This is a genomic window from Mycobacterium sp. PS03-16 (genome assembly GCF_004570325.1).
In the GTDB taxonomy this organism is placed as follows: Bacteria; Actinomycetota; Actinomycetes; order Mycobacteriales; family Mycobacteriaceae; genus Mycobacterium.
The window spans coordinates 54,346-165,561 of sequence record NZ_SPQO01000001.1; the positions used below are offsets into that span (position 1 = coordinate 54,346).

Annotated in this window: 118 protein-coding genes, 1 tRNA gene and 1 pseudogene (2 of these 120 cut by a window edge); 72 read left to right on the plus strand and 48 right to left on the minus strand. The window is 69.0% G+C overall.

What is annotated here, in order from left to right; all coding sequences use genetic code 11:
- The 3 genes from E4P42_RS00335 to E4P42_RS00345 all read right to left on the minus strand — a co-directional run.
- Positions 1-544: the 5' portion of an SDR family oxidoreductase gene (locus E4P42_RS00335; protein WP_135122364.1), read on the minus strand. 242 nt of this gene lie to the left of the window's left edge; only the first 544 of its 786 coding nucleotides appear in the window; its start codon is at positions 542-544; the stop codon falls past the left edge of the window.
- A gap of 36 nt (positions 545-580) precedes the next feature.
- Complete coding sequence (locus E4P42_RS00340; protein WP_135122365.1) at positions 581-1,075, minus strand: DUF4383 domain-containing protein; 495 nt, start codon at positions 1,073-1,075, stop codon at positions 581-583.
- 76 nt (positions 1,076-1,151) lie between these two features.
- Positions 1,152-2,507, minus strand: a complete 1,356-nt coding sequence (locus E4P42_RS00345) for a hypothetical protein (RefSeq protein WP_135122366.1) — start codon at positions 2,505-2,507, stop codon at positions 1,152-1,154.
- A gap of 232 nt (positions 2,508-2,739) precedes the next feature.
- Here E4P42_RS00345 and E4P42_RS00350 point away from each other — a divergent pair, with 232 nt between their 5' ends.
- From E4P42_RS00350 to E4P42_RS00360, 3 genes are all read left to right on the plus strand, one after another.
- Positions 2,740-3,594, plus strand: a complete 855-nt coding sequence (locus tag E4P42_RS00350; protein WP_135122367.1) for a formate/nitrite transporter family protein — start codon at positions 2,740-2,742, stop codon at positions 3,592-3,594.
- Positions 3,591-4,046 (plus strand): cyanase, encoded by a 456-nt coding sequence (gene cynS / locus E4P42_RS00355; protein ID WP_135122368.1) that lies wholly within the window; start codon positions 3,591-3,593, stop codon positions 4,044-4,046. The genes E4P42_RS00350 and cynS overlap by 4 nt, the downstream gene beginning before the upstream one ends.
- 108 nt (positions 4,047-4,154) lie before the next feature.
- Positions 4,155-5,045, plus strand: coding sequence for a universal stress protein (locus E4P42_RS00360; RefSeq protein WP_135122369.1), 891 nt, complete (start codon positions 4,155-4,157; stop codon positions 5,043-5,045).
- 24 nt (positions 5,046-5,069) lie between these two features.
- Here the strand turns inward: E4P42_RS00360 and E4P42_RS00365 are convergent, their stop codons facing one another.
- The gene (locus E4P42_RS00365; RefSeq protein WP_135122370.1) at positions 5,070-5,771 is read right to left on the minus strand and encodes a metalloregulator ArsR/SmtB family transcription factor; all 702 of its coding nucleotides are present in this window, start codon (positions 5,769-5,771) and stop codon (positions 5,070-5,072) included.
- Positions 5,772-5,878: 107 nt separating this feature from the next.
- Here E4P42_RS00365 and E4P42_RS00370 point away from each other — a divergent pair, with 107 nt between their 5' ends.
- Together E4P42_RS00370 and E4P42_RS00375 are read left to right on the plus strand one after the other, a co-directional pair.
- Positions 5,879-6,436, plus strand: a complete 558-nt coding sequence (locus tag E4P42_RS00370) for a DUF2231 domain-containing protein (RefSeq protein WP_245233820.1) — start codon at positions 5,879-5,881, stop codon at positions 6,434-6,436.
- The gene (locus tag E4P42_RS00375) at positions 6,418-6,849 is read left to right on the plus strand and encodes a hypothetical protein (protein WP_135122371.1); all 432 of its coding nucleotides are present in this window, start codon (positions 6,418-6,420) and stop codon (positions 6,847-6,849) included. The genes E4P42_RS00370 and E4P42_RS00375 overlap by 19 nt, the downstream gene beginning before the upstream one ends.
- A 9-nt stretch (positions 6,850-6,858) precedes the next feature.
- Here the strand turns inward: E4P42_RS00375 and E4P42_RS00380 are convergent, their stop codons facing one another.
- Positions 6,859-7,473: a pyridoxamine 5'-phosphate oxidase family protein gene (locus E4P42_RS00380; protein WP_135122372.1), complete on the minus strand. Its 615-nt coding sequence runs from the start codon at positions 7,471-7,473 to the stop codon at positions 6,859-6,861.
- Positions 7,474-7,947: 474 nt separating this feature from the next.
- Between E4P42_RS00380 and E4P42_RS00390 the strand changes: the two genes are divergently transcribed.
- From E4P42_RS00390 to E4P42_RS27650, 8 genes and pseudogenes are all read left to right on the plus strand, one after another.
- Positions 7,948-9,363, plus strand: coding sequence for a recombinase family protein (locus tag E4P42_RS00390; RefSeq protein ID WP_135122374.1), 1,416 nt, complete (start codon positions 7,948-7,950; stop codon positions 9,361-9,363).
- A gap of 243 nt (positions 9,364-9,606) precedes the next feature.
- Positions 9,607-9,819, plus strand: coding sequence for a helix-turn-helix domain-containing protein (locus tag E4P42_RS27645; RefSeq protein ID WP_135122375.1), 213 nt, complete (start codon positions 9,607-9,609; stop codon positions 9,817-9,819).
- Positions 9,820-9,863: 44 nt separating this feature from the next.
- Positions 9,864-9,977, plus strand: a pseudogene (locus E4P42_RS27270) (hypothetical protein); the annotation flags it as partial.
- A 13-nt stretch (positions 9,978-9,990) separates the two neighbouring features.
- Positions 9,991-10,752 carry a hypothetical protein gene (locus E4P42_RS00400; RefSeq protein WP_135122376.1) on the plus strand — a complete coding sequence of 254 codons (762 nt, stop codon included), beginning with the start codon at positions 9,991-9,993 and terminating at the stop codon, positions 10,750-10,752.
- A gap of 105 nt (positions 10,753-10,857) precedes the next feature.
- Complete coding sequence (locus E4P42_RS00405) at positions 10,858-13,263, plus strand: bifunctional DNA primase/polymerase (RefSeq protein WP_135122377.1); 2,406 nt, start codon at positions 10,858-10,860, stop codon at positions 13,261-13,263.
- 298 nt (positions 13,264-13,561) lie between these two features.
- Positions 13,562-14,245: a hypothetical protein gene (locus E4P42_RS00410; RefSeq protein ID WP_135122378.1), complete on the plus strand. Its 684-nt coding sequence runs from the start codon at positions 13,562-13,564 to the stop codon at positions 14,243-14,245.
- Positions 14,235-14,708: a hypothetical protein gene (locus E4P42_RS00415; protein WP_135122379.1), complete on the plus strand. Its 474-nt coding sequence runs from the start codon at positions 14,235-14,237 to the stop codon at positions 14,706-14,708. The genes E4P42_RS00410 and E4P42_RS00415 overlap by 11 nt, the downstream gene beginning before the upstream one ends.
- Positions 14,709-14,715: 7 nt before the next feature.
- Entirely contained in the window at positions 14,716-15,093 is a 378-nt protein-coding gene (locus E4P42_RS27650; protein WP_371286969.1) for an HNH endonuclease, read from the plus strand.
- 194 nt (positions 15,094-15,287) lie between these two features.
- Here E4P42_RS27650 and E4P42_RS00425 read toward each other — a convergent pair whose 3' ends face one another.
- The gene (locus tag E4P42_RS00425; protein ID WP_135122381.1) at positions 15,288-16,763 is read right to left on the minus strand and encodes a terminase TerL endonuclease subunit; all 1,476 of its coding nucleotides are present in this window, start codon (positions 16,761-16,763) and stop codon (positions 15,288-15,290) included.
- 175 nt (positions 16,764-16,938) lie between these two features.
- Here E4P42_RS00425 and E4P42_RS00430 point away from each other — a divergent pair, with 175 nt between their 5' ends.
- From E4P42_RS00430 to E4P42_RS00455, 6 genes are all read left to right on the plus strand, one after another.
- Positions 16,939-18,282, plus strand: a complete 1,344-nt coding sequence (locus E4P42_RS00430; protein WP_135122382.1) for a phage portal protein — start codon at positions 16,939-16,941, stop codon at positions 18,280-18,282.
- Entirely contained in the window at positions 18,275-18,838 is a 564-nt protein-coding gene (locus E4P42_RS00435) for an HK97 family phage prohead protease (RefSeq protein WP_167759295.1), read from the plus strand. The genes E4P42_RS00430 and E4P42_RS00435 overlap by 8 nt, the downstream gene beginning before the upstream one ends.
- 65 nt (positions 18,839-18,903) lie before the next feature.
- Positions 18,904-20,217 (plus strand): phage major capsid protein, encoded by a 1,314-nt coding sequence (locus E4P42_RS00440; protein ID WP_135122384.1) that lies wholly within the window; start codon positions 18,904-18,906, stop codon positions 20,215-20,217.
- A gap of 80 nt (positions 20,218-20,297) precedes the next feature.
- Entirely contained in the window at positions 20,298-20,486 is a 189-nt protein-coding gene (locus E4P42_RS00445; protein WP_135122385.1) for a hypothetical protein, read from the plus strand.
- 44 nt (positions 20,487-20,530) lie between these two features.
- Positions 20,531-21,088, plus strand: coding sequence for a hypothetical protein (locus E4P42_RS00450; protein WP_245233821.1), 558 nt, complete (start codon positions 20,531-20,533; stop codon positions 21,086-21,088).
- Positions 21,089-21,567: 479 nt separating this feature from the next.
- Positions 21,568-22,041, plus strand: a complete 474-nt coding sequence (locus tag E4P42_RS00455; RefSeq protein ID WP_135122387.1) for a hypothetical protein — start codon at positions 21,568-21,570, stop codon at positions 22,039-22,041.
- Between the two features lie 30 nt (positions 22,042-22,071).
- Here E4P42_RS00455 and E4P42_RS00460 read toward each other — a convergent pair whose 3' ends face one another.
- Positions 22,072-22,938 (minus strand): hypothetical protein, encoded by an 867-nt coding sequence (locus E4P42_RS00460; protein WP_135122388.1) that lies wholly within the window; start codon positions 22,936-22,938, stop codon positions 22,072-22,074.
- A 252-nt stretch (positions 22,939-23,190) separates the two neighbouring features.
- Between E4P42_RS00460 and E4P42_RS00465 the strand changes: the two genes are divergently transcribed.
- On the plus strand, positions 23,191-24,027 hold the full coding sequence (locus E4P42_RS00465) for a hypothetical protein (RefSeq protein ID WP_135122389.1): 837 nt from the start codon (positions 23,191-23,193) through the stop codon (positions 24,025-24,027).
- Here E4P42_RS00465 and E4P42_RS26840 read toward each other — a convergent pair.
- From E4P42_RS26840 to E4P42_RS27655, 3 genes are all read right to left on the minus strand, one after another.
- Positions 24,024-24,182 (minus strand): hypothetical protein, encoded by a 159-nt coding sequence (locus tag E4P42_RS26840; protein ID WP_167759296.1) that lies wholly within the window; start codon positions 24,180-24,182, stop codon positions 24,024-24,026. The two genes, E4P42_RS00465 and E4P42_RS26840, sit on opposite strands and share 4 nt — an antisense overlap.
- Positions 24,183-24,247: 65 nt before the next feature.
- Positions 24,248-24,667, minus strand: a complete 420-nt coding sequence (locus tag E4P42_RS00470; RefSeq protein ID WP_245233822.1) for an HNH endonuclease signature motif containing protein — start codon at positions 24,665-24,667, stop codon at positions 24,248-24,250.
- Between the two features lie 211 nt (positions 24,668-24,878).
- Positions 24,879-25,841, minus strand: a complete 963-nt coding sequence (locus tag E4P42_RS27655; RefSeq protein WP_135122391.1) for a DUF222 domain-containing protein — start codon at positions 25,839-25,841, stop codon at positions 24,879-24,881.
- Between E4P42_RS27655 and E4P42_RS00480 the strand changes: the two genes are divergently transcribed.
- Positions 25,735-26,076 carry a DUF3140 domain-containing protein gene (locus E4P42_RS00480; protein WP_135122392.1) on the plus strand — a complete coding sequence of 114 codons (342 nt, stop codon included), beginning with the start codon at positions 25,735-25,737 and terminating at the stop codon, positions 26,074-26,076. The genes E4P42_RS27655 and E4P42_RS00480 overlap by 107 nt on opposite strands.
- A gap of 53 nt (positions 26,077-26,129) precedes the next feature.
- On the opposite strand, the gene menE is transcribed toward E4P42_RS00480, so the two are convergent.
- Complete coding sequence (gene menE / locus E4P42_RS00485) at positions 26,130-27,221, minus strand: o-succinylbenzoate--CoA ligase (RefSeq protein WP_256371136.1); 1,092 nt, start codon at positions 27,219-27,221, stop codon at positions 26,130-26,132.
- Between the two features lie 47 nt (positions 27,222-27,268).
- Entirely contained in the window at positions 27,269-27,571 is a 303-nt protein-coding gene (locus E4P42_RS00490; protein ID WP_135122394.1) for a DUF3349 domain-containing protein, read from the minus strand.
- 210 nt (positions 27,572-27,781) lie between these two features.
- Here E4P42_RS00490 and E4P42_RS00495 point away from each other — a divergent pair, with 210 nt between their 5' ends.
- The 3 genes from E4P42_RS00495 to E4P42_RS00505 are packed head-to-tail and all read left to right on the plus strand — an operon-like array spanning position 27,782 to position 29,641.
- Positions 27,782-29,035: an inorganic phosphate transporter gene (locus E4P42_RS00495; protein ID WP_135122395.1), complete on the plus strand. Its 1,254-nt coding sequence runs from the start codon at positions 27,782-27,784 to the stop codon at positions 29,033-29,035.
- 26 nt (positions 29,036-29,061) lie between these two features.
- Positions 29,062-29,328, plus strand: coding sequence for a hypothetical protein (locus E4P42_RS00500; protein WP_135122396.1), 267 nt, complete (start codon positions 29,062-29,064; stop codon positions 29,326-29,328).
- A 7-nt stretch (positions 29,329-29,335) separates the two neighbouring features.
- Positions 29,336-29,641, plus strand: a complete 306-nt coding sequence (locus E4P42_RS00505) for a DUF3349 domain-containing protein (RefSeq protein WP_135122397.1) — start codon at positions 29,336-29,338, stop codon at positions 29,639-29,641.
- 1 nt (position 29,642) lies between these two features.
- On the opposite strand, the gene E4P42_RS00510 is transcribed toward E4P42_RS00505, so the two are convergent.
- From E4P42_RS00510 to E4P42_RS00530, 6 genes are read right to left on the minus strand one after another with little or no spacing between them, the layout of a single operon-like run.
- Positions 29,643-30,014 carry a VOC family protein gene (locus tag E4P42_RS00510; protein WP_135122398.1) on the minus strand — a complete coding sequence of 124 codons (372 nt, stop codon included), beginning with the start codon at positions 30,012-30,014 and terminating at the stop codon, positions 29,643-29,645.
- An 18-nt stretch (positions 30,015-30,032) separates the two neighbouring features.
- Positions 30,033-30,821 (minus strand): ABC transporter permease, encoded by a 789-nt coding sequence (locus E4P42_RS26845; RefSeq protein ID WP_245233823.1) that lies wholly within the window; start codon positions 30,819-30,821, stop codon positions 30,033-30,035.
- A complete protein-coding gene (locus E4P42_RS26850; protein WP_167759298.1) occupies positions 30,821-31,564 on the minus strand; it encodes an ABC transporter permease in 744 nt (247 codons plus the stop codon). The genes E4P42_RS26845 and E4P42_RS26850 overlap by 1 nt, the downstream gene beginning before the upstream one ends.
- Positions 31,561-32,526, minus strand: a complete 966-nt coding sequence (locus E4P42_RS00520; protein ID WP_371286970.1) for an ATP-binding cassette domain-containing protein — start codon at positions 32,524-32,526, stop codon at positions 31,561-31,563. The genes E4P42_RS26850 and E4P42_RS00520 overlap by 4 nt, the downstream gene beginning before the upstream one ends.
- Before the next feature lie 56 nt (positions 32,527-32,582).
- Positions 32,583-33,458, minus strand: coding sequence for an SDR family oxidoreductase (locus tag E4P42_RS00525; protein ID WP_135122400.1), 876 nt, complete (start codon positions 33,456-33,458; stop codon positions 32,583-32,585).
- Positions 33,427-33,972: a DUF1772 domain-containing protein gene (locus tag E4P42_RS00530; RefSeq protein ID WP_135122401.1), complete on the minus strand. Its 546-nt coding sequence runs from the start codon at positions 33,970-33,972 to the stop codon at positions 33,427-33,429. The genes E4P42_RS00525 and E4P42_RS00530 overlap by 32 nt, the downstream gene beginning before the upstream one ends.
- A 187-nt stretch (positions 33,973-34,159) precedes the next feature.
- On the opposite strand from E4P42_RS00530, the gene E4P42_RS27275 reads away from it, so the two are divergent.
- The 4 genes from E4P42_RS27275 (at position 34,160) to E4P42_RS00550 (ending at position 37,565) form a co-directional block, all read left to right on the plus strand.
- On the plus strand, positions 34,160-35,308 hold the full coding sequence (locus E4P42_RS27275; RefSeq protein WP_245233824.1) for a sensor histidine kinase: 1,149 nt from the start codon (positions 34,160-34,162) through the stop codon (positions 35,306-35,308).
- Positions 35,305-35,964: a response regulator transcription factor gene (locus tag E4P42_RS00540; protein ID WP_256371137.1), complete on the plus strand. Its 660-nt coding sequence runs from the start codon at positions 35,305-35,307 to the stop codon at positions 35,962-35,964. Before E4P42_RS27275 ends, E4P42_RS00540 begins: the two co-directional genes overlap by 4 nt.
- An 8-nt stretch (positions 35,965-35,972) precedes the next feature.
- Positions 35,973-36,593 (plus strand): TetR/AcrR family transcriptional regulator, encoded by a 621-nt coding sequence (locus E4P42_RS00545; protein WP_135122404.1) that lies wholly within the window; start codon positions 35,973-35,975, stop codon positions 36,591-36,593.
- A gap of 72 nt (positions 36,594-36,665) precedes the next feature.
- Complete coding sequence (locus tag E4P42_RS00550; RefSeq protein WP_135122405.1) at positions 36,666-37,565, plus strand: oxygenase MpaB family protein; 900 nt, start codon at positions 36,666-36,668, stop codon at positions 37,563-37,565.
- A gap of 54 nt (positions 37,566-37,619) precedes the next feature.
- Here the strand turns inward: E4P42_RS00550 and E4P42_RS00555 are convergent, their stop codons facing one another.
- From E4P42_RS00555 to fadD8, 5 genes are read right to left on the minus strand one after another with little or no spacing between them, the layout of a single operon-like run.
- On the minus strand, positions 37,620-38,531 hold the full coding sequence (locus E4P42_RS00555) for a 1,4-dihydroxy-2-naphthoyl-CoA synthase (protein ID WP_135122406.1): 912 nt from the start codon (positions 38,529-38,531) through the stop codon (positions 37,620-37,622).
- Between the two features lie 4 nt (positions 38,532-38,535).
- Positions 38,536-38,994: a nitroreductase family deazaflavin-dependent oxidoreductase gene (locus E4P42_RS00560; protein ID WP_135122407.1), complete on the minus strand. Its 459-nt coding sequence runs from the start codon at positions 38,992-38,994 to the stop codon at positions 38,536-38,538.
- An 11-nt stretch (positions 38,995-39,005) separates the two neighbouring features.
- A complete protein-coding gene (locus E4P42_RS00565; protein WP_135122408.1) occupies positions 39,006-39,698 on the minus strand; it encodes an HAD family hydrolase in 693 nt (230 codons plus the stop codon).
- Between the two features lie 9 nt (positions 39,699-39,707).
- Positions 39,708-40,970, minus strand: a complete 1,263-nt coding sequence (locus E4P42_RS00570; RefSeq protein WP_135122409.1) for an RNA polymerase sigma factor — start codon at positions 40,968-40,970, stop codon at positions 39,708-39,710.
- A 17-nt stretch (positions 40,971-40,987) separates the two neighbouring features.
- Positions 40,988-42,598 carry a fatty-acid--CoA ligase FadD8 gene (gene fadD8, locus E4P42_RS00575; RefSeq protein ID WP_135122410.1) on the minus strand — a complete coding sequence of 537 codons (1,611 nt, stop codon included), beginning with the start codon at positions 42,596-42,598 and terminating at the stop codon, positions 40,988-40,990.
- A gap of 68 nt (positions 42,599-42,666) precedes the next feature.
- On the opposite strand from fadD8, the gene E4P42_RS00580 reads away from it, so the two are divergent.
- Positions 42,667-42,912, plus strand: a complete 246-nt coding sequence (locus E4P42_RS00580) for a DUF3253 domain-containing protein (RefSeq protein ID WP_135122411.1) — start codon at positions 42,667-42,669, stop codon at positions 42,910-42,912.
- Between the two features lie 6 nt (positions 42,913-42,918).
- Here E4P42_RS00580 and E4P42_RS00585 read toward each other — a convergent pair whose 3' ends face one another.
- On the minus strand, positions 42,919-43,380 hold the full coding sequence (locus E4P42_RS00585; RefSeq protein WP_135122412.1) for a YciI family protein: 462 nt from the start codon (positions 43,378-43,380) through the stop codon (positions 42,919-42,921).
- A 157-nt stretch (positions 43,381-43,537) separates the two neighbouring features.
- On the opposite strand from E4P42_RS00585, the gene E4P42_RS00590 reads away from it, so the two are divergent.
- Positions 43,538-45,148: an amidohydrolase gene (locus tag E4P42_RS00590; RefSeq protein ID WP_135122413.1), complete on the plus strand. Its 1,611-nt coding sequence runs from the start codon at positions 43,538-43,540 to the stop codon at positions 45,146-45,148.
- A 44-nt stretch (positions 45,149-45,192) separates the two neighbouring features.
- Positions 45,193-46,764, plus strand: a complete 1,572-nt coding sequence (locus E4P42_RS00595) for a long-chain-fatty-acid--CoA ligase (RefSeq protein WP_135122414.1) — start codon at positions 45,193-45,195, stop codon at positions 46,762-46,764.
- Here the strand turns inward: E4P42_RS00595 and E4P42_RS00600 are convergent.
- Positions 46,761-47,630, minus strand: a complete 870-nt coding sequence (locus E4P42_RS00600; protein ID WP_245233825.1) for a potassium channel family protein — start codon at positions 47,628-47,630, stop codon at positions 46,761-46,763. The genes E4P42_RS00595 and E4P42_RS00600 overlap by 4 nt on opposite strands.
- 98 nt (positions 47,631-47,728) lie before the next feature.
- Here E4P42_RS00600 and E4P42_RS00605 point away from each other — a divergent pair, with 98 nt between their 5' ends.
- From E4P42_RS00605 to E4P42_RS00660, 12 genes are all read left to right on the plus strand, one after another.
- Entirely contained in the window at positions 47,729-48,691 is a 963-nt protein-coding gene (locus E4P42_RS00605) for an o-succinylbenzoate synthase (protein WP_167759299.1), read from the plus strand.
- 45 nt (positions 48,692-48,736) lie between these two features.
- Positions 48,737-49,873, plus strand: coding sequence for an LLM class flavin-dependent oxidoreductase (locus E4P42_RS00610; protein ID WP_135122416.1), 1,137 nt, complete (start codon positions 48,737-48,739; stop codon positions 49,871-49,873).
- A 61-nt stretch (positions 49,874-49,934) separates the two neighbouring features.
- A complete protein-coding gene (locus tag E4P42_RS00615; RefSeq protein ID WP_135122417.1) occupies positions 49,935-50,891 on the plus strand; it encodes an oxygenase MpaB family protein in 957 nt (318 codons plus the stop codon).
- A 14-nt stretch (positions 50,892-50,905) separates the two neighbouring features.
- Positions 50,906-51,493, plus strand: coding sequence for a TetR/AcrR family transcriptional regulator (locus E4P42_RS00620; protein WP_135122418.1), 588 nt, complete (start codon positions 50,906-50,908; stop codon positions 51,491-51,493).
- Between the two features lie 130 nt (positions 51,494-51,623).
- Positions 51,624-52,592: a GlxA family transcriptional regulator gene (locus tag E4P42_RS00625; protein WP_135122419.1), complete on the plus strand. Its 969-nt coding sequence runs from the start codon at positions 51,624-51,626 to the stop codon at positions 52,590-52,592.
- A 12-nt stretch (positions 52,593-52,604) separates the two neighbouring features.
- A complete protein-coding gene (locus E4P42_RS00630; RefSeq protein WP_135122420.1) occupies positions 52,605-53,351 on the plus strand; it encodes a DJ-1/PfpI family protein in 747 nt (248 codons plus the stop codon).
- 10 nt (positions 53,352-53,361) lie between these two features.
- Positions 53,362-53,865: a nitroreductase/quinone reductase family protein gene (locus E4P42_RS00635; RefSeq protein WP_135122421.1), complete on the plus strand. Its 504-nt coding sequence runs from the start codon at positions 53,362-53,364 to the stop codon at positions 53,863-53,865.
- Positions 53,866-53,924: 59 nt separating this feature from the next.
- Positions 53,925-54,707, plus strand: coding sequence for an alpha/beta fold hydrolase (locus tag E4P42_RS00640; RefSeq protein ID WP_135122422.1), 783 nt, complete (start codon positions 53,925-53,927; stop codon positions 54,705-54,707).
- 2 nt (positions 54,708-54,709) lie between these two features.
- A complete protein-coding gene (gene menD, locus E4P42_RS00645; RefSeq protein WP_135122423.1) occupies positions 54,710-56,338 on the plus strand; it encodes a 2-succinyl-5-enolpyruvyl-6-hydroxy-3-cyclohexene-1-carboxylic-acid synthase in 1,629 nt (542 codons plus the stop codon).
- A complete protein-coding gene (locus tag E4P42_RS00650) occupies positions 56,335-56,871 on the plus strand; it encodes a DUF3592 domain-containing protein (protein WP_135122424.1) in 537 nt (178 codons plus the stop codon). Before menD ends, E4P42_RS00650 begins: the two co-directional genes overlap by 4 nt.
- A 106-nt stretch (positions 56,872-56,977) precedes the next feature.
- Positions 56,978-57,502 (plus strand): hypothetical protein, encoded by a 525-nt coding sequence (locus tag E4P42_RS00655; protein WP_135122425.1) that lies wholly within the window; start codon positions 56,978-56,980, stop codon positions 57,500-57,502.
- A 14-nt stretch (positions 57,503-57,516) separates the two neighbouring features.
- On the plus strand, positions 57,517-58,683 hold the full coding sequence (locus E4P42_RS00660) for a zinc-dependent alcohol dehydrogenase (RefSeq protein WP_135122426.1): 1,167 nt from the start codon (positions 57,517-57,519) through the stop codon (positions 58,681-58,683).
- On the opposite strand, the gene E4P42_RS00665 is transcribed toward E4P42_RS00660, so the two are convergent.
- On the minus strand, positions 58,680-59,339 hold the full coding sequence (locus E4P42_RS00665; RefSeq protein WP_135122583.1) for a thioredoxin domain-containing protein: 660 nt from the start codon (positions 59,337-59,339) through the stop codon (positions 58,680-58,682). The genes E4P42_RS00660 and E4P42_RS00665 overlap by 4 nt on opposite strands.
- Positions 59,340-59,447: 108 nt before the next feature.
- Here E4P42_RS00665 and E4P42_RS00670 point away from each other — a divergent pair, with 108 nt between their 5' ends.
- From E4P42_RS00670 to E4P42_RS00680, 3 genes are all read left to right on the plus strand, one after another.
- Entirely contained in the window at positions 59,448-60,575 is a 1,128-nt protein-coding gene (locus tag E4P42_RS00670; protein ID WP_135122427.1) for a glycosyltransferase family 1 protein, read from the plus strand.
- Positions 60,576-60,688: 113 nt separating this feature from the next.
- Complete coding sequence (locus E4P42_RS00675) at positions 60,689-61,048, plus strand: VOC family protein (protein WP_135122428.1); 360 nt, start codon at positions 60,689-60,691, stop codon at positions 61,046-61,048.
- Between the two features lie 43 nt (positions 61,049-61,091).
- Complete coding sequence (locus tag E4P42_RS00680) at positions 61,092-61,574, plus strand: nitroreductase family deazaflavin-dependent oxidoreductase (protein WP_135122429.1); 483 nt, start codon at positions 61,092-61,094, stop codon at positions 61,572-61,574.
- 1 nt (position 61,575) lies between these two features.
- On the opposite strand, the gene E4P42_RS00685 is transcribed toward E4P42_RS00680, so the two are convergent.
- Positions 61,576-62,400 carry an SDR family oxidoreductase gene (locus E4P42_RS00685; RefSeq protein WP_135122430.1) on the minus strand — a complete coding sequence of 275 codons (825 nt, stop codon included), beginning with the start codon at positions 62,398-62,400 and terminating at the stop codon, positions 61,576-61,578.
- Positions 62,401-62,470: 70 nt separating this feature from the next.
- Here E4P42_RS00685 and E4P42_RS00690 point away from each other — a divergent pair, with 70 nt between their 5' ends.
- On the plus strand, positions 62,471-63,163 hold the full coding sequence (locus E4P42_RS00690; protein ID WP_135122431.1) for a demethylmenaquinone methyltransferase: 693 nt from the start codon (positions 62,471-62,473) through the stop codon (positions 63,161-63,163).
- Here E4P42_RS00690 and E4P42_RS00695 read toward each other — a convergent pair.
- Positions 63,160-63,699, minus strand: a complete 540-nt coding sequence (locus E4P42_RS00695) for a YceI family protein (RefSeq protein ID WP_135122432.1) — start codon at positions 63,697-63,699, stop codon at positions 63,160-63,162. The two genes, E4P42_RS00690 and E4P42_RS00695, sit on opposite strands and share 4 nt — an antisense overlap.
- A gap of 23 nt (positions 63,700-63,722) precedes the next feature.
- Positions 63,723-63,878, minus strand: coding sequence for a hypothetical protein (locus tag E4P42_RS26855; RefSeq protein WP_167759300.1), 156 nt, complete (start codon positions 63,876-63,878; stop codon positions 63,723-63,725).
- Between the two features lie 100 nt (positions 63,879-63,978).
- On the opposite strand from E4P42_RS26855, the gene E4P42_RS00700 reads away from it, so the two are divergent.
- Both E4P42_RS00700 and E4P42_RS00705 read left to right on the plus strand, forming a co-directional pair.
- Positions 63,979-64,284 carry a hypothetical protein gene (locus E4P42_RS00700; RefSeq protein ID WP_245233826.1) on the plus strand — a complete coding sequence of 102 codons (306 nt, stop codon included), beginning with the start codon at positions 63,979-63,981 and terminating at the stop codon, positions 64,282-64,284.
- A 35-nt stretch (positions 64,285-64,319) separates the two neighbouring features.
- Complete coding sequence (locus tag E4P42_RS00705; protein WP_135122433.1) at positions 64,320-64,511, plus strand: hypothetical protein; 192 nt, start codon at positions 64,320-64,322, stop codon at positions 64,509-64,511.
- Here the strand turns inward: E4P42_RS00705 and menJ are convergent, their stop codons facing one another.
- A complete protein-coding gene (menJ, locus tag E4P42_RS00710; RefSeq protein ID WP_135122585.1) occupies positions 64,512-65,762 on the minus strand; it encodes a menaquinone reductase in 1,251 nt (416 codons plus the stop codon). It abuts the gene before it with no gap.
- Positions 65,763-65,789: 27 nt separating this feature from the next.
- On the opposite strand from menJ, the gene grcC1 reads away from it, so the two are divergent.
- The 4 genes from grcC1 (at position 65,790) to E4P42_RS00730 (ending at position 69,782) form a co-directional block, all read left to right on the plus strand.
- Positions 65,790-66,797 carry a nonaprenyl/(2E,6E)-farnesyl/geranylgeranyl diphosphat synthase gene (gene grcC1 / locus E4P42_RS00715; RefSeq protein ID WP_167759301.1) on the plus strand — a complete coding sequence of 336 codons (1,008 nt, stop codon included), beginning with the start codon at positions 65,790-65,792 and terminating at the stop codon, positions 66,795-66,797.
- Positions 66,798-66,879: 82 nt separating this feature from the next.
- Entirely contained in the window at positions 66,880-67,755 is an 876-nt protein-coding gene (gene htpX / locus E4P42_RS00720; RefSeq protein WP_135122434.1) for a zinc metalloprotease HtpX, read from the plus strand.
- 164 nt (positions 67,756-67,919) lie between these two features.
- Positions 67,920-68,513: a hypothetical protein gene (locus tag E4P42_RS00725; protein ID WP_135122435.1), complete on the plus strand. Its 594-nt coding sequence runs from the start codon at positions 67,920-67,922 to the stop codon at positions 68,511-68,513.
- 24 nt (positions 68,514-68,537) lie between these two features.
- Entirely contained in the window at positions 68,538-69,782 is a 1,245-nt protein-coding gene (locus tag E4P42_RS00730; protein ID WP_135122436.1) for an EAL domain-containing protein, read from the plus strand.
- Positions 69,783-69,784: 2 nt separating this feature from the next.
- On the opposite strand, the gene E4P42_RS00735 is transcribed toward E4P42_RS00730, so the two are convergent.
- Both E4P42_RS00735 and E4P42_RS00740 read right to left on the minus strand, forming a co-directional pair.
- Positions 69,785-70,810: an NAD(P)H-dependent glycerol-3-phosphate dehydrogenase gene (locus E4P42_RS00735; protein ID WP_135122437.1), complete on the minus strand. Its 1,026-nt coding sequence runs from the start codon at positions 70,808-70,810 to the stop codon at positions 69,785-69,787.
- A 72-nt stretch (positions 70,811-70,882) separates the two neighbouring features.
- Complete coding sequence (locus tag E4P42_RS00740) at positions 70,883-71,374, minus strand: YajQ family cyclic di-GMP-binding protein (RefSeq protein ID WP_135122438.1); 492 nt, start codon at positions 71,372-71,374, stop codon at positions 70,883-70,885.
- Positions 71,375-71,475: 101 nt separating this feature from the next.
- Between E4P42_RS00740 and E4P42_RS00745 the strand changes: the two genes are divergently transcribed.
- Positions 71,476-71,558, plus strand: a tRNA-Tyr gene (locus E4P42_RS00745).
- Between the two features lie 143 nt (positions 71,559-71,701).
- On the plus strand, positions 71,702-72,223 hold the full coding sequence (locus tag E4P42_RS00750) for a DUF3558 domain-containing protein (RefSeq protein WP_135122439.1): 522 nt from the start codon (positions 71,702-71,704) through the stop codon (positions 72,221-72,223).
- Here the strand turns inward: E4P42_RS00750 and E4P42_RS00755 are convergent, their stop codons facing one another.
- Complete coding sequence (locus E4P42_RS00755) at positions 72,224-74,989, minus strand: AAA family ATPase (RefSeq protein ID WP_135122440.1); 2,766 nt, start codon at positions 74,987-74,989, stop codon at positions 72,224-72,226. It lies immediately after the preceding gene.
- 433 nt (positions 74,990-75,422) lie between these two features.
- Here E4P42_RS00755 and E4P42_RS00760 point away from each other — a divergent pair, with 433 nt between their 5' ends.
- Positions 75,423-78,383 (plus strand): PQQ-dependent sugar dehydrogenase, encoded by a 2,961-nt coding sequence (locus tag E4P42_RS00760; protein ID WP_135122441.1) that lies wholly within the window; start codon positions 75,423-75,425, stop codon positions 78,381-78,383.
- Positions 78,384-78,389: 6 nt separating this feature from the next.
- Here E4P42_RS00760 and E4P42_RS00765 read toward each other — a convergent pair whose 3' ends face one another.
- From E4P42_RS00765 to E4P42_RS00775, 3 genes are all read right to left on the minus strand, one after another.
- Entirely contained in the window at positions 78,390-78,629 is a 240-nt protein-coding gene (locus E4P42_RS00765; RefSeq protein WP_135122442.1) for a hypothetical protein, read from the minus strand.
- Between the two features lie 231 nt (positions 78,630-78,860).
- Complete coding sequence (locus tag E4P42_RS00770; RefSeq protein WP_135122443.1) at positions 78,861-79,190, minus strand: hypothetical protein; 330 nt, start codon at positions 79,188-79,190, stop codon at positions 78,861-78,863.
- Between the two features lie 46 nt (positions 79,191-79,236).
- Positions 79,237-82,002: an AAA family ATPase gene (locus E4P42_RS00775; protein ID WP_135122444.1), complete on the minus strand. Its 2,766-nt coding sequence runs from the start codon at positions 82,000-82,002 to the stop codon at positions 79,237-79,239.
- A gap of 373 nt (positions 82,003-82,375) precedes the next feature.
- Here E4P42_RS00775 and E4P42_RS00780 point away from each other — a divergent pair, with 373 nt between their 5' ends.
- Positions 82,376-83,917, plus strand: a complete 1,542-nt coding sequence (locus E4P42_RS00780) for an alkaline phosphatase (protein ID WP_135122445.1) — start codon at positions 82,376-82,378, stop codon at positions 83,915-83,917.
- A gap of 1 nt (position 83,918) precedes the next feature.
- Here E4P42_RS00780 and E4P42_RS00785 read toward each other — a convergent pair whose 3' ends face one another.
- The gene (locus tag E4P42_RS00785) at positions 83,919-84,503 is read right to left on the minus strand and encodes a MarR family winged helix-turn-helix transcriptional regulator (protein WP_135122446.1); all 585 of its coding nucleotides are present in this window, start codon (positions 84,501-84,503) and stop codon (positions 83,919-83,921) included.
- A 246-nt stretch (positions 84,504-84,749) separates the two neighbouring features.
- Here E4P42_RS00785 and E4P42_RS00790 point away from each other — a divergent pair, with 246 nt between their 5' ends.
- The 7 genes from E4P42_RS00790 (at position 84,750) to E4P42_RS00815 (ending at position 92,552) form a co-directional block, all read left to right on the plus strand.
- A complete protein-coding gene (locus E4P42_RS00790; protein WP_135122447.1) occupies positions 84,750-86,564 on the plus strand; it encodes a bifunctional serine/threonine-protein kinase/transporter substrate-binding domain-containing protein in 1,815 nt (604 codons plus the stop codon).
- Between the two features lie 57 nt (positions 86,565-86,621).
- Positions 86,622-86,840: a hypothetical protein gene (locus E4P42_RS00795; RefSeq protein WP_135122448.1), complete on the plus strand. Its 219-nt coding sequence runs from the start codon at positions 86,622-86,624 to the stop codon at positions 86,838-86,840.
- A gap of 69 nt (positions 86,841-86,909) precedes the next feature.
- Positions 86,910-88,160, plus strand: a complete 1,251-nt coding sequence (locus E4P42_RS00800) for a KasA/KasB family beta-ketoacyl-ACP synthase (protein ID WP_135122449.1) — start codon at positions 86,910-86,912, stop codon at positions 88,158-88,160.
- A 45-nt stretch (positions 88,161-88,205) separates the two neighbouring features.
- Positions 88,206-90,452 (plus strand): alpha/beta hydrolase-fold protein, encoded by a 2,247-nt coding sequence (locus E4P42_RS00805; RefSeq protein WP_135122450.1) that lies wholly within the window; start codon positions 88,206-88,208, stop codon positions 90,450-90,452.
- 86 nt (positions 90,453-90,538) lie between these two features.
- Positions 90,539-90,988 carry a hypothetical protein gene (locus E4P42_RS00810; protein WP_135122451.1) on the plus strand — a complete coding sequence of 150 codons (450 nt, stop codon included), beginning with the start codon at positions 90,539-90,541 and terminating at the stop codon, positions 90,986-90,988.
- On the plus strand, positions 90,985-91,497 hold the full coding sequence (locus tag E4P42_RS26860; RefSeq protein WP_167759303.1) for a hypothetical protein: 513 nt from the start codon (positions 90,985-90,987) through the stop codon (positions 91,495-91,497). Before E4P42_RS00810 ends, E4P42_RS26860 begins: the two co-directional genes overlap by 4 nt.
- Positions 91,494-92,552, plus strand: a complete 1,059-nt coding sequence (locus E4P42_RS00815; protein ID WP_167759304.1) for an NAD(P)-dependent alcohol dehydrogenase — start codon at positions 91,494-91,496, stop codon at positions 92,550-92,552. The genes E4P42_RS26860 and E4P42_RS00815 overlap by 4 nt, the downstream gene beginning before the upstream one ends.
- Here E4P42_RS00815 and E4P42_RS00820 read toward each other — a convergent pair.
- The 6 genes from E4P42_RS00820 to E4P42_RS00845 all read right to left on the minus strand — a co-directional run bounded on the left by E4P42_RS00820 (position 92,539) and on the right by E4P42_RS00845 (position 100,323).
- Positions 92,539-95,247 (minus strand): helix-turn-helix transcriptional regulator, encoded by a 2,709-nt coding sequence (locus tag E4P42_RS00820; RefSeq protein WP_167759305.1) that lies wholly within the window; start codon positions 95,245-95,247, stop codon positions 92,539-92,541. The two genes, E4P42_RS00815 and E4P42_RS00820, sit on opposite strands and share 14 nt — an antisense overlap.
- Before the next feature lie 22 nt (positions 95,248-95,269).
- Positions 95,270-96,037, minus strand: a complete 768-nt coding sequence (locus tag E4P42_RS00825; protein WP_135122454.1) for an SDR family oxidoreductase — start codon at positions 96,035-96,037, stop codon at positions 95,270-95,272.
- 90 nt (positions 96,038-96,127) lie between these two features.
- Positions 96,128-97,012 carry a cyclopropane mycolic acid synthase family methyltransferase gene (locus E4P42_RS00830; RefSeq protein ID WP_167759306.1) on the minus strand — a complete coding sequence of 295 codons (885 nt, stop codon included), beginning with the start codon at positions 97,010-97,012 and terminating at the stop codon, positions 96,128-96,130.
- A 65-nt stretch (positions 97,013-97,077) separates the two neighbouring features.
- Complete coding sequence (locus tag E4P42_RS00835; protein ID WP_135122455.1) at positions 97,078-98,010, minus strand: cyclopropane mycolic acid synthase family methyltransferase; 933 nt, start codon at positions 98,008-98,010, stop codon at positions 97,078-97,080.
- A 196-nt stretch (positions 98,011-98,206) separates the two neighbouring features.
- Positions 98,207-99,223, minus strand: a complete 1,017-nt coding sequence (locus tag E4P42_RS00840) for an NAD(P)/FAD-dependent oxidoreductase (protein ID WP_135122456.1) — start codon at positions 99,221-99,223, stop codon at positions 98,207-98,209.
- Between the two features lie 32 nt (positions 99,224-99,255).
- Positions 99,256-100,323, minus strand: coding sequence for a type III polyketide synthase (locus E4P42_RS00845; RefSeq protein ID WP_135122457.1), 1,068 nt, complete (start codon positions 100,321-100,323; stop codon positions 99,256-99,258).
- A 71-nt stretch (positions 100,324-100,394) separates the two neighbouring features.
- Between E4P42_RS00845 and E4P42_RS00850 the strand changes: the two genes are divergently transcribed.
- The gene (locus tag E4P42_RS00850; RefSeq protein ID WP_135122458.1) at positions 100,395-101,741 is read left to right on the plus strand and encodes an adenylate/guanylate cyclase domain-containing protein; all 1,347 of its coding nucleotides are present in this window, start codon (positions 100,395-100,397) and stop codon (positions 101,739-101,741) included.
- A gap of 2 nt (positions 101,742-101,743) precedes the next feature.
- Here the strand turns inward: E4P42_RS00850 and E4P42_RS00855 are convergent, their stop codons facing one another.
- Positions 101,744-102,979 carry an oxygenase MpaB family protein gene (locus E4P42_RS00855; RefSeq protein ID WP_135122459.1) on the minus strand — a complete coding sequence of 412 codons (1,236 nt, stop codon included), beginning with the start codon at positions 102,977-102,979 and terminating at the stop codon, positions 101,744-101,746.
- A 61-nt stretch (positions 102,980-103,040) separates the two neighbouring features.
- Positions 103,041-103,172, minus strand: coding sequence for a hypothetical protein (locus E4P42_RS27550; RefSeq protein ID WP_256371138.1), 132 nt, complete (start codon positions 103,170-103,172; stop codon positions 103,041-103,043).
- A gap of 190 nt (positions 103,173-103,362) precedes the next feature.
- Here E4P42_RS27550 and E4P42_RS00860 point away from each other — a divergent pair, with 190 nt between their 5' ends.
- Complete coding sequence (locus tag E4P42_RS00860; RefSeq protein WP_135122460.1) at positions 103,363-103,554, plus strand: hypothetical protein; 192 nt, start codon at positions 103,363-103,365, stop codon at positions 103,552-103,554.
- A gap of 2 nt (positions 103,555-103,556) precedes the next feature.
- On the opposite strand, the gene E4P42_RS00865 is transcribed toward E4P42_RS00860, so the two are convergent.
- Positions 103,557-104,075 (minus strand): DUF5994 family protein, encoded by a 519-nt coding sequence (locus E4P42_RS00865; RefSeq protein WP_135122461.1) that lies wholly within the window; start codon positions 104,073-104,075, stop codon positions 103,557-103,559.
- 307 nt (positions 104,076-104,382) lie between these two features.
- Here E4P42_RS00865 and E4P42_RS00870 point away from each other — a divergent pair, with 307 nt between their 5' ends.
- From E4P42_RS00870 to E4P42_RS00880, 3 genes are all read left to right on the plus strand, one after another.
- Entirely contained in the window at positions 104,383-104,586 is a 204-nt protein-coding gene (locus E4P42_RS00870) for a cold-shock protein (protein WP_135122462.1), read from the plus strand.
- A gap of 201 nt (positions 104,587-104,787) precedes the next feature.
- Positions 104,788-105,234 (plus strand): DUF5994 family protein, encoded by a 447-nt coding sequence (locus E4P42_RS00875; RefSeq protein WP_135122463.1) that lies wholly within the window; start codon positions 104,788-104,790, stop codon positions 105,232-105,234.
- A 55-nt stretch (positions 105,235-105,289) separates the two neighbouring features.
- Positions 105,290-106,750: a wax ester/triacylglycerol synthase domain-containing protein gene (locus E4P42_RS00880; protein ID WP_135122464.1), complete on the plus strand. Its 1,461-nt coding sequence runs from the start codon at positions 105,290-105,292 to the stop codon at positions 106,748-106,750.
- A gap of 16 nt (positions 106,751-106,766) precedes the next feature.
- Here the strand turns inward: E4P42_RS00880 and E4P42_RS00885 are convergent, their stop codons facing one another.
- Entirely contained in the window at positions 106,767-108,275 is a 1,509-nt protein-coding gene (locus E4P42_RS00885; protein ID WP_135122465.1) for a cell wall metabolism sensor histidine kinase WalK, read from the minus strand.
- On the minus strand, positions 108,272-108,976 hold the full coding sequence (locus E4P42_RS00890; RefSeq protein WP_167759316.1) for a response regulator transcription factor: 705 nt from the start codon (positions 108,974-108,976) through the stop codon (positions 108,272-108,274). Before E4P42_RS00890 ends, E4P42_RS00885 begins: the two co-directional genes overlap by 4 nt.
- A gap of 259 nt (positions 108,977-109,235) precedes the next feature.
- Between E4P42_RS00890 and E4P42_RS00895 the strand changes: the two genes are divergently transcribed.
- The 3 genes from E4P42_RS00895 to E4P42_RS00905 form a co-directional block, all read left to right on the plus strand.
- Complete coding sequence (locus tag E4P42_RS00895) at positions 109,236-109,640, plus strand: DoxX family protein (RefSeq protein WP_135122588.1); 405 nt, start codon at positions 109,236-109,238, stop codon at positions 109,638-109,640.
- A 127-nt stretch (positions 109,641-109,767) separates the two neighbouring features.
- Positions 109,768-110,352, plus strand: a complete 585-nt coding sequence (locus E4P42_RS00900; protein WP_135122467.1) for a sigma-70 family RNA polymerase sigma factor — start codon at positions 109,768-109,770, stop codon at positions 110,350-110,352.
- Between the two features lie 28 nt (positions 110,353-110,380).
- On the plus strand, positions 110,381-111,216 hold the 5' portion of the coding sequence (locus E4P42_RS00905) for a sorbosone dehydrogenase family protein (RefSeq protein WP_135122468.1). Its footprint extends 199 nt past the window's final position; 836 of the gene's 1,035 nt are visible here — the first part of the coding sequence; it begins with the start codon at positions 110,381-110,383; its stop codon lies off the right edge, out of view.

Below are 111,216 nucleotides of genomic sequence, written 5' to 3' on the forward strand. Positions count from 1 at the left end.
GCATCAGCGAGGTGACGGTGATCGAGGTGTCGCGCAGCTCGTCCTGCAGCGCTTCGGCGAACGACTGGATGAACGACTTCGACGCGTTGTACACGGTCTGGTAGGAGCCCGGCATCATCGAGGCCACCGACGAGGTGAACAGCACCTTGCCCTCCTCGCGGTTTGCCATGTCCCGCAACACGAGTTTGGCCAGGTGGACGGTCGAGCGGACATTGAGGTCGATGATGCTGAGGTCGTCGGTCAGCTCGGTCTCGAGGAACATGCCGCCGCGGCCGATGCCGGCGTTGAGCGCGGCGGCGTCCAGGGTGCGACCGCCCTCGATGCAGCTGGCGAAGAGGTGCTCGACACCGTCGCTGGTCCGTAGATCGACCTGCACCGGCCGGATCTCGGCGCTGTAGCCGGACAGTTGGTCGGGGACGTCGCGGATGGCGTCGTCCTCGGCGGCGACCACGAGGTCGTAGTCGTGCGCGGCGAAGAGTTTGGCGAGTTCGAGTCCGATGCCACTCGAGGCGCCGGTGATCAGGGCGAGTTTGGTGTCAGCCATATGCCGAGGCCTACCCGGCGGCCGTACCCCCAAACGTCAGTTGATCATTCCTGGGGAGCCGCCCGCCGAGGTGCCGCCGGTGTTCTGGGCATTCGCGCCGGGCCGGCCGGCGCGGCCGAGGATCAACCCCAGCGCGACCATGCCGACCGCGAGGCCGAGGTGCAACCAGTTGTCGGCGGTGTTGACCGGCACGAAATTCGCGCCGCTGTCGTGGTCGATGAGCATGCCGTAGACGAACAGCACCGCGTAGATCGCCCCGCCGCCGAGCAGATAGGCCCGGGCGGTGGCGGCGGTCCTGGCCAGCGCGACGCCCGCGATACCGAACAGCAGGTGAACCAGATTGTGCAGGACCGAGACGTTGAAGATGCCCAGCAGGGCGGCGTCGGAATGGTGCCCGGCGAACGTGAGCTGGTCGTAGTTCGTGGTGATGCCGGGGATGAACCCCAGGATGCCCACGAGCAGGAACACGACGCCGACCGCCAGGGCCGCGGTGCGCAGTGCACGTGACGTCGTGTTCGGGTGAGTTGCCACCGGTGATCCTCCTGGGGTTGCGGGACGGCCACCGTGGACGTACCCGCGGGGGCTGTGGGTAATCAGTGCGGCAGGGTCACCAGTTGGTGAAGATCACGTGGTTGAGCAGCAGGGCGCCGGCCACGTTGAGCGCGAGCCACCACCGCTGGGCACGCAGCGGCAGCAGGGCGCCGGCGGCCACCAGCCACATGGTGAACGGCAGCCAGATGCGCTCGGTTTCGGCCTTGCTGAGCATGCTCAGGTCGGCGGCGATGATCGACGCGAGCGCCCCCAGCACCAGCATGTGCAGGCCGGCGCGGCGCTTGATCGCGGCGAGGTCGAACACCCGGCCCAGTGCGGCGACGGTGCCCAGCCCGACCGCGCAGATCACCGAGGCGAAGTTGGCCCAACCCCAGTACTGGAACGGCCGTTCGACCGCGATGCCCTGCCAGTAGCGCTCCTGCACCAGGTGGTAGCCGTCGAACCACCAGAAGCCGGCGGCGACGAACACGAGCACGACCGCCAGCGCGGCCGCGACCGCGGGCAGCAGGGTGCGCAGCGCGGTGCGCCAGTCGGCCGCGCAGATCAGCACCGCGATCGCCGGTAGCCCCATCAGCACCAGGCCGTAGTTGAGGAAGATGCCCCAGCCCAGCAGCAGTCCGGCGCCCACGGCGGCCAGGGCCGGGACGCGCGCGGTGCGGCGCACGGCGAGCGCCAGCAGGGCGATGCCCCAGGCGGCGACCCCGGCGAAGTAGCCGTCGGCCGAGACGGCCACCCAGATCGCGGTCGGCGCGACCGCCACGAACGGCGCCGCGAGCCGGGCGGTCCGCTCGTCGGTCAGGGCGCGCACCGCGACCAGGATGGCCGCGGCCACGCTGGATCCGACGATCAGGCAGAGCAGGCCGGCCCAGGCGCCGCCGCCGAGTCCGACGCGGTCCAGCCAGACGAACGTCAGCAGCGCGCCGGGTGGGTGCCCGGACACGTGGGTGATCCAGGAGTCGGGCTGGAAGTCGAGGATGCGGCCGGCGAAGGTGCGGACCATCTCGGGGATGTCGGTGACGGTCGGCACCTCGAGGAGGTACTCGTGGCGGGCGGTGAGACGCCCGGCGAAGCCGCGTTGCCAGCCGTCGATCATCGCCAGCGAGAACGCCCATGCCGCCGAGGTGGCCCAGGCGGTCAGAAGCAGCGCGCGCCACGGCAGCCGCAGGGCCAGCGCCTGACCCCACATGACCGCGGCGACGCCCAGCACGATCGCGGGCACGGTACCCCAGCCGACGTGGGTCTCCCACCAGCCGAACACCGGTGAGGTGGCGGCGAAGCTGTTGAAACGCTTGTCGTCGGCGTTGAGGAGCGGGGTGACGACGTCGAGGCGCAGGTGCGGCACCACGAACGCCACCACCACGAGTGCCAGGCCGATCGCGGCGGCGACCGCCTCTCTGCGATAGGTCCGCACGGCCGCCAGCCTATTGCCCGCCGCCCCCTTGCTCGCCTGACCATTCGGTGACGCCGGACGTGGCCCAGCCCCGTTCACAGCACCCGGTGTGACGTGCATTACGTCGCTTTGTGGTGTTCACAGCGCATCTCCAGCCGCCGTGATGTAACCGTCACGCGCTGTCAAAGCCGTGTTACGCCGACGACACATCAGCTCGCGAAGGTGGACACACCCACTGAACGGAGCCACGCCCATGTCCTACGTGAATCCGCCGCAGTTCGTCACCAAGATGATCGATGCCGGCGAATCCAAAGCGTTCATGTCCACCCGCGACACCGTCATCCGCGCGTACATGGCCGGTGCGATCCTCGCGCTGGCCGCGGCGTTCGCGGTGACCGTCACCGTGCAGACCGGCAACGCGCTGATCGGGGCGGTGTTGTTCCCGGTCGGGTTCTGCCTGCTGTACCTGCTGGGTTTCGACCTGCTCACCGGCGTCTTCACGCTGGTGCCGCTGGCGCTGATCGACAAGCGGCGCGGTGTGACGTTGCGGTCGATGCTGCGCAACTGGGGCCTGGTGTTCCTCGGCAACTTCGCCGGTGCGATCACCGTCGCGCTGATGATGGCGGTGATCTTCACCTACGGCTTCTCGGTGGACCCGAGCGAGGTCGGGCAGCGGCTCGGTGAGATCGGGCACAGCCGTACCGTCGGCTACGCCGAACACGGCGCGGCCGGAATGCTCACGCTGTTCGTCCGCGCTGTGCTGTGCAACTGGATGGTCTCCACCGGTGTGGTGGCCGCGATGATGTCGACGTCGGTGTCGGGCAAGGTGATCGCGATGTGGATGCCCATCATGCTGTTCTTCTACATGGGTTTCGAGCACTCGATCGTCAACATGTTCCTGTTCCCGTCGGGGCTCATGCTCGGTGGTGACTTCTCCATCATGGACTACCTGATCTGGAACGAAATCCCCACCGTGGTCGGCAATCTCGTAGGCGGGCTGGCCTTCGTCGGGCTGACGCTGTACGCCACCCACGCCCGCACCGGCGCGGAGTGGAACCGGCCGTCCGAGCCGCAGGAGTTCAAGATCCCCGCGCAGGCCAACGCATGACCCGCGAGGAGATCACCGCGCAGATCGTCGCGGCGCGGCTGGCCAAGGGGCTGACGTGGCAGGAATTGGCCGACGCCGTCGACAGACCGGTGGTGTGGACGGTGTCGGCGCTGCTCGGTCAGCATCCGGTGCCGGTCGAGGCCGGCAAGGTGCTCGTCGACCTGCTCGGCCTCGACGAGTCGGTGCTGCCGGTGCTGGCGGCGGTGCCGATGCGCGGGGGTCTGCCGACGGCCGTGCCCACCGACCCGACGATCTACCGGTTCTACGAGGCCCTGCAGGTGTACGGCCCGGCGCTCAAGGAACTGATCCATGAACAGTTCGGTGACGGCATCATGAGCGCGATCAACTTCAGCATCGACATCGAGCGCAAAGCGCACCCGGCCGGTGACCGCGTGGTCGTGACGTTCGACGGCAAGTTCCTGCCTTACGCCTGGACCGCAGCGGAGGGTTGAGCCGGCCGTTAGGGACCTTGGTCCCTGGCGGCGATGACCAACTCCTCGGGACGATCCGGTGTTCGCCCCCATAGCGTCGTGAGTGCCGGATCGAGCCCAGGAGTTGACATGTCTTCGAACACAACGCTTCACGGCGTGGTCGTCGGGGTCGACGGTTCCCCCGCCGGCAAGGTGGCGGTGAACTGGGCGGCCCGGGACGCGGCGCTGCGCGGGGTTGCGCTGACCATGGTGCGGGTGGTGGCGCCCAGCGACATCCAGATGTGGGTCGAGGTGCCTGCCCCGCCGGAGTACATGCGCTGGCAGCAGCAGCGCAGCGAGCGCGACCTCGCCGATGCGCGCCGGATCGCCGAGCGGGCCGCGGCGGGCGCCGACCGCGCGCTGACCATCGAGCAGAAGATCGTCGAAGGCCACGCGACCGCGGTGCTGGTGGACATGAGCAAGGACGCCGATCTGGTGGTGGTCGGCAGCCGGGGTCTCGGCGCGTGGGGTAAGCGGCTGTTGGGGTCCGTCAGCACCGGGGTGGTGCACCACGCACACTGTCCGGTGGCGGTGATCCATGATCAGGATCCCCTGATGGATCACCCCGACCAGGCGCCCGTGGCGGTCGGTGTGGACGGTTCGGAGGCCGCCGAGAAGGCGATCGCGGTCGCGTTCGAGGAGGCGTCGCGCCGCGGTGTGGACCTGGTCGCGGTGCACGCCTGGAACGACCTGGATTACGAGTTCCCCGACATCGCCTGGGTGGACCACACCGACCGGGGCCGGCGCATCGTCGCCGAGTGCCTCGCCGGGTACGCCGAGCAGTACCCCGACGTCACGGTGCGCAAGGTGCTGGTGCGCGACCGGCCGGCGCGACAACTGCTGGCGCAGTCGGAGTCCGCGCAGCTGCTGGTCGTGGGCAGTCACGGCCGCGGCGGGTTCGCCGGCATGATGCTGGGCTCGGTGAGCGCGGAGGTCGTGCAGTCGGCGCGGATGCCGGTGATCGTGGCCCGCGGGGGGTGACTTCCCGTGGTAGCGGCGTGTCCGTCAGCGCGTCGGACGGATCTCGACGCAGCATTCCCCGGCGGCGGGTGACAGGACGGCCTCGACGGTCGTACTGCCGAGGCCGTCGAGCACTCCGCGCACGAAGTCCTGGTTGAGCCGGCACACCAGCTCGGGCAGGTCGCGGGCCAGTGGGTGGAAGGGACAGTTGCGCAGCCGGGTACACGCGCCGTCGCGGTAGGGCTCGAACCCGTAGTCCGCGAGCGCTTCCTCGGTCAGGCGCATGGCGCGCTCGGCGCCGATACGCCCGCCCCGCGTGCGGGCGGTTTGTGAGGTGGCGGCCACGCCACGCTGGTGGGCCACTCGTGCCGCGGCAGCGCGCACCGACGCCGGCTCGTCGCCGGTGAGCACCGCATGGGCCAGGATGTCGGCGAGCAACTCAGGTCTGCGCGCCGGGATGCTCACCGTGATGTCGTTGTCGGTGGGGGCGTACATCTTCGGTGGCCGACCGACTCGGGCCTCTGCTGCCTGCAGGAACCGGAAGTGCAGCAGACCGGCCTCGACGAGCTTGTCCAGGTGGAAGGCAGCCAGCTTGCGCGAGATGCCGACCGCCGAGGCCGCTTCGTCGCGGCTCACGGGGCGGCGCTCGGCGCGCGCGAAGTCGTACAGCCGCCGGCGGACATCGTCTCCGAGCGCCGCGACCGCCCGGATCGCTCCGACGTGTGCGCTTCGGCCGCCGTGTTCCACGCCGGACAGGATATCGCTAACAAAGCTGGTCGAAATGGAGTCTTGACCGGTCGAGCCGAATAAGACCAAAATTGATTATCCAAACCACGGTGTTGTGGGAGGCGTCCGTGAACACGCGAACCGAGCGGGCCAAGCAGCCTGTCACCGCGATGTTGGCCGGTCCATACGGCCACCCGTTCCACCCGATCCTGGTCACCGTGCCCATCGGCGCGTGGGCGGCAAGCCTGGTCTTCGACGTCGCGTCCCACATCGTCGGCGAACCGGCGTTCCTCGCCCGCGGCGCGGAGTGGCTCATCGCGATCGGCGTGCTCGGCGCGCTGGCGGCCGCGACGATCGGCTTCCTCGACCTGATCGCGATTCCCTCGGGCACCCGGGCGCATCGGATCGGCCTGCTGCACATGGCGCTCAACCTCACCGTCACGGCCCTCTACATCGTCGGATTCGCCTGGCGGCATGCCGACTATCCCCAGCAGTCGTCGGTGGGTCTGGGGCAGTTGGCGCTGTCCGTGGGGGCCTTCGCGGTGCTCGGGATCTCGGGCTATCTGGGGGGAATGCTCTCGTATCGATACGGCGTCCGCGTCGCCGACGAGTCGACGCAGGCTGACGGATTCAGGGGAGTGGAGCGACCCGCACAGGGAGGAAAGCCATGGCTATCGCGTCATTGATCGCGTGGATTCTGACCGCCGGTGGCGGCGCCTTCATGCTCGCCAAGTGGGTGGGCGGCGGCGGCCACCGCGACACCACCAGAACTCAGCTGCCGCCGGCGGTGGTGTTCGGCCACTTCGCCCTGGCGGCCCTCGGCCTGGTGTTGTGGATCGTGTACGTGTTCACCGACAATCATCCGATCGGGTGGGTGGGGCTGGCTCTTCTCGTACCGGTCGCCGCGTTGGGTGTCGTGATGGTGCTGCGCTGGTTGCCGGTGCACCGCGCCCAGGCCCAGCGCGTCGGAGGGCAGGCGTCGGCGCTCCACGATGCGCCTGAGCGGTCCTTCCCGATGCCGGTGGTGCTCGGACACGGTGCGCTGGCGGTCGTCACCGTGGTGCTCGGACTGCTCGCGATCCTGGAGATCGGCGGCTGACGGTTCCGGTCAGTACAGCATCGAGCGCTGGTTCGCCTCGGTGTAGTAGGCGTCGAGTTCTTCGTCGGTGAGTGTCGGCTTGAAGCTCTTGGCCATCTGCGCGACGCTCGGCACCGCGGTGGGATCCCACGTCTCCGGCTGCCAGGCGTCGGAGCGCAGAAATGCCTTGGCGCAGTGGAAGAACACTTCCTCGACGGCGATCTCCAGCGCCAGGATGGGGCGCTTGCCCTTGACCGCCATCGCGTCGAAATAGTCGGCGTCGGCGAGGATCTGGCCGCGGCCGTTGATCCGCAGCGTGTCCCCGCGGCCCGGGATGACGAACAGCGTGCCGACACCGGGCCGCTCGAGCACGTTGAGGTAGCCGTCGACGCGCTTGTTGCCCGGCCGTTCGGGGATCGCGATGGTGTGTGCGTCGATGATGTGCACGAAGCCGGGCGGATCACCCTTCGGCGACACGTCGACGTTTCCCTGCGCGTCGGTGGTCGCGACGAACGCCAGCGGCGATGCGCGCAGCCAGTCCTGGTGTAGCGACGACAACCGCGGCGCGACCTTGTTGGCGACGAAGTCGTTCGGCTCACCGACGATGGCCCGCAGGTCTTCGACGGTGGTGATCTGACGGCGCATTCGCCCATCATGCCTGCCCGCGCCCGGCGACAGGGTCACACGGTGTGCCGATCGCGAGGGTGCATGCCGGTACTCGGCTCCGCCGGGAAGCGGAGCCGAGTCTGGCCGACCGGCGTCGACGTCAGAACGGTGGTGGGTTGGCGTCGTGGTGGGTGTGGTTGCGGTTGCGTTCCCAGGTGATGCGGTAGGCGCGGTCCTCGGCGCGGGTGCGTCGGCGGGTGGGCATGGCCAGGCCCCGCTCGGGGCTGAGCGCTGTGTGGGTGGTCGGGTGCTCGGGTGGGGGGAGGTCGTTGCTGGGGTGGGCGAGGTGGGGGAAGTAGAGGGCGCCGGCGGGGGTGGTGGTGTGGGTGCGGCCGGTGGGTGAGGTCCAGATGACGGTGCCGTCGGGCAGTTGGTGGTCGTGCCAGCCGGTGGGTCCGGTGTAGAAGGTTTTGAGCAGGTGGTGACAGCTACTGGCCGGAGTACGCTTTATTCATGGACGCCGCCGTATACCTTCGGATCAGTTCCGACCCCACCGGCCAGCAACTCGGTGTAGCAAGGCAACGTGAGGACTGCTTGGCACTGTGCGAAAAGCACGGCTGGACGCCCGTCGAGTACGTCGACAACGACATCAGCGCCAGCAGCCGAAAGCGTCGCCCCGCATACGAACGGATGCTGACCGATATCACCGAAGGCCGAATCGGTGCGGTTGTCGCGTGGGATTTGGACCGCCTTCACCGCCGTCCCATCGAACTCGAAGCGTTCATGGCGGCCGCCGACGAACACCGCACCGCCCTGGCGACCGTTTCGGGCGATATCGACCTGTCGACGGCCCAGGGACGGTTGACCGCACGGCTCAAAGGCAGCGTTGCGGCCCACGAAATCGAACACAAGCGCGCGCGACAGTTGCGCGCCGCTCAGCAGAAGGCCGAAAGCGGTCGCCCTCAATGGCGCAAAGCCTTCGGATACCAAGACACCGAGTCGGGACCGATTCCCGATCCAGTAATCGCCCCGCTGGTCAAGCGCGTCTACGCGCACGTGCTGGCTGGCGGATCGATCACCGATGGCGCAAGAATGCTCAACGCCGAAAGCGCCTTCGGGCTCAACGGCAAGCCGTGGACGGCATCCACACTGAGTCTGTTTTTACGATCTCCCCGCAATGCGGCGCTGCGGTCGCACAACGGTCAGATTCTCGACGGCGTGAAAGGGACATGGCCTGCGCTGGTTGATGAGGAAACATGGCGCGCGGTGCAAACCGTGCTGACAGCGCCGGGACGCGCGCCAGGGCGCAAGAGCGTGCGAAAGCACCTGCTGACCGGCGTTCTGCAATGCGGCAAGCCTAGTTGCGACGGCTACCTATCAGGCCAATGGGTTATGCAATCCCACCAGGGCGGGCCGAAGGCGCATTCGATCACGTATGGCTGTAAGAAGTGCCGTGGTGTATCGGTACGCGCAGAACACGTCGAGCCGTTGGTGTACGGCGTAGTGGCCGGTCGACTTGCCAGAACCGACGCCGCAGACCTGCTGCGCGATAGCGCCTTCGATCCCGAAGAGGCGAAACGAATCCACGACGAGAAGCAGTCGCTTTACGCGCAGATCCGCGCCGCCGAATCCGAGTACGACGAGGGCATCATCGACGGTCGTCGCTTGGCCGCGCGAAAAGAACGCGTCGCGCAGAAACTGGCCGACATCGAACGCCGGATGGCTGATGCGGACCGACTGCGGGTGTTCGACGGGTTGCCGTTGGGAACGCCCGAAGTCAACGAGAAGCTTTCGCAGTTGTCGCCGGATCGGCTACGCGCGGTGATTGATGTTCTCGTGGAGTTCACCGTCGCACCGGTCGGCAAGGGTTACAGGCCGAAAAGCGGAGACCGCTTCGATCCCGAACGGGTACGAATTCACTGGAAATGATGGCGAATCGTTTCCCATAATCCGAAACTATTAGTTTCCAAGAACCATTATCTTTGGCGTTGGGAATAGCCGTTCCGCCGCCCCGCATGTCGCCATTGCCTGAAATGACTCAATGGCCTAACGTGGAAGGTAGAAGGGGTTTTTTCCGAGTTCACCCACCCATAGACTCCGGCATGGCTGTTCTGTTTCAGCCGATCTATTCGACATGCCTCGAAATCGAAGGCTAGAACAGATTGGCTTTTCATGTCTGGAAACGACACCTCAACTCGGCCGGCCGATTACTGGTCGACTCAGCAGGCCGCTCAGTACCTCGGCGTTCCGGTTCGTAACGTCCGAAACGCGGTTGCGCGTGGATCACTACGCGCCTATCGGATCGGTGGTCTTTACAAGTTCGATCCCGCAGATGTTCGCGACTTCGTGAAACCCGTCAATCCGGACTGTGGCGGTGCAGCGTGATTAAGCGCGGCGGGAATCCGGCGAATCTGTCCGCTATCGACGCGTACATCGCTCGTGTTCTAGCTCAAGCGCCCCCACTCACGGACGAACAACGGACACGGTTGGCAGAACTACTGAGACCGTGCCGAACGCCGCGCCAAACCCATAACTCAGTCTGAAAGGGAACGTCCTATGTCCTCCATGTATGAGCCGCCAGCCGAAATCGCCCACCTGGTGCAGCGCTTCGAAGACAACGAACGTCGAACCGAAGCCAGCGCCGCGAATCTGACCGGTGGTCCGACACGGGTGTTGCCGTTCATCGTCGGTGCCGACCCACGAACGCGCCCGATCCCCCATGCGTTTCTAGAACGCTTCGAACCTGCTACCGCCGTCGTTCACGGCCAGGCGGGCGGCGCGGCGCTCACCATTCTCGCCACCAGTCGCCCTGGCGACTTGTGGATCGGTGACGACTTGCAGACCGCCGAAGTAGTGGCCGAACTGATCGCCGAAGATCTGCATTGCGACGTGCGGCTGCTCGATGGTGCCGACTTCGGGACGTGCGTCGACCGGCATCGCGAAGTCGCCAATCTGTACGCGTCGGTCAACGGTGCGAGCGGGCGACGAAACTACGTCGCTGAGCACTTCCATACGGTGCCGTTCGACCGGGGCGGGACGGTCGTGCTGTGTCGAGCCTGCGACTGGTGCTGGAACGCGTTGCTTCTCGGAATCGATTCAACCCGGTGCGGAGTGATCGAGTCGAACGACGACGGTTTCGGCTCGGTGGGCATGGCTCAGGTCGACCAGGCCGAATACCGTTGGGACACCGGTTACGTGCGTTCGGTGATCGATGAGTTCCGCGCGACGTTCGGTCGCAATCCGACGATTGCTGAGCTATCGGAAACGCTGATGGCAGTTGAGTTCGTGCCGCAGGCCGGCGAATCGAAAGAAGACTGAGCGCCAACAGCGGACACACGCCGACCCTCACAATGCAATCGCCCCGGTCAGGGCAAACGGTAGAACCTGACCGGGGCGCACAGACCGAATCTCGCAGGACGATCTATGAACAGCTTACCAAACGCATTGGACGTTTCCGGTCGCGAAAGCGGTTATGTGCCTGACATTTCTGTCGTCTCGCCGGGCGATATCGGTATGGCCGCAGCGCTCTACATCGAAGCCGGTCTATCCGTGCTGCCGGTCGCCATCGGCAAGCATCCCGGTTCCATCGTGGGCAGCAACTGGCCGTCGAAGTCGAGCCGCGAGGCGAAGACGGTTTGCGACTGGTGGACGGCGCACCCTGACGCCGGAATCGCCATCCATACCGGGGCGAGCGGGATAACCGCGTTCGATCTGGACATCGATGCCGAGACATTGCCAAGCGAACTGGAATGGCTCGATGCCGGTCGGTTCCAATCGTCACGGGGCGGGATCGGTGTACGCGGGCATTACGTGTTCCACACGGGGACCGAAGTGTTCACATCGGGAGACCTGAAGCTCTCCGATGGCAGAACGGTTGGCGACGTGCGCAGCGGTAACAGCGTGATCCTGGTCGACCCGTCACCGCACCCGAAGTCACACCAGGGCGGGGAGTATCAATGGCGGGCCAATGACGCCGGTGAGCCGTTCCCACCGCTGCCAGAGGCCGCACGCGCCTACCTGCGCCCACTGGGCACCCTGACGGCACGCGGCGGTCTGGCTGCCGCCGACGCAGCCGTGAGCGCTGCCCTGGCCGACTGGACGGGGTGTGAGCGACCGAAAGCACTCGACAACCTGACCGGCTCGATACGCCGTGCGCGTTCGGGTACCCGAAGCCGGACGCTCAACGCGCTACGGATCGCGGCCTGTGAATCGCGATTGGGTTTCTACCCGCTGGCCGATGCCGTCGAACGGATAAAGGTCGCCGCCATCGATTCGTACACCGCTCGCGGTGAGAGCTTCGAGGCGCACATGGGTGGGCACGAATTCGGGCGGTTGATTGGTAACGGTGTCGGCTATGCGAGTAGTCGCACTCTGGCCGATATCGACGCCGAAGCGCGACGGCTGTACGGCACCAGACACACCGACAACGTGATCGCGTTTCCGAGCAAGGCAGGTATCACGGTGCCAACCGGCGAGAAGCATTGCAAATCAATCGAAATGGAGTTCTGGGAGTCATCAGATCAGTTGCGAGACCTCCACCAGTTCGCCCGCGCGCGCATGGTGGGACCGTGGGCCATGCTCGGCAACGTGCTGGCTCGCGTCGTAGCTCACATCCCGCCGCACGTCGTGTTGCCCCCGACCATTGGAAGCCACGCGAGCCTGAATATTTTCGTCGCTCTTGTCGGTCGCAGCGGCGACACGAAATCGGTGTCCATGTCCGCCGCTGGAAACTGGGTCAAAATCGAGCCCGATTATCAGCCCTGCAAACCGGGTAGCGGAGAGGGATTGGCGAAGTGCTTCGCATATCGAACCAAAATGCCGAACAACGGCGGGTGGACTCAAGTCGGTAAGCAATGGTCGGTGCTGGCGAAGCTACCCGAAGTCGATACGCTGACCGCAAGTGCTGCCAGGGGTGGTGCAACGATCATGAGCACGCTTCGTGAAGGCTGGTCAGGCGAACGCATCGGCACCGACTACGCAGGCGAAGACAAGCAAATCGTGTTGCACGCCAACCGATATCGGCTATGTCTGGTCATGGGCGTGCAACCCAACCGATCCCGTGCGCTGTTCGATGACGCTGACGGCGGTACACCGCAACGGTTCCTTTGGTTGCCGTCTGATGATCCCGACATGCCAGATTCCGAACCGGATGAACCGCCCGTACTCGATCTCGGTCGCTGGGAGCGAGCGAATCCAATGGCGAATCTGGTCGGCGATGTCGACCTCATTCGTAACGGTCAGCTTGGCGACGTGGCTGATCCCGCTGATTTCGATGTACTCGCGATTCCCGATTCGGCACGCGATCAGATCAAGGCGACACGTCGTGCCGTAGCTCGCGGCGATCGGTCGGTGAATCCGCTTGACGGTCACAAGTTGTTGGTTCGGCTCAAGGTTGCCGCAGCGCTGATGGCGCTGGAAGGCCGACGCAAGACGATCACCGAATCGGACTGGGAGCGTGCCGGGACTGTCATGGCGGTTTCAGACCGCACGCGAAAGCAAGTGATCGAAAAGTTGCAAGCGCAGCGTTCCGAGGAGAACGAAGCGCGGGGCCGATTCGAAGGTGAACGCGCGGACGTAGCAGAACAGACGAGAGCAGAGCGCGCAATCCATCGTGTTTCGGAAAACATCGTGCGCATACTCCGAACGAAGTTCGACGGCAGTGCAGCGCGTGCGGAACTACGGACTAAGGTCGCGTATCGAGACCGCGAACACTATGACGACGCCGAAACGTATCTCGTTGAAGCACAACGGATTGAGAAGGCGAGATCAGACAACCACGGTCCCGATGGCTTCGTCCTGACGCTGCGCGACGACACAGCCAGCAAATGACCGCCGAAGGTTTGCCGGGCACCCTGTACAGGCTGTACACCCTGTACACGACCGTGCATCAATGGGTTAGGCCGAAATGCAAAAGACCAGGATAGATGGATTTATTCATAGGCCGTATATGCGTCAGAAACTGGATTCCGGAACCGACGTACAGGGTGTACAGGGTGTACAGCCTGATTTGCCCGAAGGGAGGTCGCGACAGCAAACAGCGAATCGCTGGCGAATCGCGCTGCGTCCAAACCGAAGACACGCCGACGCGCCGGTCGCCGCGTCAACGAATCTAGGGAACACTTGAACGATGAGCGTCGAAACGACCTCGGCCGCCGCCCTGGTGTCCGTCACCGACGATCAGGCCGACACACGACCGCGCCAGCGTCAAGCACGCACCACCAAGCAAGCGGCTGAACCGAGGGCGCTCACGCTGATCTGTGAGCGGTGCGAACGCCCGGTGCGGGGTGTGGGCGCAGGATTCGCCTACGTCGATCTGCGGGACGCTCAGGCGGTCGCCATGGGTCATCGACCACCTGGGGCTGAGGACGGCGGCAAGGCCGGCTGGTCGGTCGCCCACAAGGCGTGCGCGCCGGAAGCGACCGCGACGATCAACCCGTACTTCCGTATGTGGGCAGAACGCGTCTCCACCACTGACGATCTGCTCGACGCCGTGGCCGATCTGAGTCGCCTGTCGTGGTTCGGCCACACCGACTGGGGCGGTCTGGTGCGTCGACTGCTGGCCGACACCGAACACGACCGCACGGAGGGGCCAGCGCAACGCGCACGGCAGGCCGCCGAACGGCGCGCAGGACAACTCGCTGCCGATGATCCCCGCCACGGAACGGTCAACGGCTACAACAATTACGGCTGCCGGTGCGAAGAGTGTCGGCTGGCGTTCTCCGACGCGCACGCCCGCAAGAAGGCGGCGAAGGCGGCGCTGAGCGCCGCACACAGCGACGATCACGGGTCAGGTGGGGTCGATGGACACTGAAGCGTTCCTGACAGCGCTCGCGGGCTATCTGGCCGGTGTGGGCCTGGCCCAGTGGTCAGCCGTGGGTGACTACCGCGACGATCCCGCGCTGCCAGCCATCCAGTTCGCACAAGCCGACGTACCCGACACCTTGTGTGTGCTCACCGTGACCGGCCGCAACGAAGCGTTACGTCAGTGGGACGTGGCATTCACGTTCCGCGCGACCGGTGTGAATCCCTTACCGGTCGAGAAGCTGGCCGACGCAGTGTCCGATCACTTTCGCATTGCGTTCGATCTCCGGTCTCAGGGCCAGTGGGTCGGCGGATCGATTCAGGTTATGCCAACGGTCGCGCTGCCTGGCGGGCTGACTCTGACCGAGGTGTCTCAGAAATTCCGTGGCACAGCGGAGTTGACATCCGCGGCTAAGCACAAAGGGTCACGGTTCGTCCGGTCGGACAGCTACCGGATGACGGTGCGTGGTTGAGCGCGTCATGTCGAGTGTGCGTAAGCCGTGTGTTGAGCCGGGATGTCCGAACTACGTCGAAACGACTGCTGTTTCGGCACGCCAGTCGGTCAAGCGGAATCGGTGCCGCGACCATCAACGCGCATTCGACCGGGCATACGACCGGGTGCGAGACGGTCGCCCGAATCGGGTCGCCCGAAACGACTCGGAGTATCGCGCGATTCGCAAACCGATAGGCCTACGGTGCGCGTTGCGGATCGCGGGTGTCTGCACCGGGTGGGCGACGACGTGGGACCACAAGACTCCGCTCGCCGCAGGCGGAACGCATCACCGTTCGAACCTCCAACCGGCCTGCGTTCCGTGCAACTCGTCAAAAGGCGCTCAGATCAGCACTCCGAAACCGTGAAAAGTTCGGACACTTGACATCCCATCGCCCCGCCATCCCCGGTTCCTTTTGCTTACAACGGCGGCGTTTCGGCGGATTGTGGCCGATCTCGGCTCAGACTGGCCGATTGCGGGCGCTGTATCGCGCACTGACGCGTGTTCTCGGTTACCGGGCTCCACGGGCTGGTCCTTCCGCGAGCGTCGGATACATCGGCGCTAGAGCACAATAAGCGGCGAACGCGCCTTCGGTTTCACTTGGGCGCGGTCGAACGCCATCATCAACGCGTACGCGCAGTCGATCTTGCCGCGCGACTTCTGCTTAGCCAGCGTGAATCCGCGTTCGTTGGATCGGACCACGGCGTTGAGAATCTGTTGGGCGTAAGTGGGATCGCCGTCGTGGGATAGCTCTCGGCGTTTGATCGCTTCGTACAGGTTTCCGAACGCCGGGGTGCAGCGTTCTAGAGTCTGCGGGAACTCGACCATCGGTATGCCCTCGTCAGCCAGTTGCTGCGCGGGAAGCTCGAACAGTCTCGGATCGAAGGCGACCTCTACCAGTTCGTATCGGGTGTCGAGTTCCCGAATGAAAGCCATGATGTCGCTGACATCGATAGCGCCGTCAGCGGTCGGCATCCAGATCTTGGCTTGGGTGTGAAGCTGGCCGGTGGGGCGACGTTGGGCGATGATCAGCGCCGTCGAGTCACGTTTGAGTCCGACGTCTAGACCCACCCATGTCGGCGCGCCGTCACGCAACCGGTATGGATTGGCGAGCGTGTCCCAGATCCGCCGGCCGTCTGATCCCAGCCAGGAATCGATTCCGTCACGCCACTGTCCGAGGTGAAACACGCGGAAGTGCGATTCAGGGCTCATTTCCACAGCCGTTTCCAGCGCGTCGATAGCCTGATACCCGGCAGCCAGCGCAGGGCACGCCTTATGCCAGGCGTTTCGGTCTCGCACGTCGCAGGTCTCTGGCGCGCTGTATTCGGTGAACGCAAAGCCTGGTGGTGTGCGTCCGTCGAGATAGGCCGAACGCAGATGCCACAACGCTGATCGTTCGCGATCCAGACCAGGGGTGCCGACGCCGCACACCAGTGACCGTGAACGTTTACCGGAGGCTAGAACCATTGCCGTCCAGCTTTCCAGCGGTTGGAAGCCGATCTCGTCGACGATTGCCAGTGTGGGATCGAGACCTTGCAACCCGTCAGGATCGTTGGCGATGGGAAAGCACGTCCCGCCGTTGTAGCCCACAGCGATACGTGTTGATCCGATTGCGGTGTAGGTGATCGAACGCTGCGACAGCAGTGGTTCTGCATCAACCATCTTCGCGGCGACATCGAACACCGACCGCTGCGCCTGGCCGACCGTGGTCGCCATGATCGGTACCTGCGGCTCACCGGTGTCATTGATGTCGAACGTGGCCCAGACCGCCAGGGCGGCGAGCTTGGTTGACTTGCCCTGTCCACGCGGCGTTTGAAGCACGCTCTGCCGGACGCCGGGGGCGAGGCTGTCAGCGATCCATTCCTGCTGGAACGGGGCTAGCCGCAGCGGTTGCCCGAAGCCGTAGCCTTTCGGCGCGCGGCAGTACGTCTCGATGAATCTGATGGCCCGTTCGGCGGGATCGGTCTCGGGCCAGTCATACCAGGGACCGGGTTCCAGGCTGCCGAATTTCGAGCGTGCATTTCCAGCGGTCGCCATTTCGCGTGTCTCCCTTTTCTCTGTCACCACATTCGCATATCGTGAATATCGGTGCCACAGGTGACACGGCCAAAAATGGCAGTTGGCGCCCACGTTGTCGAATAATCACTCTCGAATTGCAATCGCGTGAAGCGATATGAAATGCGATTTGGGATGGAAAAGGAAAGACGGTCTGATGGCCCGCTGGTGGCAGCGCAAGAGTCCTGCCGAGCAGCAACGCGCGCAGAGCTGGTCGGTCTCCGATCCCGCTATTGCTGAACTGTTCGGTCTCGGCACGCCCAATCTGACCGGTCAATCTGTAGGTGAGCAATCGGTGTTGGGACTGGCCGCTGTCTACCGTGCTGTCTCGCTCATCGCCGGAACTATCGCCAGTCTGCCGATGCGAACCATCGTGACCAACGCCGATGGAAGCACCACCCGCGCACGATCCTTTCTCGATACGCCCGGCGGGCCGACGGGGCCGACAGCGTTCGAATGGAAGGAAAGCGTTCTCGTTCATCTGCTGCTGCACGGCAACGCCTACTGCGCCCACATCTACGGCGGCGCAGGCCAGATCGTCGGACTGTTGCCGATCCATCCGAGTGCGGTCAGTGTCGAAATCGATGAGCGCACGGGGACACGGTTCTACACCGTTGCGCTTTCCGATGGAACTCGCCGACTGCTCGACGCAACGCAGTTGACGCACATCCCAGCACTGAGCACCGATGGTGTGGTCGGTCTGTCACCGATTGCGGTTGCGCGAAACATGTTCGGTACGTCGCTGGCGGGTGAGCGCGCCGCCGCGCGGATGTTCTCCAACGGTGCGATGGTCTCGGGAATCGTCACCCCCGAAGAGGATCTGACCGCCGACGAAGCAACGACGATCAAAAACGATCTACGCAACCGACTGCAAGGCACGGCCAATGCAGGCGATATCGCCGTCATCAATCGCAAATTGAAATTCACGCAGTGGAGCATGAATGCTGAAGACGCGCAATTCCTGCAATCGCGCGCCTTTCAAGTCGAAGAAATCGCACGGATTTATGGTGTTCCGCCGCACCTATTGATGCAGACCGAAAAGCAGACCAGTTGGGGAACCGGAGTTTCCGAACAGAACCGCGGATTCGCGCGATACACACTGGAACCGTGGACTACACGCGTGCAGGAACGGCTGTCGCGACTGCTGACCGGCAATCGGAAAGTCGAGTTCGACTACAGCGCGTTCGTGCAGCCATCTCCCGAGATCGAGATCCCGCTTCTGATCCAGCAGGTCGAATCCGGCTTGCTCACGGTCAACGAAGCGCGCAAGATTCGTAACCTTCCGCCGCTACCGGGAGGCAACATCGCAAGCGGAACCGATACGGCCGGCGAATCTGACGGTGGTACGCAAAGCATCGGCAGCGCCGATGATTTCGGGACCGTACCCGACGCTGGAACCCTGCGCGTCGCCAGCGACCCCCGCCACCCACCCGCCCTGGCGGCAGGATTCATGACGCCGCTAGTCCTGCCTCCGACGACCAATGGAGCACACCGTGAATGAGACCCGTTTCGGTGTCGAACTTCGCGCCGAAGTCAGCGGCAACAAACTCGTCGGACACGCGGCGGTGTTCGGTCAGTTCGCGACGCTGCCCGGCCATCTGGAAGCGTTGAGCCGCAGCGCATTCGACGCCGTACGCACCGATGCGAAGACCGACGTACGAGCACTCTACGAACACGACCCGTCCAAGCTGCTCGGGCGGCAGGCTTCCGGCACGCTGCGGTGGTCGGTCGACTCGGAGGGGCTGCCTTTCGAGGTCGACCTACCCGACACCACCCACGGGCGCGACGTGCGCGAGCTAGCCGCACGCGGTGACCTGACCGGCGCGAGCTTCGGCTTCGTGCCCGGTGCCGATGAGTGGGGCCATGTCGAAGGCCAGCAGGTCCGTACCCACACCTCGGTAGCTCGCCTGGTCGACCTGTCGGTGGTCGCCTTCCCGGCTTACACCGGAGCCACCGTGATGTTGCGGAGTCTCGACCGCGTGAAAGCCACTGTGGCAACGCCCGAATCAGCACGCTCACAACTGATTCGGACACGACATCGAATACTGCTGACATGAACTGCTCGACCACCGAAACCGCAGTCACACAACGCCATAGCTCCATTCGAAAGGAACCAGAATCCATGAATGCCACCGCACTCATCGACCGCCGCGACGACGTACTCACGATCAACGGCGTGCCGGTCGGGCCGTTGTTCGGCAGTGAGCCGAATCCCGCCGAGACCGATCCCGGCGCGCCTCCGGTCACCGTCGAAGAGATCCTGGCTGCGCTACAGAGCATCATCGACGCCGCTGAAGGTCGACCGCTCTCGGAAGACGAGATTAAGCGGTACGAAACGCTCGAAGGCCAACTCAGAACCGTTCAGCGCAGCGCCGAAATACGCTCGCGCCAAGCGGCATATACGACGCCGGTCCCGGGCGGTCTCGCGTCGGTGGTCCACACCGGCGCAGTGCGCCGTGACGACACGCTGGAACGCGCATTCGATCACTATCTGCGTACCGGTCGCGAAAACCAAGACATCACCGAACTGCGCGCACAGGGCACGTCGCCCGATACCGCTGGCGGATTCCTGGTGCCCGAAACGATGCGGCAGAAGCTGACCGAACGACTCAAGGCCTTCGGAGGCCTGGCGTCAGCAGTCGAGGAGATCGTCACCACCAGCGGTGAGCCGCTGCGCTGGCCGACGCTGGACGACACCGCAAACGTCGGTGTGATTACGCCGGAGAACACCGCACCCGCATCGGGCGGAGCAGACTTGGTGTTCGGTGAGAAGACACTCGGCGCGTTCAAGTACGTCGCACCGGGTGCGAACAATCTACCGCTGCGCGTATCGGTGGAACTGTTGCAAGACAGCGCATTCGATATCCAGGCGTTGGTGGAACGCAAGCTCGGTGAGCGCATCGGGCGCAGACAGGCACTCGATTGGGTGAGCGGTAACGGTACGACTGAGCCGTTCGGTATCGACACCGGAACCACGGTCGCGGTTGACACCTTCGATGCGGCCACGCCTACCTATGACGAGTTGGTCGACGCGGTTCATCAGGTCGACCCGGCTTACCGGGCGGCTGCGGTGTGGACCTTCAACGATCAGACGTTGGCCCAGATCGAACGCCTGGTGGATGGTTCGGGTCGACCGTTGCTCAACCCGGCTGCCGAGGGCATCTCTTCGGGACCGGCGAACACCACGCTTCTGGGATACCCGGTGATCATCGATCAGGCATGGCCGACCTATGCCGACGCGACCACCGGGCGATGGGGTGCGTTCGGTGATCTGCGAAGCGGATACGTCATCCGCCGCGTGAAGGATCTGACGCTGATCGTCAATCCGTACTCGCGCGCCAATGAGGGCCAGGTCGAGTACACCCTGTGGGCGCGCGCCGATGGCGTCCCACAAGACACCAACGCCTATCGCGTTCTGATCAACGAAACCGCGTAACGAATCTTCCTGGCGGCAGCGGGTTGGACCCACCGTTTCCCCGATCCGCTGCCGTCAGGGACCGAATCGAAAGGCTCACCATGGCTGACAAGCGCACCATCGCTGAACTGGCCCAAGACAAGGCGTATCTCGAAACGTGTCTGCGCGAGGTCAACGCCGAAATCGCGCGCCGCGCCGGTCAGACCGATCCGCCCGAATCAGAGTCAGACAACCGTGTCGAAACGGCCACCGATAGCGCGGTCGAGGGTCGAGAGCGGGCCACCGAGTGAGTTGGCAGCCGCCGTACGCCACCCCCGAAGAACTCGCCGCATATATGGGCGAATCAGCGGCCACCGACACCGCTGAATTGACCCTGGCAATCGAAGCGGCGTCACGGTCGGTGGATCGGGCGTGCGACAGGCAGTTCGGCCAACTCGACACACCCCAAGTGCGGTTCTACACCGCCCGATACGACCGAGATCGTCGTCGTTGGGAGATCCCCACCGACGACTTCGCCACAACTGTCGGTTTGGTTGTGGAATCCGCCGGCCTTGCCACCGGCGCTACAATCACCGGTGTTCTTCCGGCACCGATCAACGCCGTCGCGAACGGTTCGGTGTGGACATCGCTGGTCGTCAACGCCGACAGCAGCGTGATTCCGGACAGAACAGAAAACGGCGTGAAGGTCACCGCGCAGTTCGGTTGGCCCGAGATCCCGCCGACCATCAAACTGGCGACGCTCATTCAGGCGTCGCGGTTGTTCGCGCGTCGACACGCGCCGTTCGGTGTGGCCGGTAACCCCGAGGTCGGTCAAATGAGGCTGCTGGAAAGGCTCGACCCTGACCTCGCTGTGTCGGTGCGACCATTCGCACGTATCTGGGGCGCGGTCTGACATGGCCGTCCGTCGAGTCAAACTTTCCCGCACCCGCCCTGGCGGGCTGAGTCGTCGGTCTGCGCGCCAACAACCCAGAGACAGCCGTGGCCGGTTCGCCTCCACTGGGGCGGCTGGCGCACGTCGGGCCAACACTGACGACGAGCCGCAGAACAAGCGCACTCGACGCCGTGTGCTCGGCACTGCCGCAGTGGGAGTGGCGGTGGCCGGTGTAGCGGTCGCAGCGGGCCAAGCGCACCCGGCCAGCCGCACCCGCACTGCGTCGACGCGACGCCAGATCAGACGCACCCATGAGCGCCGGGTCTACGTTGACGCGGGCAAGATGGCGATGCATCGCAACTCCCGGTTCGATGTGGTTGCCGTCCATAAGGCCGCTCGCGCTGAGTCACGGGAAGTGACCAAGGGTTTCCACAAGCAGGCGAAAGCGGTACGTAAGTCGAAGCGCTCATCGGTGCGCAAAACGAGCGCAGCACGCAGACGTGGAATCCGTACCGTCAAACGGTTACGGAAGCGGTGAGCACCGCGTGATGCCGATAGCAATCTTCGAAGCCATCACCGCCCATCCTGACCTCAACGCACTCGGCATCACCCCCGCGACGGTGTTCGAAGCTGAGTCGCTGAACGCCGATAACAGGCCGAACGTCGATGCTCATTTCGTCACGGTTCGCTTCTTAGAGCAGACAATTTCGGCTGTTGTCAGGCGTGGCCCACGTGCGATGGAGGTCGCCGTCCACGTGGACTGGACGCTGACACGCGACTACACCGGCATCAATCGCATCTTGAATCGAGTTGACGCGGTTCTGGTGCCGTTCGAACAGGTGACCGGCAGTGACGGAATCCGAGTGGCGTGCATCCGACCGATGGGACGGTCTCGAAACCTCACCGATCCCGGCTGGCGCACGATCAGCCGCTACGCCACCTATTCGGTACTGACCGACGAGTCGGCGACGTGAGCATCGGCGTTGCGCGTCACAGTATCCGATCTATCGGGCAAGTTCCTCTAACGTCATCACTCCGACTTCGGCAACAATAACTGCTCTAAAAGCGAAGTCGAGTAATCGATCTGGATTCCCTTCGACCGCAACCGTGACGGTGCCAGTCGTTGGGTCCGGAGTCGGGTCTCGGACGATCAGAGTACTTCCAAGCGGCGCTGCCCACGGCCGCGCGTGTGCATAGCCGCTGAGCATCTGCCAGGTGTTGAGCAGTACCAATTCGGAATCCCAGCCGCCCGTACCTATTGCGGTTGTGAGCTTCCCAGCGGCTCTTACCATGTCCGTATCGCTAGTGGTCCGCTGACCGTAGGTCCGACGCGTGAATGGTATTGATGGAGCAAGACACGAATTCGCCTGTTGCACTATCCAATCGAGTCGTCGTTCGATGTCAGCTTCCCAAGCGTCGAAAGTCGCGGTCTCCGCAGCCGGTCGCTGCTGATGCATAGGCTCCGTCTTGGTGGTTTTCATCCAAGCTAGTTGGGACTTCAGGTCGTTGAACATGAACTCCATCGCTCGGCAACGACGTTCGTCCCGTGTACTGGCGCTGGCCATCCATAGGGCCGTCGCCGCCCCGGTGATCGCCGTTCGAATCATCGTGGCTTGAGCGTATGGGTGTGGCTTGTCCAGCGTCTTAAGTGTTAGCACTAAGCAACGTAGGTGGTCGAGTGCGCTAAGCAGGCATTGCGCAATATCTTGACTTAGTGTCCGGTGAATGGGGTGAAAGAACCGGTCGTCATCGAGGATCGCGGAAGGATCGGACACGCGAACAGATGTCAACCGTTCGATTGCGTGGCCGATGCGCTCGTTCAACCACTCGTAGCCCGTTTCGACAGTCGGTGATTTGTCCTCATCGCTCATGGCTAGACGGCCCCAACGCAGTCATCCGTGCACTCGGCCCCGACAGGGCTCTCTTTGATGAACTGTCCGCTCGGGCTAGTCCAGGTACGTATGGTCTGCTTAACCGGCTTTCCGCACTGCTTGCACGGTTCTGCTCTGGTGATGGTTCTGTCGCGTGTCGGCATGACTCAATTGTGAACCACGGATCTGACGTTAGTCCGCCTAGCTGTCGTCGCCACTTTTGTCGGAGTGTCCGGTTAACCTGATCCCCCTATGTACATGGTTCTTTCAAGTGTCGAAGGAGGCGGTTCCTTGCCACCGGTGATTATGGCCGCCCCAGCACCGAGTCCCGTTCCAGACTGGTTGCAGATCCTCGTCGCGGGGGGGTCGGCTCTGAGCTCCATAGGTGTTCTCGTAGCGCTGGCGACGTTCTTCGTTCAATTACGCAAGAATCGTCAAGAAAGGGCGGACCGAGACAAACAGCTAGCCGAATTGCAACGTGCTGAGAAGGATCGGATTGCGGCACAGGCCCGCAAAGTGGTTCCGGAGATCGCCAAATCTGTGTTATTCGGTAATGACGACATCTGGATGGCGCACGTTCAGAATGCCAGCGCCGGAGCTATCAACAATCTGAAGGTTGTTGTGGCAGCGTTTGACGGCAACAACCAAGAAGTTCCAGACGGATTCGTCAAAGCCACTGGAAAACTCGATATCTCCGGCAGTTTCCAACGCATTATCTCGGATGCTTTCAGCGGAAGTATCGGTGGCGCATTGGGCGGCCGGCTAGGCGGTGCGATGGACCCAAATCCTTTCGCTGGCCTGCTCGGACAACAGTTTGCGCCACAGAATCAATACCGTGACATGCTCGCGCAGCAGATTACGCCACAAGTTTCTAAAGCCATTCAGCAGGCTATGTTGGGTCAAATGCAAAAGGACTGGCCTCCGTCACTGGGGCCGAACGCGTCAGTCACTGTGGCTTACCGCGTTACGAGACCTGACTTGCGACTACAGATTGGAATCGGTTTCGAAGACGAAGCTGGTTACGAGTGGGAGCGCGTGAATCAGAATCAGCCGACGCTTGTTGAACGCGACCAGAACCAATCCAGCTAGTCGGAGGTGGAGCCAGCCGCCCGTTTCGCCATCGCCGCCGTGTCGATTTGCAGCAAAGTTGCGAGCGCCTTGCGTTGCTCTGCGGACAACGGTGGGGCAGCGTCCACCGCCCGCTGGACGTACTCATCGCGATCAGGGGTGTCGGGGTGCGACATGACGCCGACTGTACGCCAGTTTCCGCAGGTCAGGTGTACCGCAGTGTCAAACGTTCTTCACCCAATCACTTGTGGGTGCGGCAGAGCAGTTTGAGGTTGGCCGGGTGGGTGGGCCCGGCCGGCCAGCGGATGGTGTGGTCGATGTCGCAGGATTCGGCGGGGTGATCGCAGCCGGGGAAGCGGCAGGTCAGGTCGCGGGCGCGGATGCAGTCGGCCAGCGCTGCTGAGGGGCGGTAGTGGTCTTCGACGCCGAAGTCGGTGGGGAGTCGGAGGTGGCGGACGGCGGCGCGGGTGGCCAGGTCGCGTAGCGCCGCGGCGGGCAGCGCCCCGTACCCGGCCAGCAGGGCCGGGGTGGTGCCGGCGCCGTCGAGGGTCGACTGCGTCGGATACAGGTGAACGACACGCCGCCCACCGGTTGCGGCGGTAGTGGTGGCACCGGCCTGTTCGGCCGCTTCGGCGTCGTCGTTCGGCGGGTCGGGCAGCACATGAATGACGGTGTGAGCGCCCGAGGCAGGTGAAGCCGAGGTGGTCTCTGTGGCGGGGCAGTCGTGGGTGTCGCACAGACACGGCAGGGTCAGTCCGCCGTCGGCGAGGTGAACGGGTTGTCGGGGTGCAGCTTCGTCGAGGTGGCGGAGGACTCGCCGAAGGCCGTCGCGCAGGCAGGCGCGGGCAAGATCGGTATCGCCGAGTGGGCGGTCATCGTCGATCACGAAACCGCCACCGAGCTGCGGTGCGGCGCTGTGTGGTGGTGCGGGGATCGTGGCGGCACGCCGTGGCGGCCATGGCATTCAACCGGGCGTCGAGTGCGGCGGCCGCGGTGGCGCGCACCGACCCATAGATGTCGGTCATGCCGTTGATGTCGGGGGCGAACCCGATGTGGCGATCGACTTCGGCCTGCGTGGCCTGGCGCACCGCGTCGGGGTCGTGTTGCACGACGATCCAGTCGATCAGTTCGGCGACCCGCTCGCGGGAGCGGGCGTTCCAGTAGGGCGCCTGCTCGGCCAACAGCGCGTCGACCGCGGCCAGGGCGTCGGGGTCGACGAGCAGGCCGGTGCGGTAGACGCTGACGGTGATGATCCAGGGGTCGACCTCGCCGGCGGCGAATACCTCGGCCAGCCGCGGTAGCCGCTCGAGCAGGGTCACACCCTGGTTCATCTGCGAGGAGGCGCGTTGGCGGCTCCAGCCGAGTTGGGCGGCGATTTCGGCGGCGATGGCCTCCCAGTCATCGACACACCAGTTGCCGTGTTCATCTCCGGCGTCGGCGAGGCGCTGCTGGGTGAACCGGCCCATCGCCAGCAGTCGGCGCGCGGTGTCGCGGCGTTCGGCGCGTTGCGCGTCGCGCATCGCGTCGAGCAACCCACCCGCCCCGACTCCTTCGAACATGGTTTCGATCATGCCACCCGGGTACGACACGAGCCCTCCCCGAAGACCGCCCCGGCCAAGCCTGTGGACCAACTCGCCACTGGGGATGACTTTCAGGGCCAACCCGGGCCGACGAGAGCGCTTAGCGCCCCGGCAAGCCGGGTAGCCGTCCTCGAGGAGGTGAAGGGAAGTGACCCGACACGTCGAGGTCGATGACGACCTCTGGAACGAATTCCACCGCGTGGTGAACATGACCTCGCGCGAACTCATGGACTGGCTGCGCACCCGCGACGCCATGGAGACGAGCGAGGAACTGCCCGACCAGGCCGGCACCGAGACCGGCCGCAAGGTGCTCGACGTCTTGCAGAAGCGCCGGGTGGACCTGACCGCCGACGATGAGCACACGATGCGCCGGGTGGTGGAACGAGTACACGCCGAACGTGGCGTGGACATGGAACCTAAAGCGGGACAGGAGAACTGGCGACACCGTCTGATGTCCATCGGGCACGATCCGCTCAAACCGATCCCCTGAGCGCGCTCAGCTGAGTCGGCGCTGAGCGCGCTCAGCCACCGGCGACGCCGAGCTCAGCCGAACCTCGCGGTGAGCGCGCGGCGGTCCACCTTGCCGATACCCCGACGCGGGAGGTCGGTGACCACGTGCAGCTCCCGAGGCGCCGCGGTGGCATCGAGGGACGCAGCCACCCAATCCCGTAGCGAATCGAGCGTCGGCGCAGACGCATCCCCGGCCACCACCACCGCGGCGACCACCCGCTGACCGAGCCGGGAGTCGGGCACACCGAACACCGCGCATTCGGCCACAGAGGGGTGCCGGCCCAGCACCGCTTCGACCAGCGACGGCAGCACGGTCAGCCCGCCGGTGCTGATCGCGTCGTCCACCCGACCCAGCACGCGAAGCATGCCGCCGTCGTCCAGCGTGCCGATGTCATCGGTACGAAACCAGCCGGGTTCGGCGAACGGATCCGGCTGCACCGCATTGCGATAGCCCTTCGCCACCGTCGGTCCGCCCAGTACGATCCGGGCGTTGTCGAGGCGAATCCGCACCCCGTCCAGGGGCGCGCCGTCGTAGACGCACCCTCCGGCGGTCTCGCTCATCCCGTAGGTGCGCACCACCGAAACTCCGGCCGCTGAGGCCTTTTCGGCCAGACCGGCGGGCATCGGCCCCCCGCCGATCAGCACCGCATCCAAGCCGGCCAGCGCAGCAGAAGCAGCCGGATCCCGTAACGCCTTGTCCAGCTGCACGGCCACCAGCGACGCATACCTGCGCCCGGGACCCATGGCCGCGATCGCGGACACCAGTTCGGCGGGTTCGAAACTCGCGGCCACCGCGACCGGCGCTGTGCCCGCCACGGCGCTGCGCACCAGCACCTGCAGACCGGCGACGTGGTAGGCGGGCAGGGCGAGCAGCCAGCGTCCCTCCCCACCCAAACGGCGGTGCGTGGCGTGCGCGCTGGCGGTCAGTGCCGGCACGGTCAGCATCGCCCCCTTGGGCGTGCCGGTGGTGCCCGACGTCGAGACCACCACTGCCACATCGTCGTCGATGGGTTCCCCCGCGCGCAGTGCCGCGCTCAGGACTGCCCCCTGTTCGGGGTCGGCGGCCGGTGTGGGCAACAGCGCGGGACCCCGGCCGGCGAGCATGTCGTCGATGGCCGGCAGCACGTCGAGCGCCGCTGCGCCGGGCGGGACGGCGAGGGCGCGCAGGACGGCTATCCGTCCTCCCCGGTCTCACGCGGATCGTCGAGCGGCCAACCGTGGGTGGACAGCCGGGTCCGGACCCGCTCGATGTCCTCGGGACTGGGCAGTTCGTCGGTGATCGAGGTGATCAGCACGCCGATGTCGACGTCGTCGAACTCCCCGCGGTCGGTGAGCGCGCGGGCGACGGCGGCCACCTCGTCGTCGGTGAGCCGTCGGCGCAGCAGCGCCATCAGCGGCACCCGGTCCGGCCCGGGCACACCCTCCGGATATCCGGCGGTGACCCAGGCGACGATCCTGGTGAGAAACCGGTTCAAGTCGCCTCGATCCGCGTCGGGTGGCGGCGTGGCCACGGGTGGTTGGTCGATTCCGATGGTAGCGCCGGCGCGAATCTGGGAAGTAGCTGTATGTCGGGTCGATGTCGGCAATCTGAACATCGGTCGAAACTCTGGCGATCTTCGGCAAACGTGCTGATGAGAGCGTTGCCATGTCGCGCCGTCGATTAGCCGATTCGCTTGCGGCAACTGATGATTGCGGTCGCGAGCGCAGAGTTCATCATCCTGGTGCTGCTGATCGCGACGGCACTGGCTTTCGACTTCACCAACGGCTTCCACGACACCGGCAACGCGATGGCGACGTCCATCGCGACGCGGGCGCTGAAACCCAAGACCGCGGTGCTGCTCGCCGGGGTCCTCAACCTCGTCGGCGCCTTCCTGTCCGTGGAGGTGGCGGTCACCGTGACCACCTCGGTGCTCAACATCCAGGACAGCGAGACCGGGTCGCTACTGCCGACCATCGATGCCTCCACCGGGCTCACGATCATCTTCGCCGGCCTCATCGGCGGCATCCTGTGGAACCTGCTGACCTGGCTGTTCGGCATCCCGTCGAGTTCGTCGCACGCCCTGTTCGGCGGCCTCATCGGCGCCGGTCTGGCGGCCATCGGACTGGCCGGGGTCAACTGGTCCGGCGTGACGCAGAAGGTGCTGATCCCTGCCGTGGCCGCGCCGGTGATCGCGGGCATCGTCGCCGGTTGCGGGACCTGGCTGGTCTACCGCATCACCCGCACGGTGGCTCACGACCGTCGCGAACAGGGCTTCCGCTGGGGCCAGATCGCCACCGCCAGCCTGGTCGCGCTGTCGCACGGCACCAACGACGCCCAGAAGACGATGGGCGTGATCGCGCTGGCCCTCATCACCACCGGACACCTCAGCGGCAACGTCGCCGAGGACGGATTGCCGTTCTGGATCATCGCCAGTTGCGCGATCGCCATCGGCCTGGGCACCTATCTCGGGGGCTGGCGGGTGATCCGGACACTGGGCAAGGGCCTGGTGGAGATCGAATCGCCACAGGGGCTGGCGGCCGAGGCGTCATCCGCGGCCATCATCCTGAGCTCGAGCGCCGCCGGCATGGCGCTGTCGACCACCCACGTCGCCACCGGCTCGATCCTGGGCAGCGGCGTCGGCAAACCCGGTGCACAGGTGCGCTGGGCCGTGGCCGGGCGGATGGCGGTGGCCTGGCTGGTGACGCTACCCGCAGCGGGAATAATGGGCGCCCTTGCCTTTTCGATCTCCCACACCGTCGCCGGGCTCACCACGCAGCTCGTCGGTGACGGGCTGATCTTCCTGATCCTGGTCGGCCTGTCGTTCTACATGTGGTGGCGCGCCCAGCAGCAGAAGGTCGACCACAACAACGTCAACGCGGATTGGGACCACACCACCAACTCCGTGGTGCCGGCCGAGGTCCGTGACACCACGAAGTCCAAAGACGCCGCCGCCGTCTGACCCATCGACTACCGAAGGACGCGAACGTGGTTTACCTGGAGAGCATCCTGCGGGTACTGATCGTCGGGCTGGTGCTCGGCGCCGGCCTGCCCGCGGTCTTCGCCGTCGGGTTGGTGGCCTACTCGGCCGGTGCGGGCAATCCCGACGCCCACGCGCGCAACCCCGCACTCAAGTACCTCGGGGTGCTGCTGTTCGCGGTCGTGGCGGCGGTGATTCTGCTTGCCCTGCTGTGGATCACCCGCTCGACGATCGAGCACCACTTCGGCGTCAACCCGTTCTCCTTCATCGAGTGAGGTGACCATGACCGAAAACACCGGCGCGATGGACAAGGTGCTCAGCTGGCTGCATGACGGCTATCCCGACGGGGTGCCGCCGACCGACTACTTCCCGCTGCTGGCGCTGCTGAAGCGCTCGCTGTCCGAGGAGCAGGTCGTCAAGGCCGCGCAGTCGATCCTGCGTGCCACCGATGCGGACACCGTCACCGAGGACGAGATCCGCGCCGCGGTGCACGAGGTGATCGCCAAGGAACCCAATCCCGAGGAGATCCACCAGGTGGCCGCTCGACTGGCTTCGGTGGGCTGGCCGCTGGCCGCCCCCGCGCGCTGAGTCAGCCGCGAGTGTCGCGGCGCAGCGGATGGTCCTCGGGCACCTGCACGAAGATCAGCGTGACACCGTCGGGGTCGGTCACGTGCATCTCGTGCAGGCCCCACGGCTCCTGCCGCGCCTCGCGGGCGATGTCAACGCCGCGGCCACGCAATTCGTCCTGCACGGCGTGGATGTCGCGCACCTGCAGCCAGATCGACCCACCGGCGTCGGGCCCGCCGTGCGCGGCGAGTTCGATCAGCGACTGCCCGGCATAGAACACCGTGCCGCCGCCGTATTCGCGGGCGACGGCCAAGCCGATCCCGTCACGGTAGAACCGCAGTGACCGCTGGTAGTCCGCCGGCCGGAGCAGCAGCCGGCTGGCCAGGATCTCCATGGCTCGTGTCTATCACTGCTACGTGCCCGACTCGGCGGCGACACGGTAATTGCGCACGCCGATGGGGCCGAACACTGCCAGCAGCCCGCCCACCCACGCCAGTGTCTGCAGGACCGGCACCAGCACCGGACCGCCTTCGGCCAGTCCGCGCATCGCCTCGATCGCCGGTGACATCGGCTGCGCCCGCACCACATGCTGCAGCCATTCGGGGAACACCTCGACCGGCACCATGCCGGTGTTGAAGAACAGCAGCAGGAAGCACACCGTCGACAACCCAAGCACGATGTTCTTGCCGTTGGCCAGCACCCCGACCGCCACGATCACCGTCGCGAAACCCACCACCATCAGCACCGGGACGAACACGAAAGCGATTGTGGCCAAACAACCCTGGGTGAACCGCAGGCCGAGCGCCACTCCGACACCGGTGATGATGACCGAACCGGCCAGCGCGCGCGCCGCCTCGGCGGTCAGCCGGCCGATCAGCGCACTGGCCCGGTGGACCGGCAGCGTCCACAGCCGGCTCAACAGTCCCGACTCGCGCTCGACAGGCAGCGCCACACCGGTGCCCAGCGCGCCGAACAGCGCACCGGCGATCGCGCACATCGGCACCAGCCCGTAGAGGCTGTCGTCGCCGGTCAACTCGCGGATCGATTCGCTGAGCACCAGTTTGTAGACCACCAGCAGGAAAGTGGGGAACACGAGCGACTGGATCAGCACCTCGGGTGCGCGGCCCCAGCCCATGAGCAGGCGCCGGGCGTGGAGCCTGGTCTCGGAGACCAGCGTCGAGTGCAGCGCAGCGTGCCTCACTAGCGCGTCCGCCGTTGCATCCGCAGCGCCACCGCCCCGAACACCGCCAGCAGACCCACACACCACGCGAGGCTCACCAGCAGGTGGTCGCGCCCGACGTCACCGACCGCGAGCCCGCGCAGGGTCTCGGAGATCTGCGACACCGGTTGGTTGCGCACGAACGGGCCCAGCCAGTCGGGGAACGCGTCGGCCGGGGCGATCCCCGTCGACAGCATCACCAGCAGCAGCTGCGGCACCAGCAGCGTCTGACCGGCCGCCTCCACGCTGCTCGCCACCGACCCGAATGCATCCGCCCCCAGCGACAGCGCCACCGACAGCACCAGCGCTATCCCGACGAACGCGACCGTGTCCAGCACCCCGCCGGAGAACCGGAAGTCGAACGCGTAGCCGGTGGCTATCGCGGCGGCCAGCGCGGCGACCGCGCGGATCAGCGCCGAGAGCATGCGCGCGGTCACCGGGACGACGGCCTCGATCGGCAACGAGCGCAGCCGAACCCCCATGCCGGTGAGGTGGTCGCGGGCGGCGCGGTCGGCCGACGACATCGCGGTGAAGATCATCGCCTGCACGACGATCACCGGCAGGATGTACTGCGGATAGCTCATCGCGCCGGTGTCGATGACCTTGCGCAGCGTGAGGTTGAAGCACAGGAAGAACGCGATCGGCCCGCCGATGGCGAACACGAGATCGCCGTCGCGCACCGTGCCCAGCATCGACCGCCGGGTCAGTACGGTCAGCGCGGTCATCCGGCCGCCTCACCCGAAACACCCACGGCCTCGCGGGCGGGCCCTTCACCGGTCAGCGCGAAGAACACCTCGTCGAGCGAGGGCTTGCGCAGCCCGATGTCGCTGACCTCGACGCCGAGCGCCTCCACCCGGCGGAACACCTCACCGAGGGTGGCCAGCCCGTCCGGCGCGGGCACCGACACCGTGCCCGCGGACTCGTCGGCGTCGGCGGTGGTGTCCGGGCCGCCGATCCCAGCCAGCGCATCGGCGACGCGGCGCAGATCGGCGGGGTGGACCGGGGTCACCTGGCAGTAGCTGCCGCCCACCTTCTGTTTGAGCGCGTCGGGGGTGCCGTCGGCGATGACGGTGCCGCGGTCGATGACGACGATCGACTCCGACAGCGCGTCGGCCTCCTCGAGGTACTGGGTGGTCAGGAGCACGCTGATGCCATGGTCGGTGAGCGTGGACACCAGCCCCCACACGTCCTTGCGGCTGCGCGGATCGAGCCCGGTGGTCGGCTCGTCGAGGAACACCACCTTCGGCGGCACCACCAGACCGCAGGCGATGTCGACGCGGCGGCGCATTCCGCCGGAGTAGGTGGAGACGCGGCGGTCGGCGGCGTCGGTGAGGTGGAAGCTCTCGAGCAGTTCGTCGGCTCGCGCGTCGGCTTTCTTGCGCGGCATCCCGCGCAGCTGCGCGAACAGCATGAGGTTCTCCCGGCCGGTGAGCACCTCGTCGACCGCGGCGTACTGCCCGGTCAGACCGATGCTCTTGCGGACGTCACGGGCCTGCCTGACCACGTCGAAACCCGCGACGCTGGCGCGGCCGGAGGTGGGCCGGATGAGCGTGGACAGGATGTTGATCGTGGTGGTCTTGCCGGCGCCGTTGGGGCCGAGAACCCCGAGCACCGAACCGGCCGGCATCGAGAAGGTGACCCCGCGCAGCGCCTCCTTGTCACCGAAGCGGCGCCTGACGCCCTCCATCTCGATCGCATACTCGACCACATCGCGAGTATGGCATGGCTAACCTAAGTCCCAGCTCAGCCGCGGGGCTGCACCCGCTGACGCTTCATCACCGCGTTGACCCAGCTCGGAGCCAGTGAGTCGACGGCCCGCGCGGTCACCGCCATGCGGGGTGCGATGCGCACCGGCCGGTTCCGGGCCGCCTCGACCATCCAGTCCGCGGCCTCCTCGGCGCTCAGCGCGGGCAGCCCGTCGTACGCGCGGGTCGGCGCGATCATCGGGGTCTTCACCAGCGGGTAGTACAGCGTGGTCGAGTGCACGCCCTTGGCGGCCCACTCCGTCTCGATGACGCGACTGACCGCCGACAGCGCCGCCTTGGATGCGTTGTAGACCGCGAACAGCGGGGACGCCTCGCTGAACACACCCCACGTCGCGACGTTGATGATGTGGCCGTCGCCGCGTTCGATCATGCCCGGCGCCAGCGCCCGGATCAGCCGCAGCGGCGAGTAGTAGTTGAGCGTCATGGTGCGCTCGACGTCGTGCCAGCGGTCCAGTGAATCGGCCAGTGGACGGCGGATCGACTTGCCGGCGTTGTTGATCAGGATGTCGACCCCGCCGAGCTGCTCCTCCACCTCGGCGGCCAGCGCGTCGAGGGCGTCGAGGTCCGACAGGTCGCAGTCGCGGGCAAGCGCGTGCCCGCCGTCGTCGGTGATCCCGGCGACCAGCTCGTCGAGCAGCTCGCGACGCCGCGCGACCGCGACGACGGTGGCGCCGCGACGGGCGAGCTTCTGCGCGGCGGCGGCGCCGATGCCCGACGACGCACCGGTCAACAGGATGCGCTTGCCGGTCAGATCGATCCCGGAGCGCTGCTGCAGCAGGCTCTCGGTCAGCGGGGGCCGCATGCTGGTCAGCAGCAGGCTTTCAGACAGTCGGCGCAACGGGTTCTTGCTCACCGGTGGAGTCTAGGCGCGCCGCCTGCACGGCCTCGCGATGCATGCGCAGCATGGCGACGAAGGCGAGCACGGCCGTCAGCGCCCCTGTGATGACCCGGACCCAGTGCCCGTTCTGGAACTCGGTGGCGACCTGCTGCAGGTAGGCCGCACTGTGCACCGCGGCGCCCTCGGTGAACATGATCGCGTTGCGCGGCCAGAACCAGTACGCCGAGAACAGGAACTGGCCGAACACCAGCGCGCCGGTCGCCGCGATCACCCACCACCGCACCGCAGGCCGCCGCAGCGTGGCGAGGACCGCGACGATCGCTGTGAGGATCGACGCCGCTCCGATCGGGGGCAGCACGTCATTCGGGGACGTGGCCGCCATGAAGGCCAGCGCCGTCTCCAGCGATGCCGGCACGTCGGCGAAGATGTTCGGGTACAGCAATAGCGTCTCGGACGCCAGCGTCCCGAACGCGAAGGTGGCGACGGCGGCGAAGGCGATGGTCGCCGCGACGGCCGGACGTGTGCCCACGGGGTCTCCTCGAGTCGAACGGACTGATGCGGTGCAACGCTATTGGCGCCCGAGTCGGCCGTCATCGAACGGAACGCGACATCTTCGTACGCATCTCGACGCACCGTGCGGGCACGTGCCTACGTCAGATGTCGCGATCTCGCCTTTCCGGCTGCCGTCGGAACGCCGACGCTCCTACCCTGTGGATGTGGACCGCCGGCGCGCCAGACAGTTCGGCGTCGACGCTGCCGTCGCGCTGCTCGTCTTCTGCACGCTCGCGGCGGCGATCACCGCGCGCCTGGATGACAGTGCAGCCGAACCGGGTTGGCCGGCATACGCGCTGGCGCTGGTGTTCGCGGCGCTGACCCTGCCGCGCAGGCGTTATCCCGTTGTCGCGCTGTTGGTCTCGGTATTCTTGGTGATCAACTATCACGCGTTGGGCCAGCCCGCGCTGCCGTTGGCGTTGCCGGTCGTCGTGGTGCTGTACTCGGCCGCCGAACGCGGTCACCTGCGCTGGGCGGTCGGATGCGCGGTGGCGCTGACGGCTGTATCAGCCGTCGCGCGGGTGGCGGAGGGGGACAGCGTCGCGTGGCTGTTCGGCTACGACCTCCTGTCGCAAGCCGGGATGATGGCGGCGACGGTCGCGCTGGGTGATGCCGTCCGATCCCGCCGCGGCTGGCGGGAACAGTTGCGCCGTCAGGCGGCGACGGCAGCCGAGGAGCGCGAACACGAGGCGGTACGCCGGGTGGAACAGGAGCGGTTGCGGATCGCCCGCGAGCTGCACGACGCACTGGCCCACGCGCTGACCGCGATCACCCTGCACAGCGAGGTCGCCCGGGAGACGCTCGGTGACGAGGAGCCCGACGTGGTGTCCGCCCGGCGTGCGGTGGCGGCGGTGCGCGAGATCGCCGGCGGCGCGTTGCGCGAGCTGCGCGCGACGGTCGGTTCGCTGCGCGCCGCCGAGAATCCGTCGCCGGGACTCGACCGGCTCGACGAGTTGGCCGACACCGCCGCGGCCGGCGGTGTCCACGTCGAGCTGGCCTACGACGAGGGTCGCTGGGAGATTCCCGCGGTGGTGGCGTCCACGGCGTATCGGATCGTCCAGGAGGCGCTGACCAACGTCGTGCGTCATGCCCAGGCGTCCACCGCCCGCGTCGAGGTGCGCCGTCAGCCGGGCGTGTTGTCGGTGAGCATCAGTGATGACGGCCGAGGATGCGTTGCGCCGCAGGGTGTACCGGGGTTCGGACTGGCCGGTATGCGGGAGCGGGCCGAACTGCTCGGCGGGCGGGTGGACGCCGGACCGACCGAGCGCGGCTGGGTGGTGCAGGCGGTGCTGCCGGTCGGGGGACCGCGGTGATCCGGGTGGTGCTGGTCGACGACCAGGAACTCGTGCGGGCCGGTCTGCGCATGCTGCTCGAACGCTCCGACGACCTGTGCGTCGCCGGTGAGGCGGCCGACGGCGAGGCCGCGCTGGCCACGGTGCGTCGCGAACGTCCCGACGTGGTCCTGATGGACATCCGGATGCCGGGGATGGACGGTGTCGACGCGACGCGACGGATCGTCACCGACCCGCAGCTGGCCGATGTGCACGTCATCGTGCTGACGACGTTCGACACCGACGAGCACGTGTTCGACGCGGTGCGCGCGGGTGCCGCGGGGTTCCTGTTGAAGGACACCTCGCCCGACGACTTGCGCCGCGCGGTGCGGGTCGTCGCGGCCGGTGATGCGATGCTCTCACCCGCGGTCACCCGGCGGGTGATGAGCAGTGCCGTCGCGGCCCGAGCCGTCGTCGACGCCGAACGGTTGGCGGGTCTGACCGAACGCGAGCGCGAAGTGCTCGCCGAGGTGGGCCGGGGCTGTTCGAATCAGGAGATCGGGGAGCGGCTGTTCATCAGCCCCGCCACCGCGCGGACCCACATCGGCCGCCTGCTCACCAAGTTGGACGCCCGGGACCGGGCGCAACTGGTGGTGATCGCCTACGAGACGGGTCTGGTCGTGCCCGGGTCCCTATAGTCGTGACCATGGCGCTCGCCGAGGCCGTCGAGGCCCTGCTCGCGGGCGGCACCGTCACCGGTGACGCCACCGACGAACGCATCCTGCAGACCGCCGTCGAACAGTTCACCCGATTCGGCATCCAGCGCACCAACGCCGACGACATCGCCAAGGCGGCGAGGGTCAACCGCACCACGCTGTACCGCCGGATCGGCACCAAGGAACAGCTGGTCATCGCCGCCATGGCCTACGAAGTCAACCGGATGCGCGCCGACGTGATCCGCGAATCCGAGCGCATCGACGACAGCGTCGAACGGCTGCTGCACGGGTTCGTCGCCACGCTGCAGGCGCTGCGCGCCAACCGGTGGATCCAGCAGTTGATCCGCGACGGTGAGCTGGAATTCCTCCTCGACGAGCCCAACACGCTGTTCCGCGTCGGGGTGACGATGGTCGCTGAGCGAATCACGCAGTGCTGGAGCGACATCGGCCATCGCAGTGAGGCCGACGCCGAGGTGATCGCCGCGATACTGGTACGGCTGAGCCAGTCGCTGGTCGTGATGCCCGACGCCCCGCCGGTGCTGTCCACCCCGGCGCAGATGCGGGACTTCGCCGACACGTACGTCCGGGCGCTGATCTTCGCCACCGGTTGACCACCCGCCTTGGAACAGTGCAACATGATCAGGTGCAATGATGCACAGGTCACTTGTCGGGAGGGTGCTGTCATGACGCAGGCCGCGGTGTTGGAACCTCAGGTCGAACTGATCGAGCCGGACTCGCTGTTGGGGTGGATGGCCGGGCAGTGGACGTACCTGCCGATGAACGGGGCGGCATTCATGATGCAGGGCATGCACCCGGTGATCGGCGACGTCACCCAGAAGTATTCGGTCGCCCTCACCGATCCGGGGGGCCGCGCCATCCGCTCGCTGGATTCGGTGCAGCAGTGGATCTTCGGTGGGCGGGCCGCCATCGAGGAGGGCAACCGGTTACGCCGGCTGCACCAGCCGCTGCAGATGCGCAACGCCGAGGGCAGACACATCAGCGCGCTGAATCCCGAGGCGTACGCCTGGGTGATCGCGACCGCCTATGTGACCACCGCGGCCGCCGCACCGCTGCTGCTCGGCCGCCCGTTCACCGAGGACGAGCTCGACGCGCTGTTCCGCGACACGGTGCGGGTGGCCAAGATCGTCCAGGTCCCGATGAGCCACTTCCCGCAGTCGCGGGAGGAATACGACGTCTACTTCAAGAAGATGGTCGCCGAGACGCTCGTCGCGCACCCGTACATCATGGAGATCATCGGCGAGATGAAGCGCGGCCAGCTGCCGCCCTCGCTGCCCGCGCCCGTGCGCTGGGCGCTGCGCAAGGTGTTGCGGCCGGTGTTCGACGCCACGTACCTGACCACCATCGGCGTCATGGAGCCCGAGGTCCGCGACATCCTCGGCATCGAGTGGACCGACCGCGACCAGCGCAGGCTGGAGAACATCTGGCGGGTCATCCGCGTCGCGTACCGCGTTCTGCCGGAGCGGATCACCTACACCCCGCTGGCCTACCACGCGCGCAGGCACCACGCGGTCATCCAGAAGATGCGCCGCCGCGAACTGAAGTCGTTCGTCGACCCGCACTGAGCGATTTCGGTGTAGTCGGTCGCGCTGGGCGCGACCAACTACACCGAACCCTCGTCAGAAGTAGCGCGGGAAGCCCGACCAGTCCGGGTCGCGCTTCTGCAGGAACGCGTCGCGGCCCTCGACGGCTTCGTCGGTCATGTATGCCAATCGCGTTGCCTCACCGGCGAACACCTGCTGACCCACCAGCCCGTCGTCGATGAGGTTGAACGCGAACTTCAGCATCCGGATCGCCTGGGGCGACTTGCCGTTGATCTCGGCCGCCCACTGCAGCGCCTCGGATTCCAGGTCGGCGTGGTCGACGACGGCGTTCACCGCGCCCATCGCGTGCATCTGCTCGGCGTCGTAGGCGCGGCCGAGGAAGAAGATCTCCCGGGAGAACTTCTGCCCCACCTGGCGGGCGAGGTAGGCGCTGCCGAACCCGCCGTCGAAGCTGCCGACATCGGCGTCGGTCTGCTTGAACCGGGCGTACTGGCGGCTGGCCAGCGTCAGGTCGCAGGTGACGTGCAACGAATGTCCTCCGCCGGCGGCCCACCCGTTGACCAGGCAGATCACCACCTTCGGCATGAACCGGATCAGCCGCTGCACCTCGAGGATGTGCAGGCGCCCGGCGCGGGCCGCGTCCACGGTCTCGGCGGTCTCCCCGGAGGCGTACTGGTAGCCGGTGCGCCCGCGGATGCGCTGATCGCCACCCGAGCAGAACGCCCAGCCGCCGTCCTTGGGGCTCGGGCCGTTGCCGGTCAGCAGGATGACGCCGACGTCGGGGGACATGCGGGCGTGGTCGAGCACGCGGTAGAGCTCGTCGACCGTGTGCGGCCGGAACGCGTTGCGCACCTCGGGCCGGTCGAACGCGACGCGCACCGTCGGCTGCGGCGTGCCGTCGACGACGTGGCGGTGGTAGGTGATGTCGGTCAGATCGAACCCGGGCACCGGCTGCCAGGCCGACGGGTCGAACGGGTTGTCGCTCATGGCGTCACACGGTAACGGGGTCGAACCGGAACACCGCGAGTCGCCCTGCCAGGGCCTCGAACTCGTCGGGGTTCGGCCCGGTGACCAGCCCGGCGTTCTTGACGAAGCTGACGCCGGTGGGCACCAGGATCGGGAATTGCCGCAGCAGCGGCCGGGCCTCCTCGGGCGACATCTCCACCATCCGCACCCGTTCGGTGCGCCGGCCCGTGCGCACCTCCGCCACCCCGGCCGCCCTGGCGTTCGCGGGCCAGTCCGACCCCGGCAGCCCGGCCACCACGTAGCGGCGGCCGTCGACGGTCATCGGCGTGATCGGCGTCGACCGCGGCTTACCGGTCTTGCGGCCCGCGACCGTGAGCACCACGGGGCCGTTGCCGCCGAAGCCGAATCCCAGCTTGTTGACGGCGATCATCACCTTGTTGACGTACTTGAGCCACCACGGCGGCCGGATCCGCTGTTCGGGCACGGTGCTCCTCCTCAGACGTCGATGCCGATGGTGGCCAGCGCGTCCCGCAGACCGCTGTGGCGCTCCGCGGTGGGCAGCGGATCCACCAGCAGGAACGCGCACCCCAGTGCCCGCGCCCCGCCGTCGGCCTCGTCGCTGTCGCCGACCATGACCGCGTCCTCGGCGGCCACGCCGAGCCGGTCCAGCGCGGCGGTGAAGATCCGCGGATCCGGTTTGGTGGCACCGACTTCGAACGACAGCACGAACTCGTCGACGTCGCGGTCCGCGCCGATCGCCGCGAAGGCCGGCCGCACGTCGAACGCGATGTTGGACACCACCGCGGTTCTGATGCCTTGCGCCCGCAGGCCGGCCAGCACCTCACCGGTGTCGGGGTAGGGCGTCCAGCAGGACGGGTCGATGGCCCGCTGGTAGAGCGATTCGGCGTGGTGATCGGCCAGCCCGGATTCGCGCAGCACGTGCAGGTAGGCCTCCCGGTGCAGCGCCGGTTCCAGGTCGCGGTTGGTCCAGGCGTGGTGCGCTTCGGGAGTCATCTCGACCGTCGTCCCGGTGGGTTGCGTCAGGCGGCGCATCAGCTCCGCCTGCACATGGCCGTCCACCGCCTGCGAGTCCACCCGGATGTCGGAGAACCAGCCTTCGTTCTCTTCGAGGCGGAACAGGGTTCCGGAGAAGTCGAAGAGCGCCGCGCGCACCGTCACCTCCGCCATGGTGCCACGTCACCGCTGCCGCATGCGACGGGCTTTCCCGGTCAGCACCTCGCGTTCGCGCTCGTTGTCGGCCAGCGCCGCGGCGCGCTCGAATTCGGCCGCCGCGTCGGCGGTGCGCTTCAGCCGGGCCAGCAGCTCGCCGCGCACGCTGGGCAGCAGGTAGGACCCGTCGAGCCCGGTCAGCGCATCGACGATCGGCAGCGCGGCGGCCGGTCCGTCGGCCATCGCGACGGCGACCGCGCGGTTGAGCTCGACCACCGGCGACGGCGCCACCTGCAGCAGCCCGTCGTAGAGCAGCACGATGCGCGGCCAGTCGGTCTCGGCGGCCGACGGTGCGGTGGCGTGGCATTCGGCGAGCGCGGCCTGCAGTGCGTATGGGCCCCAGCCGGTGCCGCGCCGGTCGATCGCCGCCGCCGCGCGCTGCAGCGCGGCGACGCCCCGGCCGATCTGGGCGCGTTCCCATTTCGCACGGTCCTGGTCCTCGAGCAGGATCGGGCTGCCGTCGGGGGCGGTGCGCGCGGCGAAGCGCGACGCCTGCAGTTCCATCAGCGCGACCAATCCGTGCACCTCGGGTTCGTCCGGAGTCAGCGCCGCGAGGATACGACCCAGCCGCAGCGCCTCACTGCACAGTTCGTCACGGATCCAGCGCTGCCCGGACGACGCCGAGTAACCCTCGTTGAAGATGAGGTAGATGACGCTGAGCACGGCCGACAGCCGGGCGGGGTACTCCTCGCGCGGCGGCACCTCGAACGGCACGTGCGCGGCGGCGAGCATCTTCTTGGCGCGGACGATGCGTTGTGCCACAGTGGCTTTCGAGGTGATGAAGGCGCGGGCGATCTCGTCGGTGGTCAGGCCGCCGACGATGCGCAGCGTGAGCGCGATCTGGTTCTCCCGCGAGAGCACCGGGTGGGTGGCGGTGAAGATCAGCCGCAGCACGTCGTCGTCGATGCGGTCCGGGTCCCAGGCCGGTTCGTCGAGATGGGTTTCGAGGTCGCGGGCCATCTCGGCGTATTTGGCGTCGAGGGTGTCGCGGCGGCGCCAGATGTCGATGGCCTTGCGTTTGGCCACCGTGGTGAGCCAGGCGCCGGGGTTGCGCGGTACGCCGGTGGACGGCCACTGCGTGAGCGCATCGACCAGCGCGTCGGCCGCGAGGTCCTCGGCCATGCCGACGTCGCCGACCGTGCGGGTCAGCGTCGCGACGATTCTGGCGGCCTCCATCCGCCACACCGCGTCGACGGTCTCGGTGATGTCGGAGCCGGGCACGCGGCCCATTCTGCTCACGCCAAGGCTCAGCCGACCGCGCGGGCCGCACCCTCCCAGAACCGCGCCCGCACGGCCTTCTTGTCCGGCTTGCCGAGCCCGGTCAGCGGCAGCGCGTCGACCACCTCGACGTGCTTGGGGGTGTGCACCGAACCCTTGCGCTCCTTGACCGCGGCCTGGATCTCGGCGGTCATCGCCGCGACCGCCGACTCGTCGCGGCCGGCGCCGTCGCGCAGCACCACCACCGCGGTCACCGCCTCACCCCACTTCTCATCCGGCGCGCCCACCACACACACCTGGGCGATGGCCGGGTGTTCGGCGATCACGTCCTCCACCTCACGCGGGAAGACGTTGAAGCCGCCGGTGACGATCATGTCCTTGACCCGATCGACGATGAACCAGAAGCCGTCCTCGTCCTCGCGGGCCATGTCGCCGGTGTGCAGCCAGCCGTCCTTGAACGTTTCCGCGGTGGCCTCGGGCAGTCCCCAGTAGCCACCGGCGAGTAGCGGTCCGCTGACACAGATCTCGCCGGCCTCCCCCCGGGCGACCGGCTGACCGTCCTCGCCGAGCAGCGCGGTGCGCGCGAACAGCGTCGGACGCCCGCACGACGATAGCCGCTTGTCGTCGTGGTCGGCCTTGGACAGATACGAGATCGCCATCGGCGCCTCGGACTGCCCGTAATTCTGGGCGAAGATCTTGCCGAAGCGCTCGATCGCCTCGGCCAGCCGCACCGGGTTGATCGCCGAGGCGCCGTAGTAGACGGTCTCCAACGACGACAGGTCGCGGGTGCGCGAATCCGGGTGGTCCATCAGCGCGTACAGCATCGACGGCACGACGAACGTCGCGGTGATGCGCTGCTCCTCGATGGTGCGCAGCACCTCGGCGGGGTCGAACTTGCTCATCACGTACATCTGCCCGCCCTTGATCACCGTCGGCAGGAAGTACGCGGCGCCGGCGTGCGACAGCGGCGTGATCATGAGGAACTTCGGGTTCTCCGGCCAGTCCCACTCGGCGAGCTGGATCTGGGTCATCGTGGTGGTGGCCTGGCTGGTCATGATGACGCCCTTGGGCTTTCCGGTGGTGCCACCGGTGTAGGTGAGCCCGGTGATGTGGTCGGGCGCCAGATCGGCGGCGACCAGCGGCTGCGGGTCGTACTTGGCCGCCTCGGCGTTGAGGTCGACGACTCTGGCGCCCGATTCGGCGAGCTCCGGCGGGACGGGACCGATGGTGAGGATCTGCTCGAGCGACTCCACCTTCGCCAGCAGCCCCAGTGCCCGCTCCGTGAACATCGGGTTGGGGTCGATGATCAGCGATGTGACGCCGGCGTCGCTCAGCACGTAGGCGTGATCGTCGAGCGAACCGAGAGGGTGTAGTGCCGTGCGCCGGTAACCCTGCGTCTGCCCGGCGCCGACGATCATCAGCACCTCGGGGCGGTTGAGCGAGAGCAGGCCGACGGCGGCGCCGGTGCCCGCACCGACCGCCTCGAACGCCTGAATGTACTGGCTGATGCGGTCGGCGAGCTGTCCGCCGGTCAGCGTGGTGTCGCCGAGGAACAGCAGCGGCTTGTCGCGGTGGCGCTTGAGCGCGCCGGCGAGCAGGTGTCCGGAGTGGATGGGATGGCGCAGCAGCTCGTCACTCATAGGGCACAGACTAGAACGTGTTCCACTTTTCTAGCCAGACCCCGGTCGCTTCGTCTTCACTGGATGTGGTGACCGAGCAACGTCTGCGCACCGCGATCCTCGAGATGGCCCGGGATCGAGGCCCGGAGAAGTCCATCTGCCCGTCCGATGCGGCGCGCGCCGTGGGCGGGGACGGTTGGCGGGACCTGATGGATCAGGCGCGCGACGTCGCGCGGCAACTGGCCCGCGACGGCGAGGTCGAGATCACCCAGCGCGGCGAACGTCTCGACCCCGACGCGACCTGGCGCGGACCCATCCGGATCCGCGCCAGGTAGCCGCGGTCATGATCGGCCGGCAGCCTTACGGGCCTGCGCCGCGATCTTCTCGGCGAGATCGGCCTTCCACTGGATTTCCTTCTGGATCCACGGGTTGTCCGTCGGGAACTCCTCGGTCTCGGACACCCGCCGCACCTCGAGCTTGACGCCCTGACCCAGCGGCACCTTCTGCGCCCACTGCTTGGCCTCCTCCTTCGAGGACACGTCGAGGATCCAGAAGCCGTTGAACAGTTCCTTGGCCTCGGTGTACGGCCCGTCGGTCACCACGGGCGGGTCGGAGTTGAAGTCCACGACGAACCCTTCCTCGGGGCCGGTCAGGCCTTCACCGGCCAGCAGCACACCGGCCTTGACCAGTTCCTCGTTGAAGCGGCCCATCTGCTCGATGATCTGGTCGAAGTCGATCTCCTGCTCGGCCATCGCGGCTTCGGCCTCGGGGGTGGACCGCATGATCAGCATGTAACGCGCCATTGTTCCGTCTCCTTCTGTCGGTGGTGAAGGGGCCCGTCCATCGTGCCCTCGTCATGACGTCGAACGGCACCCCGCAGAAATCGACACGGTCGCGAACTTTTTCTGAAGTTCCTCGTCGGTCACCGGAAACCGCAGGTCATATGGCTAGCATCGGGCAATGCCCGCCGCCGATCTGGTGCTGACCGGAACCATCCTCACCGTGGACGAGACGTGCCCGACCGCCGAGGCCATCGCCGTGTCCGATGGGCGCATCGTCGCCGTCGGGGACCGGTCGGACGTCGCGCCGTGGATCGGTGACCGCACGGAGGTCGTCGACATCGGGGACGGCTGCGTCATGCCGGGACTGGTGGAGGCGCACGGTCATCCGCTGATGGAGGCCATTGTGCTCTCCGAGCGGATGGTCGACATCCGCCCCGTGGCGATGCCGTCGGCCGACGACGTGGTGGGCGCGGTCCACGCGGAGGTGGCCCGTCGCGGGCAGCAGGGTGCCTACCTCAACGGGTGGGATCCGCTGCTGCAGGACGGCCTTCCGCAGCCCACGCTGTCCTGGCTGGACGGCATCGCCCCCGACAGCCCGCTGGTCATCATCCACAACTCCGGGCACAAGGCGTTCTTCAACAGCGTCGCCGCACAGCGCACCGGACTGAGCCGCGACACCCCAGATCCCAAGGGCGCGCGGTTCGGCCGCGATGCGGACGGCAACCTGGACGGCACCGCCGAGGAGACCGGCGCGGTGTTCCCGCTGCTGGCCGGTGTGGTGCAACCCAGCGACTATCCGACGATGCTGCGGGCCGAATGCGGCCGCCTCAACCGCGTGGGGTTGACGACCTGTTCGGACATGGCGTTCGACCCGGTGTTCCGGCCGCTGCTCGACGGCCTGCACGACGATCTGACCGTGCGGCTGCGCACCTACGAGATCTCCAACCCGCGGATGGTCAGCACCGCCAGCCCGGGCGCGGGTGACGATGTGGTGCGCCAGGTCGGCATCAAGATCTGGGTCGACGGGTCGCCCTGGATCGGCAACATCGACCTGACGTTCCCGTATCTGGACACCGCGGCCACGCGCACCATCGGCGTCGTGCCCGGCTCCTGCGGCCACGCCAATTACACGCGCGAACAGCTCAGCGAGATCGTCTTCGCCTACTTCCCGCTCGGCTGGCCCATGGCGTGCCACGTGCAGGGCGACGCCGGCGTGGACACCATCCTCGACGTCTACTCCGAGGTGCTGCGGGCGCACCCGCGTCCCGATCATCGGCTGCGGCTCGAACACGTCGGCGCCATCACCGACGCGCAGTTGCGGCGCGCGCACGAACTCGGCGTCACCTGCAGCATCTTCGTCGATCAGATCCACTACTGGGGCGACGTCATCGTCGACGGTCTGTTCGGTCCCGAGCGCGGAAACCGTTGGATGCCCTGCGGTTCGGCGGTCGCCACCGGGATGCGCATCTCGCTGCACAACGATCCACCGGTCACCCCTGAGGAGCCGCTGCGCAATATCAGCGTCGCGGTGACACGCACGGCGCCGAGCGGACGGGTGCTGGGGCCGGAGGAGCGGATCACCGTCGACCAGGCGATCCGGGCGCAGACCATCGACGCGGCCTGGCAGTTGTTCTCCGACGACGTGATCGGCTCGTTGGAGGTCGGGAAGTACGCCGACATGGTCGTGCTCTCCGCGGATCCGCGGGCGGTGCCGCCCGAGGAGATCGCGGCGCTGGACGTCGAGGCGACCTATCTGGCCGGGCGCCGCGTGTACGCACGGATCGATTGACCAAAGCGACTTGACAACAGGCGTTGTCATGGCACGCTCATGGCATGGCGGAGCTGCCCGAACCCCGATTCCTCGACGAACGCCTCGCGCATTGGGCGCAGGCCACGCCCGACGGTGAGGCCGTCTCGTATCTCGACCGGGCATGGACGTGGGCGCAATGGAACGACCGGGTCCGCCGACTGGCCGGAGCGCTGAGGGAGTCGGGGGTGCGCCGCGGTGACGCGGTGGCGTTCCTCGACAAGAACCACCCGGCGTGTGTCGAACTCACCCTGGCCGCGGCGTCGATCGGCGCCGCCAACGCCGTCATCAACTTCCGGCTGGCCGGCGACGAACTCGACTACGTGCTCAACGACAGTGGCGCCAAGGTGCTCATCGTCGGCAGCGAACTGCGCCCGAGCATCGACCGCATCCGCGACCGGCTCACCCATCTCGAGCGGGTGGTCGAGGTGACCCCGGACGGCGCCGACGGTGACGAGTACGAAGCACTGCTCGCCGGTGCCGCACCGGCCGCCGAGCGCGGCGACGACGTCACGCCCGACGACGTCTGCCTGATCATGTACTCCTCGGGCACCACCGGCCGGCCCAAGGGCGTCGAGATCATGCAGTCCAACCTCATCGCGCACACGGTCAACGCCCACGACGGCTGGGGCTTCGACGAGGGCGACAAGAACATGGTGTCGATGCCGATGTTCCACGTCGGCGGGTCGTCGTACGTGCAGTTCGGCATCAACGACGGGGTGCCCAGCGTGATGACCCGCGAGGTGGACGGCGCCTCGCTGGCCGACGCGATCCTCAAGGGCGCCAACCGGACCTTCCTGGTCCCGGCGGTGCTGGCCAAGGTGCTCGACACCGGGCCTGATGCGGTCAAGCTGTTCGGCGCACTCAAGACGTTCTGCTACGGCGCCTCCCCGATGCCGCTGCCGCTGCTGCGCGCGGCGCTCGAAGCGTGGCCGGACACCGATTTCATCCAGGTGTACGGGCTGACCGAGGTGTGCGGGGTGATCAGCCACCTGATGCCCGAGGCGCACCGCGACGCCGAACATCCCGAACGCCTGGTCAGCGCCGGCCGGCTGATCCCGAATGCCGAACTGCGCGTGGTCGACCCCGACACCGGTGACGAGGTCACCACCGGCCAGCAGGGCGAGTTGTGGTTCCGCACACCACAGTTGATGAAGGGCTACCACAACAAGCCGGAAGCCACCGCAGAGGCGGTCACCCCAGACGGGTGGTTCCGCACCGGGGACATCGGCCGCATCGACGAGGACGGCTTCATCTTCGTCGAGGACCGGCTCAAGGACATGATCATCTCCGGCGGCGAGAACGTGTACTCGATCGAGGTGGAGCGGGTCCTGGCCGAACATCCCGCGGTCGTCGAGGTCGCGGTCATCGGGGTGCCCGACGAGAAGTGGGGCGAGGCAGTGAAAGCCATTGTGTCACTCGAGGGCTCGGCGACCGAAGAGGAGCTCATCGCCTGGTGCCGGGAACGGCTGGCACGGTACAAGTGCCCGCGCACCGTTGACATCACCAGGGAGTTGCCGCGCAACCCGACGGGCAAGATCCTGAAGAAGGATCTGCGCAAGCCGTTCTGGGAGGGGCGCGACCGCGCGACGGTCTAGCCGCCGCCGTGACCGTGGTCGGCGGCGTAGGCCGCCACGAGGGCATCGGTGTCACCGTCCATGCGGAGGAATTCCTGACCGAGCAGTTCGGCCAGCCGCTCCACCGCGTCGTCGAGCACCGCCCCGGCCATCCGCGTCTGCGGATGCTCGCTCGCCCGGGCTTCGTCGGCGAGGTCGGTGGCGTAGTCCAGTGAGGCCGCCAGGGAACTGTCGGCCTCGACGTCGCGGAAGTAGTACGTCGCCCCGTACTGGGTGAAGTCGTTGCGGGCCTCGATCAGGCTGCTGCCCAACATCGTCAGCACGTCGACGGGAACATCGTCGATGGTGCCGCCTGCGGCGCGCCGGGCCGCGCGCAGGGTCGACAACTGCAAGGCGAGCACCCGGCGGCGATGCAGGGCCGGGTAGATCTGCAACACCCAGGACACGGCCGCGGTGAAGAGGACGAAGCCGAAGAGCCCCTCCAGCGGCACGAGGACCCGCAGCCACGGTGACTCGGGCATGATGTCGCCGAAACCCAGGGTCGCCAGCGTCACCAGCGACAGGTACAGCGAGTCGAGGACGTCGTTGCGGGTGGCGGGATCCAATTCGCTGCCGTACCGGAAGCCCTCCGGCATGTGGGCGAGGTAGATGAGCGTCCAGCCGGCCGTCGCCGTGGCGGCCCATGTGCCGATCACGGCCACGATGCCCAGCGGGCCGGTCAACGACGTACCCGGCCGGGTGCGTCGCCACCGCAGCGCCCGCCAGACCAACCGCATCACCCAGGGCGCGATGCTGCCGTGACCGACGGGATGGAACAGGGTGTGGAAAACGTCGCGCAGCACCACGATGGCCAGCGCGGCGCCGACGATGATGAGCACCCAGTCCACCGGGTCGTGCCTCCTCCGCAGTCGCCTGGTCCCCGTCGGAGTGACCACCGCGCGCCGGTTGAAACAAGGAACTTTCCGGGTCGGTGCACCATGGACGGGTGATCCCCGCGCTGTCCGATGTCCTCGACCGTCTGCACGTCGTCGCGCTGCCCATGCGGGTCAGGTTCCGCGGCATCACCACTCGGGAACTGGCATTGATCAAAGGACCGAACGGCTGGGGCGAGTTCGGCGCCTTCGTCGAATACGCCCCGCCGGAGGCGGCGGCGTGGCTGGCCTCGGCGCTCGAGGCCGCCTACGGCGACCCGGTGCCGATCCACCGGGACCGGATCCCGGTCAACGCGACGGTCCCCGCCGTCGACGCCGGACAGGTCGACGCCGTACTGGCCCGGTTCCCCGGGGCCCGCACGGCCAAGGTCAAGGTCGCCGAACCGGGTCAGACGCTGGCCGACGACGTGGCGCGGGTCAACGCCGTCCGCGCCGCGATTCCCACCGTGCGGGTCGACGCCAACGGTGCGTGGACGGTCGAGCAGGCCGTCGCCGCGGCGCACGCGCTGACCGTCGACGGGCCGCTGGAGTACCTCGAACAACCCTGTCGCACGGTCGAAGAACTCGCCGATCTGCGTACCCGCACCGCCGTGCCGATCGCCGCGGACGAGAGCATTCGCAAGGCCGACGACCCGCTGCGGGTGGTGCGGGCGCGGGCCGCCGACGTCGCGGTGGTCAAGGTGGCGCCGCTCGGCGGGGTCCGGCGGATGCTGGACATCGCCGCGCAGATCGACATACCTGTGGTCGTCTCCAGTGCGCTGGATTCGGCCGTCGGCATCTCCCGGGGGCTGCTGGCCGCCGCGGCGCTGCCGGAGCTGCACCATGCGTGCGGCCTGGGCACCGGTGGCCTGCTTGCCGAAGACGTTGCGGCACCGTTGGTTCCCGTCGACGGGTACTTGCCGGTGGGTACCGTCACACCCGATCCCGACCGGGTGGCGGCGCTGGCCGCGCCTGCCGACCGCAGGCAGTGGTGGATCGACCGCGTTGCTGAGTGTTTGCACCTGCTAGAGGCGTGACGGCGGGCCCTAGGCAGCGGATTCGGTCGCGCGCACACTTGGGCCATGCAGGTGGGGTTGAGCGATCTCATCATCGCGGGCCGGCCGAGGGCCGAGACACTCACCCGCGTCAACTATCTGGGCGCGGCGGCGATCCGGGCGGACTCCTTCTGGGTGCCCGATCACCTCAATGCGTTGTTTCCGCGGTCGCTGTGGCAGCCGCGCTACTGCGGGACGGCGAAGCTCACACCGACCATCGACGCGACCATGGAGCCGTGGACGATGCTCGGAAACCTCGCCGCACGCAACAGGATCGGCCGGCTGCGTCTCGGCGTGTGCGTCACCGACACCGCCAGGCGCAACCCGGCGGTCACCGCGCAGGCCGCGTGCACGCTGAACCTGTTGACACGCGGCCGGGCGATCCTCGGCATCGGCACCGGTGAGCGAGAGGGCAACGAACCCTACGGGGTCGACTGGTCGCGACCGGTCGCCCGCTTCGAAGAGGCGCTGGCCACCATCCGCGCGCTGTGGAACTCCGGGGGCGAGCTGGTCACTCGCGATTCGCCGTACTTCCCGCTACGCAACGCGCTGTTCGCGCTGCCCCCGTACCGCGGTGCGTGGCCACCGATCTGGATCGCCGCGCACGGTCCGCGCATGCTGCGGGCGGTCGGCCGGTACGGCGACGGCTTCTTCCCGGCGTTCCTCACCGAACCGCGCGAGTACGCGCAACGATTGGCGGCCGTGCGTACCGCCGCCTGCGACGCGGGTCGCGATCCGATGTCGATCGTGCCTGCCGTTCTGCTGGTCGCTCTCACGGCGAGCAGCCGCGGCCTGGTCGATGAGGCGTTGGAATCCGAAGTGGTCAAGGTGGGCATGCTCAACATGCCGGATGCGGCGTTCGCCAAGCACGGTGCCACGCATCCGCTGGGCGCCGGGTTCGCCGGGGCGCAGGACATCATGCCCCAGGGTTGGGACGAACAGACCGCGCTGTCGTACGTCAAGAACGTCCCGACGTCGGTGGTCAGGAGCATGGGGCTGATCGGCACTCCCGACGAGGTCGTCGAGAAGGCCGCGGAGTGGCGCGACTGCGGTGTCCGCCACCTCGTTCTGCTCAACGCCACGTTCCTGCAGCGCAGCCTGCGGCGAAGCATGGCGGCATCGGCGCCGTTCTACCGGGCCGTGCGGGAGATCAAGCGGCTCTGAGCGTTGACATGTTGACACAAAGACATAGTCTTTGTGTCAACGACGACGCCTGGAGGCCGAGATGGTCGCAGTAGCTCAACCCGCCGTGCAGCACCCCGCCGCGACCGTGCGTTCGGACGTGATGCGGCAGTTTCGCAAGCACAGCGGCAGCGTGTTCGGCGGCTTCTTCGGCGCGGCGGCGTTCGACGAGGTCGCGCTGGTGCCGGTGGCCGCGGCCGTGGACAAGACCGGGCGGTTCGCCGCCAACTTCGCCGACCGCGGTGTGCGCAGCGGCTTTTCGGCACTGCTGGCGATCTGGGGGGATTCCGCGGATCGCGTCGCCGAGGCGGAGCGCCTCAAATTGCTGCACCGGGACGTGCGGGGCCACGGAACCGGCGACTTCGCCGACGTGCGCTACAGCGCGCTGGACCCTAAGCTGTGGAACTGGATCGCGGTCAGCGGCATCGTGCTGGTGCTCAACTCCTTCACGCCGTGTACCGGCATCGTGATGACCGACGCCGAACGCGACGCCGCCTATCAACAACTGCTGGAGGCGTTCGCAGCGCTGGAACTGCCCGGCAAGAACGCCAAGTTCCCCGCCACCTACGCCGAGGCGACCGCCTACTACGACGAGATGGTGCGCAGTCACCTGCAGGCCAACCCGTTCCTGCAGCGGGTCACCGCCGACCTCACACGGTTGCCGCTGCCCACCCTGGTGCTCCCCGCGCCGGTGCGCCGCGCGCTCACCCCGCCGTGGCTCCTGCTCCGGCCGGTGGCCGGCCGGGTGGTCAAGATCTGCTCGTTCGGCATCCTGCATCCGGAGATCCGCGACATGACGGGCTTCCGGTGGCAGGCGCGGCACGACCGGGAGTTCGAGTTCTACACCCGGCTGCTGCAGCTGGCCTGGCGCGTCCTGCCCGACCGGTTGCTGCTGATCCCGCTCGCCCGCAACCGCATCGAGTACGAGAAGCTCGTGCGGTTGCACCGGTCGGTCGCGCTGGAGTCTTTCGCACCACCACTCGGATGCCCCGCCCGCTGACCTAGGGTGGACCGATGCGACGGCTCCGGACCAGTGCCAGCCGCACCGAACAGGAGGCGGCCATCCTCAAGGCTGCCGCCGAGGAGGTCGCGCTCGTCGGCGTCGGCCGGCTGAGTATGGACGTCATCGCCCGGCAATCCGGGGTCAGTCGCAGCACCCTGTACCGACGCTTCCCCAGCCGGGACGCGCTGATCACCGAGCTGGGCCGCACCACGTTCGAGTCCGCGATGGCGCGGCTGCAGACCGTCAGCGTCGACGCCGGCCCGCAGGAGGCCGCGGTCGCCGCGTTCCGAGAAGGGGTCCGCCTGCTCACCGGCGAACCGGTGATGCGGCGCTTCCTGCAGCTCGACGCGGACTTCACCGCGACCGCGGGGATGTACGACGAGGCGCGGCTGTTCCTGGAGAGCGCCTCGGCGGCGATGGCCAAGGCGCTGCGCGCGGCCGGGGCCACCATGGCCGACCACGACCTGCTCGCCGTCGCCGAGCTGCACATCCGGCTGGCGGCGTCCCTGGTGCAGGTCAGCACCTCGGTGCTCGACGTCACCGACGACGACGCGGTGACGGCGTACGCGCGCACGCATCTCGCCCCGCTCGTGCACTGACCCTCGCCGACTGCACGGTTGGTGACGGCCCCACTCGCACGATCGATACAACAACCGTGCGCTCGCGGTGTCCTGATCTGTGGGATGCCTGGCGTAGACGACACGGCCCCGAGTCGATGACACTGATGCGGTGACCAGGTCGGTGCTGATCGTCGGGTTCCCCGGCATCCAGGGACTCGACCTCGTCGGCCCGTTCGAGGTGTTCACCGGCGCCTCTCGCTATCTGACCGCGCAGGGCCGTGACGACGACGGCTACTCGGTCACCGTCGCCTCGGTCGGCGGTGTCCCGGTCACCACGGGCGACGGTCTCACGCTGGTCGCCGCACCGCTGCCGGATCCCGCCCGGCCGCTCGACACCCTGCTGCTGCCCGGTGGATTCGGCACCGAGGCGGCCGTCGCGAACACCGACCTCGTCGAGTGGATCCGCGCCGCCGCCCCGCACACCCGCCGCATCGTCACCGTGTGCACCGGCGCTTTCCTGGCCGCCGAGGCCGGCCTGCTCGACGGCTGCCCGGCCACCACCCACTGGGCCTATGCGGACCGGCTCGCCGAGCGCTATCCGGCCGTCGCCGTCGATCCCGACCCGATCTTCGTGCGCAGCTCGCCGTCGGTGTGGACGGCGGCCGGGGTGACCGCGGGCATCGACCTCGCGCTGGCCCTCGTCGAGGACGACCACGGCACCGACGCCGCACAGACCGTGGCGCGCTGGCTGGTGATGTACCTGCGCCGGCCCGGCGGGCAGACCCAGTTCGCCGCACCGGTCTGGGCGCCCCGCGCCAAGCGGGCGCCGATCCGCGAGGTGCAGGAGGCCATCGAGGCCCAACCCGGTGCGACGCACAGCATCACCGCGCTCGCGCAGCGCGCCGCGATGAGCCCGCGCCACTTCACCCGGCTGTTCACCACCGAGGTCGGGGAGCCGCCCGGCGCCTACGTCGAGCGGGTCCGCACCGAGGCCGCCCGCCGCCAGCTCGAGCAGACCGACGACACCGTCACCGCGATCGCCGCCCGCTGCGGCTTCGGCACCGCGGAGTCCATGCGCCGCAACTTCGTTCGCCGCCTCGGCGTGTCCCCCGACCAGTACCGCCGAACCTTCGCCTGAGAGGAACCCGTCATGACCCAGATCGCTGTCGTGCTCTATCCCGGTTTCACCGCACTCGACTTCATCGGCCCTTACGAGGTGCTGCGCAACCTGCCCGACGCGGAGGTCCGCTTCGTGTGGCACGAACCCGGACCGATCACCGCCGACTCCGGCGTGCTGGTCGTCGGCGCCACCCATTCGCTCGCCGAGACGCCGTCGCCGGACATCCTGCTGATCCCCGGCGGGCCCGCGACCACCGAACACGCCCGCGACGAGAAGCTGCTCGACTGGATCCGCACCGCGCACACCACCACCGCGTGGACCACCTCGGTGTGCTCGGGGTCGCTGCTGCTGGCGGCGGCCGGCGTGCTGAAGGGCAAGCGCGCCACCTCGCACTGGATGGTGGTGCCGACCCTGCGGACGTTCGGGGTCACGCCGGTCGGCGACGAGCGGGTGGTGCGCGACGGCAAGGTGGTCACCGCGGCGGGCGTCTCCGCGGGCATCGACCTGGCGATGTGGCTGGCCGGCCAGATCGCCGGCGATGCACAGGCCAAGGCGATCCAGCTGATCATCGAATACGACCCGCAGCCGCCGTACGACTCGGGCCACCTGTCGAAGGCGTCGGCAGCCACCAAGGCCGCGGCCACCGCCGCGCTGGCCAAGGACACGTTCGTCACCCACCGCCAGCTCGGCCCGTCGGCCCTGCTGCTGTGGGACCGGTCGCTGCAGGCCGTCCGCAACCGCGGACGCCGGGGCCGGCGGGAGCGCACGTCGGCTTAGGATCGGCCGGGTGGGCATACCGGAAGTGGATCCGACGGCCGGCTCGCCGATGCTGAAGGTGGGTGCGCGGCTGCTGCGGCCCCGGCCGGTGCGCTACCTGCTGCGCCACGGCGCGCACCGCATCGACCGGCAGCTGCTGCGCCTGAGCAACGGGCGGATCTCGACCGCGATGGTCACCCCCGAACTGCTGCTCACCACCACCGGCGCGCGCAGCGGTGAGCCGCGCGTCACGCCGCTGACCTACTTCACCGACAACGGCCGGGTCATCGTCGTCGCCTCCAACTACGGCGGCCGCAGGCATCCCGCCTGGTACCACAACGTGCGCGCCAACCCGCGGGTCACGCTCGCCGCCGGCGGCTACCAGGGCACCTTCCTCGGCGAGGAGGTCATGGGCGCCGAACGTGACCGCCTGTGGCAGATCGCCAAGGAGTGGATCCCCAGCTACGCCGACTACGAACAGATGACCGGCGGGCGCACGATCCCGATCCTCGCCTTCTCCGAGATTTCGGTGTAGCTGGTCGCGCCCGGCGCGACCGCGCACACCGAAATCGCCCTCCAGTAGCGTCGGGACTCGTGAACCTCGCTTACGACGATCGCGGCAGCGGCATCCCGGTGGTGTTCATCGCCGGGCGCGGCGGCGCCGGCCGCACGTGGCACCTGCATCAGGTCCCGGAATTCCTGCGCAACGGCTACCGCACCATCACCTTCGACAACCGCGGCATCGGCGCCACCGAGAACGCCGAGGGGTTCGGCGTCGAGCAGATGGTCGCCGACACCGCCGCGCTCATCGAACAGCTCGGCGCGGCGCCGGCCCGCATCGTCGCGGTGTCGATGGGCTCCTACATCGCCCAGGAACTCATGCTGGCCCGGCCCGAACTCGTCCGCTCGGCCGTGCTGATGGCCACCCGCGGCCGCCACGACCGGGCCCGGTCGTTCTTCGCCGACGCCGAACACGAACTCGTCGCGGCCGGCATCGACCTGCCACCGAAGTACGACGCCAAAGTCCGTGTGCTGGAGAACTTCTCACCCAAGACGATCAACGACGACCGGGCGATCGGCGACTGGATCGACATGTTCACCATGTGGCCGACCAAACACACGCCCGGGCTGCTGGCGCAGGGGCACGTGGGTCCGACCGAGAACCGGCTCGCCGCCTACCGCAGCATCCGGATCCCGACGCTGGTGATGGGCTTCGCCGACGACGTCGTATTGCCGCCGCACCTGGGCCGCGAGGTCGCCGAGGCGCTGCCGCACGGGCGCTATCTGGAGATCGCCGACGCCGGTCACCTGGGCTTCATCGAACGGCCGCAGGAGGTCAACGCCGCGGCCCTGAAATTCTTCGCCGATATCCTGTAGCGATGAACCCCTCCACGGCACAGGCGCGTGTCGTCGTCGACGAACTCGTTCGTGGCGGCGTCCGCGACGTCGTGCTGTGTCCCGGGTCGCGTAACGCGCCGCTGGCGTTCGCGCTGGCCGACGCCGACCGCGCCGGCCGGCTGCGGCTGCATGTGCGCATCGACGAGCGCACGGCCGGATTCCTCGCGATCGGGCTGGCGGTGGCGGAGCGCGCGCCGGTGTGCGTGGCGATGACGTCGGGCACCGCGGTGGCCAACCTGGGCCCGGCGGTGGTGGAGGCCAACTACGCGCGCGTGCCGCTGATCGTGCTCAGCGCGAACCGGCCCTACGAGCTGCTCGGCACCGGCGCCAACCAGACCTACGAACAGCTCGGCTACTTCGGCACCCAGGTGCGGGCCAACATCAGCCTCGGCCTGGCCGAGGACGCCGAGAACATGGACTCGCTCAACGCGCAGTGGCGCTCGGCGACGTGCCGGGTGCTGGTGGCGGCGACGGGGGCGCGCAGCGCCAACGCCGGGCCGGTGCAGTTCGACATCCCGCTGCGCGAACCGCTGGTCCCGGAGATCGGTGACGACGGCGCGTGCCCGCCCGGTCGGCCCGACGGCAAGCCGTGGACCTACACGCCGCCGGTGACGTTCGACCAGCCGCTCGACATCGACCTGACCCCCGACACCGTGGTGATCGCCGGCCACGGCGCGGGTGTTCACCCCAACCTCGCCGCGCTGCCGACCGTCGCCGAACCGACCGCGCCGCCCGCGGCCAACCCGCTGCACCCGCTGGCGCTGCGCCTGCTGAAGCCGCGGCAGGTCATCATGCTCGGCCGGCCCACGCTGCACCGCCCGGTCTCGGCGCTGCTGGCCGACCCGGCGGTGCCGGCGTACGCGCTCACCACCGGCCCGCGCTGGCCGGATGTCAGCGGCAACTCCCAGGCCACCGGCACCCGCGCGGTGACCAGCGGCACCCCGGATCCGGCCTGGCTGGCCCGCTGCGCCGACGCCAACGCGCGGGCGATCGGCGCGGTCCGCGACCAGCTCGCCACGCACCCGCTGACCACCGGGCTGCACGTCGCCGCGGCGGTGGTCGACGCCATGCGGTCCGGGGATCAGCTGGTGCTCGGCGCCAGCAACCCGGTGCGCGACGCCGCGCTGGTCGGGTTCGCCACTCAGGGCTTGCGGGTGCGCTCCAACCGCGGTGTGGCCGGGATCGACGGCACGGTGTCGACGGCCATCGGCGCCGCGCTGGCCCACGAACGCACGGGCGGCCGCACCGTCGCGCTGCTCGGCGACCTGACCTTCGTGCACGACAGTTCCGGGCTGCTCATCGGTCCCACCGAACCCACGCCGCGCGACCTGACCATCGTGGTGTCCAACGACAACGGTGGCGGCATCTTCGAACTCCTCGAGCAGGGCGATCCGCGGTTCCGCGACGTTTCGTCGCGCGTGTTCGGCACCCCGCACGACGTGGACGTCGGCGCGCTGTGCCGGGCGTATCACGTCGACAACCGCCAGATCGAGGTCGGTCAGCTCGCGGAGGCGCTCGACGAGCCCAACGACGGGATGCGGGTGCTGGAGGTGAAGGCCGACCGGTCGTCGCTGCGCGCCCTGCACGCGTCGATCCGGTCCGCCCTGTGAGGGTCCCGCCCCGGCTGTTGGCGATCCGCCGCAGCCTGCTGCCGCACCTGTACGGCGTCGACGGCGAGACCCGCTCGCAGCGCATCCTGCGGCGCGTGCGGATCGGCGTGGTCATCGCGGCCTGCCTGGTCACGCTGCAGTCGGTGCTGATGGTGGTCGGCGCGTGGCGTAACGACCGGCAGATCGAACGCCACATGGGCGTCGCCGAGGCCACCGTGCTCAGCGCCGGACCGCGCCGCTCGACCATCGAGTTCGTCACCCCTGACCGGGTGACCTACCGGCCCGAACTCGGCGTGCTCTACCCCTCGGAACTCGAGGTGGGCATGCGGATTTACGTCGAATACGACCGCAACGACCCGGATCTGGTGCGCGTGCAACACCGCAACGCGTCGCTGGCGATCATCCCGGCCGGCTCGATCGCGGTGGTGGGATGGCTGATCGCCGGCGGCGCCCTGGTCGGCCTGGCGTACCTGCAGAAACGCATCGAGCGCTCACCGGAGCCTTCCTCGCCCTCTTCTGCCGAGCAGGCATAGAGTCACGCGATTCCGCCGCGGACAGTGCGATATTGCGCCCGCTTGCGCCGAACCGTTTGGCCGTCCCGTGGCCGGGTATCGCCCCGCGCGACGGAGGGAGCCCGAAATGTCGATCATCGACTCGGCCAAGGACCGCGTGACGCACCTGGCGGCCAACGTGGTGAACAAGGTCGGCGAGCACGCACCGACCGACGCGACGACCGGTCAGTCGGTCACGGTCCGCTGCACCGTGGTGCAAGCCGAGGAACTGTGGCGCGACGCGCACCGCATGTCGATGGTGCTCGGTGACCTCGGTGACGTCGAGGTCACCGGACCCGACCGCTACCGGTGGACCTTCCACGTCGGACCGGCCACCACGACGTGGGAGTCGCAGGTGCACACCGAGAACGGCGGACTGCGCTTCGTCGGCACCGATGACGGCGACACAGATCCCAACGAGATCATCGTCACCTTCCGGCCCGCACCCAACCACCTCGGGACCGAGATGACGCTGCGCACCAAGAGCCCGGCCCCGGACCTGCTGTCCGGGGCGATGGCGTTCAAGGTCGTCTACCGCTGCCGGGCGCTGCTGCAGACCGGCGAGGTGCCCACCATCAAGTCCAACCCGAGCGCGCGCGACTCCGCGCGCTAATCGAGAGGTCAACCATGCGAGCACTGTGCTGGAACGGCGTGAACGACCTGTCGGTCGAAACCGTCGACGATCCCGAGCTGATCAACCCGCACGACGTCATCCTCAAGGTCACGCTCACCACGACGTGCGGATCTGATCTGCACTTCATCGACGGCTACCTGCCGGGGATGCGCGAAGGTGACGTGTTCGGCCACGAGTTCATGGGCGAGATCATCGAAACCGGCACCGAGGTGCGCGACGTCAGGGTCGGCGACCGGGTGGTGGTGCCGTCGTTCATCGCGTGCAACAACTGCTACTACTGCGATCACGAGCTGTACTCGTGTTGCGACACCACCAACCCGAATGCCGAACTGCAGCAACCGCTGCTGGGCTATCCGTCCGGCGGCATCTACGGCTACACCCACCCGTTCGGCGGGTACGCCGGCTCGCACGCCCAGTACGTGCGCGTGCCGTTCGGCGACGCCAACTGCTTCGAAGTGCCCGGCGACATCACCGACGAGCAGGCGCTGTTCCTGTCCGACGCGGTCCCCACCGGCTTCATGGGCGCCGACTTCTGCGACGTCAGCGCCGGCGACACCGTCGCGGTGTGGGGCGCCGGGGGAGTGGGGCTGATGGCGGCCAAGAGCGCGCTGCTGCTCGGCGCGGAACGGGCCATCGTCATCGACCGCTACCCGGAGCGGCTCGCGCTGGCCGGGCAGTTCGGGCTGGAGACCATCGACTACGGCGCCGCCGACAGCGTGCACGAGACGCTGCGCGAGATGACCGGCGGCCGCGGACCCGACGCATGCATCGACGCGGTCGGCATGGAGGGCCACGGCACCGGCGTGCAGCAGGTCTACGACCGGGCCAAGCAGCTGCTGCGCATGGAGACCGACCGGGCCAGCGCATTGCGGCAGGCGGTGCTGGCCTGCCGCAAGGGCGGCGTGGTCTCGGTGCTCGGGGTGTACGGGCTGACCGACAAGTTCCCGATGGGCGTGGTGACGAACAAGGGGCTGACCATCAAGTCCGCGCAGCAGCACGGCCAGCGCTACATGGCGCGGCTGTTCGACTACGTCGAGCAGGGCGATCTGGACCCCGCGAAGCTGATCACCCACGACCTGCCGCTCGAAGAGGGCGTCCGCGCCTACGACATGTTCAAGAACAAGCAGGACAACTGCATCCGGGTCGCGCTTCGTCCCTAGATCGTCGAGATCAGCCGCGTCAGCCAATCCTCGTCGGTCAGGTCGATCACCGCGCCGTTGACCAGGTCGTACACCGTCGGGGTGCCGATCTCGTAGGTGCTGATCTCGGTCAGGTAGGAGATGTTGAGGTCGGTCATGGCCGCGGTGTCGACGGCCGCGTCGCCTGCGGCGATCGCGTTCACCCCCGGTGCCGGGATGCCGCTGTCGCGGGCATAACCCGCCAGCTCGTCGTCGGTGGGACCGGGGCCGCCGGGCTGCTGATGGGCCCACAGTTCCTCGACGTAGGTCTGGAATGCGGCGGCGCGCGGCGCGGTGTCGGCGGCGACGAACATCGCGTTGCTCACCCGCGCCGAGTGGTCGCCGTTCTCGTCGAGGAAGGTCACCGGCCGGTAGGTCACCGCGAGCTGGCCGAGGCTGATGTAGCCGGCCATGTCGCGGCCGTAGTCGGTCTGCAGCTGCGCGCAGTGGGAGCACTGCGGTTCGGTGAACACCTCGATCTGCGCCGGGGCCCGCGGATCGCCGACGAAAATGCCGTAGCCGTCCTCGGTGACCGCGGCGCGCGGCTGATTCGGGTCGACCCGCGCGGTGCCGGTCACTTCCCGGGTGCAGCCGACGGTGACCAGCAGCAGGGCCGCGGCGACGAGCGTGATCCACATCCGCACCGGCAAACCGTACCGTGCCACCCAGACAGCCGAATCCTGCTTTTCGTGTCCTGTATCCCGGGACGCAACCTCCCCGACAGTCGCCGCTGTCACGCTCAGCCCGTGCGCGTTGCGATCGTCGCAGAATCGTTCCTCCCGAATGTCAACGGCGTCACCAATTCGGTGCTCCGGGTGATCGAGCACCTCCGCCGCACCGGCCACGAGGTCATCGTCATCGCCCCGGACACACCACGCGGTGAGGCGCCCGCCGAGCGGGTCCACGACGGGGTGCGGGTGCACCGGGTGCCGTCGAAGATGTTCCCGAAGATCACCTCGCTGCCGCTGGGCGTGCCGCGGCCGCGAATGGTGAAGGTGCTGCGCGGCTTCGACCCCGACGTCGTGCACCTGGCCTCACCGGCGCTGCTGGGGTGGGGTGGCGTGCACGCGGCCCGCCATCTCGGGGTGCCGACGGTCGCGGTGTTCCAGACCGACGTCGCCGGGTTCGCCCAGAGTTACGGCATCGGTGCGCTGTCGCGGGCGTCCTGGGCGTGGACGCGGCGGCTGCACAGCAAGGCCGACCGCACGCTGGCGCCGTCGACGTCGGCGATCGAGAACCTCGAGGCGCACGGTATCCCGCGGGTACACCGCTGGGCCCGCGGCGTGGACATCACCGGCTTCGCCCCGTCCGCGCGCGATGAGGCGCTGCGGCACCGGTGGTCACCGAACGGCAAACCGGTGGTCGGCTTCGTCGGCCGGCTGGCGCCGGAGAAGCACGTGGAGCGGCTGGCCACGCTGAGTGCACGAAACGATCTGCAGGTGGTCGTCGTCGGCGACGGGGTGGACCGCGCCAAGCTCGAAGCGGCCATGCCGACGGCGGTGTTCACCGGCGCCCTGTACGGCGCGGAGCTGGCCACCGCGTACGCCAGCATGGACGTGTTCGTCCATCCCGGCGAACACGAGACGTTCTGCCAGGCCGTGCAGGAGGCGATGGCGTCGGGGCTGCCGGTGATCGCGCCGAACGCCGGCGGCCCGCGCGATCTGGTGGCGCCCTACCGCACCGGGCTGCTGCTGGGCGTCGACGAGTTCGAGGCCCGGTTGTCCGAGTCCGTCGACCACCTGATCGCCGAGCGGCAGCGCTACTCGACCGCCGCGCGGCGCAGCGTGCTGGTCCGCACCTGGCCGGCCATCTGCGACGAGCTGATCGGCCACTACGAGGCGGTGCTGGGCCAGCGCCGCCGCGAAGCCGCCTAGTCCACCTCGCCCGTTTCCGCGAGCGTGCGTGTCTGTCCCGCGACACGCCGTGCGCCGGCCCGCTTTCGCGCACGCTCGGCGCATCACGAGCGTGCGCACAGGACACTGACGGGATGACTGTGCGATTCGAGCGTGTCGCCCCCATCATCCCGGTGCTGGACCTCGACGCCGCTCTCGAGCGGTACCGTCGGCTCGGCTTCGACGTCCGCGCCTACGACGGCCCCGACCGGTACGGGTTCGTCGACCGCGGCCCGGTCTCGCTGCACCTCACGGAATGGTCGGAGCACGACCCGTTGCGCACCGCCGCGGGCGTCTACCTCTACGTCGATGACGCCGACGCGCTGTACGCGGAGTGGACCGCGCTCGACGTCGCAGGCCGGTTCAGCCGGCCCGAGGACACGCCCTACGGCCTCCGCGAATTCGCCTACGTCGACCCCGACGGCACGCTGCACCGCATCGGTTCCGCCGGCTGAACCCGCACTGGACATGCTGTTGCGCCAACGCAACAATTGCACTATGAGCTTCATCGACGACGCGGCGCACCGGGCGATCGGCTGGGCCCTGCACCGGCGCGCGCTGGTGCGCGCGCCGATCTGGCTGTACCGCAGCGGGCTCGGCGGCCTGCTCGGCTCACGCCTGCTGATGCTCGAGCACATCGGCCGACGCACCGGCGTCCCGCGCTACGTGGTGCTCGAGGTCCTCACCCGGCCCGACGCCGACACCTACGTCGTGGCGTCAGGGTTCGGCACCCGCGCGCAGTGGTTCCGCAACGTGCTTGCCGAACCGCGGGTTCGGGTGTGGTCGGGCGGGCGCCGTGACGCGCCCGCGACCGCCACTGTGCTGCCTACACCACAGGCCGACGAAGTCCTGCAGGGCTACGCCGCCCGGCATCCGCGGGCTTGGGAGGCGCTCACACCCACGCTCGAGCAGGCGCTGGGACAACCGATCACCACGCACGACACCGCGCTGCCGCTCGTGGAGGTGCGCGTCCGCGGCTAGCTCAGCCCTGCGCCTCGACCGATACCGGCTGCCATTGCTCCCAGGTCGCCAGCCGGCTCTCGTAGTCGGCCTTGGCCAGCTGCAGCGGCAGCTCGCCGAAGAAGATCCGCAGCGGCGGGTTGGACGCGTCGACGATCCGCAGGATCGCCCGCGCCGAGGCGGTCGGGTCGCCGGACTTCGCGGTGCGCTGGTCGCGGATCCGCTGCGCCTCGGCGTGGGCGTCGGCGTAGTCGGGCAGCGGGGTGGCCCGCTTGGCCGAGGCGCCCGCCCAGTCGGTGGAGAACCCGCCCGGCTCGACCAGCGTGACGTGTATGCCGAACGGCGCGACCTCCTGGGCCAGCGACTGCGAGAACCCTTCCAGCGCCCACTTCGACGCGTGGTAGATGCCCAGGTTGGCGAATGCGGTGATGCCGCCGATCGAGGACACCTGGATGAGGTGGCCGCTGCGCTGGGCCCGCAGGTAGGGCAGCGCGGCCTGGGTGATCCACAGGGCGCCGAACACGTTGGTCTCGATCTGGTCGCGGGCCTCGGCTTCGGACAGTTCCTCGATGAAGCCGAACTGCCCGTATCCGGCGTTGTTGACCACGATGTCGAGGCGGCCGAAATGCTCGTGGGCCTGCGCGACCGCCGCGAAGTCGGCGTCGCGGTCGGTCACGTCGAGCGCGATGGGCAGCAGCGCATCGCCGTAGGTGGCCTTCAGGTCGTCGAGCGACGAGGTGTCCCGCGCGGTGGCGGCGACGCGGTCACCGCGGTCGAGCGCGGCGATCGTCCACTCCCGGCCGAAGCCGCGTGACGTCCCGGTGATGAACCAGACTTTTCCACTCATATCCGCATACAAGGCCGCCCGGCCTGTCCTGATTCCCTCCGCCCGCCGGATCCCGGGTAGCGTCGGCGGGGTGAGCCGCGCGACGTTGGAGAAGAACCCGCACGAGGTCGCGTCCATGTTCGACGCGGTGGCGCGCCGCTACGACATCACCAACACCGTGCTCTCGCTCGGCCAGGACCGGTTCTGGCGCCGCGAGACCCGCGCGGCGCTGCGTATCGGGCCCGGGGACACCGTCCTCGACCTGGCGGCCGGGACCGCGGTGTCGACGGTCGAGCTGGGCGCCTCGGGCGCGTACTGCGTCGCCGCGGACTTCTCGGTGGGCATGCTGGCGGCCGGGCGCGGGCGCGATGTGCCGAAGGTCGGCGCCGACGCCACGCGGCTGCCGTTCGCCGACGAATCGTTCGACGCGGTGACGATCAGCTTCGGGTTGCGCAACGTCGTCGACCATGCGGCCGGTCTGCGCGAGATGGCGCGGGTGACCCGGCCGGGTGGGCGGCTGGTGGTCTGCGAGTTCTCCACGCCGACCAACCGGGCGTTCGCGACGCTGTACAAGGAGTACCTGATGCAGGCGCTGCCGCGGATGGCCCGCGCCGTGGCGTCCAATCCCGATGCCTATGTCTATCTCGCCGAATCGATCCGGGCGTGGCCCGATCAGGCCGCGCTGGCGCAGCGGATCGCCGACGCGGGGTGGTCGCAGGTGCGGTGGCGCAACCTGTCCGGCGGCATCGTCGCGCTGCACGCTGCGGTCAAACCGGCCGGCTAATCCTTGGCGCGTGTCGCGGAGAACGTGACGGTGACGGGGTCGGCCACCCTCATCGACCCCATGAGCATCGAATAGGGTTTGACGCCGAAGTCGCTCTGCCGCACGGTGCTCCGTGTCGACATGTGCCACGTGTCACCGCGCTCGTCGACCTGCACGTCGACGCTGTGCTCGCGGCGACGGCCGTGGATGTGCAGTTCCCCGGTCAGCCGGTACCCTCGATCGGACGGTGTCACCGTAGAGGATTCGAACGACACCGTCGGGAACTGCTGCGCCGACAGGGATTTCCGGGCGTTGGAGCGGGCGAGCGCCCGTTCCGGCCCGGACAGCGGGGTGACGCCGCCCTCACCGGATTCGACCGACGGGGACCCGATGTCGGCGACCAGCGTGACGGCCCCCGGGTGCTCGCCCGCCCATTCCACCGAGGCGCTCCACGACGCGACCAGGATGGTGAGCCGGTGCCCCATGCGAGCCGCCGGGCCGGCGACGTCGGTGAGGATGTGCAGGTCACCGTCGGCGGCGTCGAGCGTCCAGGTCATGCCGCCGACGCTACCGCCCGGGCTCACTCGCAGTATTCGCACCGCTCGGAGGCGGCAGGCAGGGCGAGGAAGCACGTGGGGCAGAGGGTGACCCGCCGCTCCTCGGGAGTGCGCGTCTTGCGCGGCGCGTGGTCGTCCGGCGGCGGGGGAGCCGCCGGCTTGTGCGGAGCAACACCCATGCGCCGACGGTAGAACGCCGAGCTGAACGGCAGGCAACCGTGACCGGACGTGTTGTCGACGACTGCGGAACACCCGTGGTGCGCGTTATGCTCCGCAGCGTTGAGCTCAGGCGACGGGAGCGTGGCGGTGCAGACGTTCTGGCGGTACGTCCGGTTCCAGGCGATGATGCTGGTCTTCGGCTGCGTCGGCCCGATCTTCCTGACTCTTTACTTTGCGACACAACCGGATCCGGCGATGAAGTGGGCGTACTGGTTCGGGTTGTTCATCACCGCCGGTGATGTGCTGATCGCACTGTGGCTGACCAGTACGAGCTCGGGTGACGACGACAAGACGCCCATGGACATCCGGATCGGCCTGGCGCTGGCCGAGCGCAACCGGCGCCGCCTCGGACTCGACGACGAGTGACGATTGACCGGGCCGCCGGCGGGTAGCCGTGCCCCATGAGCGACGAACGTATGAGCCAGGAAGAGGCCGCCCAGAAGCTGGGCGCGAAGGAAGCCACGCAGGTCCCGGTCGACGAGGTCGGCGACCGCATCAGCGACGACCATCAGCCGCCGGGCCGCCGCGCGCTGTCCGAGCCGATCGACGAGGCCAGCCCCGGCGCAGGCGGCGAACCCCACCGCGAGGCGTGATCAGCTGAACGGTTTGCGGGCGTCCAATCCGCTCGAGGCCAGCCCGCCGGCCCGCCACACCCGAGCGATCCAGTCGTCGTCCTCCTCGGTGACCAGGTTGCCCATCACCCGCACCGCGATGCGCATCAGCGTGGTCGACCGCATCGCCACCGGCCCGGTCAGCGGCAGGAACCGCGGCAGCGTCAGCAGCAGCGCGAGCCGGCGCGCCACGGAGAAGCCACGCGCGTAGTGCTCCTGCAGGACCGCAGGCCACGCGCGGGTCAGGTCGACGGCGTCGAGCAGGTCGACGGCCAGCCGCCCGGTCTCCAGCCCGTAGTCGATGCCCTCGCCGTTGAGCGGGTTCACGCATGCCGCGGCGTCGCCGATCAGCATCCAGTTCGGCCCGGCGACACCGGAGACGGCGCCGCCCATCGGCAGCAGCGCGGACAGCGGGGCGCGCGGTTCGCCGTCGAAGCCCCACTCCTCCCGGCGCAGCGAGGTGTAGTACGACATCAGCGGCCGCAGCGCCGCGTCGGCCGGCCGTTTGTCGGTGGCCAGCGCGCCGACGCCGATGTTCACCTCGCCGTTGCCGAGCGGGAAGATCCAGCCGTACCCGGGCAGCACGGTGCCCTCTCGCGAGCGCAGCTCCAGGTGTGAGGTGATCCAGGGTTCGTTGCTGCGCGGGCTGGCGAGATAGCCGCGCACGGCGACGCCGTACACCGTCTGCTGGTGCCATTGCCTGCCGAGTGTCCGGCCCAGCGTCGACCGCGCGCCGTCGGCGACGATCAGCGTCCCGACACCGATCCGCTCGCCGGAGTCCAGTGTGATCGACTCCACCCGCCCCGACGAGCCATGCTGCACCGCAACCGCTTTCGCGCCGAGCAGCATCTTGGCGCCGTCGTCGGCGGCCACGGAGCGGATCCGGTCGTCGAGCTCGGTGCGCGGCACCGCGCTGCCGGTCGCCGGGAACGACGGCCCGGGCCACGCCACCTCGACGTCGGCGCCGAAACCCGCCATCCGCAGCCCGCGGTGGCGGATGCGGGTGTCCAGCCACGGTCCCAGTCCGAGGCGTTCGAGCTCGGCGACCGCGCGCGGGGTGAGCCCGTCGCCGCACGCCTTGTCGCGGGGGAACTGCGCGGAGTCGATGACCAGCACATCGCGGCCCGCGCGGGCCGCCCACGCCGCCGCCGCCGAACCCGCAGGTCCGGCGCCGACCACGACCACATCCGCATTCGTGTTTCCGCGGGTCGCTTCGCTCCTGCCCGCCGCCATGTCCATGGTTCCCAGTATGTTGGCACTGTGAGGACACCGGCGACCGTGGTGGCGGGGGTGGATTTCGGCGACGCGGCATTCGCGACCGCAGTCCGGGACGGCGTCGCGCGCATCGAGGAGTTGATGGCGACCGAACTCGGCAAGGCCGACGAGCTGATGGCCGAGGCGGTGCAGCACCTGTTCCAGGCCGGCGGTAAGCGGTTCCGGCCGCTGTTCACGGTGCTCTCGGCGCAGCTCGGGCCTGAACCGGACGCCTGGCAGGTGTCGGTGGCGGGGGCGGTCATCGAACTCGTGCACCTGGCGACGCTGTATCACGACGACGTGATGGACGAGGCCCAGGTCCGGCGTGGTGCGGACAGCGCCAACGCCCGCTGGGGCAACAACATCGCGATCCTGGCCGGCGACTACCTGTTCGCGACGGCGTCGCGGCTGGTGTCGCGGCTCGGCCCCGAGGCGGTGCGTATCATCGCCGACACGTTCGCCCAGCTGGTCACCGGGCAGATGCGCGAGACCCGCGGCGCGGTGGAGGGTGTCGACGAGATCGAGCACTACCTCAAGGTGGTCTACGAGAAGACGGCGTGCCTGATCGCCGCGTCGGGCCGGTTCGGGGCGACGTTCTCTGGCGCCGGCGAGGAGCAGATCGAGCGGCTGGCGCGGCTCGGCGGCATCGTCGGCACGGCGTTCCAGATCTCCGACGACATCATCGACATCGACAGCGACCCGGACGAATCCGGCAAGGTGCCGGGCACCGACCTGCGTGAGGGAGTTCACACCCTGCCGGTGCTATACGCGCTGCGCGAGACCGGACCGGACGCCGACCGGCTGCGCGAACTGCTGGCCCAGCCCGTCGACAACGACGACGATCTGGCCGAGGCGCTGCGGCTGCTACGCCGCTCACCAGGCATGGAGCAAGCCAAGGCGACGGTGGCCCGCTACGCGCAGCAGGCCCGCGACGAACTCGCCCAGCTGCCCGAAGGGCCCGGTCGGCACGCGTTGGCGTCGCTGGTCGACTACACGATCACCCGGCACGGCTGACCGACGGCGGAACCCGGCGCGCCGTGTCCAGCGTTCACTGTGCAAGGACTCGCTCTCACACCCCGCTGAGGAGAAAAGCGCTATGACGTGGAATCCGCACGCCAACCGGTTCAAGACGTTCCTGTTGCTGGTCGGCATGTCGGCTCTCATCGTGTTCGTCGGCTCGCTGTTCGGCCGGTCGATCATGGCGCTGGCGGTGCTGTTCGCCGTCGGCATGAACGTCTACGTGTACTTCAACAGCGACAAGCTCGCGCTCAAGGCGATGCACGCGCAGCCGGTCAGCGAACTGCAGGCGCCGGTGATGTACCGCATCGTGCGCGAACTCGCCAACGCCGCGCACCAGCCGATGCCGCGGCTCTACATCTCCGACACCGCGAACCCCAACGCGTTCGCGACCGGGCGCAACCCGCGCAACTCCGCGGTCTGCTGCACCACCGGCATCCTGCAGATCCTCAACGAGCGGGAACTGCGCGCGGTGCTCGGCCATGAACTGTCGCACGTGTACAACCGCGACATCCTGATCTCGTGCGTGGCCGGTGCGATGGCGTCGGTGATCACCGCGCTCGCCAACATCGCGATGTTCGCCGGCATGTTCGGCGGTAACCGCGAGGGCACCAATCCGTTTGCGCTGCTGCTGGTCTCGCTGCTGGGGCCGATCGCGGCGACGGTGGTGCGGCTGGCGGTGTCGCGGTCGCGGGAGTACCAGGCCGACCAGTCCGGTGCCGAGCTGACCGGTGACCCGCTGGCGCTGGCGTCGGCGCTGCGCAAGATCTCCGGCGGGGTGGAGGCGGCGCCGCTGCCGCCGCAGCCCCAGCTCGCCGATCAGGCGCACCTGATGATCGCCAGCCCGTTCCGCGCCGGCGAGAAGATGGGCAAGCTGTTCTCCACCCATCCGCCGATCGCCGACCGCATCCGCCGGCTCGAGGACATGGCCGGTCGCGGCCCGGGCCACTACTGAGCGATCTCGGTGCACGACCCCTTCCGCCCCCGCGTCGAGTTCTGCACCACGGTCGTGACCGCGGCCGATCAGCGACCCTGAGGTGGAACTCGACGCACAGCCGCGAAACGAAGCAGCCGCCGGCGGCGATGATCATGACGAGCCGTCGATCGAAGGGTGAGGTCATGGTCAACCAGCCAGCCGGTGCGGGCCGCCGCGGAGCCACATATGGTGTGGGCGTGTTCAGCAGAATCCTGGCCGGCGCGGCCGCGGCCCTCGGCGCGGCGGCCATGGCGCTGCCCGCCGTCGCAGCGGCCCAGCCCCCGGCGCCCCCGCCACCGCCGCCCGCCCCCAATGTCAACGCGTGGCCGCCGGTCAGCCCCGCGGAGTACACCGCGATGAACGGCACCTGGTACGCATTCGGCGCGCCCGGCGGGCTGACGTGTGTGATCCAGCGCGGCGGCGCCTACGGCTGCAGCGGCCCGATTCCGGCCGCGCCGCAGGGCGCCAACCTGGTCAGCGGCGGGATCGGCGGCGTCCCGACGTTCGCCAACGCCGCGGCGCCGTTCTCCAACGTCGTGGAGACGGTCAAACCGCTCGAGCCGAACACCCGGCTGAGCTTCCAGACCGTCAGCTGCGGCACCGACGGCACGATGACGACGTGCGTGGACGCGCACAACGGCGCCGGCTTCGTGATCAGCCCGGCCGGGAGCTTCGTGCTGCAGCCCAGCAACCCGCTGCTGTTGCCGCGCGAGGGCCGCAACCCCTACTTCAACTGATCCGGGTCAGCCGGCAAGGAGAGCGTGGCGACACACGGGGGCGGTGCGCACACGTCCGATGAGCTGACCGCGGCCGCGGCCGGCTTCGGGATCACGTCGCTGTACCAGCCGATCGTGTCGCTGCCCGACGGGCGGCTCGTGGGCTTCGAGGCGCTCGCCCGGTGGCCCGGCCTCGACGATCCGGATCCGGGGACGGTGTTCAGTCACGCCGCCGCGACGGGTCGGCTCGACGGGCTGGACCGCGCGTGCATCCATGCCGCGATCGGCGGCGCGCTGGCCGGCGATCTGTCCCGTGGCAGTCTGCTGCTGGTCAACGCCGAACCGGCCACGTCATATCGTGACTGGGCCGACGACGACGTCATGGCTCGCGGCCGCGAGGAACTTGCGGTGATGTTCGAGATCACCGAGCGCAGCCTGCTGGAACACCCGCAGACCGTGCTGCGCAAGGTGGCGGCACTGCGGGAGGACGGCTTCGGGGTGGCGCTCGACGACGTCGGCGTCCATCCCGATTCGCTCGCCCTGCTCGACGTCATCAGCCCGGACGTGATCAAGCTCGACATCGACATCATCCAGTCGCAGCCCCGCTACGACCATGCCCGCACCCTGTCGGCGGTGCTCGCGCATCACGAGCGGACGGGCGCGGTCATCCTGGCCGAGGGCATCGAGACCGACGACCATCTCGAGCAGGCGCTGGCGATGGGCGCGACGCTCGGGCAGGGGTTCCGGTTCGGGCGCGCCGGGGCGCTGGCCGGGGCCCGCCCCAGCGCGTGGACGCCGCCGGAGCGCAGGGCCGGCCTGGCGCCGTTGACGGGGTCGCCGTTCGATCTGGTGGCGCAGCGGATGCCGACGCGCACCGCGCGCAAGCAGACGCTGATGGCGTTCACCCGGCACCTCGAGAGCCAGGCGATGCACCTCACCGACCCGCCGATGGTGCTGGCCGCGGTGCAGCGGTCGACCTACTTCACCGGCCGCACCGCGGACACGTACCGCCGGCTCGCGGAGCACTGCCCGCTGGTGGCGGTGTTCGGGGAGAACCTGCCCGCCGATCTCGGCGCGAACATCCGTGGCGTGCAACTGGATTCGGCGGATCCGCTGTGCGCGGAGTGGACGGTGCTGGTGCTCGGCCCGCATCACGCCGCCGGGCTGCTGGCCCGCGAACTGCCGGACGGCGAGGTGCGGGATGCGGCGCGCCGGTTCGAGTTCGCGATCACCTACGACCGGTCGGTCGTGACCGTCGGGGTGCGCAATCTGCTCGACCGGATGCGCTGAGCCTAGAAGCCCTGGCCGTGCACCTCGTGGCCGGGCTTCTCGGCGACCAGCCCGTGGTAGGCCTGTTCGACGGTCGACCCGTGGTTGATCACGCCGTCGACCTCACGGGCGATCGGCATGTTGAGCCCGTGCTCCTCGGCGAACTCCATGATGACGCTGGACGCCTTGACGCCCTCGGCCACCTGGTTCATCGCCGCGATGATCTCGTCGATCGGCTTGCCCGCGCCGAGCTGTTCGCCGACGTGACGGTTGCGGCTGCGCTGGCTGGTGCAGGTGACGATCAGATCGCCCATACCGGCCAGGCCGGCGAACGTGTCGCGCTGCCCGCCCATCGCCTCGCCGAGTTTGGACATCTCGCGCACCGCGCGGGCGATCACCATGGCGCGGGTGTTCTCGCCGATGCCCAGCGAGTAGCCCATGCCGACCGCGATGGCGTAGACGTTCTTCAGCGCGCCGGCCATCTCGACGCCGATGACGTCGTCAGTGGTGTAGGTGCGGAAGCGCTTGGTGCGGAACAGCTCCGCGAGCCGCGCGGCGAGGTGCGGGTCGGGCATGGCCAGCACCGCGGCCGCGGCGTACCCGTCGGCGACCTCACGGGCGATGTTCGGTCCGGCGAGGATGCCGGCGGGGTGGCCGGGCAGCACCTCGTCGACGATCTGGCTCATCCGCATGTTGGTGCCCTGCTCGAGGCCCTTGACCAGCGACACCACCGGAACCCACGGCCGCAGCTCGCCGGCCAGCTGTTCGAGCACGCCGCGGAACCCGTGCGACGGCACCCCCATCACCACGACGTCGGCGCAGTTGGCGGCCTCGGCGAAGTCGGTGGTGGCCCGCAGCGTCTCGCTGAGCGAGCAGTCCTCACCGAGGTAGCGCGAGTTGCGGTGGTTGGCGTTGATGTCCTTGGCGGTGTCCTCCGAGCGCACCCACTGAATCGTCGGGGCGCGGCGGGAGCAGATCGAGGCCACGGTGGTGCCCCAGGACCCGCCCCCGAGGACGACGACGTTGGGTTCGCGTTGCGCAGGTGCCATGGCGATCAGCGTAGGGCGGGCGGCGCGCCGTCGAGGGCGGTTTTGAGACGGCGTGCCGCCGCCCCGCCGGCCTCAGCGGTAGTTGACGAACTGCAGGGCCACGTCGAGGTCGGCTTGTTTGAGCAGCGCGATGACGGTCTGCAGGTCGTCGCGCTTCTTGCTGCTGACCCGGATCTCGTCGCCCTGGATCTGCGCCTTGACGCCCTTGGGGCCCTCGTCGCGGATGACCTTGGTGATCTTCTTGGCCTCTTCGCTGGTGATGCCCTGCTTGAGGCTGCCGCTGACCTTGTAGGTCTTGCCGCTGGGCTGCGGGTCGCCGGCGTCGAAGGCCTTCATCGAGATGTCGCGGCGCACGAGCTTCTCCTTGAAGACGTCGACGGCCGCCTTCACCCGCTCCTCGGTGGAGCTGACGATCTCGATGGCCTCCTCGCCCTTCCAGGCGATGGTGGTGTCGGTGCCGCGGAAATCGAACCGGGTGCTCAACTCCTTGGCCGCCTGGTTCAACGCGTTGTCGACCTCCTGACGATCGACCTTGCTCACGACGTCGAAGCTGGAATCCGCCATGGACGCGCTCCCTCCTGCTCTGTTCGGGCGTTTTCGTCTTCGGCCCATCCTCGTTGTACCCTGCTAGTCGCACCAAATCCGACAGGACGGTGCGAACACCCGGCAGGTTGCCCGAGCGGCCAATGGGAGCGGACTGTAAATCCGTCGGCTTACGCCTACAGTGGTTCGAATCCACTACCTGCCACGCTGGTCAGGCCCCCTTTCGAGGGGGCCTGACGCGTTTGTCGGAGTCAGCGGTGGCGATAGGGAATCACCCGATACAACGACGGCGCGCGATCAATAGCGTCTCCCACAGAGGCCGGCACCGGGCCACCGAGGGAGGCAGACATGCGACACCGCAGCACGTCGACCACTGCCCCGCTGATCCTCGCCGCACTGTGTGTCGCGTGCGGGTCGGGAAACACGCCAGCGGGCGGCGGCGCCGACGCGGCCGCCCCGGCGGCAGTCACCGACACCGCCGACGCAGCCCCGGTCGACGCGTGCGCGCTGATCCCGGCCGAGGACATCACCGCACTGCTGGGCGTCGCGGTCGAGGGCCGCGGCACCGGCGGGCAGGGCCAGGCCGCCTGCCTGTGGGAGAACCCGGACACCTACGAGTCCGTCTCCCTGGAGATCGGCGAGCCGCGCACCGCCGTCAACGGCACGCTGCCGCCGCCGGAACCCGGGATGCCCGAGGTCGGCACGCTGCGGCCCGACGGAATGCGATTGCTGGGCCGCGGCCAGATGGAGTTCGCGGCGAGCGGGCGCGTCAACAGCGTGCAGGTTGCGGTGCTGCGGATGTCCGGTCCGGAGGCCGACGACGCGGCGGCCGCGCTGGCCCGGCAGGTGGGCCCGCAGGTTCCCGAATAGTCACGTCTCCAGTTCACCCATCCGCCGTCCCAGCTGCGCCCGCGAGTGGATCTCCAGCTTCGCGTACACGCGGGACAGGTTGGCCTCGACGGTCTTCGGGCTGATGAACATGGTCGCCGCGATGCTGCGGTTCGTCAGTCCCGAGGCGGCGAGCTCGGCCACCCGCTGCTCGGACGGCGTCAGCACCGAGGTGCGATGCGGCCCGACATTGGCGCGGCCCAGTTCCGCGCGAACGCGTTCGGCCCACAGCGGCGTGCCCAGCCGCTCGAAGGTGGCCAGCGCGCTGCGCAGCGTCGTGGCCGCGACCTCCTTCATTCGGTGGCGGCGCTGCAGCTGGCCGAGGACCAGCTCGGTGCGGGCGCGCTCGAACGGCATCGGCAGCCGCTCGTGCGCGACCAGCGCCTGTTCGGCGGCAGACAGCGCCGCACCGACGTCACCGCGGGCGCCGAGCACCATCGCGCGGCACCGCCCGCCGACCGCCAGCATCCACGGACGGTCGAGCCGGTGGCCGTTGGCTTCCAGCGCCGCCACGACCGGTTCGGCGTCGTGGTGCCGGCCGAGGTTGACCAGGGCGTCGACCGCGTCAGGCGCGAACGACGCCGCGATCAGCTCGGTCATGCGGGGTGCGGCCGCCAACCGGTCGAGCATCGGCTGCAGCGTGGCCACCGCGGCGCCGTAGTCACCCACGGAGACCTCGAGGAAGCCCAGCGCGTTGGTCGGCCACTCGCCGAGCCGGACGGACCCGCAGCGCCGGCTCGCCTCCTGTGCCGCAACGACATCCGAGCGTGCCTCATCGACCCGGCCGAGGTAGGCCCCCAGCAGGGCTCGAGTGCTCAACGCGACCGACAGTGAGACGTCGCCGCCCAGCTGCTCGGCGAGTTCGACGGAATCCTCAACGATCAGGGCGGCGCCGGCGAAGTCACCGTGCCAGATCTCGTTGAGCGCGGCATGGAAGGCGATGAACATCAGGTCGCCGTCGTGGCCGTGTTCGATGCAGTATTTGCGCAGTTCCGTCAGCTCACGATGCGCATCTTCGAGATCGGCTGCGCAGGAACGCAATACGGCATGGTGCGCACTCGGTCGAAGCGCCAGCGGGACATCGGCGCGCGGATCTTCCAGCGCCAGCGCGCGCCGCATACTGGGGTCGTCGGCGCCGTCGCCGTGCAGGAACCGGATCATCGCGCGCATGCTGAGCGCCTGGGCGAGCAACCCGGGATCGCCGAGTCGCTCAGCGTGAGTCACCGCATCGCGCGCCCGGTCATAGGCGGCGTCGAGGTGGCCGGCATTGAACAGCGCGAACGCGAGCGTGACCAGCATGGGCACCAGCACCACCGGATGATCGGCGGCTTCGGGCAGCGTGTGCTGCAGCAGATCGGCCGCCTCCGGAAAGCTGTCACCGATCAGCCGCACGTAGCCCAGCAGGCTCGCCGCCTCCGCGCGCAACGCGCCCGGCTCCAGCTGTGCCATCGTGGCTTCCAAAGAGCCCTGCGCCCGGACGGGGTCCCCGGCGGTGAAGTGATGGCGCGCGGACATGATCCGGCGTTGCGGTGTGTCACCACCGAGACCGATCGCCAGGTCGAGCAATTCGGCGGCGGCTGCGGGCGCACCGCGCACCCGGGCGGTGTCGGCGGCCTCGTCGAGCGCGCGCAGGGTTTCCGGGTCACCGGTCGTGGCGCCCAACGCCAAGTGCCGGGCCCGCACCTCGGGTTCGGAGACGATGCCGGCGAGGCGGCGGTGGGTGGCTCTGCGCAGTGCGATGTCGGCCTCGGTGTAGACGACCCGCGCCAACAGCGGATGGGTGAAGCGGACGTGGTGACCGTCGAGCGTGATGACGCCGTTGCTCTCGGCGCCCTCGAGTGCCTCCACCGTCCGGTCAACCGGCGCGTCGCAGACCTGGGCGATCAGCTCGACCGTCGGGCGGGCGACACACGCGGCGGGCAGCAGCACCGCGTGCAGGCCCGCGTCGAGTCCGTCGAGGCGCTGACGGATCACCTCGGTGAGCGGTTGTGGCAGCGGCACATCGGCCAGAGTCGCGGCGTCGCCGAGTGCGCGCGCCAATTCCAGTGCGTAGAGCGGGTTTCCGCCCGACAGCTCGTGGATCCGGACCATGACGGGGCGGGGATATGTCCGGCCGAGTCGATCCGCCAGGATCGTGTGCAGGGCCCCGATGCTCAGCGGCTGGACGCGGATCCGCCGGAGATCGTCGGGCCGCGGCATCCGCAGGACCGGCTGGGGACTGTCGAGCGCGGGATCGGTGCGGGTGGTGCAGAGCAGGCCCACCGGCCCGGTGAGCCGCCGGGACACGAAGCTCAGCGCCGCCGCGCTGGAACTGTCCAGCCACTGCACATCGTCGACGGCGATGAGAACCGGGGACCGGGTGGCCAGCACGCCGATCACCGACGAGAAGCCCGCCGCCACGGCGCGCGGGTCGCCGCCGACGTCGTCGGGCGCATCGAGAAGCAGCACCCGATTCAGCGCGCGACGCTGCGGTTCGGGCAGACCCGCCAGCACGGCGGAGTCGACGTCGGCCAGCAGATCGGCGAGTGAGGCGTACGCGAGCACCGACTCGGCCGCCGACGCCCGCGCCGCCAACACGCGCAGCCCCCGGCGCCGCGCCTCCTCGATTCCCGTCAGCCACGTCGTGGTCTTGCCGATGCCCGCAGCGCCCTCCAGCACCAGCGCGGACGGCCGCGTCCCGATGGTCTCGAGGGCCTCGGCAACTGCCGACGACTCCACGGGACGGGTGACTGCCGCGAACTTCGGCATGGCCACAAGGATCGCAGCAAGATCAGTTTTCGGCAGCGTAACTCTTCGTGCCTGAACGCGTCCGCGTGCACCTGAGCGTGCGCCGGTTGGATAAGCAAGCAAAGTAGCTGACATCGCAACTACTGGCTAACTGCCGCGCTGGCCGGGTCGGGTGCCCTACCGCGATCGAGGTGCAAGGCTGGCCATCGTTGTCATGGTCACCGTCGGAGGTTGCCCGGCCAAATCGCTGAACATCGTGAAGGGTCGGCAGATAGTTGCAAACAAGATCAAAATAGCTGAACTACCGGTGCGTGTTGATCGCTACGCAGTGTTCACACGCCCGTGGCGACACGGCCTTACCGAATTGTCAATATTTCCTGGGCGACGATGCGATAGTGGGCGCGCACGCCTTCGGCCGTGCCGGTTCAGGGGATCTCGAGGGGGGCATTACGCCATGCCAGTTAACCGGGGTAAGGCAACGTCGTACGCCAGATACATCGGCCGGGTCGGCGCGCTGGCCGTCGCCCTCGGAGTGGGCGGGGCCGTGGCGACCACCCCCGGCGTGGCATGGGCGGACGACACCCCGTCGGCGAGCGCGTCGGCCGATACCGCGGCCTCCGAGTCGGCTTCCGAGTCGACTTCCGAGCCGACGCGGGACGACGGCGCCACCACCGCCCCGCAGGGGCAGGAACCCTCGGCGGACGAGGACGAGGAGACCACCGCCGACGACGAACTCCCCGACGAGGACCTCGACGACGAGATCGCTGAGCCCGTCGACGAAACCGACGAATCCCCAGAACCCGCCGAAGTACCCATCGAACAGCCCGGCGAGGAACCCGAAGACGAGGCGGACCCGGTCGACGAGATTCCGGCAGAGGGCGACGGCGGCGACCCGCTCGACCCGGCCGCGCCTGCCGCCGAGCAGTCGGACGCCCCGCGGCAGGAGCCCGTTGACTCCGGCGCACCGGTCGACACGGACGAGGTGTCGACACCGGAACCCGCCGGCGAGCCGGCCACACCGGCCGCGTCCGAAGAAGGCATTCCCGCACAGCGCATGTCGTCCACCGCGGACGCGTCGCTGATGAGCGGCGCCCGGGTGCAGGTCGCCGGCCTGCCCGCGCCACGCTTCGCGCTGCCGACGCCGGCGGAGGTCTACCAGAGCGTGCGGCCGACGGTGGTGGCGTGCCTGTGCGGCGTCATCGACTTCATCGACACCGTGGTCAAGCCACTGTTCGGCGGCTTCACCGGCGGCGGCGGTGGTGGGGGAGGAGCCGCCGCCCCGGCGGGTCCGGCCACCCCGCTGGGCAATCCGATGGTGCTGGCCGTCATGGCATGGGTCCGCCGCGAAGCCACCATGGCGATCAACGCCTTCATCGCGTCACCGCTGGGCGCGCCGATCCGGTTCGTCATCAACGCGGTGGACGATTTCGGCGACTCGCCGCAGGGCCGTGCGTTCAGCCAGGAGATCAACGCGCTGCTGGGGGAGTGCGGGCCGTCGGCGGATCTGTCCGCGGACTTCGACCGCACCACGATCGTCTCCGGGCTGACCGAACCGACCGATTTCAAGATCCTCACCAAGCATCACAGCAGCAACGTCGACCGCATCTTCATCGTCGAGAAGGCCGGCGCCATCAAGATGTACAACCCGACCTCCGGCGCGGTCACCACGCTGACCACCCTGGCCACCACCACCGGTGGTGAGCGGGGACTCGCCGGTATCGAGATCCACCCGGACTTCTGGCACGAGGGCACCGACGGCTACCGCTCGATCTATGTGGCCTACACCTCGGACCGGAACTTCGACACCCTGGCGCGTCTCACCCTCTCCGAGGACATGACGACGGTGGTGGGCGCCCCGCGGGTGATCATCGAATCGACGGAGTCGGCCAACAACTTCCACCACGGCGGCGACCTGGCCTTCGACAACGACGGCCGCTACCTGTACTGGGCGGTCGGCGACAACACCGAGGGGGTCAAGAACGCGCAGAACCTGGCCAACATCCACGGCAAGGTGCTGCGGCTGAACGCCGACGGATCAGTGCCGGTGGACAACCCGTTCGCCGACGACGATCCGCTCACCGCCACACCGCGCGACTACATCTACGCCTACGGATTGCGCAACCCGTTCCGCCTCACTGTCACGCCGACCAACCAGCTCCTCGCCGCCGATGTGGGAGAGGCGAATTGGGAGGAACTGAACCTGATCACCGCGGGTGGTAACTACGGCTGGCCCGGCGCCGAGGGCAACTGCACCGGCTGCGCCTCGGTCAACCCGATCTACACCTACCGGCACTCGGGTCCGCCGGCCAACGCGGGCGCGATCACCGGCGTGACCGTGTTCACCGGTGACGCCTTCGGCGAGGAGTATCGCAACACGGTCTTCGTCGCCGACTACAGCCTCAACTGGATCAGGGTGGTGAAGTTCGACGAGGAGTACTCGAGCCTGATCAGCAGCCGGACCTTCTGGGGTAACGCCGGTTCCACCGTGAACCTCACCCAGGGGCCCGACGGCCATCTGTACCAGCTGACGATCTACCCCGGTGAGCTGTCGGTGATCTCGCCGTCGGGCGGTAATCGTGGTCCCACCGCGGTTCTCGACGCGTCGCAGACCAGCACCGACGCCACGTCGCTCACTGTCGACTTCTCCGGCCTGCAGTCGACCGACCCGGACGGCGACACCCTCAGCTATCGCTGGGATTTCGGCGACGGGGACACCTCGACGGCGGCCGCCCCGACGAAGACGTTCACCACATCCGGGGCGTACAGCACCTACACCGTCACGCTGACCGTCAGTGACGGGGAGAAGATCAGCCGGGCCACGCAGACCGTCACGGTGGGTAGCACACCGCCCGTCGCGGTCATCGACAGTATCCCGACGCACTACAACGCAGGCGACACGATCACGTTCACGGGCAGGGGATCCGACGCGCAGGACGGGGCGTCCCTGCCCGACAGCGCTTACGAGTGGACCGTGGTGTTCCACCACAACGACCACACTCATCCGTTCGCCAGCGAGGTGACCGGGCCCGAGGCCACGATCACGATTCCGCGGTCCCGCGATCAGCTCGACAGCACCTGGTACCGCGTGCATCTCACCGTGACCGACAGCAGCGGCCTGTCCACCACGGTGTACAAGGACATCAAGCCGAACCTGGTCGACCTCACGATCACCACGGACACCCCCGGGGCGACGTTCACCATCGACGGACTGCCCCACCGGGGCACCTACACCGAGCGGGCGGTGGTCGGCGTGGACTACGTGGTGAGTGCGCCGACGACACAGGTCATCAACGGTCAGACGGTGACCTTCGACGGATGGTCCGACGGGGGCGCGCCGACGCACACCATCCGGGTGCCGAACTCGAACGCCGTCTACACCGTCAACTACAGCCAGGAGAACGCGCTGCTGGTCTGAGGGCCTCTAGGTCAGGACCGACAAGCGCGGTTCCTCGTCATGAGCCGCCTGCTCGGTGACGGCCAGCGCGCCGACCTCGACCAGCCCGAGCAGCAGCAGCGGCCACACGGCGCCGGCGACGAAGCTCATCGCCAGGGGACGCTCGGGCGGGGTGGCGTCGGCGCGCAGTCGCCGACCGGCCACGTACACGGCGACCGACGTCAGCCACCAGCCGGCCAGGTAGGCGACGGTGATCGTCTCGGTCACAGGGGTACTCCTTCGTCGGAACCGTCGACTCCGGAGTTGCCGATGAACGCCACCGGCAAACGCCACCGACTGACGGGAATGAAAGAAAGCCTGTCTACCTGCCGCCCCGTCGGCAGGTAGACAAGCGATGCGAGTCGCATCCCCCGGGCGACTCACGCAGATCCGAACCCCGACCGACACGCCCCCCAGCGCGGCCCCTTAACGAATCCTCAGCAAGTTTCTAGGAAAAACTCATGAGCAGGAATCGGGGTTTTCCCTACGTTGGGCGCCCCGGTGCAGGATGCGGGTGCCGACCTTGGCGCTCAGCCGCTCGGGCACCAGCCCCGCGATTCCGCAGGTGTGCAGCACGATGTCGGAATCACAGCCGTCGAACACCCCGTAGAGCACCTCGTCGGCGGGCACCGCGACGGTGAGCACCAGCTCGACGTTCTTCCCGTCGGTGCGCATCTGCGCGGCCGCCGCCTCGATCCGCGCGACGTAGGCGTCGATCAGCTCTTCGGTGAGGTCCGGCAGGTACCACTCGGCCAGACAACACGACGGCTGAGCGTCGACAGTGAGCATGTTCACACGCTAAGTCCCCGGCGCCGAAGACGAATTGGGGAATCCCCTACTCTTTATCGGCTTCGAGCTCCTCGAGCCGGCGCGCCAGCGCCACGCGGCCCCGCACCGCGAGTTTGCGGTACACCCGACCCAGGTTGGCCTCGACGGTCTTGATGCTGATGAACAGGGTGGCCGCGATGTCGCGGTTGCTCATGCCGGATGCGGCCAGTTCGGCGACGCGCTGCTCGGACGGCGTCAGGCCCTGATCGCGCGACGGCCGCACGTTGACCCGGGCGAGTTCGTCGCGGGCGCGCTGCGCCCACAGCGGAGTCCCGATGTCGGTGAAGGCCTGCAACGCCTCGCCCAACGTCGCCGACGCGGCCTCCTTGCGCCGTTGCCGTCGCTGCAGCTGCCCCAGCAGCAAGGCGGTGCGGGCCTTCTCGAACGGCATGGGCAGCCGCTCATGCTGGGCCATCGCCTCGGTGACGGCCGCGACGGCCTCGTCGACCTCCCCGCGGGCGGCCAGCACGATGCCCTGACATCGGCCGGCCACGGCCAGCATCCACGCCCGGTCCATCTGGCGACCGGTGACCGCGAGTTCGTCGATCAGCGCCTCGGCCTCGGCGCCCCGGCCGACCGCCACCAGTGCTTCCACGGCATCGGGGACGAACCAGGCGCTGTAGAGCTCGCGGCCGGGGGTCACCCGGTAGTCCGCGAGCAGCGGCTCGAGTGTGGTCAGCGCCTGTGGGTAGTTGCCACGCGAGACCTCGAGGAACGACAGCACGCCCAGCGGCCACCACGTCATGCGCGTCGTCCCGCACCGGCGGGCCAGTTCGAGCGACGCTTCGGCGTCGCTGCGCGCGGCGTCGACCTGCCCGGAGTAGGCACGCACGGTGGCGCGCACGCCCAGGGCGACGCACAGGGAGTGGTTGCCGCCGGTCTGTTCGGCGCGTTCGACGGCGTCCTCGGCGAAGGCGGTGGCCTCGTTGAGCCGGCCACGCCACACTTCGACCAGGGCGCCGAGATCGGCGAGCGCCAGCAGGTCGCGGTCAGCGCCGCGGTCGAGGCTGTGCTGCCGAAGCTCCTGCATGGTCTCGTACGCCTCGTCGAGCCGCCCGATCCAGGCGTCGATCAGGCCTTGAACCGCACGCGCCCGAAATGCCAGCGGGACTTCCTCTTTCGGATCCTCGTACTCCAGCGCACGCTGCAGACCCTCGTCGTCGACGCCCCGGCCGTACAGGCAGCGGCTGACCACCCGGACGGTCAGCGCCTGGCCGATCAACCGTCGGTCGCCGGTCTCTTCGGCGATGGCGACCGCGCGGTCGATGTCGTCCAGCGATTGATCGTGTTCCCCGCAGTTGCCGCGCGCGATCGCCAGCGAGAGCAGGCAGTGCACCTGCAACGCCGGATCGCTGTCGCTGTCGGCCAGCGCCTCGGTGAGCAGTTCGATCCCGGGTGCGAAGCTGTCGTTGTCGATCACCAGGCCGGCGAGCTGCAGGGCCGCCATCGCCCGCAGCGGACCGCGCGGCATTCGGGGCAGAGTGGCGGTCAACAGGTCCCGGGCGCGGCCGCTCTCGCCTGCGGTGTAGTAGTGCGCGGCCGCCTGGAGCCGGCGCAGGTCGGTATCGCCGCCGAGGCGCATCGCAAACTCCAGCAGTTCGGCGGCGGCCGCCGGCGCACCGCGCCGCCGGGCGGCGTCGGCGGCCGCGTCGAGGGCGGCCAGGGTGTCGTCGTCCTGGCTGGTGGCGGCCAGCGCGAGGTGGCGGGCCTTGAGTTCGGGCTGGGCGATGACGCCGGCCAGCCGGCGGTGCATGTGTCGGCGCCGTGCGGGCCCGGCCTCGAAGTACACGCCGCGGGCCAGCAGGGGATGGGCGAAACGGACTCGGGGCCCGTCGATCTCGACGATGCCCTGGGCTTCGGCGGACTCCAGTAGGTCGATCACCTCGTGAGGGGGTCGCTGGGTGGCGCTGGCCAGCAGTTCGACGGTAGGGGCGGCGACGCAGGCGGCGGCGAGCAGCACGTCGCGGGCCACTTCGTCGATGTCCTGGATGCGCCGGCGGACCACCTCGGTGAGCGTGGCGGGTAGTACCGGTTCGCCGGCGGCGGTCTGCTCGGACATGGCGCGCGCGAGTTCCAGTGCGTAGAGCGGGTTTCCGCCGGACGTCTCGGCGATGCGGATCAGCGTGGGCCGCGGGAAGGAGCGGCCCAGGCGTTCGGAGAGCATCGCGTGCAGGCCGCCGAGGCTCAGCGGCGCGACGCGGTGGCGCCGCATCCGGTCCGGTTCCACCAGCTGCAGCCAGCCGGTCTGGTGACCGCCCGGGGGTTCGGTGCGCTCGGTGACCAGCAGGCCGACCGGACAGGTGAGGCGTCTGGCGGCGAAGCCGAGCACGTCGCGGCTGCACACGTCGAGCCACTGGACGTCGTCGACGGCCAGCACCAACGGACCCTGCCGGCACAGCACCTCGATGGTGTTGTGGACGGCGGCGGCCGCGACGCGCTGATCGGTCTCGGGCCCGTCGGCGTCGCCGCGCAACAGCAGCCGGTCCAGTGCCAGCCGCTGCACGTCGGGCAGCTGCGCGGTGACTGAGGGGTCGACGTCGTCGAGAAGGTCGGCGACTGCGGCGTAGGCGAGGGAGGTCTCGGCCTGGCCGGCGCGGGCGGTCAGCACGCGGTAGCCGCGGGTGCGGGCGTCGTCGACGGCGGTCAGCCACAGCCGGGTCTTGCCGATGCCGGCTTCGCCCTCGATCACCAAGCCGGTGGGGCCCTGCGCGGTATCGGCGAGGAACCGTGCGACAGCCGTGGCGGCGGCTGACGCTTGGCGTGCGACACCCATCAGGTCATGATCGCAGACCAGCAAAGGTCCCGCGAAACCGACTAGAGGTATTAATTGTGACGTCACAGGTGCTCAAACCCCGCAACAGTGGCGTGGTCTTTGCATAATCAACATTGCCTGCCGCAAATATGCCCTCGCGTCAGCGGCTTTGTCCGGGCGGCACCACGGCCACCGGTGAGAGCCACGCCACAAGCGGGGCGTGCTCACGTTCCCGCCGAGACTACGGTTGCTGATCGTTTCGGCGCGAAATCCGTCAACAACCGTAGTCTCGGCGCCCGCCACCAGTCCGCCTAAGCCCGAGTCGTCATCGAGGTGACAGCCGGCGTACACCCGGCGTACCCGGTCCGGCAGATCGGGTTTCCGACACTCGGCCGTGTCTCTGCCCCGTCGGGATCTGCTCAAGGGCGCGCTCGCGCTCACCGCCCTGCCCCTGGCCGGCTCCGCGCTCGGCCGGACCGCTTCGGCCGCCACGCCGGATCCGTTCACGCTCGGCGTCGCCTCCGGTGACCCCGCGCCGGACGGGATGGTGCTGTGGACGCGGCTGGCCCGGAACCCGTTGGCCGACGACGGTTTCGGCGGGATGCCCGCCCGGCCCGTCGACGTGGAGTGGGAGATCGCGGCCGACGACCGCTTCACCCGCGTCGAACAGCGCGGCGTCGTGACCGCCGTGCCCGGGTCCGCGCACAGCGTGCATGTGGAACCGGTCGGGTTGCGGCCCGGCGCCGAGTACTTCTACCGGTTCCGCGCCGTCGGGCACGTCTCGCCGGCCGGCCGGACCAGGACGGCCCCCGCGCCGGGGTCGCTCGCGCCGCTGACGCTGTGCGCGGCGTCGTGCTCGCACTACGAGCAGGGGTGGTTCACCGCCTACCGGCGCCTCGCCGAAGACCAGCCGGATCTCGTTGTGCACCTGAGTGATTACCAGTATGAGTACGAGGGCGGCCGCGGCGGGCGCAACCGGGTGCGCGACCACGTCGGGCCGGAGACCGTCACGCTGGCGAACTACCGGCAGCGCTACGCGCAGTACCACGCCGACCCCGACCTGCAGGCCGCCCATGCGATCGCGCCGTGGCTGACGGTCTACGACGACCACGAGCTGGCCAACAACTGGGCCGACGACATACCGGAGAAGGCCGACTCCGCATTCCCGGCCCGGCGGGTCGCCGCGCTGCAGGCCTACTACGAGAACATGCCGCTGCGCCGGTCGGCGCTGCCCCGCGGACTCGACATGCAGCTCTACCGCCGGGTGCCGTGGGGTGCGATGGCGACGTTCCACATGCTCGACACCCGGCAGTACCGCAGCGACCAGGCCTGCGGGGACGACTTCGGCTCCGACTGCGCCGAGCGGTGGAATCCGTTGCGTACGTTGACCGGTCCGGCGCAGGAGGCATGGCTGATCGACGGGTTCCGGCAGTCGTCGGCGCGCTGGGACGTGCTCGGCCAGCAGGTGTTGTTCTCCCAGATCGACTTCGCCGCCGGCGCGCCGTTGGGCATCAACCCCGATGCGTGGGACGGCTACGTCGCCAACCGCGACCGGGTGGTCGCGGGGCTGGCCACCTCATCGGTGCGCAACGCGGTGGTCCTCACCGGTGACGTGCACGCCCACTGGGCGGCCGAGGTGCACCGGCGGGCGGGCGATCCGACATCGCCGGTGGTGGCGACCGAATTGGTGACGACGTCGATCAGTTCGGGCGGCGACGGCTCGGACACCCGCCCCGATATCGACGCGGTGCTGCCCGAGAACCCGCACGTGCGGTACTTCAGCAACCGGCGCGGCTATGTGCGGGCCCGGCTGTCGGCCGACGAGATGCGGGCCGACTTCCGGGTGCTGCCGTACGTCTCGCGTCCGGGCGCCGAGGCCGGCACCGGGGCGTCGTTCGTGGTGCCCGACCGCAACGCCGCTCTGGTGGCGCTGTAGGTCAGAACCCGTCGGGGTTCGGCGCGAGTGCGGCGTTGATACGCCGGCAGTTCTCTGCCAGCGCCGCGATCTGTGGCCGGGTCAGCGGGGCCAGGTAGTTCGCCCGCACAGCCTGCCCGTACGTGGCCAACGCCTTGTCGAGCAGCGAGCGCCCGTCCTCGGTGATCGCGGCCAGCACGTAGCGGCCGTCGTGATCACTGGAGACCCGCCGGGCCAGCCCCCGCGCCTCGAGCCGGTCGACGCGACGGCTGACGCGGCTCGGCGTCGACACCAGGGTTCCGGCGAGCGTGCCCATGCGCACCGATCCGGTCGGCGACTTGGCGAGCTCGTGCAGTAGGCGGACGTCCTCGAGGGTCAGCCGATACGCCTCGTTGAGGTCGTGGTTCAGCCGGGCCTGTAGGCGCAGCGCGGCGTCGAGATAGTTCTGCCAGGACCGGAGTTCGCCGATGTCGAGGCCCGGCATGTCGCTCGGGGTACGCCCAGTCGCTGTCACTTGGTATGTACCCCCGATGCCGGCGCGGTGCGGTGCTGAACCCTCCGCGCGGTGACCAACGCCGACCTTTCGGTCCGCTACCTGCTGCAACACCGCAAATCCCCCTGTCAGCACCGGTCGGACGACAGCCAACCGTTCCCCTCGACTGGTTTGTTGCCGTCAGTGTCTTTCGCGGGTGTGCGCCGAGGAATCGGGGGTTTCCCTACCGTTAGTTGCTTTGCCATACCCGGGGTGTGTTTGCCGGTTGGCGGGTCTGTCCGCCCGACCGGCGACATCGCAGGAGAACGTGCGGTAGCTTCTCCTCGACACACCGATTGGCCGCTGCCGAGGAGTAAGACGGTGGACGCGACCCCATTCGGGCACTACCAGCTGCAACAGCTGATCGGCCGAGGCGGGATGGGTGAGGTCTACAGGGCCTACGACACCCACACCGACCGCATCGTCGCGCTTAAGGTCCTACCACCGCACATGGCGGCCGATAAGACGTTTCAGCGCCGCTTCCGGCGCGAATCGCAGGCCGCGGCAGGGGTGCAGGACCCGCACGTGGTGCCGATCCACGGCTACGGGGAGATCGACGGCCGGCTCTATCTCGACATGCGGCTCATCGAGGGCCGCAACCTCGGCACCATCCTGCAGGAGGCCGGCCAGCCGTTGCTGCCGTCATTCGCGGTGAAGGTGGTCGAGCAGGTCGCGACCGCGCTGGACGCCGCGCACGCGGCCGGGCTGATTCACCGCGACGTCAAACCGTCGAACATCCTGATCACCGACCGCGACTTCGTGTACCTCATCGACTTCGGCCTGGCCCGCACGGCCGGGGAGCCGGGGATGACGACGGCGGGCAGCACGCTGGGCACGCTGGCCTACATGGCGCCGGAGCGGTTCAACGGCGGCACGATCGACCCACGCTCGGACATCTACGCGCTGACGTGTGTGCTCTACGAATGCCTCACCGGCGCACGGCCCTATCCGGCGGACAGCCTGGAACAACAGATCGCCGGGCACATGGTGCAGCCGGTGCCCAGACCGTCGGCGTCGGATCCCAAACTGGCCGCCTTCGACGAGGTGATCGCCAAGGGCATGGCCAAGAAACCCGAGAAGCGCTACCGCAACGCCGCAGAACTGGCCGCCGACGCCCGGCGCGCGGCCGCGGCGCCGGTGCGGGTGTCGAGCCGCTCCGGTCGGCATTCCGCGCGCCCGGCGCGGATCCCGGTGCGACGGCGGCTGACCCGGCGCGCCGCCGCGGTGGCCGGTGCGGGCCTGGTGCTGGTCGCGATCTCCGCCTTCGGGGCGTGGCAGTGGAGCGGTGGCCCGGAGCGGACGCGGGCGCCGCGTCAGGTGGTGGTCGCCGAGGACACCGCGACGCAGACCCCGGCGCCGACGCCCGGCGCCGTGCCGTCGATCGCGGCCACGGTGCCCGCCGACATCCGCGAGTCGGGCCGGCTGATCATCGGGGTCAATGTGCCGTACGCGCCCAACGAGTTCCGCGACGCCTACGGCGAGATCGTCGGCTTCGACGTCGACCTGATGACCGCGGTCAGCCGGACGCTGGGCCTGACGCCGGAGTACCGCGAGACCGCGTTCGAGAGCGTGATCCCGTCGGTGCAGTCGGGCGCGTTCCACGTCGGCATGTCGTCGATCACCGACACCCCGGCGCGCGAGGAACTCGTCGACTTCGTGACGTACTTCGAAGCGGGCACGCTGTGGGCGCAGCGCGCGGGGTCGGCGGTGAATCCGGATGATGCGTGCGGGCTGCGGGTCGGCGTGGCGTTCAGCGTGATCCAGGAGACCGACGAGCTGCCCGCCAAGAGCGACGCCTGCGTGGCGGCTGGCCGCGCGCCCATCGAGAAGGTCGTCTACACCGAGCAGGATGCGGTCACCGCGGCGCTGGTCGCCGGTGACGTCGACGCCATGTCGGCGGATTCCCCGGTGACGGGTTTCGCGATCAAGACCTCCGGCGGCGCGCTGGCGCCTGCGGGCGAGGTGTTCGACTCGGCGCCCTACGGCTGGCCGGTGGCCAAGGGGTCGGGGCTGGCCGAATCGCTGCGCCAGGCGCTCGAGCACGTGATGGCGACCGGTGAATACCGCACCATCGCGACCATCTGGGGCGTCGAGCGCGGGATGATCGACGCGCCGGCCATCAACCGCGGGGGCTGAGCCGCCGCCAAATCGGCGCGTCCGCACCCCCGGACGGTGCCGCAGAATCGAACCATCATGGACTCAGGTTTCGAGGACACGCCCGCGCGTCACTCCGGTGACCGGGCGCGGGTGTGCCGCGCCGACGGGCGGCGCAACCTGCGGCGACACCGCTGCCGGCACCGCTTCGAGACCACACTGGCCGCCAGATGCGGTGCGGCAGCCGAGAACCCGGTCGGCAGCCCGCTCGACGAGGACGGCGAACCGGCCGGCGGGGAACGCGACGACGACGAGTGACGCCGCCCGGCCCGGATGCGATAATCGGTGCACTCGACAACATCGCTAGCGAATGAGGGATGCGCAGGCATGGCCGCGTTGAGAACGGGGGACGGGCTCGTCGACGTCGTGGTGACCGCGGTCGCGTCGACCACCGCCCTGGCACCGGACGCCGAACAGACCTGGCAGCAGCTGCTCGACGGGCGCAGCGGGATCCGCGAACTCGACTCCTGGTTCGTCCACCAGCTGGACTCCCCGGTGCGGGTGGGCGGGCAGCTCGTCGAGGATTTCGACGAGCACCTCAACCGGGTGGAGCTGCGCCGGCTGTCCTACATGCAGAAGATGTCGACGGTGCTGGGCCGCCGCCTGTGGGAGGCCGCCGGTGCGCCGGAGGTGGACCTGCGGCGGCTGATGGTGTCGATCGGGCTCGCGCTGGGCTCCACCGAGGAGATCCCCGCGCAGTACGACGCGTGGCGGTCGAAGGGTCTGCGCGCGGTGTCGCCGCTGGCGGTGCAGATGTACATGCCCAACGCACCCGCCGCCGCGGTCGGGCTGGACCGGCAGGCCCGCGCCGGGATCAGCTCGCCGGTGATGGGCGACGCGTCGGGCGCGGCGGCGATCGCCCAGGCGTGGCGGCAGCTGGTGCTCGGGGAGGCCGACATCGCGATCTGCGGTGGGGTGGAGACGAAGATCGAGGCGGTGCCGGTGGCGGCGTTCACCGGCATGGGGGTGCTGTCGACCAGCCACGAGCCGCCCGCGCGGGCGTGCCGCCCGTTCGACAAGGACCGCGACGGCATGGTGTTCGGTGAGGGCGCCGGGCTCATGCTGATCGAGACCGCCGACCACGCCAAGGCCCGCGGGGCGACGATCCTCGGCCGGGTGATGGGCGCGGCGATCACCTCGGACGGGTACGACCCGGTCGAACCGGATCCGAGCGGCGTTCCCGCCGGTGACGCGATGACGCATGCGATCGAGCTGGCCGGCCTGGCGCCGTCGGACATCGACCACGTCAACGCGCACGCCACCGGCACCGTGTTCGGCGATGTCGCCGAGGCCCGCGCGATCCGGCACGCGCTGGGCGGGCACACTCCGGCGGTGTACGCGCCGAAAGCGGCGCTGGGCCATTCGCTCGGTGCGGCAGGCGCGGTCGAGGCGGTGCTGACCGTGCAGGCGCTGCGCGACGGGGTGGTGCCGCCGACGCTGAACCTGCAGACGCTGGACCCCGATGTCGATCTCGACGTGGTGACCGGCGCCCCGCGGCGCGGCGACTACCGCTACGCGGTGAGCAACTCGTTCGCGCTCGGCGGCTACAACGTCGCGTTGGTGTTCGGCGCGGCGTGACCAACCGCCCCGCATAAGCGGGGTTGTCTCCGTATGTTCGGGTGGATGTCAGTGATCGACATGGCCCTTCTGCCGCTCCGCCTCGCGCGCAAGGTGGCCGACGCCGTCCTCGGCGCGGTCGCGCCGACGCCGCCCGACGAACCCGAACGCATCCTCGTCGACGGGATGCCCGAGGGGGTGCCGCCCGCCGCGCTGCGCCGGGAGTCGCCGCTTCCCGTCCCCCGGACATGGCCGTTCGGTGAGCAGTTCCCCCGCACCTGCGGCACCGGACGATTCGCCGACGGGGCGCTGTTCTGGACCGACTTCCTCTACGACGACCACGGCGCCGCGGGACTGCCGGTCAGCCTGCCCACGGGCGGCGCGCCGGCCCGCGGCACGTACGTCTACCCCGACGGGCCCGCCGCCCGCAACGGCGCCGACATCTTCCGTGTCGCGATCGGCCTGACCGACACCGACACCTGGTGGCGTGTCGACTGGAACACCCTGCTGGACAGCGGCATTCCGATCGCGATGTTCACCTTCGACACCGATCGCGGGACGGCGCCCACCAACGACTGGCCGGCCAACGCGGGGATCCGCTCGGCCGGCATCGACCTGGCGTTGGTCATGTCGGGTGCCGCGGCCACGCTGATCGACCTCATCACCGGTACGCGCACGCCCGTCGAGCACCGCGTCGACATGACGTCGCGGACCTTCCTGGCGAAGATGCCACGCGCCCTGGTCGATCCCACCGGCACGTGGACGGTGCGGCTGGCCGCCGGGCTGGCCGACGAGAACGGCGACGAGTTCGACGAGGTGCCGTTCGTGCGGGGCGCGGGCCCCGGCCAGCCGAACGTCTACAACCTCGCGTTCCGCACCCGCGATCAGGAGAAGGTGCGGTTCAACTTCTGGTCGGATCAGGCGCAGGCGGACGCGCTCGCCGACGGCGACGTCTCCCAGTTCTCGCTGGCGGTGCCGTGGGACCAGCTCGCCGACCGCATCACCACCGACGAGCCGCTCGTGACGGGGGTGTCCACCCGCTGGTACCACTCCTCGATCGAACTGGGCCAGGGGGTGGAAAGCGGCAACATCCTCGACACCCGCCCGCAGTTCCTCGGCCGGGTGCAGCCGTACTCGGTCTGCCTGCCCGCCACGTACGCGCCCGGCCGGCGGCTGCCGCTGACCCTGATGCTGCACTCGCTGGCGCTGGGCCAGAACCAGTACGCCGCATTCGACCCCAAGCTGCTGGCCGAGATCTGCGACGGGCGCGACTCGGTGGTGGTGACCCCGCTGGCGCGGGGACCGGCCTGCTGGTACTTCGACGAGGGCGAGCTCGATGTGTGGGAGGTGTTCGCGCGCGCCGTCGAGGCTTTCGACGTCGACCCGAATCGCACCGTGATCGCGGGCTATTCGATGGGCGGGTACGGCACCTACAAGTTGGGACTGACGTATCCGGAGGTGTTCGCCCAGGCGGTCGTGCTGGCCGGCCCGCCGACGTGCGGGGTGCGGCTGGTCAAGGGCGTCGAGGCGCCCGCCGACTTCGACCCGACGTCGCACTGCGCGCAGGAGGGGGACACCTGGCCGCTGCTCGAGAACGCTCGCTGGCTGCCGTTCGTGGTCGCGCACGGCTGGCTGGACCAGCTGGTGCCGTTCCCGGGGATCGTGCAGCAGATGTTCCGGCTCGACAAATTCGGGTTCCGGTACCGGTTGGCCAACTACCCCGCCGAAGACCACGTGGCATTCCTGCTCAAAGACGACTTCGACGACCCGGTCGCTCACATGGGCACCGGCCCGCGGCAGTCCGATCCGGGCCACATCACGTTCACCTGGTACCCGCAGCTGGTGCGCGACGACCTCGGTATCGGGCCGCACCGGGTGTGGTGGATCTCCGAGCTGGTCGCCGCCGCGGAGGTGACGCGGACGCGGGGTGCGGTCGCGAGAGTCGACGCGCGGTCCGAGGCGCGGCCGGATCGGACGCGGACGGTCAAGCGGCGCACGGGTTTCATCACCGACTTCGACCCGACACCGGGGCTGTACACCGAGCTGGTCTGGCAGTTGGGCGCGCCCGTCGCCCCGATCCCGCGGCTCGACCTCGAGTTGTCCGGGGTGGCGAGCCTGGCGGTCGACGTCGTCCGCTGTGGTCTGGTCGACCGCCTGCCGTCGGCGATCGACGTCGCTACCGACCATGCCGTGCGGATCCGGCTCGCCTCGCTGCCGCCGGGGACGACGGTCGAGCTGGACGGGTCTCCGGCGGGCGCGGTCGTCGAGGTGCCGGTCGGCCGGTACCGGATCACGCTGGCCCGCGCCGCCTGACGAACAGAACCCGGCAATTTCGCCGGTCCGACGCGGACCCCTCCCGTCCGACGATGGCGGCATCACATCGTTGCGAAGGAGGAACAATGCATCGCACCGTCCGGCTGTTGCTCTGCTGGTTCACCGTCTACTTCATCAGCACCGGGGTCTGGCAGCAGGCCGCTCCCCGCTCGTTCTACGACCACTTCCCGGGGTTCGGGATGCACTGGGTCGACATCGACGGCCCCTACAACGAACACCTGTTGCGTGACGTCGGCCAGTTCAACCTGGCCTTCGGGGTGCTGGCGCTGACGGCCCTGCTCATCGGGGGCGTGTGGCTGGCCCGCGTGACGGGGATGGTCGCCGTCGTCGCGGCCGTGCCGCATCAGATCTACCACTCCTCCCACCTCGACGTCCTGCCGAATCTGGCCGAGCAGGTGCTGCAGACGACCACACTGTCGTTCGTGTCGATCACCGCGATCGCGCTGACGGTCCTGGCGTTCCGGATGCCGGTGCCCCAGCACGAGGCCGCGCCGGTGTATGCGGGCCGGCCGTGACCGCCGCCGACGTCCTCGAGTGGGTGTGGCAGCGGCACCACAACGTGCTCAGCTGGTACATCCGGCCGCTGTTCCTGGTGCCGCTGGCCTGGTTCGCCTACCGGCGCAGCGGCGCCGGTATCGCGGGCACGCTGATCGCATTGGCCACCAGCATGTTCTGGTTCCCGGCACCGGTCACGGTCGACCCCGAGGTGGCGGAGTTCCTCGCCTTCGAGCGGGACTGGCTGACGGGCGACTGGACGCCGGCGAAGATCGCGCTGACGTCGCTCGTGCCCGCCAGCCTGGCCGCGTTCTGCCTGGCGTTCTGGCGCCGCTCGCTGCTGTGGGGCGCCGTGCTGCTCAACGTGATGGCCATCGGGAAGCTGGCCTGGGGGGTGTTGGCCGGCTCCGGCACGGGCTGGGCGATGACCGTGCCCGCGCTGGGTGGGCTGCTGCTCGGCGACATCGCCGTGATCGCTGCCATACGGTATCGCCGAAGCCTTCGGCATCCGGAGAGGACAGTCCCATGACCACGCGCCGCGCCATGGTGCTCGACGACTTCGGCGGACCGGAGAAGCTGCGGCTCGCCGAGCTGCCGATGCCGGCCCTGCGCCACCCCGACGAGGTGCTGGTGCGCGTGCATGCCACCAGCGTCAACCCCATCGAGTGGAAGATGCGCAGCGGCCTGGGTGTCCCGAAACCGGTGTGGCGCCGCCTGATCGGTACACCGATGATCCTCGGTCAGGACTTCGCCGGCGAGGTGCTGGCTGCCGGCGACGACGCGGGTGGTCTCGCGCCGGGCGACGCAGTGATGGGTGCGCTGCCGGTCGCCGGCGCCTACACCACCCACCTGACCGCCCGGGTCAAGCACCGCCGCACCGCGATCATCCGTAAACCCGACGCCGTATCGCACACCGAGGCGGCGGTGACGCCGTTCGCCGGTCTGGTGGCGTACGCGGGGCTGGTCACCTACGGCGGCCTCACCAGTCCCGGTGCCCGGGTGCTCGTCGTCGGTGCGTCCGGTGGCGTCGGGCACCTGGCCGCGCAGATGGCCAAGGCGCTGGGTGCCGACCTGGTGGCCGGGGTGTGCAGTTCCCGTAACGAGGCGTTCGCCCGCGGCTGCGGGGTCGACGAGGTGCTGCCCTACGACCGCATCCCGCTGCGCGACATCCCGAGTCACCAGCCGGATTGGGCCCACAGCTTCGACCTGATCCTCGACTGCGTCGGTGACGACGGCTACTTCACGGTGCTGGCGCCGTGGCTGCTGAAGCCCGCCGGGCGCTTCGTCACGGCGGCGCTGCCGTCGTCGCGGCCGGGTAGGCCCGGTGAGGACGTCGGCCTCGTCGACGGGGCGGGCTTGTTCGCCCGCATGCTGCGGCGGCGCGTCACCGGACGCTACCGGCTGATCCCCGGCCTGTTCGGCCTCCCGGTGACCGACGGCATGCCGGCGATCGCGCGGTGGCTCGGCGACGGGTCACTCAGACCGCTCATCGCGTCGACCTATCCGCTGACAGATCTTCCCGCCGCTCACCGCGAGAGCGAGAAGGGCCGCACCGTCGGCAAGATCGCCGTCACGACGGCGTGACGCTGCCGGCGAGCACGCGGGACAGTTCGGTGCGTGAGGTGACGCCCAGCTTCGTATAGACGTTGCGCAGGTGAAAGTCGATGGTCCGCCGCGACAGGTAGAGCTTCGCGGCGACGTCGGAGTTGGTCAGGCCCTGGGCGACGAAGCCGGCCACCTGCGTCTCCTGCGGGGTGAGCCGGGCGAAGTCGGTGTCGTCGCGCCTGCGGACGCTGCGACCACAGGCGCGCAACTCCACCTGGGCGCGTTCGGCCCACGGGGCGGCGCCCAGCGTGTCGAAGGTGTCGAAGGCCTCCTGCAGATGGTCGCGCGCGGCCGTCCGTTTGCGTGCCCGACGCAGCGCGGCGCCGTACTCCAGTGCGGCACGCGCCCTTTCGTGCGGACGGACGGCGTTGCGGTGATGCGTCAGCGCCACGCCGTACGCGTCGAGATCCCCGTCGACCAGCCCGTGAGCGTGTGCGGCGCGGGCCTGCGCCCACGCCTGCCCGGTGGCGGTGGCGTAGGCGTCGAGCTGTGCCAGCCACTCGCGGGCGAGCGTGTCTTCGTCTGTCCGGCACGCCGTTTCGATGCGGTCGAGCGACGACCACACCATAACGACGGGATGTCGGATCTCCCGGAGGCGGTGGAACGCGGGGGCGGGCTGGTCGCGGGCGAGCTCCAGTACGCCCTGCGCCCATCGCACCCAGTCCTCGACGAAGCTCATCGGGCGGCCGGCCGCGATCGCCAGCGCCCGCTCGGCGAATCCGGTGCAGGCGTCCGCGTCGCCGCGCAGGGCGGCGTGCAGCGCCAGGCAGGCCAGTCCGTGTCCGGAGATGCCCGGCTGGCCGATGGCCTCGGCCAGCGCGACGGCCTCGGTGGCGGCCGCTTCGCCCGCGGCCCAGCGTCCGGCGAGGAGGTCGGCCAGCCCGGTGCGGGCGCCGGCGATCGGTATCACGCCGATGTCGCCGCTGTCCCGCGCCAGCGCGACGGCCTTGGCGCTGTACGTATGGGCTGCGTCGTCGTCGCCGAGGTAGAACCCGGCCCGTCCGGCGACCATGAGCAGCGGCGGTTCGGTGAGGGCTTCGGCGGCCTCGACGGCGCGGGTGAGCGCGGGCACCGCGGCGGCCGGCCGGCCCGTGAAGTGATTCGCGGTCCCCGACAGGATGTCGACGGCGAAGCGCTCGCGCACGCTGTCACCCGCGGGCAGCTCGGCGGCCAATGCCCCCAGTGAGATCACCGCGTCGGTGTCGGTGGCGTTGGAGGCCGCCTCGGCGGCGAACAGCAGCAGGTTGAGCGCCTGCGCCGGCGCGGCGGCAGCGACCTGGCCGGCGGCCTCCCGGACGGTCCGGTACGCCGCGGTCGACATCCCCGCCGCGAGCTGTGCCATACCGGCGAGGGACTGGATGTGGGCGCGGGTGGCGTCCGACATGGCCAGCGGCTGGGCCCGCTCGAGGACCGCGGCGGCCCGCTCGGGCTGCCCGGCGCGCCAGGCCCGTTCGGCGCTCTGGGCCAGGCGGCGGGCCTGCCCGTCGGTGTCGGGGGTCAGGTCGGCGGAGCGTTCGAAGGCGGTCGACGCGGCGGCGAACGCGCCACGCTGGTCCGCGCGGGCGGCGGCCCGAGCGAGGTCGTCGGCCAGTGCGGCATCGGGTGCGACCGCGGCCGCGGCGCGGTGCCAGGCGCGTCGATCCGGATCGGTCGCGGCGTCCAGAGCCTCGGCGAGCGCGCGGTGGACGGCTTGGCGGTCACCGAACGCGGCGCCCTGGTAGATCGCCGAGCGCACCAGCGGATGCCGGAACTCGATGTGGCCGTCGGCGACCCGCACGATGCCGGCCCGCTCCGCGGCGCCCATGGCCGAGCCGTCGACGCCGAGGGCCGACGCCGCGGCGAGGACGGTCGGCAACCGGCCGGTGTCGTCGGTGGCGGCGACGAGCAACAGGTGGCGCGTGGGCGGCGGAAGCCGCCGAACCTGGTGCAGGAAGGCGCCTTCCACCCGCGCGGTCACCGGAAGCGGTACGGGCAGCGGCCGGCGGCCCGACAGGTGGTCGGTCTCGAGGGCGTGGGCGAGTTCGAGCAGCGCCAGCGGGTTGCCGCCGGCGGCGGTCGTGAGCTGGGTGCAGACCTCGGGGTGGACGTCGGCGCCGATCTCGGCCGCCAGCAGTTCCGCGACCGCCGCCGCATCCAGAGGTGACAGGTGCAGAGCCGGCAGATCGTCGAACGGCAGGTCGGCCGCACCGTCGCGGACCGTCAGGGCCATCGCGACCGGTTCGGCGTCGAGGCGGCGCCCGACGAACGCCAGCGCCTGAGCCGACGCCGAGTCCAGCCAGTGCGCGTCATCGACGGTGACCAGCGCCGGCGCCGCCTCGCCGAGCAGGTTGAGCACCGCCAGCGAGATGAGGAAGCGATCATCGGGGTCGCCGGACTCCATCCCGAAGGCGCGGCGCACGGCGCGGCCCTGCGGTTCGGGCAGCCGGTCGATCCGGTCCAGTACGGGCCGCAGCAGGCGGTGCAGGGCCGCGAACGGCAGGTCGGCTTCGGGTTCGACGCCGCGGGTGCGTAGGACCGTGAATCCGGCCTGAGCCTCCGTGATGGCCTCCTGCAGCAGGGCCGACTTCCCGACGCCCGCCTCACCGCGGATGACCACCACGCGGCCGACGCCGCGGTGGGCGTCGCTGAACACCGACTTCAGGTGTCGCAGTTCTCGTTCGCGGCCGGCCAGCACGACCCGATCGTAGGACCGGCGGTCATGCCACCGGCGTCTGGGCGCGTTCGGCGAGGAACTCGGCGAAGGTGCGGCCTGCCGTCGGTCGGGCCGTCGCGGCGCCGTCCCGCCATGCCGCCGAGAAGGCACCCGGCACCGGCACGGTCACGATCCGCGTCCGGCGGCCCGCAGCGGCCCGCAGCCGGCGGACGGCCTCGGCCCACGTCATCTCCTGCGGTCCGGCGAGGTCGGGGAGCCGGCCTGCGGGCCCGGCGTCGACGGCGTCGGCGAGGTGGGCGGCGACGACGCCGATGTCGACGGGCTGGATCCGCCAGCCGCGGGGCGCGACCGTCACCGGGAGCTTGGCCAGTACGCCCAGGGTGTCGGCGGTGAACTCGTGGAACTGGCTGGCCCGCAGGATCGTGTACGGGATGCCGGACTGTTCGATGAGCTGCTCGACCTCGATCTTGGCGCGGTAGTAGCCCAGCGGGATGCGGTCGGCGCCGACGATGGAGATGTAGACGAGGTGACGCACACCGGCCCGCACGGCGGCGGTGAGCAGGTGCCGTGTGCCCTCGACGTCGACCTGCTGCGGGCGCTTCGGATCCGAGGCGAGGTGGACGACGGTGTCCACGCCGGCCAGCGCGTCGGCCAGGCCGGCCCCGGTGCCGAGGTCGCCGGCGACCACGTCGGCGTGATCGTGCGGGCGGCGGGTGCGGCTGAGGATCCGCACGCGGTGGCCCCTGCCGGCCAGCTGGGCGACGACGTCGCTGCCGAGGAGGCCCGTGCCGCCGGTGACCAGGATGTTCATGTCCGCTCCTTCGCTTCGTGTCGTGCGTACAGGAACGAAGCTAGGGCCGGGCGGTTGCCGGGGCACCGGCACAATTGCCGGGTTTTGCGCCTACTTGACCAGCGTGAACTGGCCGACGTAGCTGACGTTGCGGTTGAAGAAGTCCGAGCAGCCGACCAGGTAGCGCATGTAGCGGTCGTAGACCTCCTGCGAGGTCGCGGCGATCGCCTGCTCGCGGTGCTCCTCGAGGCTCTTGGCCCACGTGTCGAGCGTGCGGACGTAGTGCTCGGTCAGGTCCTGCTGCTCGGCGACGGAAAACCCTGCCGCGGTGGAGTATTCGATGACGTCCTCGTCGCACGGCACCGACCCGCCGGGGAAGATCTCCTTGGCGATGAACCGCATGAACCGCAGATCGGTCATCGTGATCGGGATGCCCATCTCCGGCCAGCGCTTGAGCGGGTGACCCATGATCGTCTGCAGCACCATGCGGCCGTCGCCGGGCATGATGCGGTGGCACAGATCGAAGAACGCCTTGTAGCGCTCCTTCGGGAACGCCTCGAACGCCTCGATGCTGACGATGCGGTCGACGGGCTGCTCGTACTCCTCCCAGCCGCGCAGCATCACCTCGCGTGAGCGGGTGGTGTCGACGGCGTCGAGGATCTCCTGGCCGAGCGCGCGCTGGTTCTTGCTCAGGGTGAGGCCGATGACGTTCACGTCATACCGCTCGACAGCGCGTTTCATCATTGCGCCCCACCCGCAACCGACGTCGAGCAGCGTCATCCCGGGCTGCAGGTCCAGCTTGCCCAGCGCCAGATCGATCTTGGCGATCTGCGCCTCTTCGAGCGTCATGTCCGGCCGTTCGTAATAGGCGGAGCTGTACGTGCGGGTGGGGTCCTGCCACAGCCCGAAGAAGTCGTTGGAGATGTCGTAGTGGGCCTGGATGTCCTCGTAGGCCACCTTCATCGTGCCCGAGTCCCCCGACCCGTTGCCAGCCATCTGCGACGTCCTCCTAGTGCCCGAAATTCGATCGTGATGTGTATAGCGCAGAATGCCTAGCTTGGCTAAGCGGGCGCCTTTTCCAGCGTGTACTGGCACACATCGGTGTAGCCCTCGCGGAACAGGTCGGCGCAGCCCTTGAGGTACTTGAGGAACCGCTCGTAGATCTCCTCGTTGGTGATCTCGATGGCCTCGTCCTTCTTGGACTCGAGGTTCGACGCCCAGCTGTCGAGGGTCTTGACGTAGTGCGGCTGCAGGTGCTGCTCGCGGGTGACGGTGTAGCCGGCCTTGACGGCGTGCTCCTTGACCATCGAACCCAGCGGCAGACGGCCACCGGGGTAGATCTCGTCCATGATGAACTTGATGAAGCGGACCCGCGACATGGTCAGCGGCAGTCCCTTGGCTTTGATCTCCTCATCCTCGGGGATGATGATCGTGTGCAGCATCTGCACACCGTCGTCGGGCAGCCAGTCGAATGTCTTCTTGAAGTAGTCGTCGTACTTGTTGAAGCCGAAGTGCTCGAACGCGCCGATCGACACGATGCGGTCGACCGAGCCGCTGAAGTCCTCCCACGGCTGCAGGCGGACCTCCATGTTTCGCTTGCTGGTCGAGTTGGCGAACCAGTGCTCTTCGATGTGGCGCTTCTGGTTCTCCGACAGCGTCAGGCCGATGACGTTGACGTCGTACTTCTCGACCGCGCGCATGATCGTGGCGCCCCAGCCGCAACCGATGTCGAGCAGCGTCATGCCGGGTTCGAGCTTCAACTTGCTCAGCGAGAGGTCGATCTTGGCCATCTGGGCCTGTTCGAGGGTGTAGTCGTCCTTCTCGAAATAGGCGCAGCTGTAGACCTGATTCGGGTCCTGCCACAGCTTGAAGAACTCGTTGGAGATGTCGTAGTGGAACTGGACCTCACCCTTGTCCGACCCGCGCGTCTGGGACGCGGACTTGGAGAGCCACGCGGACTGTGCCTTGGGGGTAGCGCTGGATGTATCTGCCACTGTCCGTCCTTCTCAGCTGGGAATCGTCGAGTCGGTTCGCCGTGCTGGTCTGCTCAACACGGGCCCGAGACTACGCCAGTGATCACGCCGGTGCGTCAGGTACTGCAGCGCGTCTGGGGGGCTCCGCGGGGGTGCGGGACAGGGCGGATTCGTCGGTCACGTGATCAGCAACCGTCGGGCGTGTCGCTGGGGCGGCTCAGCCGGCGAGCCGGTTGACCAGGCCGGTGAAGACCGCCGGCGCCGCGGCGGCGGCAGGCACGATGCGCGGGCGCAACGCGGGTGAGGTGCCGGCCGCCAGCAGCCCCGCGGTGAGGATCCGGTAGCGGCGCGTCGACTGCCGCCACAGCCGGTCGTAGTCGTCGGTGCGGCCGGTGGTGAGGCAGCCGATCAGGAGCTCAGCGGTGCCGAATGCGATCCCGAGTCCCTCGCCCGTGAGCGCGTCGAGATACCCGGCGGCGTCGCCGACCAGGAGCACCCGTCCGCAGGCCCGGCGGCGGACGTGCTGGCGTAACGGCCCGGCGGCCCGGTCGGGGCCGTGCGGATGGCCGCTCACCCGTCGTTCGAGGGCGGGGAATGCGTGCAGATGACGGTCGAAGCCGCCGCGCCGGGACGTGAGGATCGCGATGCCCACGCAGTCCTCGGCAACCGGCGTCACATAGGCCTCTGCGCCGTCGGCCCAGTGCACCTCGACGCGGTCGGTCCACGGGGCGAGGTGGACGTGCCGGCGCAGGCCCCACCGCCGCGGCGCGGTGGAGGTCTGTTCCAGCCCGAGGCTCCGGCGGATCGACGAGTGCAGGCCGTCGGCCGCGACCAGGTGCCGTGCGCGGAACTCGCCAGACAGCACGGACGTCGCGTCCTGGTGGACGGCGCCGACGTCGCCGTACACGAACCGCACCCCGGCCCCGGTCGCCGCCTGGTGCAGCGCCGCGTGCAACGCGGTGCGGCGCACCCCTCGGCCCGGCGACGACCGGAACAGGGCGTCGGCCCGCCGGATCCCGTCGAGGTAGCGGATCCCGCGCAGCGGCATCCCCGGCGGGTCCACGCCGAGGCGAGCGAGGTGCGCGACGGCGTGCGGCATCAGCCCCTCACCGCAGGCCTTGTCGATGGGGCCGCGGCGCTGCTCGATGACGACGACCTCGAGGCCGGCCCGTGCGCCGTGCAGTGCGGTGGCCAGCCCCGCCGGGCCGCCGCCGGCGACGAGCAGGTCGATCACGTCTGATCCCGTCCTCGACGGCGCCGCGCACATCAGTGCCAGCGCAGCAGCACGAGTTCGGAGCAGAAGCCGGGGCCCATCGCCAGCAGCAGTCCGGGGCTCCCGGCCGGTGGGCGTTTCGCGATCGTGTCGCGCAGGACATGCAGCACCGACGCCGAGGAGAGGTTGCCGACGTCGCCGAGCGAACGCCAGGTCAGTTCGAGCGCGTCGTCGGGCAGATCCAGCGCGGCGGTGATGGCCTCGAGGATCTTTGGGCCGCCGGGATGGCTCACCCACGCGCCGACGTCGTCTACGGTGAGGCCGTGGCCGTCGAGGAAGCCGGTGACGTCGTCGCGGAGGTACCGCTCGATGACCGCGGGGAGGTCGGCCGAGAGCACGAGGTGGAAACCATGGGCGCTGATGTCCCATCCCATGGTCCGCAGCGAGTCGGGGTACAGATGCGCCCGCGAGTCGATGACGTCCGGCCCGGTGGCGCCGATCCGCGCGGCGCGGTCTTCGCCGACCGCGACCACCGCGGCCGCGCCGTCGCCGAACAGGGCGCTGCCGACCAGGCTGGCCACGGTCGGATCGGTGCGCTGCCCCAGCGAGCACAGTTCGACCGCGAGCAGCACCGCGACGTCGTCGGGCGCGCCGCGCAGGTAGTCGTGGATTCGCGCCAGCCCGGCGGCCCCGGCCACGCAGCCCAGCCCGAACACCGGCACCCGTTTGACGTCGGGCCGCAGACCCACGCGCGCGGCGATGCGGGCGTCCAGCGGCGGCACCGCCACCCCGGTCACGGTCGTGGTCATGATCAGGTCCACGTCGGTCGGGTCCAGGCCGGCGTCGTCCAAGGCGCCCGCCACCGCCGCACAGCCGAGTTCGACGGCGTGGCTGATGAAGTGGTCGTTGGCCTCGCCGAAGTCGGTCAGCGCCGCATAGGCCTCGGCCGGTAGGACGAGGTGCCGGCTGTCGACCTTGGCGCTCGCGTGCAGGCTGCGGATGAGGTCCTCATACGCTTCCCAGCCGCTCCAGTGCACCACGGCCTCGGTGAGCTCACTCTGGGGATAACGACGCGGGGGCAGTTCTCCGCGGACACCGGCGATCACGCTTGTGGCAGACACACTTTGGACACGGTTGAGTGCTGCGATCGGTTCAACCACCGCGTCGGGCCGGGTCGTGCCATGCTCATGGCATGGCGTCCGCACCGGAGACGCTGTATGCGAGGGATGGCGACGCCCATCTCGCGTACCAGGTCGTCGGTGACGCGGGACCTGACCTGCTGTTCGTGCCGACGGCCACGTTCCCGATCGATCTGCTGTGGGACGAGCCCACCGTCGCCGGGCACCTGCACCACCTGGCGTCGTTCAGCCGGCTGATCGTGACGGATCTGCTCGGGACCGGAAGCTCGGATGCGGTGCCGATCAAGGATCGGCCCGCGATGCAGTCCTGGGCGGACGGGTTGGTGGCGGTGCTCGATGCGGTGGGCAGCGAATCGGCGACGGTGTTCGGGACGTCGGAGTCGGGGTTGCCGGTGCTGTTGCTGGCGGCCAGCCACCCGCAGCGGGTGCGCTCGCTGGTGCTGTGGAGCCCGTTTGCGCGCTACGTGCGCGGCCCGGACCACCCGATCGGGATGCCGGAGCCGGTGCTGGAGCGCTACCTCGACATCGCCGCCCAGGCCGTGGGCAGCGGCGCGGTGGTGGACCGGCTGGCGCCCAGCTGGTCGGGCGACGCGGCGAAGCGGCGCTGGTGGGCGCGCGGCGAACGGCTGGCCGGTGGACCCGCACACTTCCGCGCGATTCTGGATCTGTTCTTGCACAGTGATATTCGGCCTGCGCTGGACAGTGTGCAGGCGCCGGCGCTGCTGCTGCACCGCCGGGGGGACCGCCATGTCCGCGGCGAGCATGCGGCGGATATGGCCGCGCGGATGGCGCATGCCCGGCACGTCGAGCTCGACGGTGTCGACAACCCGTGGTTCGCCGGCGACGCGGGCCGGGTGCTCGACGAGATCGAGTCGTTCGTGACCGGGGGCCGCGCGGCGGCGCCGTCGAATCGGGTGTTGTCGACGGTGCTGTTCACCGACATCGTCGGCTCCACCGAGCTGGCCGCGGCGCTGGGCGACGAGGCGTGGACGGCGCTGCTCGCCGGGCACGACCGGATGGTCGACCGCGAGGTGAACGCTGCGCGCGGGCAGCTGGTCAAGTTCACCGGCGACGGGGCGCTCGGGGCGTTCGACGGCCCGGCACGAGCTATCCAGTGCGCGAGGGCGATTCGCGAGGGTGCCGCCGAACTCGGCCTCACCGTACGGGCCGGGCTGCACACCGGGGAGGTGGAGGTCGCCGATGGCGACGTCCACGGCATCGCGGTGCACATCGCCGCGCGGATCATGGCGCTCGCCGCGCCCGGCGAGGTGCTCGTGTCCGGGGTGGTGCCGCCGCTGGTGCTCGGGTCGCGCATCGCATTCACCGACCGGGGCCGCCACGACCTCAAGGGCGTCCCGCAGCGCTGGCCGGTGTTCGCGGTGCGGGACTTTCCCGACTGAGGTCAGCGGCGCAGCGGTGCGGCGGCTTCGAATGCGGCGGCCCTGCCGGCGGACTGCCAGTGCAGCCAACGCTCCCAGCGCTTCAGATTGCTGTTCTGCCAGTACGTGTCCAGTGTCGGGCTGAATCGCCGGGCGACGTCGAGCGCCGCGATGAAGGGCGCCCTGGCGAGCAGCAGCGCGATGCCGGGCGCGGCGGTCGGCAGGCGGTAGCGGCGGCGGTTCCACGGCAGCATGTAGAGGCCGAGGTAGCCGGCCTGGACGCGATAGTGGTACTCGGCCCTCACGCGCTGGAAGCCCCGGTGGGCCGGCGTCGGGCGGAAGGCGGGGACGAACGATTCGACGAGTTCGGCCCCGTTGCCGCCGCTGTCGTAGCTGCGGGCGGCGTCGGCCATGACCAGGATGCGCCAGGCGTCGGCGACGGTCTCGGGGAAGTAGCCGTCGCAGCGTACGCCGACCAGGTGGCCGCAGTAGCGGTTGAAGTGCAGCACGGCGCGCATCTCGTGGGCAGAGGTGAGGTGGCCGAGCGCGAACAGTCCGAGTGCGGGGGCGACGCTGCCGCCGAGCAGGGTCAGCAGCATCGCGGACTGGCTGATCGGCAGGCCCCAGCGGGCGCGGTCCCACTCCGGGTGCTCGGCGACGCGGGCACGCACGCTGACGTGCATGATCCGCACGTGCAGCGAAATGCTGCGGGCCGGGGAACCGGGCGTGAGCAGCGCGCCGGGGCGGCACACCTCGATCCACCATTTCGACGTTTCGAGGTAGCGGTGCAGTGCACGGTCGCCGGCGTAGCCGCCGGACAACGACAGCGGGACGGCGAGCCAACCCTCGGTGTAGGTGTCGTTGGTGCCGGCGTTGCCGAGCGCACCCAGGGCATACGCCCAGCGGCGCCACACGGCGGCGCCCTGTTCGAGCAGGTCCGGGTCGAGCCAGTCGGGGATCTCCTCGAACTCGGCGAACAGCGCGCGCATCGACTCCGGTGCGTCGGGCACGGAGTCGATGCCGTCCCGCTGCGCCTGCTCGACGAGGTCGCGCGCTTTCCGCGCGCCGAGCGCACCGTGGTAGGTCTCGGCGACGAAGCGTTCCGCCGTCGGGTCACCCTGGTTCAGCCCGGCGATGAACCGCGCGGCCGTGGCGCCGTCGGGGAACAGGTCCACGCCGAGCCTGCGGAGCGCATCGCGTAGCCGGGTACGGCGGCCGGGCGGTGGCGGATAGCGGAAGGCGGTGGGCTGCTCCGACATGGATCTGTCTTAGCGCACCGCATCTGCGCGGCGCTGCGTTTCCCTCAAGCGAAGCCCTGGGTCAGCGTTTCCTGTCGAACAGCGCTTCGGCCTGTGACGCCCTGGCCGCTTTGGCGTGCTTCTCCGCGCGTTTCTCCTTGAGCGACTTGCCGGACTTCTTGGTCATGGACTGGCGGGGAGACTTGTCAGACATCGTCGGCCCTTTGTGTTGGGGGCCTGGATGGTCCCGATCCCTCGACCCTACGCGCTCGATGCGCGTACCGTCGCAGGTATCGGTGAGCCCGTCGGTGGCCATGCGTGCTCGAGGAGAAAATCCATTGTCTTCGAGGTGATTTCCGGTCGATCATCCGACTTCGACCGCGCCCGGAGGGAAGAAGAGACCCATGACCGTGACCGTGACACTGCCCAGTGGCGACACCGATCGATACATGCGGTTCGGTGACGCCTACGTCAAACGCCACGACGGCACACTCGACGTAATGCGCACCGGCGCAGAGCCGTTCACCTATGCGGCCGGCGAGTGGACCGACGTGAACGGGGATCAGCGTCGGGCCAGACGCCGCTTCTGGCGCTGAGATCAGTCGAGCAGAACCGGATCCGCGGCCGGGGCGAGGCCGTCCCGCACCGCGCTCCGGTGGGCGCATTCGGTGCGCGCCGTGTGCACGATCTCGGCTGCGGCCCGGCATGCCTCACTGTCCTGGTGTTGGGCGAGGATCGGCAGGGCGGCGGCCTGTCGCAGCACCATGACGGCGAGCGCGCGGTTGGTGTCCGGCGGGACGACCAGCAGGTGGGCGGTCGCACGCTTTCCGGTGGCGGTGAGCACCCGTTTGTGGCGAGCTCGCTGCCCGGGAAAGGCGGGGCCGCGATGCGCCGAGCGCGGATCGAGGTGCCGCGCGCCCTCCAGGGACGACCAGTTGACGGTGATGTCGAGCACTGAGCCCACCCGGCCGTTGAGCACCTCGATCAGTTGGGGGAGCTCGCGCGCCATCGACGTCGAGTAAGGCCACCACGCGCCGTCGAGGTCACCGCCCAGCATGGCTGCCACGGTGAGGCGGATGAGGTCACCCGGTCCGCCGCGCAGATCGGTGGCGCTCATGGCCGGCCGGTCCGCGCCGAACAGATTTGCAGCACAATGGAAATCGGCATGAAAGCGTCCTCGCTTGTCTTGAGAATGCGGCGCGCGACGGAGGACGGGCGTCGGGATCTGTGTCGGTTGGCCAACGACTCACCTTCGACGCTACACCCAGCGGGGCGCGGACTGAAGCGATGCGGCGGTCCAACCGGGGACCGCGCGAATTTTCTTGATTCCCAGGCAAGAAGATTCTTCAGCGGGTCAAGGGGCGTGCTACCTTGGTGGTGGATGTGTCTTACATCCATTGAGAATGAGAGTAGTTGGAAACAGTATGACGCAGGGAACTGTGAAATGGTTCAACGGCGATAAGGGCTTCGGCTTCATCGCTCCCGACGGCGGCGCGCCTGACGTGTTCGTCCACTACAGCGAGATCCAGGGCGGCGGATACCGCTCGCTCGAGGACAACCAGCGCGTGCAGTTCGAGGTCGAACAGGGTGCCAAGGGGCCTCAGGCTGTCGGAGTGACGGTCGTCTAGACCTCCAGATCTTAGAATGGGCCGGCGGATACCCGCCGGCCCATTTCTGTTTTTCTACAATGCTTTTGGCACCGAAATATGGAATGCACAGCGGCGGGCGTACAGTTGGCCGTATCGGCGGTACCCCGCACGCGACCATCTTCAGTTGTGTCGCCGCCGGTGTGACTGAGCCGGTCGACGGCTCGGACGGGATCGTCCCCCATGTTTTCCCAGCAATCACACACCGGCACCAGCCGGCCGAATCAAGGCCCCGACCACACTCCTCGACTGCGGCTCAAGCGCAAAGCGCCGGCGTCAGGTTACGTCGACGGCGGGTGGTGGCCCCACAGCGGTGACCTCTCCACCGAACTCCCCGATCTGCTCGCCGTACTGTCCGTTCGGCTGGGCTCCGTCGAACGGGTGGCCTATCACCTCGGTGAGTGGGCCGATGCACCACGCAAGATTCGCATCGACGGTCACACCGTCAAGCTCGACGGCTTCCGCCGCCAGCCGCCGAACACGATCGGCATCTCGAGCGGGCGCGGTAATGACATCACCCTGCTGGTCGTGCCGGCGCAGACCGAAGCCGACCGCGCGCACACCATCGTGATGGCCGCCGCCGCGGCCGGCGACAGGTCGAGTGTGGACACATTGCTCGGCTCGGGATGACGCAACTGCGCTGCCCCGCAATACAACTGGCGGTCGTCAGCGATCAGGTCCCCTGATGGTGACCCGGCTGGCCGCCGCTGATGCGATGGCCCTGAATCTGCAGACCCCGACCACGCCGGCGCATACGGTGGCGGTGCTCGTCCTCGAAGCGTCGACACCACTCAGTCACCGCCGGCTGGCACGGTGGGCGGCCTGCGCGTTGCCGCGGCTCGCCCGCTTCCGTAGCCGATTGGTGGATAAGCCGCTCGTCGGCCAACCCCTGTGGGCGGAGATCGACGACTACGATCCGACGCCACAGATCCACGCCGCGAGCGTGGTGGCGCCCGGCGGGAACCGTGAGCTCGGTGACCTCATTACGCTCGTGAACGGTCCGCTGGCGGATCCACGCGCGCTGTGGGAGGCGTGGAGCATCGACGGCCTGGCGGGCGGCCGCTGGGCGCTCGCGGTGCGGATGTCGCCGGTGCTGAGCGACGAGGGACGTGGTGTCGCGGCGATGTGGGAGTGCCTGACCACCGGCACGCCCGGCGCATCGGGCGGGCCGGTGGAGCCCGGCCTGGGACCGGCCCCGTCGTCGGGGCAACTCCTGACCGACACGGTGAGCGAGTTCGTCGAGAACCAGCTCACGGGCATGTGGACGGTGACCGAGACGGTGACCGGTGCGCTTCCGTCGCTCGGACGCCGGTTGCGCGCCGGCCCGGCGCGGCATACCGAGGCGGCAGCCCCGGTACCCGCGACGCCGTTCAACACGCCCATGACCACGCGGCGAGCGTTGGCGTTCGCATCGATACCCGCCGGCCATGTCCAGCACGTCAGCCTGGCGTTCGGCGCCAACACCGCAACGGTGGTGCTGGCCGCGTGCACGCTGTCGCTGCGGGCGTGGTTGCGGCAACACGACAGGATGCCCAGCGCGCCACTGACCATGACGGTGCCACTGTCGGCGCCGGCCGGTGATCCCGCGACCAACGGCGGCCCGGCCGCGATGGGCCGTGTGCACATGCCGGTGCACCTCGACGATCCGGTGCAGGTGCTCACCGACCTGCACACCGCCACCGAGCGGCTGAACATCGCGAGCCGTGACGAAATCACCGATGCGACTGTCGATGTCGCGGAGATCCTGTCGCTGTTCCCGCCGTGGGCGGTGCGGGCCACTGCACAGGTGTACCGGGGGCTGGGGGTGGCCGGCTGGCGCGGTCCGCGGTGCCACGGGAGTATCTCGTTCGTCGGCACGCGCACCGGGCCGGTGTTCTGCTCCGGCGCTCAGGTCGCCGCGATGTATGTCGCCGAGCCGCTGGTGGACCGCCGCGGACTCGACGTGACGGTGACGCCGCACGGTGACGTCATCGACCTGTGTGTCGGCGTGTGCCCGGACACCGTGCCGGACGTCGACGGCATCGCGACGGGCATGACCGCGGCGATCGACGAGCTGTGTGCGGCGGCCGGCCGGACGCCGCGCGGTGAGGGACGCTCGGTGGTCACGGAGATGACATCGCACGTGAGCAGACGCTCCCGTACCTGACCGACTCGGCTGCGCTCTACCGTGCCGGGACCGTCGCCCTGTGCTCGACCGGCGCAGGCACCGTCGGCAATCGGACGGTGAACGTGGTGACCCCGGATTCGGACCGCGCCGAGATACTGCCGCCGTGGGCTTCGACGATGGACGACGCGATCGACAGGCCCAACCCGAAGCTGCCCGCCTCCCGTGACCGCGACTTGTCGGCCCGCACGAAGCGCTCGAACAGGTGCGGCAGCAGATCGTGGTCGATGCCGGGTCCGTCATCGCTGACCGTCAGCTCGACGCGAGCGTCGCCGTCTCGGGTCAGCGCGGTGGTGACCGTGGTGCCGTCCGGGGTGTGCACCCGCGCGTTGGACAGCAGATTGGCCAGGGTCTGGTGTAGCCGGGCGCGGTCGCCGCGCACCCACACCGCCGGGTCGGGCACCTCGGTGCGCCAGTGATGTGTCGGCGCGGACACCGCGGCGTCGTTGACCGCGTCGACGACCAGCTCGGTGAGGTTTACCTCGGTGGTGTCGAGGTCCTGACCCTCGTCGAGGCGGGCCAGCAGCAGCAGGTCGGCGACCAGCGCGCTCATCCGCCGGGTCTCGGCCTCGATGCGGGCCAGCGAGTACTCGGTCATCTCGGGCAGCACCGCGCTGTCCTGGCGGGTCAGCTCGGCGTAGCCGTGGATCGCGGCCAGCGGCGTGCGCAGTTCGTGACTGGCGTCGGTGATGAACTGCCGCATGCGCCGGTCGGAGGCGGCCACATCGGCCAAGGCGCGTTCGACGTGGTCGAGCAGCCGGTTGAGGGTGTCGCCGACGAGCCCGGCCTCGGTGCGGGGGTCGGTGTCGCCGGCGGGCACCCGCGGAGCGATCGCGTAGTTGTCGCGGTCCAGCGGCAGGGTGGCGACCTCGGCGGCCGTCGCGGCGACGCGGTGCAGCGGCCGTAGCGCGAACCGGACGATCCCCAGCGTGCTGATCGCGGTGACGATGATCGCGAGCACGGTGAGGGTGGCGACCACCGCGGTCTCCTGCAGCATCGCCTGCCAGGCGGGGGTGCGGGACACCGCGGTCACGATGACCTCGTTGTCGCCGACGGGCCGGCTGGCCATGCGGTACCACCCGAGCCCCGGCAGTTCGACGGTGCGGGGCTGCGGGTCGGTCCAGTTGAGGTCGGCGATCTCCTCGACGGCGGCCTGCGGTGGGGTGCGTGCCTCCCCGTCGACGAAATGCGCGGAGTCGACCACCGTGCCGTTCTGGATCAGCGCGACGACGTTGCCCGGCGCCTGCCCGATGAGGTTGGTCAGCGGTTTCATCGCCCCGGGCGGCGGCATGGCACCGCCGGGGCCGGGGGTGGCCCGGTACTTCTCCACCGCGCTGAGGCTGCCGTCGGCGGCGCCCGCGAGTTGGCTGTCGATGATGCCGAGCACCGAGGACCGCAGGGACAGCACCGACAGCGTCCCCATCGTTCCGACGGCGATCATGACGACCACCGAAACGCCGACCACCAGCTGCCGCAGCAGCGTCCAGCTCCGCCAGATCCGCGTCATTCGGGGGGCCGCAGCATGTATCCGACACCGCGCACGGTGTGGATCATCGGTGGGTGGTCGGCGTCGATCTTCTTGCGCAGATACGACACGTACAGGTCGACGATGCTGGATTTGCCGCCGAAGTCGTACTCCCAGACTCGGCGCAGGATCTCGGCGCGGCTCAGCGCCCGGCGCGGATTGCGCATGAGAAAGCGCAGCAGGTCGAATTCGGTGGAGGTCAACGCCATCGGCGTTCCGGCGCGGGTGACCTCGCGGCTGGCCGCGTCCAGAGTGAGGTCGCCGACCCGCAGCGTCTCCCGGTCGGCGGGCGTGAGGTAAGCGGTGCGGCGCAGCAGACCGCGCAGGCGGGCAACCAATTCCTCGAGCGAGAACGGTTTGGTCATGTAGTCGTCGCCGCCGGCGGTCAGCCCGGTGACGCGATCGGTCACCGAGTCGCGGGCGGTGAGGAACAGGGTGGGCGTGTAGGTGTCGGAGTCGCGGATCTGCGCCAGCACGCCGAGGCCGTCGGTGTCGGGCAGCATGATGTCGAGCACCAGCACGTCGGGGGTGTTGGCGCGGTACTTGGCCAGCGCTTCGGCGGCGTCGTGCGCGACGTCGATCTCCCAGCCCTCGTAGGTCAGGGCCATCCGGATCAGGTTGGTCAGCGCGCGTTCGTCGTCGACCAGCAGCACCCGGATCGCGGACCCGTCGGCGCGCGTCATCCGGGGCAGCTGACCCAGGATGGCGCGGCGGGGGCCCTGCTCGTTGACCGGCGCGGATGTCACGGTCCCATTGTCGCGGTTCGGCCCGGGCCGCACATAGGGCTCATAGAAACCTCATAAGAAGAGGCCGTGGCGCCGTCGCGGCCTATGAATCGTCTATGAGCGGCGTGACGCCGGCCGGTGCGCCCGCTGACGATGTCGAGTGACTCGCGCCGCGTGAGGTCGACTCGAATACGGAAGGTGGAAGCCATTGTTCGCGATGAATGAGCGCCGGAGGACTGCCACGCTGGAGACCCATCTCAGATCGCAGTCAGACGTCGGGGTCGGCGTCTTCCGGATCGTCGTCGGGCTGTTGTTCGTGATGCACGGGACGGCGAAGCTCTTCGGCTGGCCCGAGGGTGCGCCGGCCGCGCTCGGCGCCTGGCCGATGTGGTGGGCCGGGATGCTCGAGGTGGTTCTCGGCGGCCTCGTCGCGATCGGGCTGTTCACCCGGCCGGCGGCGTTCGTCGCCTCCGGCATGATGGCGGTCGCGTACTTCTGGCGGCACTTCCCCGACGGGTTCTGGCCGCTGGTCAACGGCGGCGAGACCGCAGTGCTGTACTGCTTCGCGTTCCTGCTGCTGGTGTTCCTCGGTCCCGGTGGTGGTGCCGTCTCGCGACGCTGAACCTGATTCACTGCACGGCCCCCGGTCGCACGACCGGGGGCCGCGCGCGTCTCGGCAACGTGGTTGTCTCTATGTGTTCGATGTGAGAGTCGTTACTGGGCAACGGGTTCCGCATAGCGTCGAAGACATGACATCGACAACGGTCCACCCGATCTCCCTTCCTGACCTGACCGAGCGCGAATTCAACGATCTGACAGGACGATTCGAGCGCGACGTGGCTCCACTACGGGCGGAGCTGGTACGCGCCGCGCGGCGGCTGACAGTGCGCGACGCGGACGCCGAGGACCTCGTGCAGGACGTAATGCTGCGCGCTTACCGGAGTTTCGCGACGTTCGACGACGGATCGAACGTCCGGGGGTGGATGTACCAGATCCTGCGCAACACCTGGGTGTCCAACTACCGGGCGGCGCAGCGGCGGGTGGCGGAGGTGCCGACCGACGAGATCGGCGACCAGGTCGGCGGTGCGTGCGAGGCGGCGTTCCTGGACTTCGAGCCGGACTCCGAGGTGTACGCGGCGATGGCGGCGCTGCGCGAGGAGTTCCGGATGGTGGTCTACCTGGCCGACGTCGAGGGATACCCGTACGCGGAGGTCGCCGCGATGATGGGAACACCTGTCGGAACGGTGATGTCGCGACTGCACCGGGCGCGCCGGCAGCTGCGGGTGGCGCTGGGCGGCACGGTGCGCCGCCGGCGGCTGGTCGCGGCCGCGTGAGCGACGGTGTCGCGGGGTACTCCCGGGCATGGTCACCTCTGCGCGCCTCGTCATCGCTCTTGCGGCGTTCCTCCTTGTGGTCGCCTGCACCGAGAACCCGCGGTCGCACGGCCAGCCGCCGGGCGTCGCGGATGTCGCGACCGGGCTGGCCGTGCCGTGGGGGATCGCGTTCCTGCCCGACGGCAGCGCGTTGATCGCCGAGCGCAACACCGGCGCCATCCAACACCTGACGCAGCCGGGTGTCGTCACCGAGGTCGGGCGGGTGGCCGACGTCCAGGCGCGTGGCGAGGGCGGGCTGCTCGGGCTGGCGACCGCGGGGCAGACGGTGTTCGCGTACCTCACCACCGGCGGGGACAACCGGGTGGTGCGGATGGGCTTCGACGGGTCGGCGCTCGGCGCGCAGACGCCGATCCTCACCGGGATCCCGGCGGGGTCGATCCACGACGGCGGGCGGATCGCGTTCGGCCCGGACGGCAAGCTGTACGTGGCGACGGGTGAGCGGGGCGATCCGCAGCTGGCGCAGGACCGGTCGTCGCTGGGCGGCAAGATCCTGCGGATCAACCCGGACGGGTCGGTGCCGTCGGACAACCCCGACCCGGCGTCGCCGGTGTGGTCGTACGGGCACCGGAATGTGCAGGGGCTGGCCTGGGATGCGGCCGGGCGGTTGTGGGCGTCGGAGTACGGCGCGCGCACGTGGGATGAGCTGAACCTGATCGAGCCGGGCGGCAACTACGGGTGGCCGCTGGCCGAGGGCCGGTCGGGGCGTGAGGGACTGATCGACCCGGTGCTGCAGTGGTCGACCGACGACGCGTCGCCGTCGGGGCTGGCGTTCTACGGCGGGTCGCTGTGGATGGCGGCGCTGCG

What these genes read in the sequence shown, in the direction of transcription:
- E4P42_RS00350 (WP_135122367.1), top strand. Translation starts at nt 2,740, where the DNA reads ATGTCCTACGTGAATCCGCCGCAGTTCGTCACCAAGATGATCGATGCC.
- cynS (WP_135122368.1), top strand. Translation starts at nt 3,591, where the DNA reads ATGACCCGCGAGGAGATCACCGCGCAGATCGTCGCGGCGCGGCTGGCC.
- E4P42_RS00360 (WP_135122369.1), top strand. Translation starts at nt 4,155, where the DNA reads ATGTCTTCGAACACAACGCTTCACGGCGTGGTCGTCGGGGTCGACGGT.
- E4P42_RS00375 (WP_135122371.1), top strand. Translation starts at nt 6,418, where the DNA reads ATGGCTATCGCGTCATTGATCGCGTGGATTCTGACCGCCGGTGGCGGC.
- E4P42_RS00380 (WP_135122372.1), bottom strand. Translation starts at nt 7,473, where the DNA reads ATGCGCCGTCAGATCACCACCGTCGAAGACCTGCGGGCCATCGTCGGT.
- E4P42_RS00390 (WP_135122374.1), top strand. Translation starts at nt 7,948, where the DNA reads ATGGACGCCGCCGTATACCTTCGGATCAGTTCCGACCCCACCGGCCAG.
- E4P42_RS27645 (WP_135122375.1), top strand. Translation starts at nt 9,607, where the DNA reads ATGTCTGGAAACGACACCTCAACTCGGCCGGCCGATTACTGGTCGACT.
- E4P42_RS00400 (WP_135122376.1), top strand. Translation starts at nt 9,991, where the DNA reads ATGTCCTCCATGTATGAGCCGCCAGCCGAAATCGCCCACCTGGTGCAG.
- E4P42_RS00405 (WP_135122377.1), top strand. Translation starts at nt 10,858, where the DNA reads ATGAACAGCTTACCAAACGCATTGGACGTTTCCGGTCGCGAAAGCGGT.
- E4P42_RS00410 (WP_135122378.1), top strand. Translation starts at nt 13,562, where the DNA reads ATGAGCGTCGAAACGACCTCGGCCGCCGCCCTGGTGTCCGTCACCGAC.
- E4P42_RS00415 (WP_135122379.1), top strand. Translation starts at nt 14,235, where the DNA reads ATGGACACTGAAGCGTTCCTGACAGCGCTCGCGGGCTATCTGGCCGGT.
- E4P42_RS27650 (WP_371286969.1), top strand. Translation starts at nt 14,716, where the DNA reads ATGTCGAGTGTGCGTAAGCCGTGTGTTGAGCCGGGATGTCCGAACTAC.
- E4P42_RS00425 (WP_135122381.1), bottom strand. Translation starts at nt 16,763, where the DNA reads ATGGCGACCGCTGGAAATGCACGCTCGAAATTCGGCAGCCTGGAACCC.
- E4P42_RS00430 (WP_135122382.1), top strand. Translation starts at nt 16,939, where the DNA reads ATGGCCCGCTGGTGGCAGCGCAAGAGTCCTGCCGAGCAGCAACGCGCG.
- E4P42_RS00440 (WP_135122384.1), top strand. Translation starts at nt 18,904, where the DNA reads ATGAATGCCACCGCACTCATCGACCGCCGCGACGACGTACTCACGATC.
- E4P42_RS00445 (WP_135122385.1), top strand. Translation starts at nt 20,298, where the DNA reads ATGGCTGACAAGCGCACCATCGCTGAACTGGCCCAAGACAAGGCGTAT.
- E4P42_RS00450 (WP_245233821.1), top strand. Translation starts at nt 20,531, where the DNA reads ATGGGCGAATCAGCGGCCACCGACACCGCTGAATTGACCCTGGCAATC.
- E4P42_RS00460 (WP_135122388.1), bottom strand. Translation starts at nt 22,938, where the DNA reads ATGAGCGATGAGGACAAATCACCGACTGTCGAAACGGGCTACGAGTGG.
- E4P42_RS00465 (WP_135122389.1), top strand. Translation starts at nt 23,191, where the DNA reads ATGTACATGGTTCTTTCAAGTGTCGAAGGAGGCGGTTCCTTGCCACCG.
- E4P42_RS26840 (WP_167759296.1), bottom strand. Translation starts at nt 24,182, where the DNA reads ATGTCGCACCCCGACACCCCTGATCGCGATGAGTACGTCCAGCGGGCG.
- E4P42_RS27655 (WP_135122391.1), bottom strand. Translation starts at nt 25,841, where the DNA reads ATGGCGTCGCGGGTGCGCAGCCAGTCCATGAGTTCGCGCGAGGTCATG.
- E4P42_RS00495 (WP_135122395.1), top strand. Translation starts at nt 27,782, where the DNA reads ATGATTGCGGTCGCGAGCGCAGAGTTCATCATCCTGGTGCTGCTGATC.
- E4P42_RS00505 (WP_135122397.1), top strand. Translation starts at nt 29,336, where the DNA reads ATGACCGAAAACACCGGCGCGATGGACAAGGTGCTCAGCTGGCTGCAT.
- E4P42_RS00510 (WP_135122398.1), bottom strand. Translation starts at nt 30,014, where the DNA reads ATGGAGATCCTGGCCAGCCGGCTGCTGCTCCGGCCGGCGGACTACCAG.
- E4P42_RS26850 (WP_167759298.1), bottom strand. Translation starts at nt 31,564, where the DNA reads ATGACCGCGCTGACCGTACTGACCCGGCGGTCGATGCTGGGCACGGTG.
- E4P42_RS00520 (WP_371286970.1), bottom strand. Translation starts at nt 32,526, where the DNA reads ATGGAGGGCGTCAGGCGCCGCTTCGGTGACAAGGAGGCGCTGCGCGGG.
- E4P42_RS00545 (WP_135122404.1), top strand. Translation starts at nt 35,973, where the DNA reads ATGGCGCTCGCCGAGGCCGTCGAGGCCCTGCTCGCGGGCGGCACCGTC.
- E4P42_RS00550 (WP_135122405.1), top strand. Translation starts at nt 36,666, where the DNA reads ATGACGCAGGCCGCGGTGTTGGAACCTCAGGTCGAACTGATCGAGCCG.
- E4P42_RS00555 (WP_135122406.1), bottom strand. Translation starts at nt 38,531, where the DNA reads ATGAGCGACAACCCGTTCGACCCGTCGGCCTGGCAGCCGGTGCCCGGG.
- E4P42_RS00565 (WP_135122408.1), bottom strand. Translation starts at nt 39,698, where the DNA reads ATGGCGGAGGTGACGGTGCGCGCGGCGCTCTTCGACTTCTCCGGAACC.
- E4P42_RS00570 (WP_135122409.1), bottom strand. Translation starts at nt 40,970, where the DNA reads ATGGGCCGCGTGCCCGGCTCCGACATCACCGAGACCGTCGACGCGGTG.
- fadD8 (WP_135122410.1), bottom strand. Translation starts at nt 42,598, where the DNA reads ATGAGTGACGAGCTGCTGCGCCATCCCATCCACTCCGGACACCTGCTC.
- E4P42_RS00585 (WP_135122412.1), bottom strand. Translation starts at nt 43,380, where the DNA reads ATGGCGCGTTACATGCTGATCATGCGGTCCACCCCCGAGGCCGAAGCC.
- E4P42_RS00590 (WP_135122413.1), top strand. Translation starts at nt 43,538, where the DNA reads ATGCCCGCCGCCGATCTGGTGCTGACCGGAACCATCCTCACCGTGGAC.
- E4P42_RS00595 (WP_135122414.1), top strand. Translation starts at nt 45,193, where the DNA reads ATGGCGGAGCTGCCCGAACCCCGATTCCTCGACGAACGCCTCGCGCAT.
- E4P42_RS00610 (WP_135122416.1), top strand. Translation starts at nt 48,737, where the DNA reads ATGCAGGTGGGGTTGAGCGATCTCATCATCGCGGGCCGGCCGAGGGCC.
- E4P42_RS00615 (WP_135122417.1), top strand. Translation starts at nt 49,935, where the DNA reads ATGGTCGCAGTAGCTCAACCCGCCGTGCAGCACCCCGCCGCGACCGTG.
- E4P42_RS00620 (WP_135122418.1), top strand. Translation starts at nt 50,906, where the DNA reads ATGCGACGGCTCCGGACCAGTGCCAGCCGCACCGAACAGGAGGCGGCC.
- E4P42_RS00630 (WP_135122420.1), top strand. Translation starts at nt 52,605, where the DNA reads ATGACCCAGATCGCTGTCGTGCTCTATCCCGGTTTCACCGCACTCGAC.
- menD (WP_135122423.1), top strand. Translation starts at nt 54,710, where the DNA reads ATGAACCCCTCCACGGCACAGGCGCGTGTCGTCGTCGACGAACTCGTT.
- E4P42_RS00655 (WP_135122425.1), top strand. Translation starts at nt 56,978, where the DNA reads ATGTCGATCATCGACTCGGCCAAGGACCGCGTGACGCACCTGGCGGCC.
- E4P42_RS00660 (WP_135122426.1), top strand. Translation starts at nt 57,517, where the DNA reads ATGCGAGCACTGTGCTGGAACGGCGTGAACGACCTGTCGGTCGAAACC.
- E4P42_RS00665 (WP_135122583.1), bottom strand. Translation starts at nt 59,339, where the DNA reads ATGTGGATCACGCTCGTCGCCGCGGCCCTGCTGCTGGTCACCGTCGGC.
- E4P42_RS00675 (WP_135122428.1), top strand. Translation starts at nt 60,689, where the DNA reads ATGACTGTGCGATTCGAGCGTGTCGCCCCCATCATCCCGGTGCTGGAC.
- E4P42_RS00680 (WP_135122429.1), top strand. Translation starts at nt 61,092, where the DNA reads ATGAGCTTCATCGACGACGCGGCGCACCGGGCGATCGGCTGGGCCCTG.
- E4P42_RS00685 (WP_135122430.1), bottom strand. Translation starts at nt 62,400, where the DNA reads ATGAGTGGAAAAGTCTGGTTCATCACCGGGACGTCACGCGGCTTCGGC.
- E4P42_RS00695 (WP_135122432.1), bottom strand. Translation starts at nt 63,699, where the DNA reads ATGACCTGGACGCTCGACGCCGCCGACGGTGACCTGCACATCCTCACC.
- E4P42_RS26855 (WP_167759300.1), bottom strand. Translation starts at nt 63,878, where the DNA reads ATGGGTGTTGCTCCGCACAAGCCGGCGGCTCCCCCGCCGCCGGACGAC.
- E4P42_RS00705 (WP_135122433.1), top strand. Translation starts at nt 64,320, where the DNA reads ATGAGCGACGAACGTATGAGCCAGGAAGAGGCCGCCCAGAAGCTGGGC.
- menJ (WP_135122585.1), bottom strand. Translation starts at nt 65,762, where the DNA reads ATGGCGGCGGGCAGGAGCGAAGCGACCCGCGGAAACACGAATGCGGAT.
- htpX (WP_135122434.1), top strand. Translation starts at nt 66,880, where the DNA reads ATGACGTGGAATCCGCACGCCAACCGGTTCAAGACGTTCCTGTTGCTG.
- E4P42_RS00725 (WP_135122435.1), top strand. Translation starts at nt 67,920, where the DNA reads ATGGTCAACCAGCCAGCCGGTGCGGGCCGCCGCGGAGCCACATATGGT.
- E4P42_RS00735 (WP_135122437.1), bottom strand. Translation starts at nt 70,810, where the DNA reads ATGGCACCTGCGCAACGCGAACCCAACGTCGTCGTCCTCGGGGGCGGG.
- E4P42_RS00740 (WP_135122438.1), bottom strand. Translation starts at nt 71,374, where the DNA reads ATGGCGGATTCCAGCTTCGACGTCGTGAGCAAGGTCGATCGTCAGGAG.
- E4P42_RS00750 (WP_135122439.1), top strand. Translation starts at nt 71,702, where the DNA reads ATGCGACACCGCAGCACGTCGACCACTGCCCCGCTGATCCTCGCCGCA.
- E4P42_RS00755 (WP_135122440.1), bottom strand. Translation starts at nt 74,989, where the DNA reads ATGCCGAAGTTCGCGGCAGTCACCCGTCCCGTGGAGTCGTCGGCAGTT.
- E4P42_RS00760 (WP_135122441.1), top strand. Translation starts at nt 75,423, where the DNA reads ATGCCAGTTAACCGGGGTAAGGCAACGTCGTACGCCAGATACATCGGC.
- E4P42_RS00770 (WP_135122443.1), bottom strand. Translation starts at nt 79,190, where the DNA reads ATGCTCACTGTCGACGCTCAGCCGTCGTGTTGTCTGGCCGAGTGGTAC.
- E4P42_RS00775 (WP_135122444.1), bottom strand. Translation starts at nt 82,002, where the DNA reads ATGGGTGTCGCACGCCAAGCGTCAGCCGCCGCCACGGCTGTCGCACGG.
- E4P42_RS00795 (WP_135122448.1), top strand. Translation starts at nt 86,622, where the DNA reads ATGGACTCAGGTTTCGAGGACACGCCCGCGCGTCACTCCGGTGACCGG.
- E4P42_RS00800 (WP_135122449.1), top strand. Translation starts at nt 86,910, where the DNA reads ATGGCCGCGTTGAGAACGGGGGACGGGCTCGTCGACGTCGTGGTGACC.
- E4P42_RS00805 (WP_135122450.1), top strand. Translation starts at nt 88,206, where the DNA reads ATGTCAGTGATCGACATGGCCCTTCTGCCGCTCCGCCTCGCGCGCAAG.
- E4P42_RS00810 (WP_135122451.1), top strand. Translation starts at nt 90,539, where the DNA reads ATGCATCGCACCGTCCGGCTGTTGCTCTGCTGGTTCACCGTCTACTTC.
- E4P42_RS00815 (WP_167759304.1), top strand. Translation starts at nt 91,494, where the DNA reads ATGACCACGCGCCGCGCCATGGTGCTCGACGACTTCGGCGGACCGGAG.
- E4P42_RS00825 (WP_135122454.1), bottom strand. Translation starts at nt 96,037, where the DNA reads ATGAACATCCTGGTCACCGGCGGCACGGGCCTCCTCGGCAGCGACGTC.
- E4P42_RS00830 (WP_167759306.1), bottom strand. Translation starts at nt 97,012, where the DNA reads ATGGCTGGCAACGGGTCGGGGGACTCGGGCACGATGAAGGTGGCCTAC.
- E4P42_RS00850 (WP_135122458.1), top strand. Translation starts at nt 100,395, where the DNA reads ATGGCGTCCGCACCGGAGACGCTGTATGCGAGGGATGGCGACGCCCAT.
- E4P42_RS00855 (WP_135122459.1), bottom strand. Translation starts at nt 102,979, where the DNA reads ATGTCGGAGCAGCCCACCGCCTTCCGCTATCCGCCACCGCCCGGCCGC.
- E4P42_RS27550 (WP_256371138.1), bottom strand. Translation starts at nt 103,172, where the DNA reads ATGTCTGACAAGTCTCCCCGCCAGTCCATGACCAAGAAGTCCGGCAAG.
- E4P42_RS00860 (WP_135122460.1), top strand. Translation starts at nt 103,363, where the DNA reads ATGACCGTGACCGTGACACTGCCCAGTGGCGACACCGATCGATACATG.
- E4P42_RS00865 (WP_135122461.1), bottom strand. Translation starts at nt 104,075, where the DNA reads ATGAGCGCCACCGATCTGCGCGGCGGACCGGGTGACCTCATCCGCCTC.
- E4P42_RS00870 (WP_135122462.1), top strand. Translation starts at nt 104,383, where the DNA reads ATGACGCAGGGAACTGTGAAATGGTTCAACGGCGATAAGGGCTTCGGC.
- E4P42_RS00875 (WP_135122463.1), top strand. Translation starts at nt 104,788, where the DNA reads ATGTTTTCCCAGCAATCACACACCGGCACCAGCCGGCCGAATCAAGGC.
- E4P42_RS00880 (WP_135122464.1), top strand. Translation starts at nt 105,290, where the DNA reads ATGGTGACCCGGCTGGCCGCCGCTGATGCGATGGCCCTGAATCTGCAG.
- E4P42_RS00885 (WP_135122465.1), bottom strand. Translation starts at nt 108,275, where the DNA reads ATGACGCGGATCTGGCGGAGCTGGACGCTGCTGCGGCAGCTGGTGGTC.
- E4P42_RS00890 (WP_167759316.1), bottom strand. Translation starts at nt 108,976, where the DNA reads ATGACGCGCGCCGACGGGTCCGCGATCCGGGTGCTGCTGGTCGACGAC.
- E4P42_RS00895 (WP_135122588.1), top strand. Translation starts at nt 109,236, where the DNA reads ATGAATGAGCGCCGGAGGACTGCCACGCTGGAGACCCATCTCAGATCG.
- E4P42_RS00900 (WP_135122467.1), top strand. Translation starts at nt 109,768, where the DNA reads ATGACATCGACAACGGTCCACCCGATCTCCCTTCCTGACCTGACCGAG.